74 protein-coding genes and 2 pseudogenes (1 of these 76 only partly in view) are annotated in these 115,343 nt (G+C 69.1%); 32 read left to right on the forward strand and 44 right to left on the reverse strand.

Annotation, left to right across the window (positions count from 1 at the left end):
* Positions 1-5,333, forward strand: the 3' portion of a protein-coding gene (locus J2851_RS23770) for an RHS repeat-associated core domain-containing protein (RefSeq protein ID WP_209769365.1). Its footprint begins 4,312 nt before the window's first position; the window shows 5,333 of its 9,645 coding nt (coding positions 4,313-9,645); its start codon lies off the left edge, out of view; the stop codon is at positions 5,331-5,333.
* Between the two features lie 233 nt (positions 5,334-5,566).
* On the opposite strand, the gene J2851_RS23775 is transcribed toward J2851_RS23770, so the two are convergent.
* The 6 genes from J2851_RS23775 to J2851_RS23800 all read right to left on the reverse strand — a co-directional run bounded on the left by J2851_RS23775 (position 5,567) and on the right by J2851_RS23800 (position 16,716).
* The gene (locus tag J2851_RS23775) at positions 5,567-7,468 is read right to left on the reverse strand and encodes a PKD domain-containing protein (protein ID WP_209769366.1); all 1,902 of its coding nucleotides are present in this window, start codon (positions 7,466-7,468) and stop codon (positions 5,567-5,569) included.
* A 583-nt stretch (positions 7,469-8,051) separates the two neighbouring features.
* Complete coding sequence (locus tag J2851_RS23780) at positions 8,052-11,912, reverse strand: DNA/RNA non-specific endonuclease (protein WP_209769367.1); 3,861 nt, start codon at positions 11,910-11,912, stop codon at positions 8,052-8,054.
* The gene (locus tag J2851_RS23785) at positions 11,899-12,954 is read right to left on the reverse strand and encodes a caspase family protein (protein WP_209769368.1); all 1,056 of its coding nucleotides are present in this window, start codon (positions 12,952-12,954) and stop codon (positions 11,899-11,901) included. The genes J2851_RS23780 and J2851_RS23785 overlap by 14 nt, the downstream gene beginning before the upstream one ends.
* Positions 12,955-13,434: 480 nt before the next feature.
* Positions 13,435-14,928, reverse strand: a complete 1,494-nt coding sequence (locus J2851_RS23790) for a VWA domain-containing protein (RefSeq protein ID WP_209769370.1) — start codon at positions 14,926-14,928, stop codon at positions 13,435-13,437.
* Between the two features lie 389 nt (positions 14,929-15,317).
* Positions 15,318-15,548 carry a DUF1127 domain-containing protein gene (locus J2851_RS23795; RefSeq protein ID WP_209769372.1) on the reverse strand — a complete coding sequence of 77 codons (231 nt, stop codon included), beginning with the start codon at positions 15,546-15,548 and terminating at the stop codon, positions 15,318-15,320.
* Positions 15,549-15,594: 46 nt separating this feature from the next.
* Positions 15,595-16,716 (reverse strand): class I SAM-dependent methyltransferase, encoded by a 1,122-nt coding sequence (locus J2851_RS23800; RefSeq protein ID WP_209769374.1) that lies wholly within the window; start codon positions 16,714-16,716, stop codon positions 15,595-15,597.
* A gap of 281 nt (positions 16,717-16,997) precedes the next feature.
* Between J2851_RS23800 and J2851_RS36605 the strand changes: the two genes are divergently transcribed.
* Positions 16,998-18,728: a tetratricopeptide repeat protein gene (locus tag J2851_RS36605; protein ID WP_209769375.1), complete on the forward strand. Its 1,731-nt coding sequence runs from the start codon at positions 16,998-17,000 to the stop codon at positions 18,726-18,728.
* A gap of 9 nt (positions 18,729-18,737) precedes the next feature.
* Here J2851_RS36605 and J2851_RS23810 read toward each other — a convergent pair whose 3' ends face one another.
* The 7 genes from J2851_RS23810 to coxB all read right to left on the reverse strand — a co-directional run bounded on the left by J2851_RS23810 (position 18,738) and on the right by coxB (position 40,359).
* The gene (locus J2851_RS23810; RefSeq protein ID WP_209769377.1) at positions 18,738-22,562 is read right to left on the reverse strand and encodes an ATP-binding protein; all 3,825 of its coding nucleotides are present in this window, start codon (positions 22,560-22,562) and stop codon (positions 18,738-18,740) included.
* 219 nt (positions 22,563-22,781) lie between these two features.
* Positions 22,782-34,481: a Calx-beta domain-containing protein gene (locus J2851_RS36370; protein ID WP_209769379.1), complete on the reverse strand. Its 11,700-nt coding sequence runs from the start codon at positions 34,479-34,481 to the stop codon at positions 22,782-22,784.
* Positions 34,482-35,093: 612 nt separating this feature from the next.
* The gene (locus J2851_RS23820; protein WP_209769380.1) at positions 35,094-35,531 is read right to left on the reverse strand and encodes a TIGR02588 family protein; all 438 of its coding nucleotides are present in this window, start codon (positions 35,529-35,531) and stop codon (positions 35,094-35,096) included.
* A gap of 35 nt (positions 35,532-35,566) precedes the next feature.
* Positions 35,567-36,406, reverse strand: coding sequence for a TIGR02587 family membrane protein (locus J2851_RS23825; protein ID WP_209769381.1), 840 nt, complete (start codon positions 36,404-36,406; stop codon positions 35,567-35,569).
* Positions 36,407-36,455: 49 nt separating this feature from the next.
* Positions 36,456-36,815, reverse strand: coding sequence for a hypothetical protein (locus J2851_RS23830; protein WP_209769382.1), 360 nt, complete (start codon positions 36,813-36,815; stop codon positions 36,456-36,458).
* An 8-nt stretch (positions 36,816-36,823) separates the two neighbouring features.
* Positions 36,824-39,355: a cytochrome c oxidase subunit I gene (ctaD, locus tag J2851_RS23835; RefSeq protein WP_209769383.1), complete on the reverse strand. Its 2,532-nt coding sequence runs from the start codon at positions 39,353-39,355 to the stop codon at positions 36,824-36,826.
* The gene (coxB, locus tag J2851_RS23840) at positions 39,352-40,359 is read right to left on the reverse strand and encodes a cytochrome c oxidase subunit II (protein WP_209769384.1); all 1,008 of its coding nucleotides are present in this window, start codon (positions 40,357-40,359) and stop codon (positions 39,352-39,354) included. The genes ctaD and coxB overlap by 4 nt, the downstream gene beginning before the upstream one ends.
* 185 nt (positions 40,360-40,544) lie before the next feature.
* On the opposite strand from coxB, the gene J2851_RS23845 reads away from it, so the two are divergent.
* Positions 40,545-41,669, forward strand: a complete 1,125-nt coding sequence (locus J2851_RS23845; protein ID WP_209769385.1) for a c-type cytochrome — start codon at positions 40,545-40,547, stop codon at positions 41,667-41,669.
* A gap of 181 nt (positions 41,670-41,850) precedes the next feature.
* On the opposite strand, the gene ilvA is transcribed toward J2851_RS23845, so the two are convergent.
* Positions 41,851-43,377, reverse strand: a complete 1,527-nt coding sequence (gene ilvA, locus J2851_RS23850; RefSeq protein WP_246500884.1) for a threonine ammonia-lyase, biosynthetic — start codon at positions 43,375-43,377, stop codon at positions 41,851-41,853.
* A gap of 136 nt (positions 43,378-43,513) precedes the next feature.
* The gene (gene uxuA / locus J2851_RS23855) at positions 43,514-44,563 is read right to left on the reverse strand and encodes a mannonate dehydratase (RefSeq protein WP_209769387.1); all 1,050 of its coding nucleotides are present in this window, start codon (positions 44,561-44,563) and stop codon (positions 43,514-43,516) included.
* Between the two features lie 283 nt (positions 44,564-44,846).
* Here uxuA and J2851_RS23860 point away from each other — a divergent pair, with 283 nt between their 5' ends.
* The 6 genes from J2851_RS23860 (at position 44,847) to J2851_RS23885 (ending at position 53,393) form a co-directional block, all read left to right on the forward strand.
* The gene (locus J2851_RS23860) at positions 44,847-45,542 is read left to right on the forward strand and encodes a FadR/GntR family transcriptional regulator (RefSeq protein WP_209769388.1); all 696 of its coding nucleotides are present in this window, start codon (positions 44,847-44,849) and stop codon (positions 45,540-45,542) included.
* A gap of 684 nt (positions 45,543-46,226) precedes the next feature.
* Positions 46,227-47,585 carry a replication initiation protein gene (locus tag J2851_RS23865; protein ID WP_209769389.1) on the forward strand — a complete coding sequence of 453 codons (1,359 nt, stop codon included), beginning with the start codon at positions 46,227-46,229 and terminating at the stop codon, positions 47,583-47,585.
* Between the two features lie 514 nt (positions 47,586-48,099).
* On the forward strand, positions 48,100-49,149 hold the full coding sequence (locus tag J2851_RS23870; RefSeq protein ID WP_209769390.1) for a ParA family protein: 1,050 nt from the start codon (positions 48,100-48,102) through the stop codon (positions 49,147-49,149).
* Positions 49,139-50,029 (forward strand): ParB/RepB/Spo0J family partition protein, encoded by an 891-nt coding sequence (locus tag J2851_RS23875; protein WP_209769391.1) that lies wholly within the window; start codon positions 49,139-49,141, stop codon positions 50,027-50,029. Before J2851_RS23870 ends, J2851_RS23875 begins: the two co-directional genes overlap by 11 nt.
* A 361-nt stretch (positions 50,030-50,390) precedes the next feature.
* Positions 50,391-51,872 carry an MHYT domain-containing protein gene (locus J2851_RS23880; protein WP_209769392.1) on the forward strand — a complete coding sequence of 494 codons (1,482 nt, stop codon included), beginning with the start codon at positions 50,391-50,393 and terminating at the stop codon, positions 51,870-51,872.
* Positions 51,873-52,058: 186 nt separating this feature from the next.
* On the forward strand, positions 52,059-53,393 hold the full coding sequence (locus tag J2851_RS23885) for an esterase-like activity of phytase family protein (RefSeq protein WP_246500885.1): 1,335 nt from the start codon (positions 52,059-52,061) through the stop codon (positions 53,391-53,393).
* Between the two features lie 47 nt (positions 53,394-53,440).
* On the opposite strand, the gene J2851_RS23890 is transcribed toward J2851_RS23885, so the two are convergent.
* Complete coding sequence (locus J2851_RS23890; protein ID WP_209769394.1) at positions 53,441-54,445, reverse strand: LacI family DNA-binding transcriptional regulator; 1,005 nt, start codon at positions 54,443-54,445, stop codon at positions 53,441-53,443.
* Positions 54,446-54,563: 118 nt separating this feature from the next.
* Between J2851_RS23890 and J2851_RS23895 the strand changes: the two genes are divergently transcribed.
* The 5 genes from J2851_RS23895 to J2851_RS23915 all read left to right on the forward strand — a co-directional run bounded on the left by J2851_RS23895 (position 54,564) and on the right by J2851_RS23915 (position 61,454).
* Positions 54,564-55,856 carry an ABC transporter substrate-binding protein gene (locus J2851_RS23895; protein ID WP_209769395.1) on the forward strand — a complete coding sequence of 431 codons (1,293 nt, stop codon included), beginning with the start codon at positions 54,564-54,566 and terminating at the stop codon, positions 55,854-55,856.
* A 112-nt stretch (positions 55,857-55,968) separates the two neighbouring features.
* Entirely contained in the window at positions 55,969-56,988 is a 1,020-nt protein-coding gene (locus J2851_RS23900; protein ID WP_209769396.1) for a carbohydrate ABC transporter permease, read from the forward strand.
* Positions 56,985-58,040: a carbohydrate ABC transporter permease gene (locus J2851_RS23905; RefSeq protein WP_209769397.1), complete on the forward strand. Its 1,056-nt coding sequence runs from the start codon at positions 56,985-56,987 to the stop codon at positions 58,038-58,040. The genes J2851_RS23900 and J2851_RS23905 overlap by 4 nt, the downstream gene beginning before the upstream one ends.
* A gap of 1 nt (position 58,041) precedes the next feature.
* Positions 58,042-59,103: an ABC transporter ATP-binding protein gene (locus J2851_RS23910; RefSeq protein ID WP_209769398.1), complete on the forward strand. Its 1,062-nt coding sequence runs from the start codon at positions 58,042-58,044 to the stop codon at positions 59,101-59,103.
* Positions 59,100-61,454, forward strand: a complete 2,355-nt coding sequence (locus J2851_RS23915) for a glycoside hydrolase family 31 protein (RefSeq protein ID WP_246500887.1) — start codon at positions 59,100-59,102, stop codon at positions 61,452-61,454. Before J2851_RS23910 ends, J2851_RS23915 begins: the two co-directional genes overlap by 4 nt.
* Here the strand turns inward: J2851_RS23915 and J2851_RS23920 are convergent, their stop codons facing one another.
* The 4 genes from J2851_RS23920 to J2851_RS23935 are packed head-to-tail and all read right to left on the reverse strand — an operon-like array spanning position 61,455 to position 65,270.
* Positions 61,455-62,108, reverse strand: coding sequence for an HAD family hydrolase (locus J2851_RS23920; RefSeq protein WP_209769399.1), 654 nt, complete (start codon positions 62,106-62,108; stop codon positions 61,455-61,457). It abuts the gene before it with no gap.
* A 12-nt stretch (positions 62,109-62,120) separates the two neighbouring features.
* Positions 62,121-63,449, reverse strand: coding sequence for an aspartate aminotransferase family protein (locus tag J2851_RS23925; protein WP_209769400.1), 1,329 nt, complete (start codon positions 63,447-63,449; stop codon positions 62,121-62,123).
* Between the two features lie 6 nt (positions 63,450-63,455).
* Entirely contained in the window at positions 63,456-64,535 is a 1,080-nt protein-coding gene (locus tag J2851_RS23930; protein WP_246500888.1) for a phosphotransferase, read from the reverse strand.
* A gap of 51 nt (positions 64,536-64,586) precedes the next feature.
* Positions 64,587-65,270: a GntR family transcriptional regulator gene (locus J2851_RS23935; protein ID WP_209769401.1), complete on the reverse strand. Its 684-nt coding sequence runs from the start codon at positions 65,268-65,270 to the stop codon at positions 64,587-64,589.
* A 487-nt stretch (positions 65,271-65,757) separates the two neighbouring features.
* Here J2851_RS23935 and J2851_RS23940 point away from each other — a divergent pair, with 487 nt between their 5' ends.
* From J2851_RS23940 to J2851_RS23950, 3 genes are all read left to right on the forward strand, one after another.
* Positions 65,758-65,970, forward strand: a complete 213-nt coding sequence (locus J2851_RS23940; protein WP_209769403.1) for a hypothetical protein — start codon at positions 65,758-65,760, stop codon at positions 65,968-65,970.
* A gap of 33 nt (positions 65,971-66,003) precedes the next feature.
* The gene (locus J2851_RS23945) at positions 66,004-66,339 is read left to right on the forward strand and encodes a hypothetical protein (protein WP_209769404.1); all 336 of its coding nucleotides are present in this window, start codon (positions 66,004-66,006) and stop codon (positions 66,337-66,339) included.
* A 122-nt stretch (positions 66,340-66,461) separates the two neighbouring features.
* Positions 66,462-66,758 (forward strand): hypothetical protein, encoded by a 297-nt coding sequence (locus tag J2851_RS23950; RefSeq protein WP_209769405.1) that lies wholly within the window; start codon positions 66,462-66,464, stop codon positions 66,756-66,758.
* A gap of 226 nt (positions 66,759-66,984) precedes the next feature.
* Here the strand turns inward: J2851_RS23950 and J2851_RS23955 are convergent, their stop codons facing one another.
* The 7 genes from J2851_RS23955 to J2851_RS23985 all read right to left on the reverse strand — a co-directional run bounded on the left by J2851_RS23955 (position 66,985) and on the right by J2851_RS23985 (position 74,561).
* Positions 66,985-68,283, reverse strand: a complete 1,299-nt coding sequence (locus tag J2851_RS23955; protein WP_209769406.1) for an NAD(P)/FAD-dependent oxidoreductase — start codon at positions 68,281-68,283, stop codon at positions 66,985-66,987.
* A complete protein-coding gene (locus J2851_RS23960; RefSeq protein ID WP_209769407.1) occupies positions 68,280-69,722 on the reverse strand; it encodes an FAD-binding oxidoreductase in 1,443 nt (480 codons plus the stop codon). Before J2851_RS23960 ends, J2851_RS23955 begins: the two co-directional genes overlap by 4 nt.
* A 53-nt stretch (positions 69,723-69,775) precedes the next feature.
* Positions 69,776-70,843, reverse strand: a complete 1,068-nt coding sequence (locus J2851_RS23965) for a polyamine ABC transporter substrate-binding protein (protein ID WP_209769408.1) — start codon at positions 70,841-70,843, stop codon at positions 69,776-69,778.
* A gap of 63 nt (positions 70,844-70,906) precedes the next feature.
* On the reverse strand, positions 70,907-72,064 hold the full coding sequence (locus J2851_RS23970) for an ABC transporter ATP-binding protein (RefSeq protein ID WP_209769409.1): 1,158 nt from the start codon (positions 72,062-72,064) through the stop codon (positions 70,907-70,909).
* Positions 72,061-72,867 carry an ABC transporter permease gene (locus J2851_RS23975; RefSeq protein WP_209769410.1) on the reverse strand — a complete coding sequence of 269 codons (807 nt, stop codon included), beginning with the start codon at positions 72,865-72,867 and terminating at the stop codon, positions 72,061-72,063. The genes J2851_RS23970 and J2851_RS23975 overlap by 4 nt, the downstream gene beginning before the upstream one ends.
* On the reverse strand, positions 72,864-73,766 hold the full coding sequence (locus J2851_RS23980) for an ABC transporter permease (RefSeq protein ID WP_209769412.1): 903 nt from the start codon (positions 73,764-73,766) through the stop codon (positions 72,864-72,866). Before J2851_RS23980 ends, J2851_RS23975 begins: the two co-directional genes overlap by 4 nt.
* 165 nt (positions 73,767-73,931) lie before the next feature.
* Positions 73,932-74,561, reverse strand: coding sequence for a helix-turn-helix domain-containing protein (locus J2851_RS23985; protein WP_209769414.1), 630 nt, complete (start codon positions 74,559-74,561; stop codon positions 73,932-73,934).
* A gap of 197 nt (positions 74,562-74,758) precedes the next feature.
* On the opposite strand from J2851_RS23985, the gene J2851_RS23990 reads away from it, so the two are divergent.
* On the forward strand, positions 74,759-76,246 hold the full coding sequence (locus tag J2851_RS23990; RefSeq protein WP_209769415.1) for an aldehyde dehydrogenase: 1,488 nt from the start codon (positions 74,759-74,761) through the stop codon (positions 76,244-76,246).
* Positions 76,247-76,256: 10 nt separating this feature from the next.
* On the forward strand, positions 76,257-77,168 hold the full coding sequence (locus tag J2851_RS23995; protein WP_209769417.1) for a dihydrodipicolinate synthase family protein: 912 nt from the start codon (positions 76,257-76,259) through the stop codon (positions 77,166-77,168).
* A gap of 622 nt (positions 77,169-77,790) precedes the next feature.
* Here J2851_RS23995 and J2851_RS24000 read toward each other — a convergent pair.
* The 5 genes from J2851_RS24000 to J2851_RS24020 all read right to left on the reverse strand — a co-directional run bounded on the left by J2851_RS24000 (position 77,791) and on the right by J2851_RS24020 (position 82,065).
* Positions 77,791-78,822: a mechanosensitive ion channel family protein gene (locus tag J2851_RS24000; protein WP_209769419.1), complete on the reverse strand. Its 1,032-nt coding sequence runs from the start codon at positions 78,820-78,822 to the stop codon at positions 77,791-77,793.
* Between the two features lie 93 nt (positions 78,823-78,915).
* Entirely contained in the window at positions 78,916-79,863 is a 948-nt protein-coding gene (locus tag J2851_RS24005; protein ID WP_209769421.1) for a lipid kinase, read from the reverse strand.
* 12 nt (positions 79,864-79,875) lie between these two features.
* The gene (locus J2851_RS24010; RefSeq protein ID WP_209769422.1) at positions 79,876-80,049 is read right to left on the reverse strand and encodes a DUF1328 domain-containing protein; all 174 of its coding nucleotides are present in this window, start codon (positions 80,047-80,049) and stop codon (positions 79,876-79,878) included.
* A 205-nt stretch (positions 80,050-80,254) separates the two neighbouring features.
* A complete protein-coding gene (locus J2851_RS24015) occupies positions 80,255-81,379 on the reverse strand; it encodes a PRC-barrel domain-containing protein (RefSeq protein WP_209769424.1) in 1,125 nt (374 codons plus the stop codon).
* Between the two features lie 320 nt (positions 81,380-81,699).
* Positions 81,700-82,065, reverse strand: coding sequence for a hypothetical protein (locus tag J2851_RS24020; protein WP_209769426.1), 366 nt, complete (start codon positions 82,063-82,065; stop codon positions 81,700-81,702).
* A gap of 355 nt (positions 82,066-82,420) precedes the next feature.
* On the opposite strand from J2851_RS24020, the gene J2851_RS24025 reads away from it, so the two are divergent.
* On the forward strand, positions 82,421-85,969 hold the full coding sequence (locus J2851_RS24025; protein ID WP_209769428.1) for a PAS domain-containing hybrid sensor histidine kinase/response regulator: 3,549 nt from the start codon (positions 82,421-82,423) through the stop codon (positions 85,967-85,969).
* Positions 85,970-85,978: 9 nt separating this feature from the next.
* On the opposite strand, the gene J2851_RS24030 is transcribed toward J2851_RS24025, so the two are convergent.
* Positions 85,979-86,653 carry a response regulator gene (locus tag J2851_RS24030; RefSeq protein WP_209769429.1) on the reverse strand — a complete coding sequence of 225 codons (675 nt, stop codon included), beginning with the start codon at positions 86,651-86,653 and terminating at the stop codon, positions 85,979-85,981.
* 208 nt (positions 86,654-86,861) lie between these two features.
* On the opposite strand from J2851_RS24030, the gene J2851_RS24035 reads away from it, so the two are divergent.
* The 3 genes from J2851_RS24035 to J2851_RS24045 all read left to right on the forward strand — a co-directional run bounded on the left by J2851_RS24035 (position 86,862) and on the right by J2851_RS24045 (position 89,996).
* Positions 86,862-87,959, forward strand: a complete 1,098-nt coding sequence (locus tag J2851_RS24035; RefSeq protein ID WP_209769430.1) for a TRAP transporter substrate-binding protein — start codon at positions 86,862-86,864, stop codon at positions 87,957-87,959.
* A gap of 39 nt (positions 87,960-87,998) precedes the next feature.
* Positions 87,999-89,057 carry an RNA polymerase sigma factor gene (locus tag J2851_RS24040; RefSeq protein WP_246500889.1) on the forward strand — a complete coding sequence of 353 codons (1,059 nt, stop codon included), beginning with the start codon at positions 87,999-88,001 and terminating at the stop codon, positions 89,055-89,057.
* An 87-nt stretch (positions 89,058-89,144) separates the two neighbouring features.
* Complete coding sequence (locus J2851_RS24045; RefSeq protein ID WP_209769431.1) at positions 89,145-89,996, forward strand: hypothetical protein; 852 nt, start codon at positions 89,145-89,147, stop codon at positions 89,994-89,996.
* A 255-nt stretch (positions 89,997-90,251) separates the two neighbouring features.
* Here the strand turns inward: J2851_RS24045 and J2851_RS24050 are convergent, their stop codons facing one another.
* The 3 genes from J2851_RS24050 to J2851_RS24060 form a co-directional block, all read right to left on the reverse strand.
* Positions 90,252-91,547: a DUF2254 domain-containing protein gene (locus J2851_RS24050; RefSeq protein ID WP_209769432.1), complete on the reverse strand. Its 1,296-nt coding sequence runs from the start codon at positions 91,545-91,547 to the stop codon at positions 90,252-90,254.
* A gap of 7 nt (positions 91,548-91,554) precedes the next feature.
* A complete protein-coding gene (locus J2851_RS24055; protein WP_209769433.1) occupies positions 91,555-93,102 on the reverse strand; it encodes a DegQ family serine endoprotease in 1,548 nt (515 codons plus the stop codon).
* A 78-nt stretch (positions 93,103-93,180) separates the two neighbouring features.
* Positions 93,181-93,564, reverse strand: a complete 384-nt coding sequence (locus J2851_RS24060; protein WP_209769434.1) for a hypothetical protein — start codon at positions 93,562-93,564, stop codon at positions 93,181-93,183.
* A gap of 201 nt (positions 93,565-93,765) precedes the next feature.
* Here J2851_RS24060 and J2851_RS24065 point away from each other — a divergent pair, with 201 nt between their 5' ends.
* From J2851_RS24065 to J2851_RS24080, 4 genes are all read left to right on the forward strand, one after another.
* On the forward strand, positions 93,766-94,278 hold the full coding sequence (locus tag J2851_RS24065; RefSeq protein WP_209769435.1) for a DUF421 domain-containing protein: 513 nt from the start codon (positions 93,766-93,768) through the stop codon (positions 94,276-94,278).
* Between the two features lie 122 nt (positions 94,279-94,400).
* Positions 94,401-95,279 carry a PRC-barrel domain-containing protein gene (locus tag J2851_RS24070; protein ID WP_209769437.1) on the forward strand — a complete coding sequence of 293 codons (879 nt, stop codon included), beginning with the start codon at positions 94,401-94,403 and terminating at the stop codon, positions 95,277-95,279.
* Between the two features lie 93 nt (positions 95,280-95,372).
* Positions 95,373-97,247 carry an ABC transporter ATP-binding protein gene (locus tag J2851_RS24075; protein ID WP_209769439.1) on the forward strand — a complete coding sequence of 625 codons (1,875 nt, stop codon included), beginning with the start codon at positions 95,373-95,375 and terminating at the stop codon, positions 97,245-97,247.
* 253 nt (positions 97,248-97,500) lie between these two features.
* Positions 97,501-99,861, forward strand: a complete 2,361-nt coding sequence (locus J2851_RS24080; RefSeq protein WP_209769441.1) for a glucose/quinate/shikimate family membrane-bound PQQ-dependent dehydrogenase — start codon at positions 97,501-97,503, stop codon at positions 99,859-99,861.
* 98 nt (positions 99,862-99,959) lie between these two features.
* Here the strand turns inward: J2851_RS24080 and J2851_RS24085 are convergent, their stop codons facing one another.
* Together J2851_RS24085 and J2851_RS24090 are read right to left on the reverse strand one after the other, a co-directional pair.
* Positions 99,960-100,250 (reverse strand): hypothetical protein, encoded by a 291-nt coding sequence (locus tag J2851_RS24085; protein ID WP_209769442.1) that lies wholly within the window; start codon positions 100,248-100,250, stop codon positions 99,960-99,962.
* A 23-nt stretch (positions 100,251-100,273) separates the two neighbouring features.
* Complete coding sequence (locus J2851_RS24090) at positions 100,274-100,744, reverse strand: calcium-binding protein (protein ID WP_209769443.1); 471 nt, start codon at positions 100,742-100,744, stop codon at positions 100,274-100,276.
* A gap of 223 nt (positions 100,745-100,967) precedes the next feature.
* Between J2851_RS24090 and J2851_RS24095 the strand changes: the two genes are divergently transcribed.
* Complete coding sequence (locus tag J2851_RS24095) at positions 100,968-102,209, forward strand: lactonase family protein (RefSeq protein WP_246500890.1); 1,242 nt, start codon at positions 100,968-100,970, stop codon at positions 102,207-102,209.
* A 127-nt stretch (positions 102,210-102,336) separates the two neighbouring features.
* Positions 102,337-102,986 (forward strand): annotated as a pseudogene (locus tag J2851_RS24100) (ISKra4-like element ISAzba1 family transposase); the annotation flags it as partial.
* A 33-nt stretch (positions 102,987-103,019) separates the two neighbouring features.
* Here the strand turns inward: J2851_RS24100 and J2851_RS24105 are convergent.
* From J2851_RS24105 to J2851_RS24120, 4 genes are read right to left on the reverse strand one after another with little or no spacing between them, the layout of a single operon-like run.
* Positions 103,020-103,823: a galactosyltransferase-related protein gene (locus J2851_RS24105; RefSeq protein ID WP_209769444.1), complete on the reverse strand. Its 804-nt coding sequence runs from the start codon at positions 103,821-103,823 to the stop codon at positions 103,020-103,022.
* Complete coding sequence (locus J2851_RS24110; protein ID WP_209769445.1) at positions 103,820-106,450, reverse strand: O-linked N-acetylglucosamine transferase family protein; 2,631 nt, start codon at positions 106,448-106,450, stop codon at positions 103,820-103,822. Before J2851_RS24110 ends, J2851_RS24105 begins: the two co-directional genes overlap by 4 nt.
* A 4-nt stretch (positions 106,451-106,454) precedes the next feature.
* Positions 106,455-107,177, reverse strand: a complete 723-nt coding sequence (locus J2851_RS24115; RefSeq protein WP_209769446.1) for a hypothetical protein — start codon at positions 107,175-107,177, stop codon at positions 106,455-106,457.
* A gap of 36 nt (positions 107,178-107,213) precedes the next feature.
* Positions 107,214-108,191: a glycosyltransferase family 10 domain-containing protein gene (locus tag J2851_RS24120; RefSeq protein ID WP_209769447.1), complete on the reverse strand. Its 978-nt coding sequence runs from the start codon at positions 108,189-108,191 to the stop codon at positions 107,214-107,216.
* A 410-nt stretch (positions 108,192-108,601) separates the two neighbouring features.
* On the opposite strand from J2851_RS24120, the pseudogene J2851_RS36750 reads away from it, so the two are divergent.
* A pseudogene (locus J2851_RS36750) lies at positions 108,602-108,895 on the forward strand (plasmid pRiA4b ORF-3 family protein); the annotation flags it as partial.
* A 50-nt stretch (positions 108,896-108,945) separates the two neighbouring features.
* Here the strand turns inward: J2851_RS36750 and J2851_RS35965 are convergent.
* Positions 108,946-109,344 carry a type II toxin-antitoxin system VapB family antitoxin gene (locus J2851_RS35965; protein ID WP_246500892.1) on the reverse strand — a complete coding sequence of 133 codons (399 nt, stop codon included), beginning with the start codon at positions 109,342-109,344 and terminating at the stop codon, positions 108,946-108,948.
* A gap of 374 nt (positions 109,345-109,718) precedes the next feature.
* On the reverse strand, positions 109,719-112,037 hold the full coding sequence (locus J2851_RS24135) for a PAS domain-containing protein (RefSeq protein ID WP_209769450.1): 2,319 nt from the start codon (positions 112,035-112,037) through the stop codon (positions 109,719-109,721).
* 581 nt (positions 112,038-112,618) lie between these two features.
* Here J2851_RS24135 and J2851_RS36375 point away from each other — a divergent pair.
* Positions 112,619-112,747, forward strand: a complete 129-nt coding sequence (locus J2851_RS36375; RefSeq protein WP_281416084.1) for a hypothetical protein — start codon at positions 112,619-112,621, stop codon at positions 112,745-112,747.
* Positions 112,748-112,811: 64 nt separating this feature from the next.
* A complete protein-coding gene (locus J2851_RS24140; RefSeq protein WP_209769451.1) occupies positions 112,812-115,250 on the forward strand; it encodes a bifunctional diguanylate cyclase/phosphodiesterase in 2,439 nt (812 codons plus the stop codon).
* The last annotated feature ends 93 nt before the right edge of the window (positions 115,251-115,343 follow it).

Consider the following 115,343-nt stretch of genomic DNA (forward strand, 5'->3'; position numbering starts at 1 on the left):
CCTACGATTCGACCATCGGCCACCTGGATGGCGTGGCGCCGTTCAACAACCTGAGGCAGGTCATCAGCGTCACCCATCAGAACCAGGACGGAACCACGACCACCAAGGGCTTCTTCTACAGCTTCACCGACTATTGCTGCGATCCGACCCAGACCTACCTTCACTACAACTCCGCGAAGGAGTACCCGGGGGGCATCTACGCGCCGTCGTCGTCACCGGCCGTGTTGAACGATTGCGGCCACACCAGCTATCTTTTCTTCGTAGGCTCGTCCAACACCACGCTGGTCAACTACACCGGCGACTCCAGCATCATCGGGGACGACTCGCTCGTCGGCAAGACGTACTGGGTCGGCACCTTCGACACCCCGGTGACGCAGACGCTGTCGCTCCAAAGCAACCCCGTCACCGTGGGCCCCTGGCCCGGCACCCTGATTCCGATCACGCTTCCCTCCGGAGGGTTGGCGTGCGGCGCCACCTGCACGGCCGCACCGGCCGGCGGGTCCAGCGCGGCCATCGCCCTGGGCATCGAAAACAATGGCAAGCAGCTTCAGTCGGTCTACCAACCGGTGAATGGCCAGTCCGCGACCGGCTCGCAGACGCTCGCCCTTCAGCTCCACGCCCTCGGCACCGTGACGCACGTTCGCGTCTGGACCACGCAGGGAACCTGCTCGGTGTCGAATGTCAGCGTGACCTATGTGGTGCCGCCGGCGTCTCCGGCCGTGGCGGCGGTGACGAGCGCGATGCAGAACCAGCAGGTCCTCCTGACCGCCAACGTCGACAACGTGCCGGCCGGCACAGGGACGACCCTCACCTTCCCCAGCCCCTACACCAACGTGTGGCGCGTGACGGTGAATTACTTCGGCGGCGGCACGGCCGGCGGCACGCTGACGGCGACCTGCTTCGATGAAAACGGCAATCAGATCGACACCTACTCCTACCCGAGCGCGGCGGGAACGGCGTTAAGCCTTTGGCTCGGCCTCAATCCGATGGCCACCGTGGCCAAGGTCGTCCTGACCTCCACCGGCACCGTCGGCATCACCACGGCCTACTTGCAGTACCAGCTGACCGGGCAGCCCGTGACCGACGACGCGCTGTGTGCCCTGCTGTCGTCGACCTCGTCGACCTACCAGATCGGCCGCCCCGGCCCCGCGTCCTTCGCCAAGCTGACGGTGGACGGCACGTCGCTGGACGGGGTCCAGCAAAGCACCAGCTACACCTACGGCGACGACAACACGCTGCCCTATCCGAAGACCATCACGCGGGTGGTCGCCAATCCGGGCCAGGGCGGCACCGGAAGCGCCACCACCACGGTCCAGACGCAGCTCACCTACGCCTGCGAGGCCTATCCGGCCCTGGTCGGGAACAACGTTCTGGATCGTGTGGCGCAGACCGTCGACTATTCCCTGTCCGCCGCCGGGACTCCGACCGCCCTGTCCGGCAGCGTCACGCAGTGGCAGCAGTGGGGAACCTCCTGGGATGAGTGGCGGCAATTCCGCCTGCAGGCCCAGACCGTCAGCAACGGCTTCGCCGCAAGCCCGGACGCCAGCTGGCTGCAGGTTGCGCTGGTCGAGCAGCGCAACAGCCGTGGCAAGCCCCTGGCGACCGTTGCCGCGGACGGGACGGTCACGAGCAGCATTTACGACGCGATTTACGGCGACGCGGAGGTCGCGACCTTCTTCAACGCGGACGCGACGGCGGGCGAAGCCGGCTGGATCGGCTTCGAAGCCTATGAGAGCACGGCGTCCTGGTCCCTGACCAACGGCGCGGTGGCCGGCAATCAGGCCTTCACCGGTTCCGCCAGCTACGGGGGAACCAACGCCACGGTCGCGCCCACGACGTTCGCGCCCAGGGCGGGCGTGTCCTACGTGGTGGCCGCCTATGTGTGGCTGCCGTCCGGCGCGACCTGCACCATCGGCTTCGCCGGCGCCAACGGTGCCTGGGCCGTCCAGGAGACGGTCGCGCAGAACCCGAACGCCCCCGGCTGGGTGTACGTGCAGGAGATCATGGCCTCGCCCACGGCGCAGCAGCTGCCCACGGTCACGGTGACGTCCGGCTACATCGACCATGTCGTCTTCGCCCCCGTCGACGGCGACTACAAGGCGACGGTGTGGGACCCGTCGATGCGGAGGGTCATCGCCACGGTCGGGCCCAACGGCGGCATCGCACGCGTGGATTTTGGCGCCAACGGCGCCACTCTCGCCGCCGCGTCGCCCGGAAAGAGCCTTTCCCTGATCGACCAGTCCTTCTCCTCCGTCCTCGGCCAGACGTGGATGGCCGGGCAGGCCGTCTACAGCAGCACCATGCCGAACCAGGAATTGGCCGTCCGCACACCCGATGACGGCGTCTGGGACAGCTTCAATTCGCTGCTCGGGCCGGTCTTCTCGCCGGCCGTCCTCAGCAACCTGACGATGACCGGCAACCATCTGCTGAGCGCCGCCGCGGCGGTGTCGTCGAACAACCCCGGCACGGCCCTGGCTCCGCAATCGCCGACCTCGACCGATTTCGTCGTCTGCACCGAGGTCGTCCCCGGCCAGACCGGCGCGGCTTCCGGCCAAAGCATCGGACTGACCGTGCGGAGGAGCGGGACCACAAACGACCTGCTGCTCGCCGTCGGCAACGGCGCGATATCGCTGACGGACCTTGCCACCGGGATCGTCCTGCAGAGCACGCCGTTGCAGCAGACGCCGCCGGCCATGGTCCTGACCCTGGTCGTCCGGCAGGGCGTCACGCTGTATGCCTACGCCAACGGCGCCTTCCTCTTCTCGCAGGTCAGCGGAGCGCCCGTGGGCGGACCGGTCGGGCTGCGCACGACCTGGCCCGGTTCGGCCTTCCACGGGTTCGGACTCGTCTCGACGCCCGAGCTGTCCAACGCCGTCAAGGACGGCAACGGCACCACGACGCAGTTCCTGGCCTCGATCGACGCGGGGCACTGCAGCGTCACGCAGGTGCTCCGCGGCGGCGACCTGATGACCTACGCCGGAAGGACGCTGGCAACCACGGTCCAGCAGCCGACCCTGGCCCCGATCCCCGACTTCGCCACCTTCGACCCCGCCGACGGCACGGTGACCGGCAGCGTGACCAGCGCCTGGCCAAGCGCCTACAGCGCGTCGCCCTTCGCCGACTCGATCCAGCGCTACGACGATCCGACCCAGCGCATCATGAGCCGGGGCAAGGGGGGAATCTACGCCGCCGGCAGCCAAGGTTCGGTCGGCTACAGCTACGGCGAGAACGCCGACGGCAACTTCGGCTTCGCCAACGATGAGCTGAACACCACCACCCTGACCGGTCCGACCGGCGCCCGGATCGTCACCTACCGCAACCGCGACGGCGTGCTGTTCGGGACGGCGTACAACGACCCCGGCACCGGCACCACCCTGTTGACCGGATACGAACACGACGACGCGCTGCGCAGGACGGCGACCTACTATCCGGCGGCCTACGCCACCCCGACCAGCGTCAACAAGCAGAGCTACAATCGGCTGTTTACGTACGATTTCCTCGGCAACCTGACGCAGGTCAGCGACTCCGACGCGGGAACCACGAACTTCGCGTACGACCAGGCGGGTCGGCAACGGCTGAGCCAGGACGCCGCGGGCCTCGCCGCCAATTCCCCCTACTGCGTCTACACCCGGTATGACGGCGTCGGCCGCGTGATCGAGACCGGCACGTGGAGCGGCGAGATCTCGCAGGTGACGCAGGCCCAGCTCGACGACCCGACCTGGCCGCAACAGGGCAACAGCTGGTATAGCCGCTGCACGTGGGACACGCCCAACGCCGGCGAGGCGAACAGCATCGGCCGCCTGACGGCCGTGGCGACGCCCAGCTTCACCCAGCAGTACAGCTACAACGTCCGGGGCTTGCCGATCCTGATCGGCAGCAGCGGCTCGTTCATGCAGGCGCAGCTGTCGATCGGCTACGACGGCATCGGGCGCATGACCAGCCTCAACGATACGGCCAGCGGTTACGATGTGGTCTACGGCTATGACGAGCAGGGCCGGATGGTCTCGGTCGGCACGTCCACCAACGCCACGGCCTACGCGACCTACACTTACGGCAACGGGACCGTCACCGAGACGCTGATGAATGGCGTCGCCACCCGCGTGTACACCACCAACGCCTTGGGAGACCTGCAGCAGATCACCGATCCATACTTCTCCGAAACGCTCTACTTCGACACCCGGAAGAACGGGCAGCCGGGATACAGCAACGGGCAGATCGCCGGAGCCTCCTACGCGTTCACCTGGACGAACGCGCCCGCAGCCTACGACGAGGACTACACCTACGACGGCTTCGGCCGCCTCACGGTGGCCGCCAATTCCGTCAACCCGACCGGCAGCATCGGCACGGCCACCAGCCCGGTCACCTACGACGGCAACGGCAACATCCTGTCGATGAACCGCGGTGGCACGGCCGCCAGCTTCACCTACCAGCAGAACTGCAACCGGCTGCAGAGCTGCGGCGCCGATCAGGCCTTCACGTACGATGCCAACGGCAGCGTCACGGCCTCGCAGACGCTCGGCATCACCGCGATCACCTATTGCCCGGTCTCGAAGCGGCCGCTCTCGGCGACCGCGACGGAAACCGTGCAGTTCACCTATGACGGCCAGGGCCGGCGGGTTCTGCGGTCGGCGCCCGGCCAGTCGATCGCCTACCTCCGCGATCCTATGGGACGTGTGCTGAGCGAGAAGATCGTAACGCCGCAGGGGACCAGCCAAATCTCCTACATCCATGGCCTCCATGGCCGGATCGCCATGGTCTGCGCGGACGGCACCACATACACCATCCTGACGGACCATAACCGATCGGCCCGCGCGGTCGTCGACGGAAACAAGCAGGTGGTCGCCTGGTACAATTACGATCCTTACGGCACGCTGATATCCTCCATCAGCAATCCGGGAACGGTCGGCCTCCGCTATCTTTTCTGTGGTCAGGAGTGGGACGCGGACATCAGCCTCTACGAGTTCTCTTCCCAATTCTACGATCCCAGCATTTGCCGGTTCTATTCGGTCGACCCGCTTCATCAGTTTGCGAGTCCCTACATCTACTCGAACAATCCAATCTCATTCGCCGATCTGACTGGCGCCGATCCGGCCGGCTCCGATCCGACCGGCGCCGATCCGGCCGGGGAACGGTTCGGGCTCGACGACCTGATCGACACCACCGGCGGCGCTGTCGTCGGCGAGGGTCTGGAGTTGGCACGCGAGGTGACCGCCGACGAGGAACTGTCCTGGAAGCAGACCGCCATGGGCGCTGAGCGTCCTCCAGGAGAATGGACAGCGGGTCATGACAGCACGGTGTCGGCGATCCGCTTCAAGGGGATGCCGGTCCTGTAAAGCTCGGGCACGGCGGTGCGGGTGGAACCCGGCGCCACCACGAGAAGCCCGGCTCCGTTTCCGGGGCCGGGCTTCTTGGGCTGGTGAATGTGGGTGAATCTAAAGCGGATCGCGATCCGCTTTGGACCGCGACCGCGGGCCCGGCCGACCCTGTCGGGTGTCCAGGGTGACCGTGTAGCCCGCTTCGGCGTCCTGCCGGAAATCGACCGTGATGATGATGGTCTGCATCGCTTTTACGAAGGCGTCAGTTTGCCGTAGACCGAGGCGAATCCCCGCACCGCGGAATCGATGCCAAACCCCCACAGAACCGCCGTGACGTAATCCTGCACCGAACCAAAGGTCTTTCCAACATACAGTTCGAGCACCCCGGTGAGCGCGGCCAGCACGATGGCCACGATGGTGATGGCGGCCTCCGACGCGATGAGCGAGCGCCGGAATTTTTCCTGAAGAGTCTGGTTGAGGTTCGGCGCGATCGCGACCTGGGTGGTCACGGTTTCCATCGTGCCGGACGCGGAGGCGAAGGTCGCGGACACGCCATACACGCCAGGCCTCAGGTACCGGCGTTTCGCCGACGCTCCCTTGCTGCCGGACAAAGGCGGCAGTCCGTCGCCGAAGCGCCACGTCACCACGACGCTATCGGGCAGGTCGGCGTCCCCGTCCTTCAATTGGAAGGTCACCTCGTCATTCGCCTGCGCCTTCTGTTCCTGGCCCGGAAACCTGACCGCGATGCGCAGTCCCGAAGCCGTCACGGTGTTCGACCGGGTCGCACGCGCGTCGGCACCGGCCGCCGTCTGCATCTCCGCCTTGAAGGCGGTGATACGCTCGCCCAGCCTTGCCAAGTCGCGTCCGGCCTGATCGATCAAGCCGACGTAGAGATTCTGCTCGATCGAGGCCAGCAGCGCCTGCATCTGTGCGACGGTCTCGTCCCCCGCCGATCCGAGGCCATGCTTGTCCTTGACCGAGGCAATCTCTCCAGACAGCTTTGCATATTGGTCCACGCATTCCGCATGGCGGCGCATCATGTTGCCCTGAAGGGTGTTCAGGTCGCCGCTGGCCTTGCTGATCTGCGCGTCCGCCGCCTTCGTGTTGCCGAGGCCGTTTTCGCTCTCGGCGTCCGACAGGGTGTTCTGCACCTGCTGGAGGGCCGCAACGTTGCTCGGTTCGAGAAGTCCCGGCGCCAGCGCCGCGGCTTGGTCGCGAAGACGCGCGATCCGATAGGCGTTGCGGTCCGACGGCTGTCGACTGCTGCGCATCCACCGCAGGCCACCGGCCACCAGGACGCTCAGCGCGATGACGAAGAGCGGCGCAAACGCGCCGTCGGAGACCACGACGGAAACCGGAACGGTCAGCAACGGCTTTCCCTCTTGCATGAAGAGCAAGCTGCTCTTCATGGTGCCGGCCCGCTCGAACTTGTCGAACGTGAGGACGATGGGCTCCGCCTTGCCGGCTGGGACCGTGACGGAACGCGGTTCGGGGGTGATGGACCCGGCGACGACCTCCTTGCCGTCGAACAGAGCCGGCGTGGACACGACCGAGACCGATGTCAGAGCGTTGCGTCCCCCGGTTTCCATCAGGCTGACGTCGACCTTGAGCGGTTCCGCCGCCCGCCACGGAACGGTCCGGTAAAGCCGGAACGTCTGGTCGGCCACCAGCGACGTTTGCGCGACCGGCGCGGCTTGGGTGATGGTCAGCGTGACCGTCTCTGCCACGGTGAGGTTTGGTTTGCCATCGGCGTCGACGGCGGTCAGGCGGACAAAGGCCTTGTATTCCCCGGCACGGGAAAAGGACTCCGGCTTCACGGTGAGCGAGAAGACGGCCATCCCGTTGTCCACCGGCCTCATCTCCGGGGAAACGGTCACGGTCTGCAAAGGAAGGTCACCGCCGCCGGGGCCGGTGACGCCGGTCACCGTCGCGGCGACTCGGCCGATGGTGGGGGCGGGTGCGACGCGGAGTGTGTATCCGGAATCGCTTGGCGGCGGGTAGATCAGCGCTGTGCCGCTGGCCACCGGAAAATGCGTCTGCGCCCGGACCGTTGCCGGTGCGATGAGCAGCGCCATGAGTGCAAACCAGATTGAGCCGTGAAGGAATCGCTTCCCGGAAAGTTTCATGATCCGTTCCCCGGATTCGAGTGTCATGCGGAGCGCCTGCGACCATTTCGGCGGCTGTGGCCCGGCGGCTGCCCACAGGGACGCGTGCCGTCTCTTGTGGATGCCCAAGACACCGCCCCAAGACACCGCCCCAAGACACCGCCGCCTGCCGGGAAGCGCGTTCGGCATGGACTACCGCCTTGCGGATGACGAAGCGGGTCTCGCCGTCCCCGCCGAGTGTGATGGGTGGCCCCGCCCAGCATCCTTTCCGGGCGCAGAGTGGCGGGCCGTATCCAGTTGCTGATCGGGACGGAGCATTGACGCGCACGGTCGCGTGGGCAGGGTGTAAACGATAACCCGTGCAACCGAGGAATCGCAACGGCCGCTGTTAATTCCCGTAATAATACATACTATGAGGTGGGATTGGAGCAGATGTTAGACGCATGCCTCGGCCCGCCCGACGACGGGGAGGTTCGGAGCCCGTGACCGCACTGGGTTGCGGGCTTCCGAGACCGGCGGCATTCGGCAGGGGTTGCGGCATGGGCGACGGCCCGCCACCATTCCCATGCCGATGCCGCCGGCGCCTGTCCTGCGTTGCGGATGCGCCTCGGCAGCGTCCGATCCGGGCCGGTCAGTCCGGGTTGGGCAGGGCCGGCACACCGAGGGCGGTCAGTTCCCGGTTGATCCAATCCCGGAACCGATCCGGCCGCACGTAGGTGCCGCCGTCGCCGCAGCTGACGGTCGCCTCCTGCGTCGCCCGGCTGGTAAGGCCAAGTACGGCGAGCCCTGCATCGGTTCGGACATAGGCCGGCCCGCCGCTGTCGCCGTTGCAGGAATCGCGGCCCAGCGACTTCCGTCCGGCGACGAACTCGTAATCGGCGTGGAAGCCCAGGGTCCTTTCGAGTGCGGTCAGGTCCTGCTCGTCGGACGTCTTCAGCGCCACGATGGGAGCGGTTACCCAGCGCTTGATCCCGAATCCCCTCGGAGCTTCCGGATCGTTGTAGCCGAAACCGACCACCTCGACCTTGGTGGCTTGGGCGATCTGCGACGGCCGGGCCAGAGGCACTGGCGCGACGTGCGTCGAACCCTCGAGGACCAGGATGTTGATGTCGTTCTCGTTCCAGGGGTGGGCTCGGTAGCGCGGGTGGACGATCACGTGACGCACCGGCACGATCCGACCGTCCACGCCGCCCACAACCTTGTTCCCGCCGACCATGACGCGCCGGATCTCGCGTCCGCAATGCGCCGCCGTGAGGACGACGTTCGGCGCGACCACCACCCCGGTGCAGAACCAATCCGTCGGATCGCCGATGCAGCAGCAAGATGGGTAGCCACCCGGCATCACCGCGTCGCCGCCGACGACACGCTTGATCTCCGCGGGCGTCGTTGGAACCAGCCATTTGCGCCCGATATCCGCCTGGATGATCATCGCCTCCGCAGCGGTGCGGATGCTGTCCTTCATCGCCTCCGGTGCCAGGGCGACGATCCGGTTCACGCGCTCCGCGATGCTGGGGACCGCCGCAGTACCGGCGCCCGTACCAGTGCCCATACCGGCGCCCATACCGACGTCGCTGCCGGCCTCCTCGGCCTCGGACGAGGGCGTTCCGCCGATGGACCGTGCCCGGCCGCCGGGAGCGGGCTTTTGCTGGTTCGCGACGATGTCCGTGAGCTGGGCGAGGTCGCGGCTGAGGGCGGCGATGGCCGCCTTGGCATCGAAGGACGGGTCGCCCGCCGCGCAACCGCAGCCGGCGGCGGGACGGATTCCCCCGGCAAGCCGTGCCTCGCTTCCCTCAGACCGGGCCGAGCGGGTCGCCCGCATGCCACGCGCCCGGCGAGCGGCGCGGGAATAGACGATATCCGACGGCCCATGGATTTCGGGCCAGGCGGGCTCCCGTCCGGCGGCGCGCAGGCGCTCCCGCTCCTGCGACCATTCCAGTTCGTCGACGGCCTTCAGATCGCCGAAATCGAGTCCGGTCCACCGCTCGATGGCGCCGATGGTGACCTGATGGACCTTCAGATCCAGCAGGCGCTTTCCCTCCTTGTCGTTCCACATCTCCGTCTGGCGCATGGCGAACGCCACCGCGGACAGGTCGTCGCCGCCGGCGGTGCCGTCGCGCAGGACGATCAATTTCCAGAAAGCGGCGGGAATTTGCGCCTGACCGGCCATCCGGAACCCCGCCCGCAGACCCGGCGGAAGATCGGACAGCACCGGGTCATCGCTGCGCAGCACGGGTCCCGTGAAGACGCACAGCCGGTAGGAGAAGTCGGTGGCGTCCTGCAGGACCCAGTCCTCCAGCGTCACCCACTCGTCCTGATTGAAGTTTTCGTGCTGCGGCGCCGCGTTCGTGTAGAAGAACGTCGCTTTGTTGGCGAGCTTCGCCTCCCCGACGGTTCCCCACAGCACGTCCTGCCGCCGCACGAGGTGCCCACGGTCGATCTTGTTGTTGGCGTAGACCTCCGGCCCGAGCTGGAACTCGCCGACCCGCTCGTCCATCTTCCAGGGCAGGCCGCCGGGCACGCGGACGGTGCGGGCGGCATCGACGTTGTGGGCGGTGTAAATGGCGACCCGCCGCCCGGCGTGCATGACCAGCGAGAAATGGGTGTAGTCCAGGACCACGCCCTGGCCGTAGGCCGAGGTTCGCAGACCGTCGCCCAGCGAGGGCAGCGGAACGACGAAACCGTCGCCGAGGAACTGGGGGTCGTACGGAATGATCAGGTCTGGTCTTGCCATCGGGGATCTCGCTTCCAAGTCCAGGTTGAGGCGTCGTCCTTGTTCCAGCAGCTTGGCGGACAGGCTCGCCGCCGCGCGTTCGACCGTGGCGGGGGGCAGGCCGATCCGTTCGGCCAGCCGCTCCGTCGTCCAAAGGCCGGGATCGGTGGCGGGACCCGCCGCGCGGCTTGCGTCGATGATCCTCTGGAACCGCTCGTCGCCCGCCACGGGGTGGACCGCCTGAACGAGCAGGGCCTCCTCGTTCTCGACCTCCGGGGCGAGCGGGGCCGCCGCCTCGTCAGCGCCGTCCGGACCACCGTCCTCCGCCTCCTCCCTCTGCGAGCGGAACCAGTCGCGGATCGCCCGGTGATGGATGGCGGCGTCGATGATCGCGCAGTCCCGCTGCACACCGCCGAGGCCATTGTCGGCGGAATCGGCGCCGCGAGTGGGCGCGGAGGCGATCCCCTCCGGGCCGTGGCGGCGCACCCCGAAGTCCACCGGCGGTTCGAAGCGTGTCTCGAAAGCCGACGCCCCGTACGGGGACACCGACGGCGGCACCGGACCGGGCGTCCACGCCCCGCCGAGGGTCGATTCGAACGACTCCTCCGGGCCCTGGGTCCACGACACCCAGGGGCCGTTGCGGATCAGGCGCCCGGCGATGCGGTCGGTCAGCGACCCCCGCGGGATCAGCCACGGGATCGTTCCGGCGGCCTGGAGCATGACCGCCCAGCTCGCCTGAAGCATTGGCGGAAAGGTGAAGCGCCATTGGGGGACGATGGGCTCGCCCCGCAGGAGCTGCAGCCGCAGCGCCTCGACGTCCGGGTGCCGGAATCCGTGCCCCGGCCCCAGGCCGCCAGCCGGTCCGCTTTCGACGAGGGCCGTGAGGTTGGCGACCACCTCGTCGAGCAACGCGACCTCGTCCTCATCCGTTCCGGCCAGCAGCCAAGCTCCGTACAGGCCGAGCATCGGGTTTTCGAATTTGGCGCTGCAGGCGTTCCGGATCATGGTGTTGAAGGCCTTGCCGCGCAGGACGCGCTTGCGGGCGAGCGACTGGAGGGCGTTGGTCTCCAGCCGAAGCGTGTACGCGTCGAGCACCCTGTTGTCCGCCGGATTGGACATCCGGATCCGGGCCGCGGCGATGTTGGCGCGCCAGTTCTCCCGGCTGTACTGCGCAAGCGGCATGCGCACGTCGGTGCGCCAGCCCGGACAGACGACCAGCGGCATCTCCACCCCGTTCCGGCGCACGCCCGTCTTCACGCGCAGGCGCCAGCAGCCGGGCCGAACCGGGAAGGAGCGTTCCGACCACTCCGCGGTGTCTTCGCTGTCCGCCGGATCGGCGGCCTGTCCGGACTCATCGACCAGGGTGACGCCGGCGAACGGGTCCGCCAGCGGTTCCGACGGCGGTTTCCCGGCATTGTCGGCCCGACACAGGGAAAGGACCACCTCCGACGTGGCCGGATCCGGCGTCGTGCCTGCCCGCATCGCCGACCGGCCGGCAGCAGCCCGTACAAGCGGCGGCACCGGGAACGGGGAGGTGCGGGGCGGCTCCTCGACCCGACGGGCCTCGCCGGCCCGCAGCACCACGTCCTGATGTTGCCACGACGGGCCGTCGCGGAACCCGACCTCATAGACGCCCTGGGGGAGTTGCACCTGGACCTCTCCGGCGTTGGCCGGCAGGGAGACCTTCCGGAAATCGGCGTCCAGGACCTGGATTTCGGTCATCGCGGTGGTGGCGACGACGTGGAGGCGCGCCGTGTCGGCCGGCGGTTCAGAGGCTGACATCGGCTCCCTCCATCAGCAGCTTGACCGTCGCCGACCGCGTCGGCGAGCCGTCGCCGGCCAGCCCCTCGAACACATAGCCCGCCGGCCGGAGCTTCACCGTGAACCGGTTCTCCCCCACGGTCTCGACGGCCGGATTCAGGTTCGCCAGACCCTTGCCATTCAGCACCCGGAAGCCGACGGTGGGGGGCGTCAGGCTGACGCGGACCTCGACCGGGCGGCCCACCCCGAACACGATGGGCCCGAAGCTGTCGTCGTAGTTGATCTCCGGCCGCTGGTTGTTTTCGGGCGGCAGCAGGTCCTGCACCGCCCGCCGGATGAAGCTCTTCAGCGAATCCGCGGTGATCTGCCCATCCTCGTCGGTGGCCGTGGTCAGCCCCTTCAGCAGGGTGTGGGTGAACACGCCCTGCCAGAGCGGCGGCTCCTTAGGGTCGAGCGGATGGGGCAGTTCCCGTTCCGCGGTCTGCGCCCCCCACCGGGCCGCGAACCCGTAAAGGCCGTTGGCTTGAGGCCCGGCCGTGGGATCCCCGGGCGGAAGGTTGGTGTCCGCCTTGACCGCCCCGGCGACCTCGCGGCAGCAGTCCATGAACAGGACCACCTCGCGGAACAGGGGCGCCTTGCGCAGGACCTCGTAGGTCAGGCGTCCGGGCAGGGCGCGGAGCATCAGCGGGATCGAGTTCGCCATCAGCAGAGCGCAGTCCTCGTAGGACGGCTGCTGCGGCGTGACGCCGTGCCCGGAGAAATACAGGTAAAGCCGGCGGCCGACGGGCTTGCCGATGTAGGCGATGTCGTTTTTCTTCATGTAGAACTTGACCAGTTCGTCCTCGATCTCGTCCCGGATGGGCTTGAGATTGCCGACCGCAGCGGCGGGATCCGAGCAGATGAGCCTGGCGTGATCGGGGTTGAGCCCGCCCCCGAGCGGGTCGATCAGCCACGCGTGGAACAGGGTGGCGTCGTTGACCGCTCCCTGCAGCGCCGGAAAGTCCGGGTGGTAGCGGTTGATCCCGACCACGATGGCGTGATCATCCGGCTGCGCGACTGGCATGGCCCCCCTCCAACCATGTGTGGCCGGTTGATAAGCGGGAAATCGTCCACTTACTCCGGCGTTGTGTTCGATCCCGCGCAGCACCGGCACGGTCCGCCCCGGATTTTCCCTTGTCGCGCGCACGACGGATCGGCGCGGATCGGCGGCGAATGGCTGGAACGTGCCAAAACGCGTCGGCAGGTTTCACATGCGAATTTTCGGCAATATGCAAACAGGCAACTGCACGCGACCTGGGCGTTGCGCGCTCAAGCCGTGAAGATAAAGCGCAAGTTTTTATCTTCCGACAAGCTACAAAGCAGAGGATGAAGAGTCAAGAGCCTGAAAGTCTGTCCATTGACATGCGATTTTCGCTTGCACACTCGTGTATGATTGCTTGGTCGCGCCGCACTTCTGCGGATATTATTATCACGCCATTGAATATATACTTTTGGATATGCACATTGATCGCCTCCCCAACATTTCGAGGCGGTCTTTGCAGTCTCAGGATTGGCCGGTAGCTTTGGCGAGCACCGACGAGAAGCTCGGCGCCCCGGTCGGGCCGGATTCGGCATCCCCGTCCGCGGACTCCGGTGCTGCGGCTGTTTCAGCCGGGTCGTGCCGAAGCCGCTCCCGCGTCAAGCGTCGCCCGCCGTTCGGCGCGCCGGACGGTTCGGCCCCGCCCCTGGCCGAGCGTCCCTGGCGTGGACGGCGCGCAACGAACTCGGGCGGAGGATCGTCCGGGTCGGCTGCCAGCGTCGCGGGGTCCTCGCTCGGCTGCTTGTAGCGGGTGGACAGCCGGTGGGCCGCGAAGGCCGCTTCCTTCTGGAACAGGGCCGCGTCCCGGTGGGCCGCCAACTCGGCGAGCCGGTCCGCCACCGCGCGGACATAGGCGTTGTCCGCCGCGACCGCCCGCAGGCCGGCGACGGTCCGCTCCGCGGCGGGCCAGTCGCCGGCGCGGACGGCGGCTCTGGCGCCGGTCTGGAGGCGTGCGGCCTCCAGTTCACGGATCCGTTCCGCGACCTCGCCGTCCTCCGCAAGCCCGGGGAGATCGGCAGCGGAAACGCGCGGCACGGACAGGCGGACGCTGGCCAGCTGGGCGGAGCCGCCGGGATCGGTCCATGAGACCTCCACGACCATCGCGAAGGCCTCCCCCTCCGGGCCGGCGGGAACCTCGACCTCCAGCAGGGCCCACACCTCCGCGCCGGCGACGAGATCCGGCAGCACCGCCCGCCCAAGGCCGTCCACGGGATAGGCGTTGCGCGTCGTCCAAGGGGCGCCGCTCACGGAGAGGCGCACCGACCGGCCCGCCGTGGCGCGCAGGATGCCGAACTCGGCCTCGAAGTTCGCCTCCAGGTCCGCGGCGCTCTCCCCGTAGTAGGCGTTGCCGCCGCCCGCCTGCGCCATGCCGATGGCGAGATCCTCGTTGAACTCCGGCCCCAGCCCGTAGAAGGAGGTCGAGACTCCCGCCGAAGCAAGCTGCGCAGCCTGCCGGCAGAGCGTCGCGACGTCGGTCAGCCCTTGGTTCTGCCGGCCGTCGCTCAGCAGGATGACCCGCGCCAGGACCCGGCCGCCACCGCCGGCGGCCTGATCCGCCCCAGCGAGCCAGCCGGCGTGCAGCGCCGTCGTGCCTCCGGACTGGAAGGGGGCAAGGCAGCCGGCCAGCGTGGAGCGCAGCCCCTGCACCGGCTGCATCGGCGCGACCACCTCCACCCGGTGGTCGTAGAGGACGACCGCCGCTTCGTCATCGTCCTCCATGGCGGCCACCGCGCGGACGACGCAGGCCTTGGCCGCCTCCAGCGGAAAGCCGTGCATCGAGCCGGACCGGTCGATCACGAAGGCGATCCGCTTGGGCGTGCCGCCGGACGGCGGCCCGGCCCGGCCGCCCGGCGTCTCGATCCTGACCAGGATGGGCAACGCACCGGTTTCCTCCGCTGCCGCAGCGGGGCGGTGCGGCACGACGCTCACACGCGGAAGTTCGCCGCCGGATCCGGTCATCGCCCGTCACTTTCCGAAAGGCATCAGGCTCCGAGCGTCGCCCGCCTACCGTCCTGGAGGGCAGCAGGCCCCGGCCCGAATGGCAGCGCGGCACGCTCGCCGCCACCGCCGCCCGTCTTGCGGGACGATGGTAGCACCGATGGTGCGGGCGCGACAGCGACCTGTCGCCCGCCGTTCGACGGCGCGCTCCCACTATTCGACGTGAACACTCGTTCGTGGAAAAACTCACCCTCCGTGCGCTCGGTATCCAGTGATCGGGGGAAAGCGGAGGGGGCTTTCACCAAAAAAGCCACCGGATCGGACAGCGCACCGGGGCAGGGTCGACGGCCGGGGCACGATGCCCTGACGACCCTGCCCCGGTTCCAGACCGCGCGGATGGCCTTGCCCACTTATCGTCGCGTACCCTGCCCCAGCTTGGCCAAGCACGCGATCTCGCACCGATCGACGGCAATGTCCTTCAGAGTCCGGTCATCGATCTCGTGGAGCGAGGCCATCGCCCGGCGCATCCGGTGCCCTTCCCCGATGCGGACGAGAAGGGTGTCTGCAATGCCGCGCCAAGCGGCAAATCCATGTGTGGCGCGGTCAGCGCGCAACACCGCATGGATGGACGTGGACGACATGGTTGTCTCCTGTTCTGGAATGGCGCCGACCCGGCTGGCCGGCCGATCACGGCCCGTGCCGGCAGACGTAATAGTCGTTCTGCAGGTCATGCGGCAGTTGGTGCACTGTGACGTCCGTGAAGCCGCGCTCGCGCAGCATCGCGATGGCCGTTTCCCGCCCCCACATCGCCCCGAAGCCGGCACCGTCCTGGGCCAGCGACACGGTCATGCAATGCATGCAGGACACGGTGTAGAGAAGCGGCCCGATGGGGTGGTCGATATTGTTGTGGTGGTGGCACGAGGCGTGGATGTCCTGCATCAGGAAGGTGCCGTCGGGCCGCAACGCACGCGCGATGGCGCTCAGCACGGTTCCCGGCTCCTTCTGGTCGTGGATGGCGTCGAAGGCCGTGATCAGGTCGTAGCGCGCCGCCTCGTCCAGATGCGTCAGATCGGCCTGGGCGAAGCGGATGTTGCCCGTTCCGTGCTGGATGGACTCCGCGCGCCCGCGCCCGATGGCGTCCACCGACAGGTCGTAGCCGGTGAAGCGGCTGTTCGGGAACGTCCGGGCCAGCAGGTTCAGCGCCCGCCCGCTGCCGCAGCCGATGTCCAGCACGTCGATGCCGGCCTCCAGCCGTTCCACGATCCCCGGAGCCAGGGGCAGGATCCGGTCGGTCAGCGCGCCCAGCACGGTCTGCCCGCTGTCCTCGGCCATCACCTCGTGAAAGCGGGTGAAGGCCTCGTACGGCACGCCGCCGCCCTTGTGGAAGCACTCCACGATGCGATCCTCGACCGAGCCAAGCAGGGGGATGTACTGCGCGTAGACCGCGACGTTGCCCAGCGGGCTGGACCGCGTCAGCGAGGCCGCATGCTCCTCAGGCAGCGTGTAACGGCCGTTGTCGGGGTCGAGCTCGACGAAGCCGCCCGTCACCATGGCGCCCAGCCATTCGCGGACGTAGCGCTCGTTGAGCCCGGCGGCCTGCGCGATCTCCCCGCTGGTGGACGGCGGCAGCGCCGCCATCCGGTCGAACAGGCCGGTGCGGTGCCCGACCGAGGTCATCAGCGCCATGGCGCCGCCGTTCAGCACGCCGATCAGCCGATCCGCGAAGGCATCGGCCCGGCCCTGGTCGAAGCGGGTGGTCGCGGCGGCGGTGCTGATGGCAGTGCTGTCGTGGGAGGTCGCGGCGGTCATCGGTGCGTTCCTTTCCGGGTCTGAAATGCGTCGTGGCCGCACCATGACCCCACGCCCGTCTGCCGCCCGTCATCGGGCGCGTGAAACCTGCGTGAATTCGCACATCCGCCCCGCAAGCCATGGAGCGATTTCGTCTTTTTCCCCCGCCGCGGCGACTTTCACGCCGCTTTCACGCCCCGCATGACGGGCGGCTGACAAGCCGGGGGCTAATGTCGGGGCCGATCGTTCCCGAAAGGACACCCCACCAGGACACCCCACCAGGACACTAGGGAGAAGACACCGTGGCCCGCATTCCACGCCGTTCCGCGCTCTTCGCTGTTGCCGTGCTCGCCACCGCCGTGCTCGCTGTGGCCTGTCCGGCTGGCGCACAGGACCATTCGACGCACCGCCCGCTGAAAACGGAAGTGAAGCCCTTTACCGAGATGGGAACCGGGGCGACCGGCCCGCTGGACGCGTCGGCGGACCTGCTCGACGGTCTCGGGACGCTCAGCTGGCCCGTCACGACCACCAGCCCGCAGGCCCAGGCCCTGTTCGACCAGGGGCTCCGCCTGTCCTACGCCTTCAATCACGGGGAGGCGCGGCGCGCCTTCCGCAAGGCTCAGAGCCTCGATCCAGCCTGCGCCCTGTGCTACTGGGGCGAGGCGCTGGTGCTCGGCCCCAACATCAACTGGCCGATGGAGCCGGACGCCAACGCGCCGGCCCTGGCGGCGCTGCGGCAGGCCCAGGCCCATGCCGCCCACGCCACCGACCAGGAGCGCGCGCTGATCGACGCGCTCGCCCGCCGCTACGCGGAGGACGCGCCGGCCGACCGCAAGGCGCTCGACGCGGCCTACGCCGACGCGATGGCCGAGGTGGCGCGGCGCTTTCCCGACGATCCGCAGATCGCCGTCCTGACGGCCGAGGCGATGATGAACCTGACGCCCTGGGACTACTGGGCGGACGCCGGCCGCACGCCGAAGGGGCGCACGGCGGACATCGTCGCGACGCTGGAACGGGTGCTGGCCTCCGATCCGGAGCATCCCGGCGCGATCCACTACTACATCCACATGGTCGAAGCGTCCGACCGGCCCGAACGGGCGGAGCCCTACGCCGACCGCCTTGGCCGGCTGATGCCGGCGGCGGGGCATCTCGTGCACATGCCCTCGCACATCTACTACCGCGTCGGCCGGTACCGGGACTCGCTGGAGGCCAACCGCGGCGCGGTGGCCGCGGACGAAGCCTATCTGGCGAAGGTCAAGGCCACCGGCATCTATCCCGGCGCCTACTACCCCCACAACATCCACTTCCTGATGGTGTCGGCGCAGATGGCCGGCGATGGGCCGACCGTGGTCGCCTCCGCCGACAAGCTCGCCCGGACCGTCACCGAGGAGGCGGCGCGGACGATCCCCTGGGTCCAGCCGATCAAGGCCGCGCCCTACTTCGCGCACGCCCAGTACAGCGCGCCGGCGACCATCCTCGCTCTGCCCGATCCGGGCGACGCCCTGCCCTACGTCAAGGCCCTGTGGCACTACGCCCGCGGGGTGGCCCAGGCGGCGCAGGGCAACGCGGCCGAAGCCGGGCGCGAGGCGGAGGCCATCGACACCATCGTCCGCACCACCGACTTCAGCGGCCTGGACGCGGCCGGCCTCCCGGCGGACCGCATCGCCACGCTGTCCCGCCATGTGGTGCTGGCGCGCATTGCGCAATCGCGCAGCGACCGGGAAACGGCGCTTGCGGAGTTCCGCGAGGCCGCGGCGATCGAGGACACGCTGTCCTACATGGAGCCGCCCTACTGGTACTATCCGGTGCGGCAGTCGCTGGGCGCCGTCCTGCTTCAGACCGGGCAGGCGGCGGAGGCGGAGCAGGCCTTCCGCGCCAGCCTGGCGAAGGCCCCGCACAACGGCTGGGCGCTCTATGGCCTGACCGAGGCGCTGAAGGCGCAAGGCCGCACCGCAGACGCCGAGCAGACCGCCGAGCGCCTCGCCCGCGCGTGGGCCGGCGATCGCAGCCAGCTGGATCTCAACAAGCTCTAAAAAAGGCGTTCAGGCGGCCAGCGCGTCCTGCACACGCTGGATCGGGTGGACGAAGCCGACCCGGCGGCACTCCTCCAGCGCGTGCAGGAGGGCGCGACGGGTCGCCTCGTCGCGCAGGCCCGGGCCCCAGCGGGCCAGCGCCCGGCCGCGCGCGGCGAACAGCGTGCACCAGGGCAAGGGCTCGGCCGCCGCATAGTCCTCCAGGGCCTGGGCGTAGCGCTCCGCCAAGGGCCAGTCCCGCAGGTCCAGCGCCGTGTCGATGGCGTCCCGGTAGAATTGCAGATGGTTGTGCCCGACGCTTCCGCAGGCCAGCAACGCCTCCCCCTCGTCCAGCCGCGCACGCCGGACGGCCGGATCGTCGGAGCAGAGGGCCAACTCCGACAGGATCGACGGCCCCATGTAGCCGAGCCCCGTATCACGGGCGACGTCGAGCGCCCGGTGCAGCAGCGCGCAGGCGTCGGAACGGCGGCCGGCGAGGCGTTCCAGCTTCGCCTCGAACGCCAGATGCTCCGCCTCGAAGCGCAGCGCGCCGAGCTGTTGCGTCAGCGACCGGGCGCGGGCGAGATGGTCGCGGCCGGCGGCGGCGTCGCCCAGCTCGAACAGAATCTCATAGGCGACGAGATGCGACAGCATCTCGGCCCGGCGATGGCCGATGTCCCGGGCCGTGCGGGCGCCGGCGCGGGCATCCTCCACCGCGCCGCGCGGGTCGTTGAGGTACAGGCGCGTGATCGCGACCATGTAGAGGTTCGACACTTCGACACGCGGCAGGCCGTGCTCGCGGGCCAGCGCGACGCAGCGCTCGAAATGCTCGCGCGCGGTGACCATGCGGCCGTGGGCGTAATGGGCGTCGCCCAGCCCGCCCAGCGCGGCGATCTCCAGCTCCACCGCCTGGGGATCCGCCGCCCGCGCCTGCCGCGCCCAGTCGAGCGCCGCCCGGTGCTCCCGCAGGCAGCCGTCCAGATCGCCGCGCGGAAAGCAGAGGTTGCCGCGCAGGTGGTGGATCCGCGCCCGTTCGCCGGCCAGCCCGGCGCGCACCGCCATCGCTTCGGCATCGGCCAGCGCCGCCATGGCGCCGTCCAGGTCCTCCGTCACCCGCTTGCCGGCCGCCAGGCCGAGCGAGGCCCGGCAGCGTTCGGCATCGCTGTCCGCAAGGTCCCGCGCGGCCGCGAACGCCTCCACCGCCGCCGCGGCTTCGCCCAGGGAGTCCAGCAGCTCGGCGCGCAGGAAGGCCAGCGCGAAGCGTTCCGCGCGCGTCCCGGCGAGGGCGAGCCCGCGCTCGGCGAGGCCGACCGCACGCTCGAACCGGAAATCGGCGGCGCACAGCTCCGCGGCGTGGGCGTAGGCCGCCACGGCCGCGGGGTCCTCCGCCCGGTCGAGGTGCTCGGCGTGGCGCACCGGGTCGCGGTCGGCGTACCAGGCGGCGGCACGCCGGTGCAGGTCGCGCCGCCGCGAGCGCAGGAGCGACCCGTACACCGCCTCCTGCACCAGGGCGTGGGCGAACAGGAACGCCTCCCCGTCCGGGCGGACCAGCGCCTGGCCGAGAAGCGCGGCCGCGCCGTAGTCCGGCTGGCCGATCAGGTGCCGGACGGCGTCGAGCGTGAACCGCGGCCCCAGGATCGAGGCCGCCTGCAAGGCCTGCCGGTCGAGCGGGGCGAGCGCGTCGGTGCGCGCCAGCACGATTCCGTGGATGGTCCCCGGCACGTCGTCGCCGTCGCCCTGGCTGCGCAGCAGCTGGTCGAGGAACAAGGGATTGCCCTCCGCCCGCTCCACGCAGCGCAGCACGCGCCGCGCCCCCGCGTTGGCGTAGGTGCTGGCGAGCGTCACGGCCTCGTCCCGGCGCAAGGGCGCGAGGTCGAGGGTCAGCACCGGGGCCCCGCCGATGGCGGCGCGCCATTCGGCGCCGAGCGGATCGCCCTGGACGCGGGTGGAGATCACCAGCATGGCGCGGCATTCCGCAACGACCGCCGCCAGCATGGCGAGGTAGGACAGGGTCTGCGCGTCGGCCCAGTGCACGTCCTCCACCACGAGAAGCAGGGGTTGCGCGGCGCTCCGGGCGCGCACCAGCGCGGCGAAGGCGTCGCGCCGGCCGCGGTCGCGCGTGGGGTGGTCCAGCGCCTCGTACACCGCGCGGAGGTCCGGCGGCAGCGGCCGGTCCACGATGGGAGGGAGATGCAAGCGGGCATCCGCCGGCAGCAGCCCGTCCTCGAACAACTGGTCAAGGTCGGCCGGCGGTCCGGCGAGGCTGCGCACCAGGGCCCGCAGCGCGTCCTGCCCGCGGCCGACGCCAACTTCGATCACGAACCCGACGGCGCTGCGGAACCCCGCCTCGCCGGCGATCCGCTGGAATTCGCCGACAAGGCGGCTTTTCCCGATTCCGGGATCGCCGCGCAGGTGGATGGTGGTGCCGACGCCGCTCTCGCGGCACCCGTCGAGCGCCGCCCGGAACTGGCGCAGCTCCGCCTGCCGCCCGACGAAGGGATGACGGGCCGGCCCTGCCCCGCCGTGCAGGCCGCGCAGACGCCAGGCGATGGTTTCCTCCCCGCCCGACGCCGGCTCCACGTCCGCGCGGTCGCCGAGGGCGCCGCGCATCGCGTCGCAGAGCAGTGTTTCCCCGGAGGCGGCGCGCGCCGCCAGACGCGCGGCGTCGTGCATGGCCTTGCCGGTGACCGCCCCGCCGCGTGTACCGTCCACCACGACCAGCCCGCAGGCCACGCCGGCCCGCACGCCCATTCCCGTCGCCGCACGCCCCAATCCCGTCTGGCCCAATTCGGCCTGGATGTCGAGCGCCGCGCGCACCGCCCGCCAGGGATCGTCGCCGAACGCGCGCCGGACGCCGAAGGCGGCCAGCGCCGTTTCGCCGCCATGACGCACCGTCTGTCCGCCATAGTCCCTGGCGATCCGGTCGATGCGCTCGAACAGCGCGGTGGTGAGGGCGTGCGCGTCCTCCGGATCGAGCGCGGCGCCAGCCTCCTCCACACCGGCCAGACCGACGCACAGGATGGCCGCGTAGCGCAATTCGGGCTCGGCGACGGGGGCGGCGGGGGGCGGCTCCGGCAGGACGGCGGGGATGTCCGGCTCCTCGTTCCCGGACGGGGCCATGTCGGACCGGGGCTCGCCCACCGCAGGCGGCGCCGTCGAGGTGGAGCCGTCGTGGGCACGCCGGCGGTCACGAACCTCGCGGAACAGGCGCTCGGTCCCCGGTTCGGGCGAAACACCCAGCTCGCGCTCCAGCAGGCTGCGGCAGGTCTGATACTGCTTCAGCGCCGCGGCGTAGCGCCCTTGCCGGGCATAGAGCTGCATCAGCGCCTGATGGGCCGGCTCCTGCAAGGGGTCGAGCGCCAGGATGCGCAACGCCGTGCGGACGCCGATTTCCGTCGTGCCGGCGTCCAACGCGGCATCGAGCCGTCGGGTCATCGTGGAGAGCGCCAGTTCGCGCAGGCGCTGCCGTTCGGCCATCAGCCAGTCGTCGAAGGTCGGGGCGCGCAACGGAACGCCGTCGAAGAGGTCTCCCCGATACAGATCCAGGGCGCGATCCTGCGCGTCCACCGAACCGGTGGCCATCGCCTCGGCCACCGCCCGCTCGAACGCGGCAACGTCGGTTTCGACGCAACCGGAGGCCAGCGCCAGCGTGTCCCCTTCGGCCAGCAACAGCGGCGGGCCATCCCCCGCGGGCAGCCTGCGCAGGGCCGCGATCACCTGGCGCAAGCTGCTGCGGGCCTGAATGCCCGGGCTGTCCTCCCAAAACAGAGCGGCAAGCTTGTCGCGGGATTGGCTGTGGTCGGGCCGCAGGGCGAGATGCACCAGCAGGGCCATCGCCTTTCTGGTGGTGAGCATGATCGGCGAGCCCGCAGCCGTTCGCAATTCGAACCCGCCGAGGAGGGACAACCTCCAGGCGTCCATGGCAACTCCACACCGCAATGGTCCATGGCGAGGCCGGCTTCACGCAAGCTGCCACCAAACGATGTGCGCCGCCAGATCGATTCCGAACATCTCCTCCATTGAGCGTCGGCGGCCGGGGCCGCCGACCTCAGCGGAAGTCCTCAGCTGAAGTCCTCAGCTGAACCAGGCGCCGGTCACGCCGGTGACGCCCACCACGGTGATCGTGCTCTTGTCGGAGAGCGTGAGCACCGTGTTGCCGCCGACCGTCCGGGCGTTCGCCGCCAGCTGCGCAAGGTCCATCCCCGGGATGGCGAAGCCCAGGAGATCGTCGTCCGGGTTGAAGCCGAACACGACGTCGTTCCCGCCGCCGAACGTGAAGGCGAAGGTGTCGCGGCCCTCCCCGCCGATCAGCCAGTCGTCGCCGGCGAAGCCCCACAGCACGTCGTCGCCGGCCCCGCCGAACAGCGTGTCGTTGCCCGCCTCGCCGACCAGCGCGTCGTTGCCGTCCCCGCCGTCGATCAGGTCGTTGCCCTCCCCGCCGCCGATCAGGTCGGCGCCGGCTCCACCAAGCATGGAGTCGTTGCCGTCCCCGCCGACCATGGTGTCGTTGCCCACGTCGCCGGTCAGCAGGTCGTTCCCGGCCATGCCGAACAGGACGTCGTCGCCGAGACCGCCGATGGCCGTGTCGTTGCCGTCCTCCCCGATCAGGGTGTCGTTGCCGGCGTCGCCGCTGATCAGGTCTTCCCCGGTCCCGCCGCCGACCAGGTCGTTGCCGTCGCCGCCGAGCAGGGTGTCCTCGTCGGCGCCGCCATGGACGGTGTCGTTGCCCTCGTCGCCCGACAGCAGGTCGCGGCCGGTGGTGCTGGCCACCACGTCGTCGCCGGCCCCGCCGCGGGTCGTGTCGTCGCCCGGCCCGAGGTTGATGGACTGCGACGAGGAATCGCCGATGGTCAGGCTGTTGCCGGCACCGCCGGTGAAGGACCCGCTGCCGACCACCACCACGACGTCCACCTCGTTCAGGACGACCGAGCCGCCGGGGGCGCTGCCCATGTTGAAGATCAGCGCCTCGCGCGCCGCCCCGTTGCCGGAGGAGCCGGTGATGGTGATCGTGCCCGATCCGGCCGGCGTCAGGGCCCGAACGGTCATCGGGGTGCCGCTGCCGGTTCCGGCCGCGAAGGTCTGGATTGCGTCCTTGATCGCCGTGCCCTGCCCGGCGGGAAGGTAGGTCGCCAGCATCCCGTCGACGATGCCGGTCAGCTGGGCGCTGTCCACGGTCGATTGCGGGCCGACGGCGGTGATGCGGCCGCCCGTCGACACCGTCGCCTGCAGCAGCGGCGCGTTTCCGCCGTCCCTCATCAGCGCGACCGTGACGCCGTTGCCGTCGCCCTGCGGCACATCCTGGTCGATCGCCGTCTCCACGAAGGGCAGGTCGATTCCGCCGGGCGCCGTTCCCGGACGGGTGTGGACGACGATGTCGCCCACCGTCTCGTCGCCGACCGGCTGGCGGCCGCCGCCCGTGGGAATGTCCTCGTTGCGGATCATGGCCGTCGCGGACGGCGTGCCGATGGTCGCGCCGACTGCGTCCGACAGGGTGACGGTGAAGGTCTCGTCGCCTTCAACCACGGCGTCGCCCTGGACGGCCACGGTGATGCGGGCCGTCTCCTGCCCGGCCGCGAAGGTCACCGTGCCCTGGGGCAGTGCGCCTCCGGCGAAGTCGTCCGCCGCCGCCGGGGTGGGGCCGGTGCCCGCCACCGCGTAGGCGACGGTCGCCGTGCCCGACAAGTCGCCGGTGCGCGTGACCAGGAAGCTGACGGACGCCGTGCCCTCGTTGCCTTCATAGGCCGCACCACCCGCCTCCGCCGCGATGGCGAGCGTCGTCGTCGGGCCCGCGGGAACGGTGTCGTCGTTGCGGATGGTCCCGCTGGCGGAGGGCGTCTGGATCGTCGCGCCGGTCGCGTCCGACAGGGTGACGGCGAAGGTTTCGTCGCCTTCCACCGTCCGGTCGGATTGCACCTGCACCGTGATGCGCGCCGTCCGCTCGCCCGACGCGAACGTGACCGTCCCGTTGGGGAGCACCGCACCGGCGAAATCGTCGGCGGTGGCCGGCGCCGGACCGCTGCCCGTCACCGCGTAGGCGACGGTCGTCGTGCCCGACAGGTCGCCGGAGCGCGTGACCAGGAAGCTCAGGGCCGCGGTGCCGGTGTCCCCCTCGGCCGCGCCGGCGGTCTCCTCCGCGATGGCGAGCGTCGTCCCGGTGCCGCCGCCCGTGCCCCCTCCTGTGCCCCCTCCTGTGTCGGTATCGTCGTTGCGGATGATGCCGACCGCGTAGGGCATGCGGATCGTGCCGCCCGTGACGTCCGTCAGGGTGACGGTGAACATCTCGTCGGCCTCCGCCGCACCGTCCGGCTGGACGGCCAGAGTGATGCGGGCCGTTTCCTGCCCCGGCGCGAAGGTCACCGTCCCCTGGGGCAGGGTGCTGCCGGCGAAGTCGTCCGCCGTCGCCGGTGCGGGACCCGTGCCGGCCACCGCGTAGGTGACGGTCGTCGGGCCGGACAGGTCGCCGGTGCGCGTGACGAGGAAGGTCAGCGCGACGCCCTCGTCGCCACCCGCCACCGTGCCCGTTTCCGGCGCGATGTCGACCGTCGTCGCCGCGTCGCCGGTGGGGGCGTCGTCGTTGAGGATCGTGCCGGTGGCCGTCCAGCCGGCCAGCGTCGCGCCGACCGGGTTGGCGAGGTCGACCACGAAGCTCTCGTCCGGCTCCAGCGCGCTGTCGCCGGCCACGGTGATGGATATGGTCTTCGTGGTTTCCCCGGCGGCGAAGCGGACCGTGCCGGAGGGCATCGTGCCGCCGAAATCCTCCGCAATCGCGCTGTCGAAACCGAAGCCGGCGACCGACCAGTCAACCGAGGATTCGTCGGACACGTCGCCGCTGCGCGTGACCAGGAAGGTGAAGGTCGTCGCGGCGCCGGTGCCTTCGCTCCGCACGGCGTCGCCGGCGGCGATCTCCAGCGTGGGCACGGGGATGTCCACCGTGATGCCGACGGAGCCGGTCGCCTGGCCGCCATGGCCGTCCTGGACCTCGTAGGTGAAGCGGCCGGCCGCACGCCCGGTCGCCTCCCCGACCGTGAAGGTCAGGGCGCCCAGTTCCGACGTCGTCAGCAGGTCGTTCACCGCCAGGACGCGGTCGTACAGCTGCACCGTGCCGCCGGTCGGCAGGCCGGTGACCTTGACCGTCAACTCGTCGCCGTCGGCGTCGTTCGGGTAGCCGATGCCCATCCAGACCGCCGGCTGGCCGGGGGTGACGGTCAGCTCCCCATCGCCCGCGGTCACCGGCAGGTCGTTGACCGGCTGGATGCCGAAGGTGATGGTCTGGGTGGCCGCACCCCCCTTGCCGTCGCCGACCGTGTAGGTCAGGGCGCCCGCGGCGCCGTTCATGTTCGGCGACGGCGTGAAGGTCAGGCCGGCCAGCTGCGCCGGCGTCAGCACGTCGTTGTAGGAAACCTCCTCTCCGGAGGCGAGCCGGATGGTCCCGCGGCCGTCGCCGGGAAGCCCCGTGATCAGCACCGTCAGCGCGTCGCCGTCCGCGTCGGTCGGGGCCGCGATGTTCAGCGCGACCGGCGCGGAGTCCTCGGCCACCGTGACGGTGCGGTCGGCCTCCGCCCGCGGCGCCTGGTTGGCGGCGAAGCGCAGGTTCCCCGCCAGCGTCTGCGCGGAGAAGCCGCCGCCATAGCCGGTGACGGAGGCCAGCTGCACGTAGCTTCCGTTCGACAGCACCTCCACCGACACGGTGGCCGGGCCGGCGTCGGTCAGGCGGATCGTGCCGTCGCCCAGCGGATCGGTGCCGCTGTACCCGATCCCCGCCAGCAGGGGCGTGAGGTCGATGCGGTCGCCGAAGACGCCGGTGTCGAAGGACGCGATCTCGTCGCCGCCGTCGTCGGGCGACCGGTAGACGAAGACGTCCATGCCCTCGCCGCCGTAGAGGCTGTCGCGGCCGAGCCCGCCGTCGAGCGTGTCGTTGCCGGCGTCGCCGAACAGGCGGTCGCCGCCGACCGAGCCGAACAGGCTGTCGTCGCCGAGGCCGCCGTTCAGCGTGTCGTCGTCGGCCCCGCCGTCCAGGCTGTCGTTGCCGGCGCCGCCGTCCAGCCGGTCGAGGCCGAAGCCGCCCTCCAGCCGGTCGGCCCCGTCGCCGCCGTCCAGGGCGTCGTCGCCGTCCTCGCCCTTCAGCGTGTCGTTGTCGGCCTCGCCGAACAGCGCGTCGTCACCGGCGCCGCCGCGCAGCAGGTCGTTGCCGGCCCCGCCGAACAGGCCGGCGGAGCGGTCGCCGTAATAGTAGGCGTTCGTCGGGGCGTCGTTGCCCTCCCCGCCGTCCAGCGTGTCGTCGCCAGCACCACCCTCCAGCGCGTCGCTGCCCTCGCCGCCGTCCAGGCTGTCGTTGCCGGCGCCGCCGAACAGCGTGTCGTTCCCGGCCAGCCCCTCGATGGTGTCGTTGCCGCCGACGCCGTAGACGGTTTCCGCCGCCGTCGTGCCGCGCAGCGAATCGTCGCCCGCCGTGCCGCGCTGGGCGTAGAAGGTTTCCGTGAAGTCCGCGGCGGTCAGGCTGTGCCGGCCCTGGAGCTGGATCACCATGTCGCCGGCGCCGATCGCGCCGTCGTCGTCCAGGTCCACGCCGACGCGGGTCATGTCGGCGCCGTCCGCGGTGAACCAGTCGTAGAAGACATCGACCAGCCCGTCGTCCGCGGTGGGCAGGCCGGTGCTGGATCCGTCGAAGGGAATGCGCCCGGCGAAGGCGAGATTGCCGCCGGCGACGGCGATCTTCAGCTTGTCCGTGCCGGGGGTGAAGTCGGTGATGGTCACCGGGTTGCCGGCCGGCGACACCGCCTGGAACGCGGTGGAGGCCTTGACCTCCGCCAGGGACCGGGGCTCGCGGAAGAGGAAGACGTCCGCCCCCGCCCCGCCGGTCAGCCGGTCGCCGCCGCCGGAATTGTTGACCACCAGCAGGTCGTCGCCGTCGCCGCCGTCGAGCGTGTCCGCGCCGTCGGTCCCGTAGTAGCCCTGGTGCGCGCCGCCGTCGAGCGTGTCGTTGCCGGCCCCGCCCAGCAGGAGGTCCGCCCCGGCGCCGCCGTCCAGGCTGTCGTTCTCCGCGCCGCCCTCCAGCCGGTCGTCGCCGAGCCCGCCGTCGAGACGGTCCGCGCCGTCCCCGCCCAGCAGCGTGTCGTTGCCGTCGTCGCCGTAGAACGCGTCGTTGCCGGCCCCGCCGGACAGCGCGTCGTCGCCGTCGTTGCCCGACAGGTTGTCGGCGCCGTCGCCGCCGTCCAGGCTGTCGTTGCCGGTGCCGCCGTAGAGGCCGTCCCGGCCGTCGCCGCCCAGCAGGGTATCGTCGCCGGCCCCGCCGTCGAGGTTGTCGTCCTCCGTCCCGCCGTCGAGGCTGTCGTTGCCCGTCCCGCCGTCGAGCTGGTCATTGCCGGCCCCACCCGTCAGGCTGTCGTTGCCGGCCCCGCCGTAGAGGCCGTAGCGGTACTGCATGTTCGACCAGTAGGTCTGGTCGTTGCCGGCCCCGCCGTCGATGACGTCGTCGCCGTCGCCGCCTTCCAGCAGGTCCGCGTCGTTGCCGCCGTCCAGGCTGTCGTTGCCGGCCCCGCCGACCAGCGTGTCGGAGCCGTCGGCCCCCACGATGGTGTCGTCGCCGCCGACGCCGTAGATGAGGTCGCCGGCCCCCGTGCCGACGAGGCTGTCGGCCCCGGCCGTGCCGCGCCGGACGCTGAAGGTGTCGCGGAAGTTCGCCTCGGTGAGGGTGTGGATCCCCTCCAGCTCGAAGACCGCGTCGGCGGCGCCGATCACGCCGTCGTCGTTGATGTCGACCTCGACCCGCGTGTTGCCGCCCACGACGTGGTAGGCGACGTCCACCAGCCCGTCGTTGGCGTTGCCCGCGTCGATCGTCCCCTCGCCGGCGAAGGCCAGCTTGCCCACCGTCGACAGGGTCAAGGTGACGAGGTCGCCGCCCGCGGACTCGTCGAAATCGGTGATGACCAGCGCCGCGGCGCCGGCGGACGGGTCGTAGGGCGCGCCGGAGTTGCTGATCTGGAACAGGTCGCTGCCGGCGCCGCCCGTCAGGCGGCCACCGCCGGTACCAGCGGCCACCAGCGTGTCGTTGCCGATCCCGCCATCCAGGCTGTCCCGGCCCACATCGGTCCACAGCATGTCGTTGCCGGCCTCGCCGTACAGGGCGTCGTCGCCCTCGCCGCCGGACAGGTCGTCGTTGCCGTCCCCGCCATACAGGCTGTCGTTGCCGGCCCCGCCGTTCAGGTTGTCGCTGCCGACACCACTGTCGAGACGGTCGTCGCCGTCGTTGCCGTTCAGCCAGTCGTTGCCGGCCCCGCCGTCCAGCGTGTCCTGGCCTTCTCCGCCGACCAGCCAGTCGCTGCCGTCGTCGCCGTTCAGACGGTCGTCGCCGGTCCCGCCGTCCAGCAGGTCGTTGCCGCCGCCGCCGTTCAGCGTGTCGTTGCCGGCCTCCCCGTGCAGGCCGATGGACAGGGACGAATAATCGGTGACGTAATCGTCCCCGTCGCCGCCGTTGAGGACGTCGTCGCCATCCCCGCCGTGCAGATCGTCGATGCCGGCGCCGCCGTCCAGCGTGTCGTTGCCGGCGCCGCCGGTCAGCGTGTCGCGGCCGTCCCCACCGTCCAGGCTGTCGTTGCCGGCGCCGCCGTTCAGCGCGTCGTTGCCGCCGCCGCCGACCAGCGTGTCGTCGCCGCCCAGGCCGTACAGGATGTCGGGACCGGGGCCGCCGTCCAGGCTGTCGTTGCCGGCGCTGCCACGCCGGGCGCTGAAGCTGTCGACGAAGTCGCCGTCGGTCAGGGCGAGCGTGCCGTCGAGCCGGACCAGCAGGTCGCCGGCGCCGAGCGTGCCGTCGTCGTCCACGTCCACGGCGAGCAGGGTCTGTCCGTCGCGATGCTCGTACTGGACGTCGATCAGCCCGTCGCCGCCGTTGCCGAGCGTCCGGCCGTCCGCCCCGAAGGAGGACTGGCCGGTCCAGACCAGCGGCTGGGCGACGGGTGTGTTGGAATAGTTCTGGTAGACGGCGATCTTCAGGCGGTCGCCGCCGGCGACCCCGGCCCCTTCGAAATCGGTGATGAGGCTCGGCGCGTCGGTGCCGGACGCGGACAGGTCGGGTCGGGTCTGGATGTCGAACAGGTCGTCGCCGGTCCCGCCGGTCAGCGTGTCGCCGGCGGTCGCGCCGGCGCTTTGCAGGCGCAGCGTGTCGTTGCCGGCCCCGCCGTCCAGGACGTTGCCCTTGGCGGCGCCGCTGGCGGCGGCGTAGACGCCGTCGCCGGACAGGTCGTCGTCGCCCTCGCCGCCCAGCAGGGTGTCGCCTCCGCCGGCCCCCTCCAGCGTGTCGTTGCCGGAGCCGCCCTCCAGCCGGTCGTCGCCCGCCTCGCCGTACAGCCGGTCGTTGCCGGCGCCGCCCAGGACGAGGTCGTCGCCGTCATCGCCCGACAGGCGCATGTCGTCGCCGTCGCCGCCGTCGAGCGTGTCGTTGCCGAGACCGCCATAGAGCGCGTCGGCGCCGTCGCCGCCCTCCAGCCGGTCGTCGCCCGCCTCGCCGTAGAGGGCGTCGCTTCCGGCACCGCCGCGCACGAGGTCCGCCCCGGCGCCGGCATAGACCTGGTCGTGGCCGTCGCCCGCGTCGATGGTGTCGTTGCCGTCGGCCTCGTCGCTGGAGGAATCGCCGCCGTAGATGTCGTCGTTGCCGGCGCCGCCCAGGATGCTGTCGTCGCCGGCCCCGCCGTAGAGGCCGCCCCGGTAGCCGCTGGCCGACGTGCCCGCGTCGTCGCCGTCGCCGCCGTCCAGCGTGTCGTTGCCGGCGCCGCCGCGCAGCCAGTCGCTGCCGTCGCCGCCGACGAGGCTGTCGTCGCCCGCGTCGCCCTCGGCGTAGTCGTCGCCACCGTAGCCCAGCAGGGTGTCGTTGCCGGCGATGCCGTACAGGCGGTCCGCATCGTCCGCCCCTTCGAGCCGGTCGGCGCCGGCCGTGCCGCGCTGGGCGTTGAAGGTCTCCGTGAAGTCCGCCGCCGTCAGCGTGTGCGTGCCCTGGAGGACGACGAGCAGGTCCTTCTCGCCGAAGACGCCGTCGTCGTTGACGTCGACCGCCACCCGGGTGTTGCCTCCCTGGTGGTCGTAGATGACGTCGGCGAGGCCGTCGCCCTGGTTCGGGAACTGGAAGGCGGCGGTGTTGGCGATGTCGAAGGCGCGCTCGCCCGCGAAGACCAGGAAGGCGCCCGGGACGCGGATCTTCAGGAAATCGCCGCCGTCGGTCCCGCCGCCCTGGAAATCGGTGATGGTGACCGGGTTGGTGGGGGAGGACGCGCTGGACTCCCACGCCCCATAGACGTCGCGCGTGTCGGAATAGAAGGAGAAGATGTCGCTGCCGGCCCCGCCCGTCAGCGTGTCGCCGCCGCCGACGTTGCCGACATGGAGGAGGTCGTCGCCGTCGTCGCCGTAGAGGACGTCGATCTCCGTCCCGCCGTCGAGCGTGTCGTTGCCGGCCCCGCCGCGCAGCGTGTCGGACCCGACCAGGCCGTGAATCTCGTCGTTGGCGCCGTTGCCGACCAGGCTGTTGGCCAGCGTGTTGCCCTGCACGACGATCGCGTGGGCGCCGTCGACCAGCGTCAGGTTCTCGATGTTGGTCAGCCCGTCGGCGCCCAGCGAGAAGACGTCCTTGTCGGCGAGGCTTTGGGTTTGCAGCCGGATTTCGTCGATGCCCTGGTTGAAGCCATCGACCAGCCGGTCGTCCAGGCCGTCGAAGCCGTAGGTGTCGTTGCCGATGCCGCCGTGCAGGGTGTCGGCACCCCCGGCGCCGTCCAGGACGTTGTCGCCGTCCGTGCCGCGGATGACGTTGGCGAGCGCGTTGCCGGTGCCGCGCAGCGCCGACCCGACCAGCGTCAGGTCCTCGATCTCCGCGGTCAGCGTGTGGTCCACGCTGGCGATCACCAGGTCCTTGCCGCCGGCCGGGCCGGCGTAGGCGTCGTCGGCGAGGTCGCCCAGGTTGTCCACGTAATAAAGGTCGTCGCCGGTGCCGCCGGCCAGCGTGTCCGCCCCGGTTCCGCCGTCGAGCGTGTCGTTGCCGGCGCCGCCGGACAGGAAGTCGTTGCCCCCCAGCCCGTCCAGCCGGTCGTCGCCGGCAAGGCCGAAGGCCGCGTCGTCGTCGGCCGAGCCGGTGATCCGGTCCCCGGCGCCGGCCAGGTTCGACCCCTCGAACACCTCGATGCCGGTGAAGCTGTCGCCGTCGGCGTCGCCGCCCGACACCGTTCCCGCCCCGATGTCGATGGTCACCGCGGCGTTGGACGTCTCATAGGTCAGAACGTCGACGCCGGCGCCGCCGTCGATGCTGTCGGCGCCGGCCCCGCCGTCCAGCACGTCGTCGCCGTCGCCGCCCAGCAGCGTGTCGTTGCCGGCGTGGCCTTCCAGGAAATCACGGTCCGCCCCGCCGTCCAGGCGGTCGCTGCCGGCACCGGCGAACAGGTAGTCCATCCCCGCGCCGCCCGACAGCGTGGCCGACACCGTCGTGGCGGGGTCGAGGATGATCTCGTCGTCCTGCGCGCCGCCTTCGCCGACGATGGCCGTGACGCCGGTGAAGCTCTGCTTGCGGCCGAAGCCCTGCACCGCCACGCTGCCGCCGGTGCCGGCGATGGCCAGGGTCTCGGCGCCGTCGGTGTTGTTGCTCAAGCCCCGCTCGCCGGCACGGGGGCCGATGTTGAGCGTCAGGGTGCCGCCCGACAGCGTGCCGAGGACCGGCGGCGGAGGCGGCTCCGTGGCGGTCGGGGTCGCCGGGTCGTCGGAGAAGTTGAACTCCGCCAGCGTGATGCGGGGCGAGGTGAAGCGCCAGATGTCGTAGCCGCCGACCTTGACGAAGGCGGCGAGGCCGGCCGTGACCAGGCCGGAGGCGTTGAAGATCTTGAAGGGGTTGGTGAGGAGCGCCTGGGCCATCTCGTCCAGGTAGATGCGCCCGTCGTCCGGCGTGCCGTTGATGTGGTCGTTCAGGTCGAGGTTGACGATGCCCTCAATCCCGCCGCCGCCGCCGGCCGAGGCCACGCCGATGGTGGCGTTGACGACGAGGTTCAGCGCCGCCCTGATGACGGCCTCCGGCACGTCCACCCCGTCCGCGTCGACGTCGCTGACATAGAAGCCGTTGAGGACGGCGGCGTAGTCCTTCAGGTCGCTGGCGATGAACTGGCGCAGGCCGCGGGTGTCGTAGCCGAAGGCCAGATCCATCGCGATCCCGAGCGCGCCCTGCACCTTCACGTCCAGGCCCGCGAAGATGGGGACGGACAGGAGATCCTGCGACGGGACCTCGAAGCTCATGGCCGGCAGGTCGAGGCTGAACAGCTTGGCGTCGCCGCCGACCAGCAGGGAGAAGGCGCTGGCCGGGTTGGTCAGGATGGGCAGCGAGAAGCTGTTGCCCAGCAGCATGCTCTTCAGCACGTCCTGGCCGGTCTGCCCGGTCTTCGGATCGGCCTGCGTCCAGCTGCCGGTGTTCAGCCCCGCCAGGAAGGCGGTCAGGTCCTGCGCGCCCTTGATGACGGTCGGCGCCGCCTCGGCCAGCTTGAACGCCGTGTCGCGGATGTCCGACAGCATCTGGAACGTCCCGACGTCCAGGTCGACGCTGTAGGCGTCGGGACCGAGGTCCAGCTCGCCGAAATATTCGGCCCAGGTGACGACGTCGTCGACGATGCCGATGAACTGGGTCAGCGGGACCAGGTTCTGGTCGGGAACGGCGATCTTGATGAAGTCCAGCAGCGTGATGTTGCCGTCCGGCGCGTCCTTGCCGCCGACGTCGGCGCCGGCGCGGTCGAACAGCGTCTCCCAGCCCGGAAGCTTCTTCAGGAAGCTGATGTCGGTGCGCAGCACCGCCAGCGCCTGGTTGATCGGCTGCAGGACCGGTTCGAGCTTGTGCAGGATCGGCTTGATGAAGTCCTCGACGACGGTGCCGAAGTCATAGTGGACGTTCTCGAACTTCACCACCGGCAGCGCGCCGAAGGTGACGTTCTGGTCGTTGACGTCGACGACGCTGTTGTTGAAGGACCAGTCCACGGAAAGGTCGGCGCTGGCCTTCGGCAGGGCGGCGTCGCCCATGTTGGCGTCGAGATGGACGCCGATGTCGGCCAAGCCGCTGAAGGTCGCGTCGATGAAGTCGCTGTTCAGCTCCGACAGCCGCAGCTTCCCGTCGTTGTTCGCGTCCTTGAGGTTGACCGCGAAGGACCCGTCCAGCGTGGAGGCCCGGTCCGTCGCCGAGAAATTCATGAAGCCCAGCTGGGTCGAGGCGCCGAAATCGGGCGTGCTGGCGTGCAGGCCCAGCGACAGCTCCGGCAGCGCCCCGTTGGTCTGGACGAAAAAGCCGGTCGTGTCGGCGCCGACCGTGAAGTCGAAGTCGTAGTCCAGCGACGCCGTCGCCGTGCCGCTGGTTTTCAGCGCGAGCCCCGGCAGACCGAGGTCGGTGGCGAGGGACTGTTCGTACTCGTAATGCTGATGGGTGGAGAAGGTGAGCGTGACCTCCGTCCCGTTCACCAGGGCCTGGACGGCGTTCTCCCCGATGCCCAGGGTCTTCAGCGCGGTGTTGATCTTGTCTTCGACATAGGCTTCCGCGATGCCCTGGGCGTTGTCGACGACGTACAGGATGTCGTTGATGGCGCCGACGATCTTGTCCTCGACCGCGCGGATGCCCTTCAGCGCGTCCTTGCCCTCCTGGAAGGCGGCGGAAAGCTTGTCGCCGACGATGGGAAGTTTTTCGGCAAAGACCTGCGCTTCCAGCGCATCCTCGATCGCGCCCAGGGCGTTGTCGATGCCCGACTTGAGTGTCTCGATCTGTTCGCGCGTGATCATTCCATTCACTCTCATCAGGTCGAAAACCGCCATGACGCTGCGCCGGGCTCAGCGGGAGGTTGTTCGCGTTCAGGTTGGTTTGTTGGCGGAGCGCTGAATTTGATGCGTTGCATCACGAGCATTGCTTGAGAATGCTCAAATATTGCTATCTACTCTTTGATTTACTTGTGCACATTTTGGCGTTTTCCAGAAACCACAATGCACCATTTCATTGGATATGTATGCGCCAAGGGGACTCTTGTGGCGCGTTGCTTTATTATCGAGAACGATATTATTCGAATCATTCGCTGCCCCCTGCGGCGACTCGATTTTCACTTCGGCCAATAATACCATTTTTGATATCTGTGAGTAGATAGAAAATGAACTAAATTTCATGAATCTGGAGTGTCGCCGTGCATAGAGCCACGAGCGTGGGGGCCCAGGCATAGAGCCACGAGCGTGGGGCCATGCGCGGGGGACAGGGTGCTGGAGGCAGGATGCTGGTCGGGCGGTCGTGCGCCGATCAACGGTTGTGGCGGCAGCCGGCCGGTGATCGGCCGCGGACGGTCCCCCGGCACGGACGGCCGGAAAATCCGGGATCAGCGCCGCCCCGGCGGCGCGCTCCCCGCCCCGTCACGGTTCGTTGTAGCCGACCGGAAAGACGCGCAGCTCGTACCGGGCCGGATCGTGCCGGAAGAACAGGCCGCCGAAACGCTCCGAATCGCCGGGGAGGTAGTCGAGCGTTGCTTCGCTCGTCTCCACGACGGTGTCGCCCTGCCGCAATTCGCCGCGGATGTGCAGCGCCGCGGCGGTGGTCCCCGTTCCGTTCACCGCCCGGAACCGGACGACGTGGCTCTGCCCGGCGGGCCGCGGGGGTTCGGTTTCGATCGTGATGGCGGGAACGCTGCGCTCGTGGGTCAGCGCGAAATAGACCATGGACCCGATCATCGCGACGATGAGGACAACGCCGAGGGCGGCGACCAGCCGTTCCCACGGCGGCGAGGAGGCGGCGCGCGTCGTGCCCGCATCGGCCTCCCGCAGGACACCCGCTTTCCCGTTCTGCGCCTTCACGACGGCGGCTCTCCTTGCGGCTTCAGCATGACGCGCTACAGGATGAGGCGTGCCGCCGCGGCGCCGACGGACGAGGGAAACCCCAGAACGATGGCGGCGCTCAGCACGTCCTCGATGTCGGTGCCGTCGGTCCGCCCGAAGGTCCACAGCAGGTACAGGCAGATCAGCAGGACGACGACGTAGCCGACCACGGTGAAACGCACGAACAGGGTCCAGAAGCCCATGTCCTTCGGAAATTCCGACCCGCCCGGGAAATCGATGCTGTAGACGAAGGCGTGCATGATCACCAGGGACAGCAGGACCAGCGCCAGCTCCCGCCAGGGATCCATCATGTAGGACAGCTGGATCATCTCCTCGGTCGGCGCGACGTTGAGGCCGAGGAAGAGGGCGCCGACGCCCATCAGGAACAGTTCGCCCGGGTAGGTGGGGTCCTGGCGATCCTCGTCGGCGGCGCGGCCCTGCTGGCCGAGCTGGCCGCGGGCAAGCAGGGCGCCGATGCTGCCGGGAAAGCTCTGCAACGCGATCTTGCCGATGACCTCCTGCCGGGTCATGTCGGTGTCGATGACCTTGAAGACGAACAGCACCACCGCGGCCATCAGCACCGCGACGGCGATCGCGACGAAGGCGTCGGTGACGTCCTCGCCCAGGGTCCGCGTGCGTTCGAAGCCGACGAACCGGGACAGCCCGACGAGCAGTGGCATCTGCACCACCAGCAGAAGGATCAGCCGCCACGGGCTTATGGAAAAGCCGATCTGCCACATCTCCATGGTCATCAGCATGGGCAGGGCGAAGATCAGGGCGCCGGCGAAGGCCCGGGCGATCCCGACGGCGAAATCCCGGTCGATGGTGCTGGAAGCGGTCGCGTCGGCGGACATGCTGGTCTCGAAGCCTCCCCTTCGCCGTTGATCCGGGCCGTCCGGCCGCTCACCCACAGGCCGGCACCTGGAGTGCCGGCAACCCGTTCCACAGAATGGCGACCAGCGCCGCGACGGCGGCCGTCGCGGTGAACCAGCGGATGAAGCGGCGCGGATCGTCGCTGGCCCGCGGCGCCGGCCCGCCGCTCCACAGCGCGCCCATCAGGACCGCACCCGCCAGCAGCAGGGCCGCCGCCGTCGCGCCCAGCACCAACGCGACGGGCAGCGGCAGGCCGAACAGGTCCAGGGCGTCCAGGCCGCGGGCGCAGACCAGCCCGTTGATTCCGTAGATCGCCAGGAAATGCACCACCCAGATCAGGAAGGCGGACATCATGCCGGCGAAGGTCGCGGGAAATCCGTGTCGTTCCATGCCCGGCCTCACAGCGCGACGCGCGGGAACAGGTGCACCAGCAGCAGGGCCGCGGCCCCCTGCCCGCAGCTGTACTGCCACATCAGCATGGTGTTGTCGAAAGTGACCCGGCGCCGCGCGTGCAGCCGTCCGGCGAAGGACCGCGCCAGCGTGTAGCCGGTCATCAGCAGCAACACCGCCAGATGGAAGCCCTGCCACGCCGCCAGCGTGAAGACGATGGCGCCATAGGCGCTGTCCGCCGCCCGCAGGCCGGACTGGACCTGGGCGTAGGGCTCGGCCACCCCGGCCGCAACCAGCAGGAGGAACCCAACCAGCAGCGCGATCCGCATCGGCCAGGGCCGGTTGCGGCCCAGCAGGCGGCTCGCCGCCAGCATGGCCCCGGCCCCCAGCGCCAGCAGCGCAAGACCGCCGGCCATCCAGCCGAGCCCCGGCAGCGCCGCCGCGTCCGTCGGCCAGACATCGGGGCTGACCGTCCACAGGAACAGGTAGGCGAAGACCAGGCTGGCGAAGGCGGTGCCGTCCACCAGCAGCAGAACCACCATCGCCCACCAGGAATGGTTCTGCGGCCCCTGCACATAGACGGGAACGCGCCAGCCGCCGCCGATGTCCTGGGGCGGGTGATCCTCCCCCTTGTCCAGGCTCCACACCCACCACAGCACGGAAGCGATCGCCAGCACGCCCGGCAGGAGGGACAGCCAATACCACTGCACGGTCAGGCACAGGAAATGCGCCGCCGTGAACAGGCCGGCCAGGAAATGACCCCAATGCGGGCCGGGTATGGGCATCAGGTACTGCGGCCGGGCCTCGATGGGGCTGGTCACGATGGTCTCGCGCCGGTTGGTCGGGGCGCCGGGCAGGAAATGGCCGCCCTCCTCCACCTCGCGCGACAGGTTGGGCTGGTCCCACAGCGGGTACAGCGAGGTGATGCGCGGGATGCTGCGCGTGGCGTAGGTGTCGTTGGGGATCCACTCCAGCGTGCCGGCCCGCCAGGGGTTCTGCGGCGCCGATTGGCCCCAACCCAGGGCGCTGCGCGCCATATCCACCAGCACCAGCAGCACGCCCAGCGCCAGCACGAAGGCCCCCGCCGTGGAGGCCATGTTCAGCCCGTTCCAGCCGAGGTCGCCGGGGTAGGTGTAGACGCGCCGGGGCATGCCCAGCAGGCCGCTGACGTGCATGGGGAAGAAGGTGGCGTTGAAGCCCAGGAACATCAGCCAGAAGGCCCAACGCCCCAGCCGCTCCGACAGCATGCGGTTGTTCAGCGTCGGCCACCAGTGGTAGAGCCCGGCGAAGACCGGGAAGACCATGCCGCCGATCAGCACGTAGTGAAGGTGCGCCACGATGAAGTAGCTGTCGTGCGCCTGCCAGTCGAAGGGGATGACCGCGACCATCACGCCGGTCAGCCCGCCGAGCACGAAGATGAACAGGAAGCCCAGCAGGAAGTGCGTCGCCACCGTCCACTGCACCCGGCCCTTGCCGAAGGTGGCGATCCAGGCGAAGACCTGGATCCCGGCCGGGACCGACACGGCCATGCTGGCCGCGGAGAAGAAGCTGATCGACAGCTGCGGGATGCCGGTGGCGAACATGTGGTGCACCCACAGGCCGAAGCTGAAGAAGCCCGTGGCGACCAGCGCCACCACGATCAGGTCATGGCCGACCAGCGGGCGCTGCGCCAGCGTCGGCACCATCATCGACACCAGCCCCGCCGCGGGCAGGAAGATGATGTAGACCTCCGGATGGCCGAAGAACCAGAACAGGTGCTGCCACAGCAGCGGGGAGCCGCCCTGCTCCGCGATGAAGAAGGGCCACTGGAAGGCGCGCTCGATCTCCAGCAGCGCCGTCGCCACGATCACCGCGGGGAAGGCGAAGATGATCATGCCGGCCATGATCAGCATCGACCAGGCGTAGACCGGCAGCTTGTCCAGCGTCATGCCCGGCGGCCGGGTGCGCAGGATGCCGACCACGATCTCGATGGCGCCGGCGATGGCGGAAATCTCGATGAAGCCGATGCCGAGCAGCCAGAAATCGGCGTTGATGCCCGGGGAGAAGCGGAAGCTGGTCAGCGGCGGGTACATGAACCAGCCGCCGTCGGGCGCCGCGTCGAACAGCAGCGACGCGAAGAAGGCCAGCCCGCCGAAGAAATAGGCCCAGAAGGCGAAGGCCGACAGGCGCGGAAACGGCAGGTCGCGCGCCGCCAGCATGGCGGGCAGCAGATAGACCCCGATGGCCTCCACGATGGGCACGGCGAACAGGAACATCATGCCGGTGCCGTGCACGGTGAAGAACTGGTTGTAGGTGCCGTGGTCCAGCAGGTCGTTTTCCGGCACCGCCAGCTGCGCCCGCATGGCCAGCGCCAGCAGGCCGGAGATCAGGAAGAACAGCAGCGCCGTGCCGATGTAGAAGACGCCGACGATCTGGTTGTTCACCGCGGTCAGGATGCCGATGCCGCGCGGCGCCTTCCAGACGCGCTTCAGCGTGGCGATCTCCTCGGGCGGGCGCGGCAAGGGGCTGGGCAGGCCGGGATCGTCGAGCGGCGGCGTCATGACAGGCTCTCCAGCCACGCGGCGACGGCGCGCAGGTCCGCGCCGTCCAGGATGGGGAAGGACGGCATCCGGTTCTCCGGCTTCACATGCTGGGCGCCGGCGATCCAGGCGGCGAAGGCGTCCGTGTCGTTGGGCATCGTTCCCGCGGCCAGACGGCGGCGCCCGCCGACATGCGTCAGGTCCGGGCCGAGCAGCCCCGCCGCGGCCGTGCCGCGCACCGTGTGGCACGCCCCGCAGCCGAGCTTCAGAAAGCTGTCCCGCCCGGCCGCCAGCGTGGCGTCGGCCGGCTCCGGGGCCGGCTGGCGCTGGGCGGCGAGCCAGGCCTCGAACCGGTCCGGCGGCTCGACGATCACGTCGAAGGCCATCAGCGCGTGCTGCGCCCCGCAATATTCGGCACACTGGCCCCGGTAGACGCCCGGCGTCTCGCCGACGAGGACCAGGCGGTTGGTGTGGCCGGGGATCATGTCGATCTTGCCGGCGAGGCTCGGCACCCAGAAGCTGTGGATGACGTCGGCGGCCTCCACCACGAACTCCACCGGCCGCCCGGCCGGGATGACGATCTCGTTGGCCGTGCGCAGCGGGGCCGGACCGTCGCGGTAGCGGACATCCCACCACCACATGCGGCCGGTCACCTCCACGCGCAGCATGTCTGCGGAGCCCTGGGCGGCCAGCCGGCGCGCCACCGTGAACTCATAGACCTGAAGCGCGGTCAGCGTGACGACCGGAAACAGGATCCCGCCGCCGATCACCCAGGCGCGGGCGCCGGGGAAACGGTCGGGCCGCGCGAAGACGGCGTAACCCGCCAGCGCCATGACGGCCAGGAAGATCACCCCCGCCCCAATGAACAGGACCATGGAGAGGTCGAGGATCGCCGCGGCGTTGCTGCCGCCGGCGGACAGCGCCGATTGCTGGCCCTCGCACGCCGCCAGCCAGGCCGGCCCGCCGGCCGTCCACAGCGCCCCTGCGCGTCTTCGCCGCCGGCTGCGGCCTGATTGGCGGGCCATGCCCGTGCTCCCCCCTGCCCTCGTCCCGGGTGTCGGCTCGTTCAACTCCCGGCGACACCCCCGTGTTCCATCGGGCGCTCCCCGGAACCTCGGCATTTCCGAGAGCATTCTTCTGGGGACGAGGGCGACCGTTCCCGGTTGGAACGGGCGACGACCCGATGAACCGCAGCCGGAGCGAGGAACCCATGCGCAGAATGCTGATGATCCTCGCAGGCGTGCTCGCCGTGCAGGCGGTGGGCGGGTTCCTGTTCGCCTGGTCGGGGCTGTACAGCGTCGCGGCCAGCAAGGAGCATTGGCCGCCGGTCTATTGGTTCCTGCACATGGCGATGCGGAACTCCATCGAGACGCATTCCATAATGATCGACGCGCCGAGCCTGGACGACCCGGCGCTGATCCGGCGCGGCGCCGGCCATTACGAGGACGGCTGTGCCCCCTGCCACGGCGCGCCGGACTCCCCGCGCAACCCGATCTCGCGCCACATGCTCCCGACGCCGCCGCACCTGCCGGGCCGGGTCGCGGACTGGACGCCGGAGCAGCTGTACTGGATCACGCTGAACGGCATCAAATACGCCGGTATGCCGGCCTGGCCGGCGCAAGCGCGCGACGACGAGCCCTGGGCCGTCGCCGCCTTCCTGCGGCGGCTGGACGACATGGACGGCGCGGAGTACCGGCGCCTCGCCTTCGGGGAGGAGGCTCCGGCCGAGGACCACTCCCACATGGCGGAACTGGCGGCCAAGCCGGACGGGCCGATCCGGGACGTGCTGGACAACTGCGCGCGCTGCCACGGCTATGACGGCGCCGGGGACAACAGCGGGGCCTTCCCCCGGCTCTCCGGCCAGAACGCCGATTACCTGCACGAGTCCCTGCGGTCCTACGCGGCCGGAACGCGGTTCAGCGGCATCATGCAACCTGTGACCTCCGGCCTGGACGACGGCGTCCTGCGGGCGTTGGCCGACCATTACGCCGGGCAGTCCGAGGCGCCCTACCCGGACCGGCGGGCGGAGGATCCGCCCGACCTCCTCCAGCGCGGCGCGGATCTCGCGGCGGCGGGCGATCCGCAGCAGGGCGTTCCCGCCTGCTCCGGCTGCCACGGTGCGAACCGCGATCCGCGCTATCCCGGTCTCGACGGGCAGCACGCCGGCTACATCGCCGACCAGCTGCGGCTCTGGAAACAGGGAAAGCGCGGCACGACCGCCCTGTCCCGCATCATGGAAGCGGCGGCCCGCGACCTGACCGAGGACCAGATCCGGGCGGTGTCGCTGCATTACGCGCGGGTGCGGCCGCAGGAGGCGTCGGCCTTCCAGCCATGACGTCGCGCGCGATGGCAGGTCACTCCCCCCTCATGCGGGCGGCGAATCGAGCGCAAGGCCATCCACTCCGCACGGCCAATCAGAATGGCAAGAACCCGCAGCCGGCACCGGCGATGGTGGCGATGAGCAGGGTCCGGTCCAGGAGCATGTTGCGCGTCTCGCAGCGGGTCTCTTCCCACCGTCAGCGGGGGAGCGCGCCCGCCAGGAAGAGGCGGTAGGCGGGGTTGTCGGTCTCGTTCCAGTACGGATAGCCGAGGTCGTCGAGGCACCGGCGGAAGCGCGCGCGGTCGCGTTCGGGCACCTGGATGCCGGCCAGCACGCGGCCATAGTCGGCGCCGTGGTTGCGGTAGTGGAACAGCGAGATGTTCCAGTCCTGCGCCAGGCCGTTCAGGAACTTCAGCAGAGCGCCCGGCCGTTCGGGGAACTGGAAGCGGAACAGCATCTCGTCCTTCAGGCCGGGCACGCGCCCGCCGACCATGTAGCGCACGTGGAGCTTGGCCATCTCGTTGTCGCTCATGTCCAGCACGGGGCAGTCCAGGCCGCGCAGCAGGTCCATGATCTGGCGCTTCTCCGCGTCGCCTTCGGTCAGCTGGACGCCGACGAAGATCTGCGCCTCGCGCTCGTCGGCGTAGCGGTAGTTGAACTCCGTGATTGACCGCTTGCCGAGCGCCTGGATGAACTGGCGGTAGGCGCCGGGACGCTCCGGGATGGTGACGGCGAACAGCGCCTCGCGCCGCTCGCCGATCTCCGCCCGCTCGGCGATGTGGCGCAGGCGGTCGAAGTTCATGTTGGCGCCGCTGCTGATGGCGACCAGCCCCTTGCCCTGGAGCCGCTCGCGCGCCGCGTATTTCTTCAGCCCAGCCAGCCCGACCGCGCCCGACGGCTCGGTGATGGCGCGGGTGTCCTCGAAGATGTCCTTGATGGCGGCGCAGATCTCGTCGGTGTTGACGGTGATGACCTCGTCCAGCAGCTCGCTGCACAGCCGGAAGGTCTCGCTGCCGACCTGCCGCACGGCGACGCCGTCGGCGAACAGGCCGACCTGGTCCAGCTGCACGCGGGATCCGGCCGCGATCGCCGCCCCCATGCTGGCCGCGTCGTCGGGTTCCACGCCGATGACCTTCACGTCCGGGCGCAGGAACTTGACGTAGGCGGCCACGCCGGCCGCCAGTCCGCCGCCGCCGATCTGCACGAAGATGGCGTCGAGCGGATGCGGGTGCTGGCGCAGAATTTCCATGCCGACGGTGCCCTGTCCGGCGATCACGTCCGGATCGTCGTAGGGGTGGATGAAGGTCAGCCCCTTCTCCGCCTCGATCTGGCGCGCGTGGAGGTAGGCATCGTCGAACACGTCGCCGTGCAGCACGACCCGGCCGCCGCGGCTCTTCACCGCCTGCACCTTGATGGCGGGCGTCGTGCGCGGCATGACGATCACCGCCTTGATGCCCAGCTTCTGCGCCGACAGCGCTACGCCCTGCGCGTGGTTGCCGGCCGAGGCGCAGACCACGCCGCGCTCCCGCGCTTCCGGCGACAGGCCGACCATCTTGTTGTAGGCGCCGCGCAGCTTGAAGGAGAAAACCGGCTGGAGATCCTCGCGCTTCAGCAGAGCCGTGTTGTTCAGGCGCTGCGACAGCCGCGCCATCGGATCGAGCGGGCTCTCGATCGCGACGTCGTAGACGCGGGCGGTGAGGATCTTCCGGACATACTCATGCATCGAAAAAGGCCTTCTGCAAGCTGGTCCGGGCAGCATAGCAGAGCCGGGGAGCCGGCAAGAGCGCCGGCGCGGATTTTCTCAGGGCGGAAATTCTGCGGCCGGCCCGCGGCATGCGCGGGCCGGTGCGAAGAATGGATCACCCGCGCCCTTCGGCCTTGGCGATGCCTTCCCACAAGCCGTTCAGATAGACGGCGCCCAGCGCGCGGTCGTAGAGGCCATAGCCCGGCTTGCCGGTCTCGCCCCAGATCATGCGCCCGTGGTCGGGGCGGGCGTAGCCGTCGAACCCGGCCTCGTGATAGGCCTTCACGATCTCCGCCATGTCGAGCGAGCCGTCGGCGGAGCGGTGGCTGGTCTCGTGGAAGTCGCCGGCCTCCGTCACCTTCACGTTGCGCAGATGCGCGAAATGGATGCGCTTGCGCCCGGCGAATTCCCGCACCATGGCCGGAATGTCGTTCTTGCACGACGCACCCAGCGAGCCCGAGCACAGCGTCAGGCCGTTGGCCGGGTCGTCCACGATGGCGAGAAGCCGCTCCAGATCCTCGCGGTTCTTCACGATTCGCGGCAGGCCGAAGATGGGGCGCGGCGGGTCGTCCGGGTGGATCGCCATGCGGATCCCGGCCTCCGCGGCGACGGGGATGACGCGCGTCAGGAAATATTCCAGGTTCCGCCACAGCGCCTCTTCGTCGACCGCTTCATACTCGGCGAGCAGCGCGCGGAGTTCCTCCGGGCGGTAGCTGGCGTCCCATCCCGGAAGCGAGATGCCCTGGCTGACGTCGATGCGGTCCACCGTCTCCACGTCGAAGGCCAGCGTCGTGGACCCGTCCGGCAGCGTCATGTCCAGCGTCGTGCGCGTCCAGTCGAACACCGGCATGAAGTTGTAGCAGACCACCTTGACGCCGCATTGGGCCAGGTTCCGCAGGGTCGTGCAGTAGTTCTCGATCAGGCGGTCGCGCGACGGCTTGCCGAGCTTGATGTCCTCGTGCACCGGGACGCTTTCGATGACCTCCAGCGTCAGGCCGTGCGCCTCGATCTTATCCTTGAGCGCCTGGATGTTCTCGACCGGCCAGGCCTCGCCGACCGGAACGTCGTACACCGCCGACACGATGCCGTGCATGCCCGGAATCTGCCGGATGTGGCTGAGGGGGATCGGGTCGCTGTCGCCGTACCACCGGAACGTCATCTTCATGATTTGCCTCGTTGAAAAACCCGATCCGGCGGCCAGGGAGCGGCGTCCGCCGTCTGGTCTGATGGTCTACTGGCCGGACCAGTGGACCAACGATAGGCTTGCCCACTGGCCGTGACAAGACTCAAGTTGGCAAGGCGCGGAATGTCCCACGCCTTGCGGAGCGCGGGCTTGATGTTGCCCCACCTTGTGCGCATTCCTATGCGGACGGCCGTGCCGCGATTCGAAGCGGCATTCGCCGTCGCGGGCCGCCCAGGCCCCCACCGCTGTTCCGGAGTACGGTTCCATGGATCTGCCGACGGTTAAGGTCGAGCGCTTGTACCGCCAGATTTCCAACATCCTGATCACCTACATCCGCGACGGGCACTTCGCGCCCGGACAGCTGCTGCCCGGCGAGCGCGACCTGGCCAAGCAGCTGGGCGTCAGCCGGTCGTCGGTGCGCGAGGCGCTGATCGCGCTGGAGATCAACGGCTGGGTGGACATCCGGACCGGGCACGGGGTCTATGTGGCGCAGAAGCTCCCGGACGAGACGGAGGTTCCGGCGAACGAGGAGGTCGGCGTCGAATCGCTGATGGAAGCCCGCGGCGTGATCGAGGGGGAGATCGCGGCGATGGCGGCCAAGAAGGCCACCGAATCGCAGCTCGCCGAGATGGCCGGGCTGATCGAGGCGATGGAGGCGGAGATCGGCGACCGGGCGGCCTTCCACGACCACGACCGGCGCTTCCACGCCCTGATCAGCGCCATGACCGGAAACCCGGTGTTCGTCGAGATCACCGACCTGCTCTGGAAGAAGCGGCAGTCGCCCCACTACACGGAATTCGAAAAGCAGTATTCGGGCGAAGCGGTCGCCCGCAGCATGTGCACCGACCACCGCGCGATTCTGGACGCGCTGCGCGCCCGCGACGGCAAGGCCGCGAAGTCCGTCATGCAGAAGCACATCCGGAACGCCCAGAGCAAACTGTTCGGCGCCCGCGCGCGCTGACCTCCCGCCGCCCCGATCCTTACCGCTTGGGGGACACCGTCCGCGGAGGCTGTCCGCGGGGCACTCCGCGGAGCCCTCATCCTTACCTCTTGGGGGCCGTCGGCGACGGCGGGGCGCGACGCTCCGCAGCGGCAATCCTTACCTCCCGGGGGCGAGTCGCCCCGCGGCGCGCCTGGAACCTTCGAAAGTGGTGCCCGATTCGGACTCCAGCGGAACTCTGCGCCTCCATCCTTACCGCTTGGGGGCGGCTTTGCGGCCGCCTGCCCCCAGGAGGTAAGGAATGCCATGCCGGCCAAACACGCGTCGGACGGCCGATTCGCCCCCAAGCGGTAAGGATAAAGCCGGTCGAGTCGCCCGGTTGGGTGAATCCAGCGGCGTCGCGTCTGGTCCAGTGGCCACCAAAAACCCCCATCACCCGGTCAAATCCTGCGTTTTTGAGTCTGTTCGGATTCAAAAAGGATTCATGGGCGCGGATTCCCACTGGATCCAACGAGTCGCCCACCCTGATCCTTACGAGGTGGGGGCGGAACGCTTACGGGGCGGGGGCTTGGCCCCCACGCCCCAGGGCGTAAGGGTAAGCCCCCAAGCCGTAAGGATGCTCGGATCCTTGGTGGAAAGTCCTTTCCTTACTTGTTTGTGGCGTAAGGATTGAATAGGCTCTGTCGGTCCACGGGAGGATTCGGAATGCCGGCAGTACGGCGCAAGAAGGCACAGAAGGCGGCGGAGACCGGCGTCCCGGAATCCGGCGTTGCCGATTCTGGCGCCTCGGGGTCCAGCCCGTCCGATTCCGGCGGCACCATGCTGGTCGTGGGGCCGGGCGACCTTGAGGGCCGCACGATCATCGACGCCAGCCCTGCGGGTTCCACCGACCATCCCCTCCCCGCCATCCCGGAGGAGGCGCCGGTCGCGTTGGGCCTGACCGCGCGCGTCGCCAACGCCACCTTCGAGCGCGACGGCTACAAGCACCTGATCAAGGCCGCGGAGGCCGTCTACAGCTACCCCGCGAACGGCGCGCGGCTGTCGCTGCCGGCGCAGAAGATGCTGAACTTCATGATCCATCTGGCCGGCAGCCAGAACTTCGCCAACAAGCTCTACCGGCTGCCGAAGCGGGTGGTGCGCGGGAACCACAAGGGCAACGAGCGCATCTTCGACGCGCTGAAGGAAATCTTCGACAGCAGCCTCGTGGTCATCGGCCCCTTCCGCGGGCGGCGGTCGCGCGCCGAGCTGCGCATCCTCAGCAGCTACGTCCGGCCGGAGGAGGAGGAGGACAGCGACGCGGCCGACATCCATTTCCAGTTCACCGACGCCTTTCTGGAAATCCAGCGCACCTCCCAGCTCTGGGCCAAGCTGTCCGGGCCGGCGATGGTCAAGGTGACCAGCACCTACGCCCTGAAGCTCTACGAGATCGGGATGCAGCGCTACCAGATGGACTACCCGTCGCTGGAGCTGGACATCGACACGCTGCGCAAGCTGCTGAACGTGCCGGAGGGGGCCTACAAGGATTTCGGCATCCTGCGGACCCGCACCATCGACCGCGCCATCGCGGAGGTCAACCACCTCGCCCCCTTCCGGGTCAGCATGCCCGACGACAAGATGAAGCGGCGCGGGCGCAAGATCGAGACGGTGACGCTGGAGTTCCAGGCCAAGGACGAGGAGGAAGTGGTCGAGACCTTCCTGGAGCGCGAACGGCACAGCGCCGGCCGGCGCGCCCGGCGCGCGGGAACGGTCGAAGCGCTCGCCATGCCCGAGCAGGCCGATCCCGGCCCCCTGCCCGACGCCGACGACGTGAACGCCCTGTGGGCCGCCGCCCTGCACGCGCTGAAGGGCCGCGTCCCGGCCCCGCTGCTGGGCGAGCTGGAGCCGCTGCGCGTCGAGGACGCGGCTCATGGCGTCCGCCGCCTGGTCCTGCGGGCGCGCACCGCCGCGACCGCGGACGCCGCGGGGATGAACCACTGGCCGACCTTCAAGTCCACCCTCTCCTCTCTCACCGCCGGCCTGATCGCCGACGTGGCCTTCGAGGCGCCGAACCGGCGTGGCAAGTAAGGATGGGCGGCGATTGCCCTGATATCGTCACCAGGGCAATCGCATTTGGCGAGAGTTCTCCTTTCCCAAGACACCCGTCATTCCCGCGAAGGCGGGAATCCAGCCGTATCAGGCGCTTAGCGCTAAAGTTCTGGATCCCCGCCTTCGCGGGGATGACGGCGATATTTAGCGAAGGAATCCCATGCCCAAGTGCGATTGCCCTGGGTCCCAACCCCGCCCTGTTGCCTCATGCTCTCGCTTTCTGTAGGATATAAAACCTATGGAGCCGGGAGGGAGCAACCATGAAACATCATCGCCGCTCATGTTTCATGGCGTTTCATTCCGTCGCACGCCGCACAGCGCGAAAGCGGCGTCCGGTCGCGATGTGCGATAGTCCCGATATTGTCACCGTGACGGGTTGACGATTTCGTCACGTATTGCCAAGGTCTGGCAAAACTTCCCTGAACGGGCCACGACCGTGATCTCGACATCGATCAAAGGCGAACAGCTGCGGGCCTTCCGCGAAGGCCGGAACATGGGGCAGCAGGATATGGCGGACTGGCTGAACGGCCAGCTCAGCCGGCGGTACGACCGCAACCGGGTCAGCCGCTGGGAGAACGGAAGCGAGCGCGTCCCCCAGATCGTCGCGCAGCTGATCTCGGTCAGCGACAAGATGGCGGCGGCACCCAAGGGCCTTCCCGCCGTGGCGGCGCGCGGCGGCGCCTCCGGTCCTGCGCGGACCGCGACGAAGCTGTCCATCGCCAACCAGAAGGGCGGCGTGGGCAAGACCACGACGGCGGTCAACCTCGCCTTCCTGCTCGCCAAGTCCGGGATGCGGGTGCTGCTGGTCGACGCGGACGCCCAGGCGAATGCCACCATGCATCTGGGGGTGGACGCCTACGCGCTCGATCGCGAGGGGGCCACGCTCTACCACGTGCTGCTGAAGGACCGGCCGATCGAACAGACGATCGTTCCGGTGTGCGGCGGGCTGTTCGACCTGCTGCCGTCCAGCCTCACCCTGTCCCAGGCCGACGGCGAGATGGCCGGCGATCCCAACAGCAACCTCGCGCTCCGCGAGAAGCTGGGCGACGTGGAATCCTCCTACGACGCCATCGTGATGGACTGCCCGCCGAACCTCGGTCAGGTCACCATCAACGCGCTGAACTGCTCCGACTATGTGCTGGTGCCGGTCCAGACCGAACCCATGGCGGCGCTGGGCGTGCCGATGCTGATCGACAACACGCTGACCAAGGTGCGGCGGCGGGTCAACCCGGGGGTCGAGGTGCTGGGCATCCTGCCGACCATGTTCGCGGAACGCCACTCCATGGACCGCATGACGCTGGCGCAGCTGCACGAGCTGTACGGGGCCAAGACCCGCATCTTCTCGCCGGTGCCCGCCACCACCCAGTACCCGCAGGGCTCCGCCGCCGGCCGCCCGACGCTGGAGGCCATACCCACGGCGCCCGGCGCCCAGAGCTACCAGGAAGTCGCGGACGCGTTGATCGCGCTGCGCGACCGGCGCAACGAGGACGCCCCAGACACCGCCAAAGACACCGCCCAAGGCGAGGCCATTCATGTCCAATAAGCTGCTGTCCCAGGCGACGAAGTCGCGGATGCTGACCAAAGCCGTCGCCGGCGCGTCCGAGGCGGTGTCGAGCGATCCCCGCTTCCGGGTGTCTGCCGATCATCCGGAAGTGGTCGAGCTGGACCTGGACAAGATCGACCCGAACCCGCACCAGCCGCGCCGCCATTTCGACGAGGCGGCGCTGGAGGGGCTGGCCGCGTCCATCGCGCAAGTCGGCCTTCGCCAGCCCATCGGCGTCCGCAAGGGCAACGGCGGGCGCTACACGCTGGTGTGGGGCGAGCGGCGCGTCCGCGCCTCCCGCATCGCCGGCAAGGAGACGGTCTTCGCGCTGCTCGTCAAGGAGGGCAACAGCGCCGAGCTGGCGCTGATCGAGAACCTGCAGCGCGAGGACCTGGACCCCATCGAGACGGCCGCCGGCCTCGCCGCCCTGCGGGAGCAGCACGGCTACACGCACGAACAGCTCGCGGCGGTCAGCGGCCTCAACAAGACCGAGGTCACGCGGACGCTGAATATCCTTACTTTGCCCGCCCCCATCCTCGACGAATACGCGCAGCACCGCGGGCGCGTGGGGAAGTCGGCGCTGTTCGAGATGGTGGACGCCGACGATCCGGACCTTCAGCTCCGCCTGTGGGCGCTGGCCAAGGACGGCGCCACCGTCGCGACGCTCCGCGCCGCCCGCAAGGACTTCGCGGACGGTGCCGAAACCGTGGAGAAGCCGGCGCGCGCCGCGGTGCCGGCCGCCAAGCGGATGGTCGTCGGCGTCCGGAAAACCTTCAAGCTCCTCGACGACGTGCGGGAGCAGGGGGCCGCGCTGGACGACGCGCAGCGGGACCTCCTGCGGGAGCTGCGCGGCCGCATCGACGCGCTGCTGGGCGACTAAAGCACCCCGGCGGCGCCGACCTCCGCGATTTCCTCGGCGATGGCCTGCCTGCTGTGAGCGGCGATACGGCATCCGGTGCGATGACGTACCGGATGCCGGTCTTTGCAGCGGGGCCGCAAATTGCAACTCAAGCTGCGGGAAAGGCGCGGCCTGCGACATACCCGGGCCGTGACCTTGGCTGGAAAATCCAGCGTGCGGCTTGGCCTGCATCTTGCCTGCTCGACCGGTATACGCCGAAGGCGGCGGACAACGAACAAGCTGGAGAGGGGTGCGCCATGGCGTCGATGAACACGGAACGACCCGCCTTACGCCGTGCCCGGCCTCGCCGGCCGTAGTTCCGCGGCCGCAAGGAGAGTCCAGGATGCGGATCGAGATGGCCGGACTGTGCTTCACGTCCGAGACGGGTCTCCCCTTTTCGCATGACCCATGGCTGGTGGCGCTGTCCTTCGTGATCGCCGCCTTCGGCTCCTACGCCGCGCTGGACATGGCCGACCGCTCGCGCCGGTCGACATCCCATACCGTCCTTTGGCGGGCATGCGCCGCCGGGGCGCTGGGGGGCAGCGTCTGGGCCATGCATTTCATTGGCATGCTCGCATTGATCATCGACGCCCCGATCGCCTACCAACCCTTCAAGACGCTGCTCTCCCTCGCGATCGCCGTCGGATTCGTCGCCTTCGACTTCCACCTCGTCCGCCGCATGGCGTCCTCGGCCGGAGCCGTCATCGCGGGGGGCATCGTGGTCGGCATCGGCGTCGCCGCGATGCACTACATCGGCATGGCGGCCATCGTGCTGCCCGGCCGTGTGGCCTACCGGCCCGAGTTATGGGGCTTGTCCATCCTGGTCGCCATGGCCGCTTCGACCATCGCGCTCTGGCTGTCGACCCGGATGCATGGGGTGCGCGAACGCATCGCGGCGGCGCTGGTGATGGCCGTCGCCATCAGCGGCATGCACTACACGGGGATGGCCGCGCTGGTCATCAAGCTCGACCCCTTTTCACCGCTTCAAGGTGGGATGCCCAACGGCCCGCTGGTCGCCGTGGTGGCGGTGGCCACGATCGGTCTCCTCCTGCTTGCCCTGGTGTCGGCGGCGGCCGACCGGCGCCTGTCGGCAGCGGCGGAACATGAAGCCGTGTCGCTGCGGATTGCGAACCTGGAGCTTCAGACGGTGCAGCTCCAGCTGGAGGCGACACAGCGCGAGATCATCCGCCGCCTGTGCAGCGCCGGGGAGTTCCGCGACAACGATACCGGGCAGCACGTCGCCCGCATGGCCCATCTGGCGCACCGGCTGGCGCTGTCGGCTGGATGCGGCGACGAGTTCGCCGCCCGGCTTCTGGAAGCGGCACCGCTGCACGACATCGGCAAAATCGGCATCCCGGACCACGTGCTTCTGAAACCGGGACGGCTGGACGAGCGGGAATGGGCGATCATGCAGCAGCACGCGACCATCGGCCACCGGCTGCTGAGCGGAAGCGGCCTGCCGTTGCTCGACCTTGCCGCGGAGATTGCCGGGGCGCACCACGAGAAATGGGACGGCAGCGGCTATCCGGCGGGCCTGAGCGGCGAAGCCATCCCGCTTTCCGGCCGGATTGTCGCCGTGGCGGACGTGTTCGACGCGCTGTTGTCCCCCCGGCCTTACAAGCAGCCCTGGGCGCTGCCCCGCATCGTAGCGCACATGCGGGAGCAGGCGGGGCGGCAGTTCGATCCGCGTCTGGTCGCGGTGTTCCTCGACGATCTGGACGCGATGCTGGCGATCCGCGCGCGCTTCATCGACGGGCGGGACCCGAAGGGGCGGTGCGTCGCCCCATCGGAGAAGGCCGCCTCGACTTCGGTGGCGGCAACTTAAAATCGTGTTCCGCTTGGCGCCCCGCACGGCCTTCGGCGGCTCCGTCCCGGCTGAACCGTCATAAATTCATAGCCAAGCCATCACGTGTTCGACACGCATTCATTGCGATAAGGGCGCCGTCCTTTGATGACCCTGACTGGAGTCCACGCGATGGCCCGCACTTTTCCCTGGATGAGGAGCCCCTGGATGGGGGCCGCCCTGCTCGCCCTGTCCCTGGCGCCCGCCGCCCAGGCGCAGGACGCTTTCCCCGCCGCGCTGGCCGGTCATGCGATCCTGCCGGCCAAGAGCTTCATCGACGCCCCGTCCGATGCGCCCGCCGACCTGCGGGTGTCCGGGAAATTCACCACCGGCCGCCGGGTCGAGGCCATCGGCACGGTCGAGGGCAAGTCCGCCGACCGGCCGACCGGCCTGTCCGTTCCGTTCGCCGGCCAACCGCTGCAGGGCCATTCGGGGATCAAGCGCATGCCCGACGGGACCTTCTGGATCCTGACCGACAACGGGTTCGGCGCCAAGGCCAATTCTCCCGACAGCATGCTGTACCTGAACCGGTACAAGGCCGATTTCGCCGGCGGCGCCATGGAGCGGCTGGAGACCATCTTCCTGCACGATCCGGACAAGAAGGTGCCGTTCCGCATCGTCCAGGAAGGGACGGAGCGGCGCTACCTGACCGGCTCCGACTTCGACACCGAAAGCTTCCAGATCATCGGCGACACGCTGTGGATCGGCGACGAGTTCGGCCCCTTCCTCATCAAGGCCGACCGGACGGGCCGCGTGCTCGCCGTGTACGACACGCTGGTGGACGGCAAGGTCGTCCGTTCCCCCGACAACCCGGCGGTGACCACGCCGGCCAGCCCAGCCGAGACGGTGCCGTTCCAGGTCCGGCGCTCCAAGGGGTTCGAGGGCTTCGCCTCCTCCAAGGACGGTCGGTTCCTCTATGGGCTGCTCGAAGGGCCGGTGTGGGACGCCGAGAAGAAGGCGTTCGAGAAGACCGCCGATGGGCGGGATTGCCTGCGGATCCTGGAGTTCGACGTGGCCAAGGAGGCCTGGACCGGCCGGTCCTGGCAATATGTGCTGGAGCAGAACGGCAACGCCATCGGCGACTTCAACATGATCGACGGCACGACGGGCCTGATCATCGAGCGTGACAACGGCGAAGGCACCCTCGACAAGGCCTGCGCGCAGGGCCAGCCGACCAGCAACTGCTTCTCCAGCGTCGCCGCTTTCAAGCGGGTCTACAAGATCGAGCTGACCGACGCCAACGCCGGCGGCCCGGCGCGCAAGATCGGCTACGTCGACCTGATGCGCATCGCCGATCCGGACAAGAAAGCGCGCAAGCCGCTGAACGACGGCGTTCTGACCTTCCCCTTCTTCACCATCGAGAATGTCGACGTGGTGGACGACCGGCACATCGTAGTGGGCAACGACAACAACCTGCCCTTCTCCAGCAGCCGCGACCCCAACATCGCGGACGACAACGAACTGGTCCTGCTGAACGTCGAGGCGTTCCTGAAGGCCAAGTAACGCCAGCGCGAGAAGGCGCGGCGAGGGTCCTGGTGGCCCTCGTCGCGTCAGCGCCGGATCAGCTCGTGGCCGAGCAGCACCTCCCCGTCCAGCGTCCCGGCGCGCAGCGCCAGCAGGCAGGCCACGACCCGCTCCCCGAACGCCCGGTAGGGGATCTTCACCGAACTGAGCCAGGGCGCGATCCAGGCGTTCAGGTCGTTGTCGTCGATGCCGACCGGGCGGCAGTCGTCGGGGATGCGCCCTCCCCGCTCGCGCGCCGCGCGGAACAGGCCGTAGGCCATCAGGTCGCTGGGGCAGAGGACGCCGTCCGGCCAGCCGCCCGCCGCGATGAGGCTCAGCGCCGCCGCGTAGCCGCAATCGAGATGGTTTGCCCCCGCGCCCTCGGCGCGGCGCACGGCCATGCCGGGCCGCCGTTCGCGCAGGCGGTCGATGAAGCCCTCCACCCGTTCGCGGATCGTCGAGGACAGCTCCGCCGGGTGGATGACGGCGGGCGCGCGCACGCCGCAGTCGAGCAGGTAGTCGGCCGCGTCCGCCCCGGCCCGCCGGTTGTCGATCCCGACGAAGGCCCCGCCGCCATAGGGGTTGCGCCGGTTCACGAACACGATCGGCTCCCCGCGCTTCACCGACGCCTCCAACTCGGCGCTGGCGACCGCGCTCACCAGGATGAAGCCTTCCGCGAAGCGGGAGCGCATGGCGCGCAGATACTCGTCCTGCAAATCGGGGCGGTCGTGGGTGTCGCACAGGACCATGACATAGCCGGCGGCGCGCAGCGCGGCTTCCGTCGAGGCGGCGATCGCCGCCATGGCCGGGTTGTCGAGGTTGGGTGCCAGCATGGCGACCAGCCGGCTTTCCCCGCCGCGCAGGCTGCGGCCGACCGGGTTGGGGCGGTAGCCGCGCTCCGCGATCAGGCGCTGCACCTTCTCCACGGTCGCCGCCGACGCCCGCCCCAGGTCGCCGTTGGCGATCCGGGACACGGTCGATACGGACACGCCGGCCTCGGCCGCGATGTCGGCCAGGGAAGTCTGCCCAGGTTCACGCCGCCGATCGCTCACCAACCACTCCATCCGTAGACCAAACATTCCCGTTGACAGTTTAGGCAAACGTTTGCCATGGTCAAGGGCGAAGGATGACGGCGGGGAAAACGCTGCTCAAGGGAGGAAGGAAAGCGCCATGAGAAGGACCGCTTGGATCGCCGGCTGCGCGCTGGCCCTGTCGATCGTCGGAACCGTGGGCTTCGCAAGCGCCCAGGCCCAGACCACGCTGCGCATGATGTGGTATTCCGACGGCAACGAGGGCGAGGTCATGAACGACCTGCTCCGCCGTTTCGAGGACAAGAACAAGGACATCAAGGTCGTCCTGGACCAAGTGCCCTTCAAGGCGATCAACGAGACGCTGCCGGTGCAGCTGGCGTCCGGCCAGGGGCCCGACCTCGCGCGCGTCACCGACATGGGCGGGCTCGCCCCCTACCTGCTCGACCTTCGGCCGCACCTGAAGGACGCGGCCTATTGGGAGCAGAACTACGGGCCGTTCCTGGAATGGATGCGGGTGCCGGGCAACACCACCGCCATCCCCGGCTACATGACGCAGCTGACCGTGACCGGCCCCTTCGTCAACAAGACGCTGTTCGAGCAGGCCGGCGTCGCCATGCCTGGCGCCAACGCCACCTGGGACGACTGGGCCAAGGCCGCGAAGGCGGTCGCCGACAAGGTGCAGGCGCCCTTCCCGGTCGCCTTCGACCGGTCGGGCCACCGCTTCTTCGGCCTCGCCGTCTCGCAAGGGGCGAAGATGGCCGAGGTGAACGGGGAGCCGCAGGCCGTCGACGAGGGCTTCAAGCGCGCCGCCCAGCTGATCGTCGACTGGCACAAGTCGGGCGTGATGTCGAAGGAGCTTTGGGGGTCGGTGTCCGGCACCGCCTACCGCGGCGCCAACGAGGAGTTCAAGAACGCCCAGGTCGTCCTGTACGAATCCGGTTCCTGGCAGACCGCGCAGTTCGACAAGACCATCGGCGACGCCTTCGACTGGATCGCCGTGCCCACGCCCTGCGGCCCGGCCAACTGTTCGGCCATGCCCGGCGGCGCCGCCCTGGTCGCCCTGAAGACCAGCACCCACCCGGCCGAGGTCGCGCGCCTGCTCGACTATCTGGCCAGCGAGGAGGTCGCGGGCGAGTTCTACGCGCGCACGCTGTTCGTGCCGGGCCACATCGGCCTCGCCAAGAAGGGCATTACGTACACGTCCGCCTCGCCGCAGGCCGCCGCCGCCCTGAAGGTGTTCGGCGACGCCGTCGGCAAGCTCGACCCGGTCGCCTACCACATCCAGGGCGACCCCAACAGCCGCATCGTCTTCAACGCCGCCATCAGCCGCCTCGGCCAGGTGGTGGTGAATGAGACGACGTTGGACGAGGCGTACAAGCGGATCACCGCCGACGTCGCCCAGCAGATCGCCGAGCGCAAGAAGAAGCAGTAACCCCGGCCTAAAGCGAACTTCCGTTCGCTTTGGATTCATATGGCCGCACGCGCGGCCGGGACCGCCGTCGCGGTCCAAAGCGGATTGCAATCCGCTTTCAGGGGGTAAACCCATGACCGACATGATGCGATTGCCCGAGGCCGCCGCGCGCCGTCCGGCCGGCCTCGTCGCCGGGGGCGCGCAGGCCCTCATGCGCCTGACCGATCCGCCGATGCGCGCCTTGCAGCGGCTGATCGGCGCGGCGCGGATGCCCTACGTCTTCCTGCTGCCGAATCTGGTCTTCTTCGGCCTGTTCGTCTTCCTGCCGATCGCCATCAACATCGTCTTCTCGATGACCGGCGGGACGGCGCTGTATCCGGCCGAGCGGCCCTATGTCGGGGCGGAGCAGTACGCCCGCCTGCTCGACTGCGGGTCCTACCTCGATCCCGGCAGCTGCCAGGAGGATCTGTTCTGGCGCGGCGTCGGCAACACGCTGACCTTCACCGTCTTCCAGATGGTCGCGATGGTGCTGTTCTCGCTGGGCACCGCGCTGGTGCTGAACCGGCCGATCCGCGCCCGCGGCTTCTTCCGCGCCGTCTACTTCTTCCCGGTGCTGCTGTCGCCCGTGGTCGTGGCGCTGATCTGGAAATGGATCCTGCAACGCGACGGGCTGCTGAACGCCGCGCTGACCATGGCGGGCGGGCAGAAGATCCTGTTCTTCGTCGATCCCGGCTGGGCGATGTTCTGGTCGGTCTTCGTGTCGGTGTGGGCCCACATGGGCTTCTACACCCTGATCCTGCTGGCCGGCCTGCAAGCCATCCCCCGCGACGTCTACGAGGCGGCGGAGATGGACGGCACGCGGCCCTGGCGCGTCTTCCACCGGATCACCCTGCCCCTGCTGTGGCCCAACCTGCTGGTCGTTCTGGTGCTGGTGCTGATCCGCTCCGTGCAGGTGTTCGACGAGGTGTTCGTGCTGACGGGCGGCGGCCCGGGCACGGCGACGGTGATGATCGTCCAGTACATCTACACGACCGCTTTCGCCAACCAGGTGCAGAACTTCGGGCTGGCCGGGGCGGCGTCCGTGCTGCTGGGGGCGGTGCTGTTCGTCCTGACCATGGTCCAACTCTTCCTCACGCGACGGAGGTCGTCATGACCGGGGGACTCCTTCGGCTCCTCACGCTGCGGCGCGGCGGGCGGGGCTGGCATTGGACCGACGTGGCGTCCTACGCTTACCTCGCGGTCGGTGTGCTGCTGATGTTCGGCCCGGTGCTCTGGCTGGTGCTGTCGTCCTTCAAGACGCCCTCGGCCCTGCTGGAGTTCCCGCCCTCGCTTCTGCCGATGGCGCAGGCGGAGGTCCGCGTCGAGGGCTACCCGCAGCCCCTGCCGCTGTTCACGGTGACCATGGAGGACGGCTCCGTCCGCGAACTCGCCCAGGTCCGCCGGATCGGCATCGCCGCCCAGATGGTCGACCCGAAGGAACCGGCGAAGACGATCCGGGTGCCGGTCGACCGCCGGACGCCGGTGCGCCACCTGGCCTTCGCGGTCGGCAACTACACCGACCCGCTGACGCAGTTCGACTTCCTGCGCTACCTGCGCAACTCGCTCGTCGTCACGGTGGTCGCCACGCTGATCACGCTGCTGATCAACTCCATGGCCGCCTACGCCCTGTCGGTCTACGAGTTCCGCGGCAAGTCGGTCGCGATGCTGGGCGTCATCGGCACGCTGATGATCCCCATCACGATCATCCTGGCGCCGGTCTACCTGGTGGTCACCAAGCTGGGATTCGTGGACTCGCTGTGGGCGGTGATCCTGCCGGGTGCCGCCACCCCGACCGGCGTCTTCCTGCTGCGCCAGTACATGCTGACCATCCCGCGCGACCTGATCGAGGCGGCGCGGATGGACAAGGCGTCGGAATGGCGCATCTACGCGCGCATCGTGATGCCGCTGTCGCTGCCGGCGCTGGCCGTGCTCGCCATCTTCTCGGTCATGTGGCGGTGGAACGACTTCCTGTGGCCGCTGGCCGTCCTGACCAAGACCGAGGTCCACACCCTGCCGATCGCCCTGAACGCCTTCCAGGGCGAGCTGCAGACCCAATGGCACTATCTGCTCGCCATGACCGTGGTGACCCTGCTGCCGGTGGCGCTCGTCTTCGCCTTCCTGCAGCGGTTCATCACCTCCGGCATCGCGAACACGGGGATGAAGTGATATGGCTGGACTGGAGCTTCGCGGGGTCCGCAAGGACTTCGGCAGCGTCGCCGTGTTGAAGGGCATCGACCTCAGCATCGCGGACGGCGAGTTCATCGTCTTCGTCGGGCCGTCGGGCTGCGGGAAATCCACGCTGCTGAGGGTCATCGCCGGGCTGGAAACGGCGACGGCGGGCGACATCCACATCGACGGGGCGGAGGTGACGCGGACCGCGGCCTCCGACCGCGGGCTGGCGATGGTGTTCCAGTCCTACGCGCTCTACCCGCACATGAGCGTCCACCAGAACATGAGCTTCGCTTTGGAGAACATGGGCGTGCCGAAGGCGGAGATCGCCCGGCGGGTGGAGCGCGCCGCGCGGATGCTGCGCCTGACCGACTACCTGCACCGCAAGCCCGGCGCGCTGTCCGGTGGCCAGCGCCAGCGCGTTGCCATCGGGCGGGCCATCGTGCGCGATCCCAAGATCTTCCTGTTCGATGAGCCGTTGTCCAATCTCGACGCCGAACTGCGCGTGGCGACCCGCAAGGAGCTGGCCGCCCTGCACGCGGAGATCGGTGGGACGATGATCTACGTCACCCACGACCAGGTGGAGGCCATGACGCTGGCCGACCGCATCGTCGTGCTGAACGCCGGGCGGATCGAGCAGATCGGGACACCGCTGGATCTCTACAACCGCCCTGCCAACCTGTTCGTAGCGGGCTTCATCGGCTCGCCGCGCATGAACCTGCTGCCGGCGGACGCCGCCCGGATGCCGCGCGATAACTTCTTGGGTGATGCCGTGACCGTGGGCATCCGGCCCGAGCATGTGCAGCCCTGCGCGGAGGCCGACGCCGACCTGACCGTCCAGGTGGATCTGGTCGAGCAGCTCGGCGGCGAGACCTTCCTCTACACGACTGCTCTTGGCTGCCCCGGCGATCTCAAAGTGACCATCCGGATCGACGGCCAGAGCGCCCTCGCCCGCGGCGACCGCCTGCCCGTGCGGCTGCGCCGCGAGCACCTCCACCTCTTCGACTCCGCCGGCCTCGCCTGCCGGCCCGACCCCATTCCCGCCCGGAGCCACGCATGAAGGCCCTGACCCGAGCTCGTTTCCGCGGACGCGACGGCATCTACGCCCTGTTCGACCTGGACCATGGAGTCGACCTGCGCGTCGGTCTCGTCGAGGACGACGTGGGCCGCATCCTGATGCGCCGCGACGGCGCCTACCGCCTCGACCGCACTTGGTCGGTGGCCCCCGACGGCATCGACCCGCCCTATGAAGGTCGCGGCCGCGACGACCTCGCCGGCTTCGCCTGCCCGGCCGCCACCATCGAGGAAGGCGAAGGCACGGTGACGATCCGCGGCGCGAAACTCCGCGCCGTGGTGACGCTGGAGCCCTTCGGCATCGCCTGGTACCGGGCGGGCGAGTCCGCGCCCTTCCTGGAGGACCGGCGCACCCAGGCCTATTTCGTGTCGCGCAAGACCCACGCCTTCTCCCACTTCGTCACGCGCAACGAGGGGGAGCGGCATTACGGCGTGGGCGACAAGGCCGGCCCGCTGGACCACACCGGCCGCCGCTTCCGCATCGACGCGGTCGATCCCTGTGGCTTCGACGCGGAGCTGAGCGACCCGCTCTACAAGATGATCCCCTTCGTCATCGTCGCGGGGCCAGCGGGGGCGCACGGGGTCTATTACGACAACCTCGCCACCGGGGAGATGGACCTCGGCGCCACGATCGACAATTACCATGGGCCCTTCCGCTCCTACCGGGCGGACGACGGCGACCTCGACGCCTTCGTCTTCGCGGGGCCCGGCGTGCCGGAGGTGGTCCGCGCCTTCTCGCGGCTGACGGGCGGGCACGCCTTCGGGCCGAAATGGACGCTGGGCTTCGCCACCACTTCCATGGCCATCGCCGACGCGGCGGACGCGGACGCCCGCATCGCCGACTTCGTCGCGCGCTGCGCCGAGCACGCCATCCCCTGCGACAGCTTCCATTTCGGCTCCGGCTACACGATGATCGGCGGGCGGCGCTACGCCTTCCACTGGAACCGTGACAAGTTCCCCGACCCCGCCGCGACGCTGGCGAAGCTGAACGCGGCCGGCCTGCACCCCGTTGCCAACCTCAAGCCCTGCCTGCTCGACGACCACCCCCGGCTGGCCGAGGTGACGGACGTGGGTGGGCTGGTCCGCGACGGGGAGACCGGGCGGCCGGCGGTGGCGCAGTTCTGGGACGGCCTCGGCTACCACCTCGACTTCACCAACGCGCAGGCGCGCGCCTGGTGGCGGCGGGGCATCGAGACGGCGCTGCTCGGCCCCGGCATGGTGTCGGTGTGGAACGACAACAACGAGTATGAGATCTGGGACGAGGATGCGGTGGCGGCGGGCGACGGCAGGCCCTTCCCCCAGACCCTGGCGCGGCCCGCGCAGGCGCTGCTGATGACCAAGCTCGCGCACGAGACGCAAGCCGCCTGGGTGCCCGGCAAGCGCCCCTACACCATCACGCGCGGCGGTGCCGCGGGCCTGTGGCGCTATGGCCAGACCTGGTCGGGGGATAATTCCACAGCCTGGAAGACGCTGCGCTTCAACCTGACCCAGGGGCTCAACATGAGCCTGTCGGGCATGTTTGACATCGGCCACGACGTCGGCGGTTTCCACGGGCCGAGCCCGGGGCCGGAGCTGCTGTGCCGCTTCGTTGAGTTCTGTTCCTTCTGGCCGCGCTTCGTCATGAATTCCTGGAACAGCGACGGCGTCACAACGCTGCCCTGGATGCACCCGGAGGTCATCGACCCGATCCGCGAGGCGATCCGCCTGCGCTACCGCCTGATGCCCTACCTCTACACCCGGATGTGGCGGGCGGCGGAGGCGGACGAGCCGGTGGTGCGCCCGCTCTTCTACGATTTCCCGGACGACCCCGGCGCCGCGGCGACGGAGGACGCCTTCATGCTCGGCCCCGACCTTCTGGTGGCGCCGGTGCTGGAGCCGGGCGCGGACCGCCGGTCCGTCCGGCTGCCGGACAACCCGGGCGGTTGGTTCTTCTTCCACGACGGCAGCCACCATCCGGGCGGGGCGGTCGCGACGGTGCCGGCCCCGCTTGGCGGGACGCCGCTGTTCGTGCGGGCCGGCGCCCTGCTCCCCCTGGGTGCCGCCGGCCAGCGCGTCGATCCGGCCACGGACACGGAGCGCGAACTGGTCGTCTACGGCGATCCGCAGGGTGCCGAAGCGCTGCTGTACGACGACGACGGCGACACCGCGTCCTGGCGCGACGGCGCGGGACTGGTCACGCGGGTCTCGCTGGTCCGGGACGGTGGCGCCGCGGTGATCTCCGCCGACGCGACCGGCCGTTACCGGCCGGCCTGGCCGGTGCTCCGCCTGCGCGCGGTTGGTGGAGCGGCGCTGCGGGCCGGCGATGCCCGCGGCGTCCGCTTGAGCGTGGAGGAGTAGTCAGAGCCGCTGGGCGAGCCCGAACAGGTCGTTGACGGTCGGCACGTCGGCCGGAAACGGGTTGGGCTCGTCCAGCGGCACCACGCCGACGAAGGTGATTCCTGACTTCTGGGCCGCGTCCAGTTCGGTCAGGGAATCGCCCACGGCCAGCGTGCGCGCCGCCTCAAAGCTGCCGGCGGCGACGATCGCCGCGAACACCTCCGCCTTGACGCTGGGCGAACCGGTGACCGATACGAACCGGTGCTCCAGCCCCTTGGCGCGGACGGTTCCGAGCAGGGTTTCCTGCGGCGTTCCGGACACGAGATGGCACGGCGTGCCGCTCAGCTGGTCCAGCAGGCTTTCCGCCCCGGCGATCAGCGGACAGTCGTTCACCCTCCGGTCGACGATGTCCGCGTAGCGCCGGGCCAGCTCCATGATCCCGTCCTCCCCGGTGGCGCGCCCGAACAGCTCGCGCTCCAGGATGGGCAGCATCTTGACCCGGCTGAGCCCGCCGTTCTGCCAGACGATCCGGCGCAGCCGCGCCTGCATTTCCGGATCGCGCAGCTCGTAGAGGTCGAGGTAGGCGTTCGTCTTCATGCGCGCGGAGTCCAGGATGACGCCGTCGAAGTCGAAGATCACCGCCTCGGGGAACGCGCGGTCCGCAATCGGGGTCATGGAGCTTGCTCCTCAGTGGGCGCTGGTGGTTTCCGCCAGAACCTCGTCCAGCGTGGCGAGGAACAAGGTGGCGTCGTCCGGCGAGAACACCAGCGGCGGGCGGATCTTCAGGATGTGACCTTCCTGGCCCGTCGCGCTGATCAGCACCCGGCGCTTGCGCATGCCGTTGACCACGCGGGCGGTCTCTTCCGACGCGGGCGTCTTCAGGGTGCGATCTCGCACCATCTCGACGCCGATGAACAGGCCACTGCCGCGCACGTCGCCGATCAGCGCGTGCTTGGCGGCCAACGCCCGCAGGCCCTCGATCATCTGGTTGCCGACGGCCAGGGCGTTCTCCTGCAGCCGGTCGGCCTTGATGACCTTCAGGACCGCATGGGCCACGGCGCAGGACACCGGGTTGCCGCCGAAGGTGTTGAAATAGCGCTGGCTCTTGCCGAAGGCCTCGATCACCTCCGGCCGGAACACCGCCCCCGCCACCGGATGGCCGTTGCCCATGGGCTTGCCGACCGTCACGATGTCGGGCACCAGCCCGTGGCGCGCGAAGCCCCACATGTGCGTGCCGAGCCGCCCGAAGCCGGGCTGCACCTCGTCGGCGATGAAGACGCCGCCGGCCTTGCGCATCACCTCCACCGCGGGGGCGAGAAAACCGGCCGGGTCGGTGAAGACGCCGCTGCTGGAGAAGATGGTGTCGACCAGCAGCGCCGCCGGCCGGATTCCCTTCTCCCGCAGGTCGGCGATGGCCGCCTCCACGTCGCGGGCGAAGGCGGCGCCCACTTCGGCCTCCGGCCGGCGGTAGCCGTCCGGGGCGGGCACCACGCGGACATGGTCGCCCAGCTTCACCGCGGCGCCCAGCGAGGGCGACATCTCCGCCAACGCCGAGGTCACGCCGTGATAGGCGTTGTGCGCGATGACGACACCCGTACCACCCGTGCGGACGCGGGCGACGCGCAGGGCCAGGTCGTTGGCCTCGCTCCCGGTGCAGGTCAGCATCAGGTGCGACAGCTCCGGCGGGAACTCCGCCAGGAAGGCCTCGGCGAAGTCGAGGATGGTATCGGTCAGGTAGCGCGTGTGGGTGTTCAGCACCGCCGCCTGCTTCGCCATCGCCTCCACCACCTCCGGCCGGCTGTGCCCGACGGAGGCGACGTTGTTGTAGGCGTCGAGATAGCGGTTGCCGTCGGGATCATAGAGGTAGGCCCCCTCCCCGCGCACGACATGGACCGGGTCGGCGTAGAACAGGCGGTAGGCCGGGCCGAGCAGCCGTTCGCGGCGGGCGATCAGGGCGCGCTCCCGCTCCGGCAGGGAACCGGCGGCGTCGGGCGCATAGGCGTTGACCATCGTCATGGGGTGTCACTCTTCCTGGCAGGCGAGATGAATCAGTCGGGTCGCGGTGGCCGCCTCGGTCCCGGTCAGCCGGTCGAGGCCGGCGAAGGCGCGTTCTGCGTTGCGCAGAATGTAGGCGCGGTTCTCGGGATACTCGGCGGCGCGCCACGCGGTGATTCCGATGGTCAGGGCGAGGCGCCCGGCCACGAGGTCGGGCAGCAGCTCCACCTCCTCCGGCGTCAGCGGCAGCACGGCGGTGTAGGCGCGGGTCATCGCCACGATGGAGCCGAAGGGCGTCTCGCCGCTGGCGACGTGATAGGCGAGCGCCGTCGCGAGGTCGTTGACCAGCGGCGCCTTCAGCGCGTCGCCGAAGTCGATGATGCCGGTGACCGTCTCGTGCCCAACCGGATCGACCACCGCGTTGTGGGGGTTGAGGTCGTTGTGGATCACCTGATGCCGCAGCGCGGGCAGCCGGGGGGCGACCTGGTCGGCGAAGCGGGCGACGAACCGCTCGACCATGTTCCGGCGCGACGCGTCCTCCACGTAATGCAACCGTTCGGCGATGCCGGGGACGCGCGTGATGTCCCACAGCAGGTCCCGCTGCGAGCCGGGATGCTCGAAATCGGCCAGCGCGAGGTCCAGCCGGGCGAGCGTCGTGCCCAGGGCCCGCATCTGGCCGGGCGATGCCGGTGCCGCGTGCAGCGGCGTGCCTTCCAGATAGGTCAGCAGCCGCAGGACCATGCCGCAGCCCTCGACCTGGACCGTCGTCTGCGCCTCCCCCTCCAGCGTCGGCACGACGCGCGGCACCGGCAGGGCGGCGTCGCGCGCGGCCACGTGCAGCATGGCCCCGGTCTGGAAGCTGGTGACGAGCTGCGGCTCCGCCGGGTTGGTGAACTTCAGCACATAGCCCTGCCCGACACCCTGCTCACCGGGGGCCGCGATGTGGAAGTTGCGGTCACGCTCGCTGGTCAGCGCGCGCACCGTTCCGGTCACGCCGAAATGCCGCAGCGCCGCATCCGCGGCTTCCTCGATGGAGATGGGCGGCGCCGGGGTGGTCAGGACGTCGGGCGGTGCGGTGGCCGCTGTCGCATCGCTGGAGGTGTTCAATGTTTGATGCATCATTGTAGGGGGCGTGTTGGCGTGGAAATGCGGTGAGGATCAGGAGGCGAGAGACCGGGCGTCGGCGGCGTCGATGCGTTCCAGAATGGGGCCGCTGGCCAGCAGGATGTCGGCCTGGATGGCGCGGGCGGCGGCCGGACCGTCGTGGCGGCGGATGGCGTCCATCAGGGGATAATGGTGGTCGATCATGGTGCGCCCTGCCCCGCCGTAAACGTCCGCGATCAGCGGTCCCATCTGGAGCCACAGCCGCCGCAGGATGTCCCGAAGCACGGGCATGTCCGCGATGTCGGCAAGCGCGAAATGGAACATCTGGTTGAGTTCGGTGGCCAGCGGCGTGTCGTCCGCCCGGATCGCCTCTTCGTTGCGCGCCAGAAGCTGATCGAGGGCCCGGACCTGGGCGGGCGTGGCCTGCTGGGCGGCGCGCTCCGCCGCCAGCCCTTCCAGGTTGACGCGGATGTCGCGGATTTCCAGGTAGACCGCCCTGGTCAGCATGGGCACGCGGATGTCGCGCGGCGAGCGCAGCACCAGGGCTTGGTCCTGCACCAGGCGCAGGATGGCGTCGCGAACCGGCGTGACGCTCGTCCCCAGACGTTCGGCCAGATCGCGGATGCGCAGGCGATCGCCGGGCTTGAACGCGCCCTTCATCAGGGCCTCGCACAGCTTCTGGTAGATCGTGCTGCCAAGGTTGTCGTGCGCAAGAAGGGTCAGATCGAATCCGGTCACCGCCTCCTCCCTCCAGGCACATGCTGTATGATGCATCATACGGCGAGGCGGAGCGGAGATCAAGGCTGCGTCGTGACCCAACAAGCGGGCCGGGCAGCGCGTACCCAGAGCAACATCGATTGACTCTAGGTAGAGGACCGTCAGATGCGTGCAAAAAATCTCGGAGGCAACGGGGCGGTGTTTCGGTATTTCTGCGGTATTTGACGTTATAGAACGCCTCCAAACCCTGTCATGAGAACGACGGAAAATCTGAAGCGCGATTTTGCATTTTCCACATTATCCATTGTATTTTTTGGATGCCGACCAATTTTAGAACAGATGTATTGCGATGGGCCCAGGGCGCACATGCCCTGGGAAAGGCGGCACGTTGGCCGCAACGGCCGGGGGCTCCCGATCCGCGAACCCGCACCCGCCTGACGAACCCGGCCCGGCGCACGCCAAGTGCGGGGGCGTGCCACAACCACACGGAGATCCGATGACAACGGGCATGATTGAGAAACTCCCGGAAATGTCCGATGCCGACCTCGGCGTCCTTATGTCCAACGCCGAACGTCTGGTGCAGACCGGCACGCCGAAGCAGCAGACGGCGGCCCAGGCCATGCTGCCCGCCATTCAGGCCGAGGCGCTGCGGCGGCGCGACCTGAAGCCGGCCAAGCGCGCGCCGCGCGGCGGCCGGAAGGCGGCGGTTTCCCCTGCCTGATGCCTGATCACACCGCGCCGCCGGAGGACATCCATGGACAATCCGAAATACCATGTCGGCCAGATCGTCTACTTCGCCGCCACCGCTGTGGAGCACGGCGCCCCGTCCGGCGCCCACCGCATCGAGCGTCTTCTGCCGTCGGACGATGGCCGGCAGCAGTACCGGCTCAAGGTGGTGGACACCGGGCGCGAACGCGTCGCCGGCGAGGGCGAGCTGAGCGGACGGATCACGGTCGAGGCCTTGGCGCAGGACCTCTACGAGGCGGGCAATTCCACCAATGTCCCGTGGGCGCGGCGCGGCCGGACCGTCCGTGATCCTTGGCTCAAGGAAGCGCTCGCCCGCCTTTCCAAAGGCACCGGGGATGTCTGATCCCTGCGGAGGCCGGGCCTGAATGGCCGGCCATGGCCGAGGATCACCGTCGGGAGACAAGGACAGGAGCCGCTCGTGTTTGACCCGGCGCGCGGACTTGCTGCCCGCAACGGAGCATCGACATGCTGGAAAAAACGAAACTCGCGTTCTTCGTCGTCCAAACCCGGGCGGGCTGGACCGTTCGGGCCGATGGGTTCGCCTACCCCCCGTGCGGCTGTTACGCCGATGCGATCGCCAGCGCGACGCGCGAGGCGCAAGCGGCGGGCCTTCTCGGCTTCGCCAGCGTCGTCCTGGCGCGCCCGGCGCAGGACCGCCCCTACGAAATCCAATGGACCTACGGGCGCGACGTGTATTCACCGGCCGCCAGGGAGGGGGCCCGCCTTGCCGCGCCGAATTGTCGGGAGTATGCCCGGCACTGAGGCCGCGATCCTGCCGCCCTTGATCATCGGCCATCAACCATCGACCACCGCGCATGCCGGCTGTGGTGAGGCGGCGCGTCACTCCCGCCCCGCGGACTCGATGAGGTTGTCGCGCAGGTTTGCGACGGCCTCATGTGGGCCCGGAACGGCTTGCGTGCCGGCGCCTTGCGGGCGGGCCGGGGCAACCGGCCCCGTACCGCATTCCTCCAATTTTGCGACGGTCCCCCTACAGACCGAGGCGGTCCATGATCCGTCCATGTTGGACAGCGGTCCAAACGCCAAGAGGCCAGAAGGCGTGGAAGGGGATGACCTTCGGCTCCACAATCGGCAGGTCCAGCGTGAAAGCGGTTCCAGCGATGAGCCGGTGCGCCAACTGTTCGGCGATGGCTGTTCCGAGCGCGACGCCCCGCCCGTTGCAGCCCAGGTAAGCGAGCGCGTCCGGTGCCGGCTCGTGGACGTGGGGCCAATGGTCCTTCGTCATGGCGAGCCGGCTGTTCCAGCCGTGGGTCCAGCGCAGGCCGGCGAGCTGTGGCCAGAGTTCGGCCGCGTAGTCCGTCAGGTAGGCAAGCGGTTCGGGCGAGCCGATCGGCCGCATCGGGCCGCGCCCACCCATCAGGAGCCGGCCATGGGCGTCGATCCGGTAATAGACGGTGATGCGCCCGCTTTCGTACACGGCCGGCCGGTCAGGCAGAATCCCTTGCAGGCGGTCGGCGCCGAGCGGTTCGCTCGCCGCGATGGCGCTGAACACCGGAACCACCGTGCGTCGCAGACCCTGCCAGAGGTCGTCGGTGAAGCCGTTGGTGGCAATCAGGATCTTTTCGGCCTCGATGGTGCCGGTCGGTGTCTCGATCGACCAGCCGCCGCTGCGCCGCGTCAGCGCCCGCGCCGTCGTGCGGCCATGGACGGCGGCACCGGCGGCGATGGCGGCCCTGGCGAGACCGCGCACATAGGCGAGGGGATTCACATGGCCGCCGCGGCGGTCGAGCATCGCGCCATGGTAGGCGGGCGTCCCGGTCGCGGCGGCGGTCTGTTCCCGGCCGAGGACGGACACCGGCATGCCGCGGGCGATGCACTGCCGCGCGGTCTCTTCGACGCCGCCCAAGGCGTTGGCGTTGCGGGCCGCCCGCAGCGTGCCGCCGCGCTGCGCCTCGCACGCGATGCCGAGCCGTTCGATCAGCGCGAAGGTCCGGTTGGTCGTGTCGTAGGCGAAATCGACCATGCGGCGCCCCAGGTCGGGACCCCAGACCCGCTCGATGACCTCCGGATCGAACTTCAGGCCGGGATTGAGCTGGCCGCCGTTGTTCCCCGACGCGCCCCAGCCCGGCTCGCCCTGGTCGATCACCACGGTGTCGACCCCGGCCTCGGCGAGGTGCAGCGCCGTGGTCAGCCCGACGATGCCGCCGCCGACGATCGCGACCGACGCGCGGCGCGAGCCGTCGAGTGGAGGGGGCGGTGGCGCCGGCGGAGCGTCGAGCGCGTAGACGTTGGGCGGCAGAGACACCGGGGCGGCCAGAGGAGCCGTCATGGCGCCGGGCTTTCCGCCGGCAGAAAGATCTTGCCGGGATTCATCATTCCGTCCGGGTCGAGCATCTGCTTGATCTTGCGCATCAGCATCAGCTCGTCAGGGTTCTTGGTGCGCGCGAGGCGGCGGCGGTAGGTGTAGCCGACGCCATGCTCCGCCGTGATGCTGCCGCCCAGTTCCATCGCGATGTCGTCGATGATCACGTCGATCGCGTCGGAAGCGGCCTCGAAGGCGTCGGCCGTGGCGAAGCGCTCGTGCGGGAACAGCACGACCACGTGGATGTTGCCGTCGCCGATGTGGCCGACCATCATGACGTTGGCGTCGGGATAGGCGGCGAGCACAGCCGCTTCGACGCGCGCCACGAAGGCCGGCTGTTCGGCGACGGGAACGGACGTGTCGTGCGACATCGTCTTGCCGGCCAGCTTGAACTCCCCGGTGACACCGTGGCGGAGCTTCCACAGCGCCTCCTCCTGGGCGAGGCTGGCGCCGATGACCGCGTCGCTGACAAGCCCGGCCTCGAAGGCGTCGCCGAGGAACCCTTCCATATCAGCGGCAAGCGGCGCCTCCGGCCGGGAATCCCCCACCTCCAGCAGCAGGTACCAGGGCGCCGGCTGGGCGAAGGGCATCGCCGTGCCCGTCACGTACTTCAGCACGAAGTCCATGTAGGACGCCCCGATGATCTCGAAGCTGGAGATCCGTTCGCCAAAGGTCGTGCGGGCGCGGGCGAACAGGGTGAGCGCGTCCTCCACGCCGGCCACCTGCATCATCGCGATGGAGCGTGACCGGATGGCCGGGAACAGCTTCAGGGACGCCGCGGTCACGATCCCCAGCGTGCCTTCCGCCCCGACGAACAGCTGCTTCAGGTCGTAGCCGGCGTTGTCCTTGCGCAGCCGCCGCAGGCCGTCCAGCACGGTGCCGTCGGCCAGCACGACCTCCAGCCCGAGCACCAGCTGGCGCATGTTGCCGTAGCGCAGCACCGCGATGCCGCCGGCGTTCGTGGCGATGTTGCCGCCGATCTGGCAGCTGCCCTCCGCACCCAGGCTCAGCGGGAACAGCAGCCCGTCGCGGGCGGCGGCGGATTGGATGTCGGCGAGGATGCAGCCGGCCTCCACCGTGATCGTCTCCTCCGCCGGGGACACCGCGCGGATCCGGTTCATGCGGTCGAGGCGCAGGACGATGCTTGGCCGCGGCCCGAGCGGCGTGGCGCCGCCGCACAGGCCGGTGTTGCCGCCCTGCGGCACGATGGCGACCCCAGCCTTGCCGCAGGCCTTGACGACCCGGGAAACCTCGTCCGTCGTCGCCGGCTTCACCACGGCGAGCGCCTCGCCGCGGTAGCGGGCCCGGTGGTCGAGCAGGAAGGCCCCGGTGTCGGCGGGGTCGGTGACGACGTAGCGCTCCCCGACGATCGACGTCAGTTCGGCAAGGCAGGCATCATAGGGCATGGCGTTCGCACCGGTGGAAGCGACGGATGACAAGGAGGGTGGGAGCGGCGCGGTCAGGTCAGCATCCACTCGGCGTAGCGTTTCTGGACCGCCGTGTAGTTCTCGCTCCACCACTGGGAATCGACGATCACGTTCTTGCCGTTGGTCAGGTCAGGCAGGTATTGCGCTGCCGGGGACGCCTTCACCTCGTCCATGGCCGTGACGCTGTTCGGCAGGTAGTAGCCGCGCGTCGCCCAGGCCACCTGGCGGTCCGGCCGCAGGCAGAAGCCGATGAAGCGCATCGCCGCCTCCTTGTTCTTCGTGCCCTTCGGGACGGCGAAATAATCGAGCGAATTCACCGTCTGCTCGAAGGAGAAGTCCAGGGATGCCCCCGCCTTCTGCGCCGACTTCACGCGGTTGAAGTAGCTGTAGGAGAAGTCGCCTTCGCTCTGCACGATGGCGTTCACCTGGTCCGGCGTGGTGGCCGCCCATTTCGTGACGTGCGGCTTGATGCGGTCGAGCGCGCGGAACGCCCGCTCGACGTCGAGCGGGTAGAGGTCCTTGGGCGCGACGCCGTCGGCGATCAGCGCGACCTCCAGCGTCTCGGAAGCGAGGGAGCGCATCACGCGGCGGCCGGGGAACTGCTTGACGTCGTAGAAGCCGGCGAAGTCGACCGGGTGCTTGCCGTCGGGGAAGCGCTTGGCGTCCCAGACCAGGCCGCCGCTGTAGAGGTAGAGCGGCATGTAGTCGGCCGCGGGGCCCTGCACCAGCGGGCCGGGCTTGATAATCGACAGGTCCAGCGGCTCCCACAGCTTGTCGCGCGCGCCGGAGGTCGCGAAGGCGGCCGGCGCGTCGATGACGTCCCACTGCACGGCCTTGCCCTGCACCTGGGCCTTCACCTTGGCCATGTCGCCGTTGTCGACCAGCGTCACCGGGATGCCGGTTTCCGCGGTGAAGGGGTCGGCGAAGACCTCGCGCACCATCTTGTTGTAGTCGCCGCCCCAGGAGGTGACGGTGAGCGCCGCGTCGGCGGCGTGGGCGCGGCGGGAGAAGACCGCCGGGGCCGCGACCAGGCCGACGAGGCCGGCAGCGCCGCCCTTCAGCAACCCGCGCCGCGAGGTCAGAAGCGTCGACTTGGCCATAGGAACAGCCCCCCTTTGTTGTGTGGAATGAAAAAAGCGTCGGGTCGCGTCAGCGGGCTGGTGTCAGCGGGCTGGCGGCGGCGGAAGCAGCCGGCCGTGCTCGACGCTCCAGGCCGCGCGCACCGTGTCGTCGCGACGGGCGCCGGCCCGGCCTGGCTGGTTGAGTTCCTGGACGATGACCGTGGTCCCGTCGGCGCAGCGCAGGAAGTGCCGGACCACGCCGCCGAGCAGGATGGAATCCTCGATCCGGCCGGTCACGCCGGTCGGGCCGGGCCGGTCGGTCAGCACCATGTTTTCCGGACGGACCAGCAGGACGGCGGGCTCGCCGGCCCGTACCGGGCGGTCCGGCGCCGGGACCGGGAAGCGGCCGAGCGCCGTGCGCAGCGTCACGGTGCCGTTCTCGACCGCCTCGACCTCGCCCGGGATCAGGTTGGAGCTGCCGATGAACTCGGCGCTGAAGACCGTCTCCGGCTTGAAATAGAGCGTGTCGGGCGGGCCTTCCTGCTCGATGCGGCCGCCGTTCATCAGGACGATGCGGTCCGACATGGTCAGCGCCTCGTCCTGGTCGTGCGTCACGTACAGCATGGTGATGCCAAGCTCGGCGTGCAGCCGCTTGATCTCCAGCTGCATCTGTTCCCGCAGCTTCTTGTCGAGCGCGCCCAGCGGCTCGTCCATCAGAATCAGCGCCGGGTTGTAGACGATGCAGCGGGCCAGCGAGACGCGCTGCTGCTGGCCGCCGGACAGTTCGCGCGGCCGCCGCCCGGCCACGTGGCCGAGCTGGATCAGGTCGAGCACGTCGGTGACCTTGCGCTTGATCTCGCTCCTGGCCAAGCCGCGCACCTGCAGCGGGAAGGCGATGTTCTCGAACACCGTCATGTGCGGCATCAGCGCGTAGTTCTGGAACACCATGCCCAGGCCGCGCTGGTTGGTCGGCAGGCCGGTGGCGTCGCGCCCGTCGATGACGATCTGGCCCGAGCTGGGCATGATCATGCCGGCAATCAGGTTCAGCAGGGTCGTCTTGCCGGAGCCGCTGGGGCCCAGCAGGGTCACGAACTCCCCCTTCGCGATCGACAGGTCGATGCGGTGCAGGGCCTCGAACTGGCCGTAGCGCTTGGTGACGGCGCGCAGCTCGACCATCGCCGAGGCAGCCGGGGCGACGGTGGGAACCACGGACACCGGGTTTGCGGACGCGGGGGCTGCGGAAGCGGAAAGGAAGGTCATGACTGCGCCTCCGTCTTGCGCTGCAGGGCGATGATGCCGAGGGCGATGAGCAACGACAGCACGGTGAGGAGAGTCGACACGGCGGCCAGCACCGGCGTCAGCTCCCAGCGGATGGAGCTGTACATCTTGACCGGCAGGGTCATGCTGTCGGTGCCGGTGAGGAAATAGGCGACGACCACCTCGTCGAGCGACATCAGGAAGGCGAACAGGGCGCCCACCGCGATGGAGGGCCCGAGCTGCGGCAGCACCACGCGGAAGAAGATTGTCCGCCGCGACGCCCCCATGATCGAGGCCACCGTCTCCAGCGCCACGTCCGAATGCTGCAACCCGGACATCACGGAGATCATGATGTAGGGCGTGGTCAGCATGACGTGGGCAAGGACGACGCCCAGCGTCGTGTCGAGCAGCCCCCAGTCGGAGAATTGCAGGTAGAGGCCGAGGCCGAGCACGATGACCGGCACCAGCATCGGCATCATGAAGAGGCCGCGCAGCAGGCCCCGGCCGGGCAGGTTGGAGCGGGCCAGCGCGTAGGCCGCCGGCACGGCGAGCAGCAGGGCGAGCGCGGTGGTCGTTACCGCGACGAACAGGCTCTGCACCATCGATCCCCACCAGGCGGGGTCGGTGAAGAACTGCCGGTAGAGGGCGAGCGAGAACTCGCGCGGCGGGAACTCGATCTGCCCGGCGTTGCCGAAGGAGATCGGCACGACGATCAGGCTGGGGACCAGCAGGAAGACGTAGCAGACCCAGGCGGCGGCCGTGACGACACGGCGGGCGATGGCGCTGGAGCCGAACAGCGGGTTCATGCCGCACCTCCCGGCAGACCGCCGCCGCGCACCCGCCCCAGCATCGCGACCAGCAGGCCGGAGATGGCCAGCAGCACGACGGCGGTGGCCGAGGCGGCGGGCCAGTCCAGCGTCTGGCGCGTGTAGAAGTCGACGAGGTTGGCGACCATCATGTCCTGCCGCCCGCCGAGCAGGGCCGGGGTGATGTACATGCCGATCGACAGCGTGACGTTGATGAGGACGCCAGCGACGACGCCGGGCATGCTGAGCGGCAGGATGACCTTCCAGAAGATGCGCAGCGCGCCGGCACCCATGGTCTCCGCGGCGAGCACGAGCCGGCGGTCGAGCGCGAGCAGGCTGCCGAGGATCGACAGGATCATAAAGGGCAGCAGGAAGTTGATCATGCCCAGCACGACGCCGACGCGGTTGAACATCATCGGCAGGTTGACCTGGCCGCCGCTGAGATAGCCGAGCAGCTGGTTCAGCAGTCCCTGGTTGCCGAACACCGCGACCAGCGCGAAGCTCTTCACCAGGATGCTGGTCCAGAAGGGCAGCATCACCATGATGAGGCAGGCGGTCCGCCGCCGCGGCGGCTGGGCCGCCAGATGCAGCGCCACCGGATAGCCGAAGACCAGGCTGACGAGCGTGCCGGTGACGGCGATCTCGATCGTGTTGCGCAGCACCTTCAGGAACAGGGTGCTGGTCGCCAGTTCGCCGTAGGCGCGCACCGACAGCTGGCCGTCGTACAGGCTGGTCCACACCGTCAGGCCGAGCGGGTAGAGCAGGATGCCGAGCATCAGCAGGGTCAGGGGCGCCAGCAGCAGGATGGCCGACCAGGGGCCGAGACCCGATGTTGCGCCCGAGGATTGGGCGGAGGGGTGGGCCGAGGAATGGTCCAAGGAGAGGGATGAGCTGGTCAACGCGGCACGTCCTTCCGTTCCGGCGCGGGACCCCGGGGGCGCTCACCGAGCGCCGCCAGCGGATGATTACGGAAGTATGTCCAGCAAATTTCAGGAAGGCAACGCCAATTTTCAAAATTCTGAAAATTGGCCGGTGGCCATTGGGCAACCGTCAGATGTCGGCCGTCAGATGTCGGCGTTCACCCAGAACACGGTGGCCGGCCGCGCGCTGCTGTTGGCGAAGCGGTGCGGCTTGTCGCTGGAGAAGGCGAAGCAGTCGCCCTCGTAGAGCATGAAGGTCTCGCCGTCGATCTGCAGCTCCAGCGCGCCGGACAGGATGAAGCCGATCTCCTCGCCCTTGTGGGAATAGGGCTGCGTGCCGGAATGGCAACCGGGCTGGATCACCATGAAGAAGCCGCGCAGGCGCTTGCTCGCTGCCGGCGAGGCGACGTCCTTGCGGATGCCGTCGATGTCCAGCAGGTGCGAGCGTTCGCCGGCCCGCACGATGTAGCGGTTTTCGACCTGCTTGGAAGAAGACGGGTCGATCAGCCAGGCCGGCATGACGCCGAAGGCGGCGGCGACCGTGTAGACGGTCCGCACCGTCGGCGACACCAGCCCGCGCTCCAGCTGGGACAGCGTGCCGATCGAGACGCCGGTCGCCTTGGCGAGGTCGGTCAGCGTCATGCCCGCCTTCAGCCGCAGGTCGCGGATGCGCTGGCCAAGCTTCTGCGTCTCCTCGTCTGGGTTTGTGCCCGGGTTCGTGCCGGTCGCCTGGGCGCGTCCGGCGCTGTCGTCAGCGGTCTTCATGTGGGGCATGGATGGGGCGCGTCCGTGTTCCGACGGGATGGCCGCCGAACGGGCGGCGGGCCTTTTCTGCTCGCGAGGATAGCAACAGCTTTCAGTGCTGTCAGTTCGTTTTTCAGAAAACCAAAAATTTGCGGTGGAGCGGTCCGTGCGAATGCCCTATCATCCGCCTCCGATGGCCGGACGGGCCGCCTCGTGGAAAGACACTCATGCCAGCAACGATCGATTGGCACGCTCGCGCCGCCGCGCTCAGCGTGAACGGCAGCGCTTTCGTGAACGGACGCTACGTCCCGGCGCGCTCCGGCAAGACCTTCGACTGCGTCAACCCGGCGACCGGCAAAGTGCTGGCCCAGGTGGCGGCCTGCGACGTCGAGGACGTTAACCACGCGGTCGCGGTGGCGCGCCAAGCCTTCGAATCCGGCGTGTGGTCGCGCATGGCGCCGCGCGAGCGAAAGAAGCGGCTGGCCGCCTTCGCCGACCTGATCGCGTCCAACACGGAGGAACTCGCTCTCCTTGAGACGCTCGACATGGGCAAGCCGATCCGCGACAGCCTTGCCGTCGACCTGCCGCTGTCGGCGCAGTGCATCGACTGGTACGCGGAAGCGATCGACAAGCTCTACGACGAGATCGCGCCGACCGCCTCCACCGCGGTGTCGCTGATCCGCCGCGAACCGCTGGGCGTCGTCGCCGCGGTGGTGCCGTGGAACTTCCCGCTGCTCATGGCGGCCTGGAAGCTCGGCCCGATCCTGGCCGCCGGCAATTCGGTGATCCTGAAGCCGGCCGAACAGTCGCCGCTCACCGCCATTAGACTCGGCGAGTTGGCCGCTCAGGCCGGCATCCCCGACGGGGTGTTCAACGTGCTGCCCGGTTTCGGCGAGACCGCCGGCCGTGCGCTCGGCCTGCACATGGACGTCGACGCGGTCGCCTTCACCGGCTCCACCGAGGTCGGGAAATACTTCCTCCAGTATTCCGGCCAGTCGAACATGAAGCGGGTCGGCCTGGAATGCGGGGGCAAGAGCCCGAACATCATCCTGGCCGACGCGCCCGATCTCGACGCCGCGGCGACGGCCGCCGCCTGGGGCATCTTCTACAACCAGGGCGAGGTCTGCAACGCCGGCTCCCGCCTGATCGTGGAGCGCGGCGTCAAGGACGAGGTGGTGGAAAAGGTCGTCGCGGTCGGCAGCGCCATCAAGGTCGGCGATCCGCTCGACCCGGCGACCGAGATGGGCGCCATGGTCGACGGCCGGCAGACCGAGCGCGTCCTGGAGTACATCGCGAAGGGCAAGGCGGAGGGCGCCACGCTCCGGCTCGGCGGCAACCGCGTCGCGGGCGAGGGCTGCTTCATCGAGGCGACCCTGTTCGACGACGTGACCAGCGGCATGACCATCGCCCGCGAGGAGATCTTCGGCCCGGTCCTGGCGACCATCGCCGCGGCCGACGTCGACGAGGCGATCCGCATCGGCAACGACACCAGCTACGGCCTCGCCGCGGCGGTGTGGACCCGCGACATCAACACGGCCTTCAAGGCCTCCTCGGCGCTGCGGGCCGGCGTCGTCTGGGTGAACTGCTTCGACCACGGCGACATTTCCTCGCCGTTCGGCGGCTTCAAGCAATCCGGCTTCGGGCGGGACAAGTCGCTGCACGCGCTGGAGAAGTACACCGAGCTGAAGGCGACCTGGATCCATCTCGGGCAGTGAGGGGGGCACCGTGCCAGACCTGATGTTCAGCGGGCTCATCCCGGCCTTCCCGACGCCGCTGCGCGCCGACGGCACGCTCGACGAGGCCGGGCTGGAGCGGATCGTCGCCTACCAGATCGACCGCGGCGCCTCGGGCCTCGTACCGCTCGGCGGCACGGGGGAGGCGACCTCCTTCGACCTGGCGACCAGCCGACGGATTATGGAGGTCACCGTTTCCGTCGCCGGCGGGCGCGTGCCGGTGGTCGGTGGCGTGCTCGCCCCCGGCTTCGGCGGTGCGGTGGAGATCGGGCGGATGTGCCGCGCGGCCGGCGCCGACGGGCTGATGGTCATCCCGCCCTATTACGCGCGGACCGACCAGGAGGGCGTGCTGCGCTATTTCCGCGCCCTCGCCCCCGAACTCGGGCTGCCGATCCTCTATTACGACAACCCGTTCCGCAGCCACATCGTCACCGCGCCGGAGACGATCGCGCGGATGGCCGAGGAACGGCTGATCGTCGGTATGAAGGCGTCGAACACCGATCTCTACCACCTCGACCGCCTGTCGAAGCTGGTCGACGACGCCTTCTGCCTGCTGAGCGGCCAGGACACGCTGTTCGTCCAGCAGGTCATTCTCGGCGCCAAGGGGGGCGTGTTGACGTCGGCGGCGCTGCTGCCCGATCACTGGGCGAAGGTCCAGGCGCTTGCCGAAAGCGGCCATGTGGCGGAGGCGCTGGCCGCCCAGGCCCAGCTCAATCCCTTGATGGACGCGTTGTTCGCCGAACAGTTTCCGGAAGCGGTCCGGCGGGCCTTCGCCCTAATCGGCCTGCCGATCGGACGCTCGCTTCCCCCCGTCGGCAGCCTCTCCGAGGCCGCCGAAGCAAGGCTCGCTGCGGCGGTTGAAGCGCTGATCGCCGCAGGTACGTTGGCGCGCGTCGGAACCTGAGCCGAAGGTCTCGCACGCTGACCTCCTTCTGAGTGCCGAACCCTTATCTGAGGGTTCGGCACTCAGAAGAAAGAAGGAATAGCCCGCTGGAAACCATTGCATGCCGCAATAGAACACGCACCAGACCGCCATCCTCCGGGCGGGCGATGCCCTACGTCCCGACATCGACACCAGGGCCAGCACCGGGTAGCCGCATTTCACAGCAAATTTTCTATAAACCATCTTATAAAGCTTAAGCGTGGCAATGAGTAGGTTCTATCCTGAAGTGCAACTCTTGTGGCGGTACAAAGGCTTAGCGGCTTCAGGGGGTCCGGATGGGCACACAAGCTTCAGGTTGCTGGACGACCCGTACCAGTTGATCGGGCCGATGATCGCCCAGGCGTCCGCCAAGTCGAGCCGAGCGTAGAGGTCGAGATCCCACATCAGGTCGGGTTCGGCTTTCGTCCTTGCCGTAGCAGTTGCAGGGCCAGACGCACAGTGCCATGGAGGTCGAGACGCAGGCGTTGCAGCTCTGAATCCGGGCGCGGCCATACAGCTTGCCCAGATCCTCGACGTCAATCTCCAGATCCTGCGGAAGTTCTCGTTCCATGCGGAGCGCCAAAGCGCGGGCCTTGCTGATCGTTCAATCCGTGTGGCCGACCGGCGTACCGCCGGGCCGGATGCTCCGCGCCGGCTCTTCCTCTTGCCCGTCCGGCCCAGTCTTCTTCAGAACGCCGGCGATGGTGCGGGGCTGCGGCGGGTCGTCCCCGGCCGGCCAGCCTTCCCGTTGGCGCCTGCGGTCGCCGTCGGTTTCCTCCGTCTGGTCGTGGAACAGCACCACCCGGGTCGGGAACGGCAGGTCGATGCCGGCTTGGCCCAACTGGTCCTTGATGGCGGCGATGACATCGTGGCGGACCCGCAACACCTCATGCTGGCGCGCGTCGGTCCACCAGCGCGCGCGGATGTTCACCGTGGAGCCGGCCAACTCCACCGCCAGCGCCTCGGGCGGCGGATCGTCGCGCACGCCGTCCACGCCGCGCAGAGCGTCCAGGATCACGCCCGCCGCCCGCCGCACGTCGTCGCCGTAGCCCACGCCGACGTCGTGCTCGCTGCGGCGGATACCGTAGGCGGTGTTCACCGTGACGGCGTTGGTGAAGATCTCGCCGTTGGGCACGAAGACCCGGCGACCGTCGTAGGTCTTGATCACGGTGGTGCGCGTCTCGATGCCCTCGACGGTCCCCTCGAAGCTCTTGAAGACGATCTGATCGCCGATGCGGAAGGGCTGGCGCAGCAGGATCAGGATGCCTGCCAGGAAGTTCTGCAGGATGTCCTTGAAGGCGAAGCCGATGGCGACGCTGCCGATGCCGAGCAGGCCCAGCAGATCGACCGGCTTGACCGAGGGGAACATGATCGTGACGGCCACGAGCAGTCCCAGGAAGCGCAGCCCCCACTGCGACAACCGACCGAGCACAAGCCCGACGTTGCGCGCGGGATGTCGTGCCGAGGCCCGGAGAATTCCCATCCGCACCGCCCACCCGATGCCCCAGAACAGCAGGAAGACGACGCCGCCGATAGCGAATTTCGGAAGGAACGCCATGGTCCAGTCCACGATGCCGTCCAGCGACGACAAGGTGGTGGACAGGTCCGCGTCCACCGCGTGTTCGACTTGCGCCATGCGGCCTCGCAACGTGGGCGTTTTCGGGGTTGGGGCACCGGGCAAACTCGGTTCGCACCGGTTGGGTTCCCTGGACCGGGATGGTCCCGACGGTCAGCTGGATGGTGATGGCACGTAGACGGCTACGGCGCCCGGACGGACCTGGAAGCGGACGGGGGTGGCCGTCGCGATGCCGCCGTCTGTGTTGACGGCCAGCGGCTTGCCCGTACGCACCTCCAGCTCCGTGCAGGCGAAGGAACGGACGCCGCGCCATTCGGCCTGTTTGCCCCGGCGCAGCGCGGGCAGCACGGCGAGCAGCTCCAGCCAGTGCCGAGGTTCAAGGCTGTAGACGTGCAGCAGGCCGTCGTCGGGTTCAGCCTCCCACGCGACCGTCAGGCCGCCGCCGTGATGCCGTCCGTTTCCGACGCTCACCTGCAGCGTCCGGACCCGCTCGACGCGTCCATCGTACGCCAAGTCCGCGGAGAACCGCCGCAAGCCGGCCAGGCGACGCACGGTCGCGAGGGCGTACGCCAGAACGCCCCAGCGCTTCTTCATCCCGGTCGAAAGAGCGTCGGCCAGGTCCGTTGCGAAACCGACGCTCGCCACGTTCCAGAAGAGGTGCCCGTTGGCCACGCCGAGGTCGAGCGTGCGCGTGGTCCCGTTCAGAATCACGCGGGCGGCGGAAACCGGGTCCGCCGGAATGCCGAGCGTGCGCGCCAGATCGTTCGCCGTCCCAAGCGGCAGGATGCCGAGGGGCCGACCGCTGTCCACCACCGCTTCGGCCGCGGCGTTGAGCGTTCCATCGCCCCCGCCGATGACGATGCAATGGACGTCACCCGCGCGTTCCCGGATGACGTCGGGCATGGCGTGCTTTTTCGGGAAGACGTGCGCTTCGACGTCCATTCCGCCGGACCGCAGGGCTGCCGTGACCTCCGTGAGGTCGCATTCTCCGTTGCCCGCGTGGCGGTTGACCAGCAGCAGGGCGCGGCGCGGCGGCGCGGGGTGGGCGGCGGCCTCGGGGAAATCCGCGCTGGGGGAGCCGGCGTTCCTGTCTGCGGGCATGCGGGCTCGCCCTTAGAAAAATGCTTCGCCCGCCAAAAATGCGAGCACCAGGAAGATCAGAAAGATAACCAGCGCAATTCCGAACAGGACTTTCGCCACGCCGGCCGTGGCCGACGAGACCCCGGTGAATCCCAGGGCTCCGGTGATCAGCGACACGACGAAGAAAATCAGTGCCCACTTCAGCATGGCATCCTCCCGCGCGGTCGTCCGCCGCCTTTGACGGAACTCCGCCGGTCCCCGATCGGTTCCGCGCCACGGTTGCCGCGAAGAGGGCAAGGTTGCGCGACGCGCCCGGTCCCCTCCCGAGAGTTTCTCGGAAGGGCGGGGTGGCGGCGCGCACCCGACCGTCACGTCGGCGCTGACGCGGCGCCCACGCTCGGCGCTCCGTCGATCAGCGCCGATTCAGTGAGACCATGCTGTCGTCGTAATGGAACTCGGGCATGGCCTTGACCTGATCAAGGGTGATCCCGGTGAGCTGCAGACGGTCCGAGCCCGGCATGGGCTTGAGCTTCGACGCGTCGATGGCAACCTGCTTTTCGCCAATTCCAAGGAATCCACCCCGGGCGAAGATCACCTTCTGCGCGCGCTTGCTCTGTGGATCGATCAGGACATCCTCGATTTCACCAAGCTGCTGGCCGTTCTCGCCAACCACGGTCTTGCCTTGAAGATCCTCTGCGGGAATGAGCTGGTCGCCAGACTGCTGCGCGTTCGCCTGCCGCTGCCCATTGGCCGGTTGCTGCGAAGACGAATTCGGCGGGTTCTGCGCGTCCGACTGCGCCTTCTGCTGCACGGCCACCTGGGGTTCGCCGCTCTGCTGCACGGTCACCTGCGGCTGGCCGGTCTTCTGAACGGTGACCTCGGGCTTCGCCTGCTGCACGGTGACCTGCGGCTGAGGTTGCTGCACAGTGACCTGCGGTTGCGACTGCTGAACGGTGACCTTGGGCGGTGGCTGTTGGACGGTCACCTGCGGTTGCGGTTGCTGAACCGTGATCTGCGGCGATGACTGCTGGACGGCGATCCGGGTCCGGTCACCGCCGGGCTGGCTGGCGGAGGATTGACCGGCGGCGGCCTGTGTCGAACGCTCCACATCCGTGATGACCAGCGCGATCGCCTCACGAGCGTTCCGCACGGCGTCGGCGCCATCCTTGCCCAGCGCCTGCTCGGCACGCTGCAGGTCCTGCATGACGGTTTGGTTTTGCCCGCCCTGCTGCTGCATCGCCTGCCGGACCTGCTGAAGCGCCTGGCTGGCCTGCTGCTTGGCTTTCTCGATGTTCTGCTGCTGGTTCTGGCCATCCTGCTGGGCCGTGGCCTGCTGAAGCTGCTTTTCGGAATCCCGGAGTTGCTGAAGCGCTTGCTGAAGCTGCGGCGATTGCTGCTGGCTTCCTGACGCCTGCGCCTGCGTCGCTTGGCCCGATTGGGCCGGCTTCCCGGAGGGCTGGCCCGACGGCTGGGCCATCACCGCGGGCGCAGCCAAGCCGATGGCGAGCGCCGTCGTAAGCAGAAGCTTACTTCGCATTGTTCTTCTCCCATGATGATTATGATCAGCGCCGTTTTGCGCCGTTCCATGCAAGGGCCAACTCATTTATCGAATCATGGTTCCCAAAATATCCAGCCATCATGATGTTGATGAAAGAGCGTGATATTTGCGAGTTCATTCATATCTGCTGCGGTACGGAGTAGAATTCTTCTTTTTGAATTGCGCGCGTCAAGCACCGTTCGGAGAACGATGCAACGATCACCCGGCGGACGCTCGCCCGACACTGGATTGCCGATACCGGATGGAAGGCCCCGGTGCCGGGCATTGGAGTGGGCTGGCTGCTGGACGGCGGCGGGCCTTCATGGGCGTACCTCATGGCTCGTCAGGTCGGACGGGTTCTCCGAGCGTGTCGGTTCCGCGGGGTTGTCCGGATTGCTGGCCCATTCGTTGGGGCGCGGCACCGGCTCCCCCTGGAGGTCGGGCGGCGCCCGCCACACCCCTTGCAAGGCGTTCCAAAGTTCGGACATCTTGACCGGCGCGCCGATCGGGTCGGGCGGTCGCGTTCCCTGCGGGGTTGGGTTCGGCAGTTGGCTCGCCCGCACGTCGGGGCTGTTCGTGACCCGCTGCGCCTTGTCCTGACCGGACGGCGAGGGGGCGGTCTGCGCCAGCGCGGGAAGCGCGACCAGCACCAGAACCATCCACAAGATCGCGGATTTCCCAGGCATGTGTCCTTCCTTCCGGAACGGGTGAATCGCCCCGCTCACCTCGACGGATCGGGACGGGGCGGCATGTCCCGGCCAACTTTCCCGCGCCGTCGCGGTTCCCCGCGGTTTCGTCCGGCCCCGCCTCCTGGGAACCGCTCCGCCGAAGCCGGAGTTGGCTTTCGCGACGAACCCGCTGCGAGATTGGTCTCATGCCCAAGCATCATACGCCCGTCACAGCCGCAGTTCCGTTGGGCTCGCCGTCACCTTGCGGCGGTGCCCGCGGACCGACGGTCACATCCGATGCCCCCCCGAACGGGCAGGCTCCAGACCCAATTCGCCGTTGTGCCGCCGTTCGGGAGGCCCGGATACTCAGGGCATGACCATGGGCGGAGCGGTTCTGGCCTTCTCGCTGGCGTACATCGGGATCCTGTTCGCCATCGCGTCATGGGGCGACAGAAAGGCGGGCGACCGCGTGGCCCGGCCCTATGGCGGACGCGCGAGCCCCATCCTCTATTCGCTGTCGCTCGCCGTCTATTGCTCCACCTGGACCTTTTTCGGCAGCGTCGGCATGGCCGCGTCCAGCGGCTACGGCTTCCTGCCCCTCTACGTCGGTCCGATTCTGCTCTTCGCGCTGGGCTGGCCGCTGCTGCACAAGGTCGTCCGCGCCGCCAAAGCCCAGAACATCACCTCCATCGCGGACTTCCTGGCGGCCCGTTACGGCAAGAGCCAGCCGGTGGCCACCGCCGTCACGCTCATCGCGCTGCTCGGCACCCTGCCCCACATGGCGCTCCAGCTCAAGGCCGTCTCGACCAGCTTCACGGTGCTCCTCCAGTATCCCGAGGTGGTCATGCTGGCGCCCCCGCCGGAGGCCCCGCTCTGGCGCGACACCGCCCTTATCGCGACGGTGGTTTTCACCGTGTTCGCCGTCCTGTTCGGAACCCGCCACGTCGAGGCGACCGCGCACAACCGCGGCATGGTCATGGCCATCGCCGTTGAGGCGGTGATGAAGCTGGCCGCCTTCGTCGGCATCGGCGTCTACGTCACCTGGGGCCTGTTCGACGGTCCCGCCGACCTCCTGGGGCTCGCGGTGGCGGAGCCGGGCCTGCGGCACCTGTTCGGCAACGGCATCGACGGCGGGAGCTGGATCACCATGACCCTGCTGTCCGGCCTCGCCGTCTTCTGCCTGCCGCGCATGTTCCACGTCGCCGTCATCGAGAACCAGGACGAGGGGGACATCCGGCTCGCGACCTGGCTGTTTCCCGCTTACCTCATCACCATGACCCTGTTCGTGGTGCCGATCGCCGCCGCCGGGCTGCTCCTGTTTCCGGCCGGCACCGTGGACCGCGACCTGTTCGTGCTGGCCCTGCCCATGTCGGGGCATCAGGAAGCCCTGACGATCATCGCCTTCGTCGGTGGGCTGTCGGCGGCAACGGGCATGGTGATCGTCTCGTCGGTCGCGGTCAGCACCATGGTCAGCAACGATCTGGTGGTGCCGCTGCTGTTGCGCCGCCACACCGGGGCCCCCGAGCGCACGGACATGCGGCGCCTGATCCTGAACGTCCGCCGCGCGACGATCCTCGCTTTGATGCTGCTGTCCTACGTTTACTACCGGATGGTCGGCAACACCCTTCCCCTGTCGCAGATCGGCCTGCTCAGCCTCGCCGCCGTGGCGCAGTTCGCGCCCCCGCTGATCGGCGGCCTGATCTGGCGCGGCGCCACCGGGGCCGGCGCCTTCTGGGGGCTGGTCGCCGGGATTCTGGCCTGGGGCTACACGCTGCTGCTGCCCTCCTTCATCGAGGTGGGATGGCTGCCGTCCTACATTCAAGAAACCGGACCGCTCGGGACCGGGCTGCTGCTGCCGCAACGGCTGTTCGGCCTGCGCCTGGACCCGTTTATCCACGGCGTCGTCTGGAGCCTGCTGGCCAACATTGCCGTGTATGTCGCCGTTTCGCTACGGACGACGCCCAGGCCCATCGAGAGCCTGCAGGCGAGGGCCTTCATCGACACCGACCCGCAATGGAGCCAGGCGGCGTCCGGCCTTCGGACCGGGTCGGTCACGGTCGAGGAATTGCGGGCGGTGGCCGTGCGTTACCTCGGCGTGGAGCGGGCGGAACGCTCGTTCGAGGAGCTGGCGTCCCAGGAACCGGCCGCACGCGGCGGCGGGGAGGCCAACCTGCGCCTGATCCGCCACACCGAGCGGCTGCTGGCGAGCGCCATCGGCGCCGCCTCGGCCCGTCTGGTCATGGCCCTGGTGCTGGAGCGGCACAGCGTCGGCAAAGGAAACGCGCTGCGGTTGCTCGACGACGCCACGGCGGCTATCCAGTACAACCGCGATGTCCTCCAGACGACGATGGATTCCGTCGCCCAGGGCATCGCCGTGTTCGACAAGGATCTGCGCCTGGTTGCGTGGAACCGCCGGTTCCGGACGCTGCTCGGCCTGCCGCCCCGGTTCGGCCGCGTCGGGCTTCCGCTGCGCGACATCCTCCGCTTCGGCGCCCGGCGCGGCGCCTATGGTCCGGGCCGGGAAGACGACCTCATCGCCCGGCAGATGGACGGCTTCGTTGCCAGCGTGGCCGGCGCGGTCGAGCAGCGCCGGCCGGACGGGACGGTCCTGGAGGTGCACACCTGCCCGATGCCGGGCGGCGGGTATGTCACCACCTACACGGACATCACCGAACGTGTGCGGGCGGCCGCGGCCCTGGCCGAGGCGAACGAGGAACTGGAACGGCGCGTGCGCAAGCGCACGGCCCAGCTCGCCCGCGCCAAGGCTGCGGCGGAGGACGCCAACCGCGACAAGACGCGCTTCCTCGCCGCGGCCAGCCACGATCTGCTGCAGCCGCTCAACGCCGCCCGGCTCTACGCGGCCAGCCTGCTGGACCGCCGGCCCGAGGAGGAGCTGGCGGGCAAGCTGGACGGCGCCCTGGCCGCCGTCGAGGATCTGCTGGGCGAGCTGCTGGACATTTCCCGGCTCGACGCCGGGGCGATCACGCCGGACCGTCGGAGCGTCCCGCTCGACCGCCTGTTCGCGTCGCTGTCGGTGGAGTTCACGCCGGCGGCCGAACGGCGCGGCCTGCGCTTGCGCATCGTGCCGTGCGACCTGAGCGTGGACAGCGACGGGCGCCTGCTGCACCGGATGCTGCAGAACCTGCTGGCCAACGCCATCCGATACACGCCGCAAGGACGCGTCCTGCTCGGCGCCCGCCGCTCCGGCGGCCACGTCATCATCCAGGTCTGGGACACCGGCGTCGGCATCGCGCCGGACAGGCAGACCCTTGTCTTCGGCGAGTTCCAGCGTTTCGCCGACGCCCCCGGCGTCGAGCACGGCCTTGGTCTCGGGCTGTCCATCGTGCAGCGGATCGGCCGCGTCCTCGACCACCCCGTGACGCTGCGGTCCACGCCGGGCCGCGGCACGCTGTTCAGCGTGCGCGTGCCACGCGGGCACGCGGCGCCCGCCGTCGCGGACGCGCGGTCCGCCGCGCCGTCAAGTCCGGCATTGGTTGCGGAACGCGCGGTGGTCCTGTGCATCGACAACGACCCCGGCATTCTCGACGGCATGCGAACCCTTCTCGGCGGTTGGGGGTGCCGGGTGCGGACCGCCACGGGCCTGAAAGAGGCGCTCGCCGCCCTCGGGGAGCGGCCGGATCTCATCCTCGCCGACGTCCATCTCGGCGATGTCCATCTCGCCGACGTCCATCTCGGCGACGGGCGCGGCGACGCATCGACGGACGGCATCGCCTGCGTGGCGGCGTTGCGCCGGCACCTCCGTGCCGACGTTCCCGCCGCCCTGATCACGGCCGACCGGTCGGAGGCGGTCAAGGCCCGGGCGCTGGAGGCCGGTCTGCCGGTGCTGACCAAGCCGATCCGCCCGGCGGCGCTGCGAACGCTGATGCGCCGCCTGCTCCTGTCCCGCCGAGCTGCGGAATGAGGAACGGCCTCACCGCCCGTCGGCGGCGCGGCGGATCATGTGCTGCGGCGCATCGGCTTCTTCGGCGAGCTGCCGCGCCAGGATTACCGCCTGGGTCCGGCTGATGACGCCGAGCTTTTGCAGGATCGCCGAGACGTGCGCCTTCACGGTGCCCTCCGACACCCCGAGTTCATAGGCGATCTGCTTGTTGATCAGCCCGTCGCTCAGCATCATCAGGACCCGCATCTGCTGCGGCGTGAGGCTGGCGATGCGGGCCGTGGCCGCCCTGTCGTCGGTGGCACACGGCGCCTCCGCGCCGGCAGGCACCCACAGGTCTCCCGCCAGCAGGGCGTCCAGCGCCGCGCGCATGTCCTCCGACGGAGCCGACTTCGGAATGTAGCCGGAGGCACCGGCATCCATGGCCCGGCGGATCACCCGCGGTTCCTCGTTGGCGGAAATGACCGCAATCGGCACGGCCGGATACTGCCCGCACAGGTAGATCAGCCCGGCAAACCCCTGCATGCCCGGCATGTTGAGGTCGAGCAGCACCAGGTCGGTGTCCATGGCGCCGTCCAGCGCCGCAGCGGTGGCGGCGAGCGTCCCGGCCTCGACGATGTCCGCGTTGGGCTCGGCCCGGAGGATGGCCGACCGCAGCGCGTCGCGAAACATCGGATGGTCGTCGGCCACGACGATGCGTCGGGTCATGCGGCGGTCTCCGTCTCGCCTCGTTGCGCCGTGCCCCGGCGTGTCGCCGTCGCGATAAACCAAAGTCAAATGGACGGCCCCCAGGGTCGGGCATAGCTTGATCAACGACTAGGAAACACCGCGCGCCGACCAAACCGCAGCACGCCCATGGGCTACCGCGGACGGGGCATCGTGCCCCGCGGCGTTGCCCGGAAACGGAACCGCATCGATGGAACGGCGACACTTCCTGACGGCCCTTGGCCTCGGGCTGGGCGGCGGCGCCTTCGCGACACCAGTGGTCGCGCAGAGCCGGCCGGAGATCCGGTGGACTATGGCGACGGCCTTTTCGGCGGACCTCGACATCCTGCAGGGCGGTGCCGAGTTCCTCGCCGGGCGTGTCGCCACGCTCACCGCTGGCCGTGTTAACATCGGCCTCGACCCGACCAGGAGCGCCGGCTCGGGCGCGCGCATTCTCGACGATGTGGGGACGGGTGCCGTCCCCATGGCGCTGACCGCCAGCTACAACGCCCTCGACAAGGAGCCGGCGCTGGCGTTCGACACCGCCCTGCCCTTTGGGCTCAACGCCCGTCAGCAGAACGCCTGGATGTATCACGGCGGCGGCCTCGCCCTGTTCCGCGAGTTGCTCGCCGACCACGGTGTGGTCCCCTTCCCGGCCGGCAACACCGGCTCCCAGCTCGGCGGCTGGTTCCGCCGGGAAATCAACACGGTCCAGGACCTCAATGGCCTGAAGGTCCGGGTGTCCGGCTTGGCGGGCGACGTGTTGAAGCGGCTGGGCGCCGCGCCGCAGAACACGCCGTCCGCCGACCTCGGCCGGGCGCTCGAACAGGGAACGCTCGACGCGGCGGCCTGGGTCGGTCCGCACGACGACCGGCGGCTCGGCCTGCACAAGGCGGCCCGCTACTGCTACTACCCCGGCATTCTGGAGGGCAACGCGCAGATCTCCTGCTACGTCAACCGGCAGGCCTGGGAACGGCTTGCGCCGGAGGATCGGGAGGCGATCGACGCCGCCTGCGCCGACGCCAACCTCTGGGTCACCAGCCGGTACGACGCGCTCAGCCCGGTGGCGTTGAAGCAACTGGTGGCGGAGGGCGCCCTGCTGCGCCCCTTTCCCCTGGACGTCATCCGCGCCGCCTACCGGGCGGCGGAGGAACAGCTGGACGCCCTGGCGTCGGGCAACCCGTGGTTCCGCAAAATCCACGACTCCTGGAAGCCTTTTCGCGACGACCAGCATCTCTGGTTCCGGATCGCCGAGAGCAGCTTCGATCGCTTCGCCTCCCTGCGCCCGGGTGACAAGGGCCGGAACTAGGAGGCACCCGCAATCCCTGCGCCAACCGACAAGGAGCGCATGATGACCCTCGACTTCAACCAAGAGCTCGTCCGCTGCATCCCGGAGATGGAACGCTACGCCCGGCGGCTGACCCGCAACGCCGCCGCGGCCGACGACCTGGTCCAGGATTGCCTGGAGCGCGCCCTGCGCAACCGCGACAAGTTCGAGCCGGGGACGAACCTGGAGGCTTGGCTCTGCACCATCCTCAAGAATCTCCACTTCACAAACTGGAAGCGGGAGCGCCGCGTTGCGACCGTCGAGTTGGAGGAGGAAACCATCACCACAGCGCCGGTGCAGGAGCACCGCATCATGCTGCGGGAGGTCGGCGAGGTCGTCGCGACGCTGTCGGCGGATCATCATGACCTGATCCGCCTCGTTGCGCTTCACGGGGACAGCTACCAGGACGCGGCCGTTGCCATGGGCGTGTCGATCGGCACGATCCGCTCGCGCCTGTCCCGCGCCCGGTCTCAGTTGCGCGCCGGCTGCGAAACGCGCCGGTCCCGTCGGCTCGGCCCGTCCGGACGGCCCCCGGCCGATCGGTCCGCGCCGGGCGCCGGTGACGCCTGCGCTCCTCAGGCCGTGTCCCCGGCGGCGCGGCGTTCGCCCACGATCGCGCCGCGGCTGGCGCCGGCCACACCTCAGGCAAAGGCGGGCGGTCCAGTGCGGGAGGTCTCCAGGCGGGATGCTTGTGCCCGGCGCCCTGGCGCGCTGCGCGGCGACGCGCGTGGCGCCGCTGCCCCACCGAGCCGGCACACCGCGCCCGCCGCTCCCGGTGTTTCCGCCAGCCGGGCCAGCCGCACCGGGTTGGCCCCGGAAGCCGGTACGGCCAGAACCATTCCCACGCCTCTCTTCAACCCTTCCGACGCCTGGCTGACGCTCCGGAACGTTGCGCACCGGGCGGATCCTGGACCGCCGAGGGCCGGTCCTGCACGCTTCCGGCACGCGCTTCCTCGGCTGTCCCCATGGCGGAACCGCTCCCCGCCGGGACTGCACACTGCGATGACGCAGCGAACGCTCCTTTCCACCTGCGTCGGCTTGGCCATGTTGCTCGTTGCGCAGCTGCTGGCCGGACTGTGAGCCGGCCAACGGTCGTCGCGCCCCGTGGAACCCAATCCCCGAACCCGAGTTGCAGCACGTGGCTGGCCCCGTGGGAGCCTGCCTGTGATGGCTGGAGCCGCAACCGAAGGCGGCTTCTGGCCGGATCGCGCTCTTTCGCCATACGTGGCGTGTCACAACCAGATGGCTGGCTTCATGTCGGTTCTGACGATCACGGTGTTGGCCGCAATGCTCCTGGCGCTGGTGCATGTCCTCACGCCATCGCTTCGTTTTCTCGAAGGAACGCCGCGGAGCGTATGGCTGTCCATCGCGGGCGGGGTTTCCGTGGCCTACGTCTTCATCCATTTCCTCCCCGAGCTTGCAGCCGGGCAGGAATCCGTCGGCAAGGCGGTCAGCGGAATCGGGCTCGCCGAGCGCCACGTCTATTTCATCGCGCTGGCCGGCCTTCTCACGTTCTACGGGCTCGACCGGCTGGCCAAGACGTCACGCTCCCGGCGTCAGGGTGAGCCCGTCGGCGGCGGTCGTGACGCGGAGAGTTCCGCGGACGCCAAAGCCAGCGGACAGGTGTTCTGGGTGCACATGGCCTCCTTCTCGGTTTACAACGCGCTCGTGGGCTATCTCCTGCTCCATCGCGAGGTGATGACGTTTGGGGCTCTCGCGTTCTTCACCATCGCCATGGCGTTGCACTTCATCGTGACGGACTACAGCCTGACCGAAGACCACAAATCCTCCTACCGGCATGTCGGGCGATGGATCCTGGTCGGGGCGGTGTTCGTGGGCTGGGCCATCGGTGTCGGGACCGAGGTATCGGATGCGGCGATCGCCGCGTTGACCGCGTTCCTCGGCGGCGGCATCGTGCTGAACGTCCTTAAGGAAGAAGTGCCGAGCGAACGCCGCAGCCGGTTCTGGGCTTTTGCTCTCGGCGTGATCGGCTACGCCCTCCTGCTGACCGCGGTGTGACGGCGCCCGGTCACGTCAGTGCCAGGGACTCGGCGAGGGCCGCGACCGCCACCACGAGGATCAGGACCGAGGCCAGTCGCTCCACACCCGACCAGCGCGCTTGCCGCCGGGGCCAGATTCTCGGGATTCCGGCCGTCCAGCAAGCGGAACGCTGCAACGGAGTTGGAATCCGCTTTTGGCCTATGCTCGTATCAATGTGATTCCAGCGCCCGCGTTCCAACAAATTCAGCCCGCCGGCGCCGCCCTTCTCTTCGATCAGACCAGGCCGGTCAACCTGGCCCTCGCCTCGCGACCGCGTTGCCGAAGGGTGGCGCGGTCGCGATCCTGGACAATACCGTGCTCGCCGGCCGCCTCGATGAGCGCGAGTTGGTCCAGCAACGGGCGCCGCTGCTCGTCGGTGCGGGTGTAGGGCGCCAGCCGCGCCACCCCTTCTGTCAGCCGGATGAGGACCGCGGGCATGGCGTTCCCAGCCTGCCGGATCTGGTCGAAGGCCGCCCGCACAAGCCCGTCATAGTCGGTCACATTGCGGACCACGCGCAGTTTCCCGTCGTCGTCGCAACGCGCCGCGGCCTCCAGTGGGCGCTCGAAGATTTGGGAGAGCGCCGACGAGAGATTGTCGATCACGGCGATGGCGGTGAAGACGTCATTGATGCCGGGCGAAAGCGCGCGGAGCGCAATCTCCACCAGCTGGCGGATGCCGTATTCCAAGTCCTGGGTCGGCGTCCGCTCGGCGCCGATGATGAAGGCCCCGCGGATGGCCTTCAGGAGCGCGTCGGAGCAGGCCTCCGGCGGATGCACGGCCACATGGTCACCGCGGGTCAGCACGTAATGGCCCGGCCGGACCATGATCCACAGCACCACCTCGGCGGAGCGCGCTTCGCGCACCAGCGTGTCGAAGTCGATGGCCTCAACGTAGCCGTCATGCCCCAGCCCGATCCAAACCGCGTCCTCCGGCGGTGGCACGGGCGCGGACAGAGGCGAATCCGCCCCCGGCAGCAGACGGTCTATGGTGGCCCGCAGCTCCCGCGTCACGTCGCGCACGACATTGTCGTACATGATCGCGCGGGCGAGCTTGTGCACGAAGAACAGCAGCACGAACAGGCACAGCGCCGACAGCCCCGTCCCGACGCTGACCGCCAGGTGCGGGATGCCATTGGTGGACGGGCCACCGATGCTGCGGAAGACGACCAGCAGGTAGAGGATCGTCGCCACGAACAGCCCCAGCACCGCCTGCGTCTGTGGGTCGCTGATGAAGTTGCGGACGAGGCGCGGCCCGAGCTGGCCGGCCGCCAACGTCAGCACCACGACCGTGATCGAGACGACCAGCGAAGTCATGGTGATGATGCCCGACAGCAGCGCGCCCATCAACTGGCGGGCGCTCTCCGGGTCGCCGCTGTAGACCAGCCACAGTTCCACCGCGCCGTCCGGCAGCAGGCCGCGGTGGGTCAGCAGCAGGACGGCCAGCGCCACCGCCGCGAGGCTCATCAGCAACGGTACGAACCACAGGCTTCCGCGCAGGAACGTCCAGTAGTGGCGCAGGCGGTCCGGCATGGTCCGTTCACCCGAGCGGCAGCGGCACGAACAGCGCGTTGTCCTCGCGCCGGCGCAGCAGGAGCACGCGGTCCCGGTTGGCTTTGCGCGCCTCGTCCACGGCCTTGGAGACGTCACCGGGGTCCGCCACCGCCTGCTGTCCGGCCCGCGTGATCACGTCGCCCGGCTGGAAGCCGGAGCGGGCGGCGGGGCTGTTCGGGGCGACCTGCACCACCACAGCGCCAGTGGTGTCGGCGTCGAGGGAAAATTCCTTGCGCAACTCGGGCGTCATCGGCGCCAGCGTCAGGCCGAGCTGACCGTCGCCCGGCTTTTGCTGCTGCGCTTGCGCCTGCTGTTGCGGTGGTTGCAATTCGGCGATGCGCACCTCCAGCGGGACCGGCTTGCCGTCGCGCTGGACCATGATGCGGGCGGTGTCGCCCGGTTTGCTCTGCGCGACCATGCGGGTCAGGTCGTGCGGCCCCTTGATGGGCTTCCCGTTGTATTCGGTGACGACGTCGCCGCTGGCCACGCCGGCCTTGGACGCGGGGCTGTTCTTGGAAACGTTGGCGACCAGCGCGCCCGTCGGTTGCTTGAGGTCGAGGGCGGTGGCGATGTCGGGCCCGACCGGCTGGATCGACACGCCGAGATAGCCGCGCGTGACGCGGCCCTTTTCGCGCAGCTCCGCGATGATCGGACCGGCCAGCGCGGAGGGGATGGCGAATCCGATGCCGATGTTGCCCCCGGACTGGCTGTAGATGGCGGAGTTGACGCCGATGACCTCGTCCTTCAGGTTGAACATGGGCCCTCCGGAATTGCCCCGGTTGATGGCCGCGTCAGTCTGCAGGAAATCGTCGTAGGGGCCGGCGCCGAGATCGCGCGCGCGGGCGGAGATGATGCCGGCCGTGACCGTGCCGCCAAGGCCGAAGGGGTTGCCGATCGCCACCACCCAATCGCCCACGCGCATGCCGTCGCTGTCGCCCCACGCGACGGTCGGGAGCGGCCGGTCGGGCTCGACCTTCAGCAGGGCGAGGTCGGTCTTGGGATCGGTGCCGACAATTTTGGCGCTCAGCTTGCGCTTGTCGGTCAGGGTGATTTCGACCTTGTCGGCCCCTTCGACCACGTGGTTGTTGGTGACCACGTAACCGGCCGGGTCGATGATGAAGCCGGACCCCAGCGACATGCCCGGCCCGCGCTGTTCCGGATGGGGACCGCCGCCCTCCGGGGCGCCCTGATGGCCCGGCATCTGCCGGCGCAGCAAGTCCTCCATGAAGTCGCGCAGCGGGCTGTCCGGCAGGATGGAGAAGGGCCCCGCCCCATCGCCGGAGTCGGACTGCGCGGTCTGGGCGGGCGGCGGCGCGCTGGACGCGGTGATGGTGACCACGGACGGAAGCTTGGACGTGGCGAGGTCGGCGAAGCTGGCCGGCAGATCGCGGGGCGGGGCGGCGGAAGTCTGGGCCGTCGCCGGGGCAACCGGCGCCAGCAGCAGGCCGGCGGCCAGGGCGAGGCCGAGGGCGCCTCCACGGGCCGGACGGACGGGCAAAGGCTCGAGTGTGCGGAACAGCAAGGAATTCACCATGACGGACTCCGTCATCGGGCATGCGAAGAGGGCGAGGGGACACCGTCCCCTCGCGGTTCACGATGGAGCGACGTCGACCTACTGCTTCGGTGTGCCGGATGACGGGTTGCTGCCCGACTGACTGCTGCCCGACTGACCGCTGCCCGACTGGCTGCCGGAGGCCGACGCCGAACCGCCGGACATGCTCGACGGCGGGTTGATCGTCATGAAGACCTGATTGCCGTCCTGGGTCTGGGCCTGCACCAGATAGGCCGCGTCGAGCACCTGGACGTTCTTGAATCCGGCCTGCTCCAGCTGCTTGCGCAGCTTGTCCTGGCTCATCGCCTGGATTTGCGAATGCGGCTGCGTGGCGGTCGCCCCGCTCTTCTGAGCGCTTCCGCTCTGTGAACTGGACTGCGCGAAGGCCGGCGCGCCGGCCGCCAGGGCAAGGCCGAGAACGGGAATGAGCAATGCGCTGCGCATGGGAAATTCTCCTTGTGGGTTGCGTTTCCTGCAGGGATGCCTGCGCTGGGCCAACTCGCCCGGGCCATCCCCCTCTCACGCCCCGGGGCCGCGCAAAGGGGGACGCCCTCCCCTGTTTCCGCAGCGTTCCCACCCTTTGAACGGGGAACCGCCGGTTCGAAAACGCCGTTGGCGCGCCCGAATCGTCATGTGGGGAGTGCCATGTTTTTCGACAGTTGGGCCGGACTTGGCCGTGTGCTGGTGGTCGGCGTGCTGGCCTATGCGGCGCTCGTCCTGCTGCTCCGGGTCTCGGGCAAGCGCACCCTGACCAAGCTGAACGCCTTCGACCTCGTCGTCACGGTGGCGCTCGGATCGACGCTCGCCACCGTGCTGCTGAGCAAATCGGTGGCCCTGGCGGAGGGCGTGCTGGCCCTGGCACTCCTCATCGTCCTGCAATACACGATCACGTGGCTGTCGGTGCGCTCGCCCCGCTTCCAGGCGCTGATCAAGGCGCAGCCGACGATGCTGCTGTACCGGGGCAACATCCTCCCGGCGGCGCTGGAGCAGCAGCGCGTCACCCGAGACGAGGTGATGGCCGTCCTGCGCGCGCAGGGAAAACACGACCTCAGCAAGGTGCTCGCCGTAATCCTGGAGACGGACGGGTCGTTCAGCGTGCTCTCCGGCGCTGGTGCCGATGACGACACGCCGACGCTGGAAACCGTTCGCCGGCCCTGAATGGATGCGCGTGGAAAGGGAAACCGCGCATTCCCAAGCTGCTCAAGGGAACTGCCCTGCCGTCGTCGAGTTGGCCCGAGAGAAAGACCTTAAAACGGCGCAATCGACAAGGGAGCACCGTCATGACGCGTACACTCTTCATCACCGTCACCGCCGCCGCCCTGACCCTCGGGATTCCGCTCGGCGCCAACGCCCAGAACCAGACGCAAAGCCAAGCGAAGCCGGACAGCGGCCCCCTGGCGTCGGCCAAGACCGTGTCCCTGGACCGTTGGAACTACGACGAGCTGTACAAGAACGGCTGGCGGGCCAACGAGCTGATCGACACGGAGGCCTACAGCCCCAAGGGCAACGAGATCGGCGAGGTCGAGAACATTCTGGTCGGGCCGGACGGCAACATCCGCAGCATCATCGTGGCGGCCGGCGGCTTCCTCGGCATCGGCGACGCCCATTTCGCGGTGCCGTGGAACAAGGTCCAGGTCAGCCCCAGGATGGAGCGGGTGACCGTCCCCATCACCGAGGCCAACTACAACGACTTCGACCTGTTCGGCGCATCCGGATTCGACGTGACGGCGAAGCCGGGCAGCGGCGTCCGCCGGGTCGAGGAGGGATCGGCGGGGAACGCCCAGCCGCGCGTCTGGCGCGTCTCGGAACTGATCGGCGACACCGTCCGGCTCAAGGACCGGGCCGACTACGGCTATGTCGATGACCTGCTCTTCGACCGGAACGGCAAGCTGACCGCCGTGGTGGTCGAGCCGCGCTTCACCGGCAACCGCGTCGCCGCGGGGCCCTACGCCGTTCCCTACTACGGCTACGGCGCCGGATTCGAGCCAGGGCTGGATTATTACGGCCTGCCCTACAGCTCTGCGGACGTGACCAACCTGCAGCGGTTCGACGAGAAGCGCATGACCAGCGCAACCACCGACCGGAATGCGGGCAACGCCGGCTCCAGCGGCGCCCAACCCGGCACGACGGGCCAGGGCGGCAGTGGCACCGGCCAGTAGGGCCGTCCGGGAGCGCCGGCGCCACCCGGCGCTCCCGTCCCCTGTCCGACGGCGCCACCCGGAGGTGGCGTCCCAACGTCAAAGACCAAATCCATGCCGAAGACGAGGTTGCCGAGCGCCATCTATTGGCGCGCGCTGAAGGAAGCACGTCCCTGGTACCCGCAACTGGCGATCATCATCGCGCTCGGGCTGCTGGCGACGCCTCTCGGATTGCTCGCGCCGATCCCGGTCAAGATCATCGTAGACAGCGTGCTCGGCGACCAGCCCTTGCCGTCCTTCCTGTCGCGGTGGCTGCCGCACGCGCTCACCGCCGACAAGGACGCCGTTCTCGCCCTGTGCATCGCCTTCGGCGTCGCGCTCGCCCTGCTGACGGTCGCGCACGGCGTGGCCGAATGGCTGTACCGCGAGACCATCGCCGATCAGATGGTCCGCCGCTTCCGCGCCAAGGTGATGGGAAACGCCCTGGGGCAGGCGGCCGCGCGCGATGCCGGGCGCGGCGTGGTCGATCAGGTCTTCCGCGTCAGCCAGGACGCCCCCGCCCTGCAGGCCATGACCATCTGGGGCGTCATCCCGCTCGTCACGAAGATCGGCTCCGTCGTCTGGGTGGTCTGGGTCACCGCGCTGATCAGCCCGCAGGTCGCCGCGATCGCGCTCGCGTCGGCGCTGCCGCTGGTCGTCCTGATCGTGCTGAAGCAACGGCCGCTGTGCGACCGCTGGCACCGCGTGCGCGAGCGGGAAAGTGGCCTGACCCGGCTGGCCTACGAGGTGCTGGGGGCGCGGCGCGTCGTGCTGACCGCCGGCCAGGAGGAACACGAGGTGCAGCGCCTGATCGACCAGGGCCGCGCCTGCTTCCAGGCCCGCCTGTCGGTGATGCTGATCGACGCCGGCTTCCGGGTGGCCCTGGCGCTGGCGGTCGGGCTCGGCACGGCCGGCGTCCTCTTCGTCGGCGTGCGCGACGTCCAGGGCGGCGCGCTCAGCGTCGGCGATCTGCTCGTGCTGCTGGCCTACATGGCCCAGCTCTTCGATCCGCTCAAGGGCATCGCCGAGCACATCATCGCCCAGCAGGCCGCCTTCGCGTGCGGCGAGCGCGCCTTCGCGCTTCTGGAGGCGCCGCCGGCCGTGCCGGAGCGGGCGGACCCCCGGCCGCTGCGCCGCGCCCGCGGCGCCGTGTCCTTCGACCGGGTGAGCTTCGCGTACCCGGACGGCCCGGCGGTGCTGCGCGGCGCCTCCTTCTCGGTTCCGGCGGGCACCTGCGTCGGCGTGGTCGGGCGCACGGGAGCGGGCAAGAGCACGCTCGCCAACCTGCTGGTCCGGCTGGTCGACCCGAGCGCCGGGACGATCCGCCTGGACGGCCGGGACCTCCGCGACCACCGCCTCTGCGACCTGCGCCGCCAGTTCGCCATCCTGGAGCAGGAGCCGTCGCTCTTCTCGACCACCATTGCCGGGAACATCGCCTACGGTCGTCCCGATGCCACACGGATGGACATCGAGGAGGCTGCGCGCCGCGCGCACGCGCACGGCTTCATCGCCGCCCTGCCGGACGGCTACGACAGCCTGGTCGGCGAACGCGCGCTGACGCTGTCCGGCGGCGAGCGGCAGCGCATCGGCTTGGCGCGGGCCTTCCTGAAGCAGGCCCCGATCCTGATTCTGGACGAGCCGACCAGCGCGCTCGACCGGGAGACCGAAGCCGCCATCACCGATGCGATCGAGGAGCTGATGCGCGGGCGTACGACCTTCATCATCGCCCACCGCCTCTCCACGCTGCGCCGCGCCGACCTGATCCTGCGGATCGACGGCGGGCAACTCCACGTCGAGCGCCGGGGCAACCTCGCCGAAGCGTTGGGGGCGCTGGAGACGACGGAGCAGGCCAGGTCCCGTCCGGCGGCGGAACACCGCGTCATCGACGCCACCGAATGGGCACGGGCGCGCGGCCGCCGGGAAGCCCGGCGGGCCTCGGATCCCTTCTGACCGCGCCGCCGCCTGCCCCCCAGCGCACCACGCGACGGATTCCGGGTTGTGCGAGGGAACCGCCTGCCGACCCGGAGATTGTCTTCGGTACCTCCCCGGCTTCTGAGCGGACAGCCCGGCAACAGCGGCCAAGCGGGCAGTCCGTCCGGGAACAGCGGCCATTCCGGAAACCGGCGGCCGTAGGCCGGCATGGCCTGAGGCACGATTGCGGAACGCCGGGGCCAGCTTGGGAAAACAAGGCGGAGTTGAACGGATGATCGCGGTGGCGAGCGGTGCGGTGATCGGCCTTCTGGGGCTCGCTCTGGCTGGCGGCGGAGTCTGGCTGGTGGCCCTCGGGGGCAGTTGGTACTACGCCCTGGCCGGGGTCGGACTCCTGACCACCGGGGGACTGCTGATCGCCCGCCGCAGCCGGGCGCTGTGGGTCTACGCGGCGGTGGTCGCCGGCACGCTGGCCTGGGCCCTGTGGGAGGTCGGCTTCGACTGGTGGCAGCTCGCCCCGCGCGGCGCGGTGGTCGTGCTGGTCGGCCTGTGGCTCCTTCTGCCCTGGGTCACGCGGGCGCTGGTGCGGGACGGGACGGGGCGGCCGCCGGCGGCCTGGCGCGGCGCCGGCATCCCGCTGGCGCTGTCCGTCGTGGCCGCCGCCGGCGTCGCCGTCGCGGCCCTGGCGCTCGATCCGCTCGACCGGGATGGGCGACTGCCGGTGCGGACCGCTGCCGCCCCCGCTCCGCAGGGCAACCAGCCCGCGGGCGATTGGCGCGCCTACGGCCGCACGGAGTTCGGTGACCGCTATTCGCCGCTCGACCAGATCACTCCCCGGAACGTGGGCCGGCTCGAGGCCGTCTGGACCTACCACACCGGCGACGTTCGCCGGCCGGACGACCCGAAAGAGACGACCTACGAGGTAACGCCGCTCAAGATCCGCGACACGCTCTACCTCTGCACGCCGCACAACCAGGTGATCGCGCTGAACGCGGAGACGGGGGAGGAGCGCTGGCGCTTCGACCCCAAGGTCCCGGACGAGACCAACCGCCAGCACCTGACCTGCCGGGGCCTGTCCTACCACGAGGCGCCCGCGGCGGCCGGGCAGGAGGCGGGGCCGTCCGGCGCCGCGTGCCCGCATCGCCTGTTCATGCCCACGGCCGACGCCCGCCTCATCGCGCTCGACGCCGACACCGGCCACCCCTGCGCGGGGTTCGGCGACCACGGAACGGTCAACCTGTGGCGCAACATGCCGCATCATAAGGACGGCTTCTACTACTCGACCTCGCCCCCCGCGGTCACGGGCCGGCTGGTCATCGTCGGCGGGGCCGTCAACGACAACGTCTCGACCATGGAACCGTCCGGCGTCATCCGGGCCTACGACGTGATCACCGGAGCGCTGGTCTGGAACTGGGACTCCGGCAAACCCGACCAGACCGCCCCCATCGGGCCGGACCAGACCTACACCACCAACTCCCCGAACAGTTGGACCACCTTCAGCGTGGACGAGGCGCTCGGCATGGTCTACGTCCCGATCGGCAACCAGCCGCCCGACCAGTGGGGCGGCAACCGGTCGCCGGAGACGGAGCGCGTCTCCAGCTCGGTGGTGGCGCTCGACCTGACGACGGGGAAGATGCGCTGGGTCTTCCAGACGGTGCACCACGACCTGTGGGACATGGACGTTCCGGCACAGCCCAGCCTTCTGGATCTGAAGACGGACCAGGGCACGGTGCCGACGCTGGTGGCGCCGACCAAGCAGGGCGACATCTACGTCCTGGACCGCCGCACTGGCAAGCCGATCCTGCCCGTAAAGGAGGAACCGGCGCCACAGGGGGCCGCGGCGGGCGACACGGCGGCACCCACGCAGCCGACGTCGGCGCTGACCTTCAAGCCGCCGCGCCCGCTGGAAGGGCGGGACATGTGGGGCGCCACCCTGTTCGACCAGCTGGCCTGCCGCATCGAATTCCGCCGCTTGCGCTACGAGGGCCGCTACACCCCGCCCTCGACCCAGGGGACGCTGGTCTATCCCGGCAACTTCGGTGTCTTCAACTGGGGCGGCGTGGCCGTGGACCCGGTCCGGCAGATCGTCTTCGCCACGCCCGCCTACCTGCCCTTCGTGTCCAAGCTGATCCCGCGCGAGAACGCGACGACGAACTACGTCTCCAATGGCAAGCCCGGCCTGAACGAGAATTACGGCGCGCCCTTCGCGGTGGACCTGCACCCCTTCGTGTCGCCGCTCGGCCTGCCCTGCACGGCGCCGCCCTGGGGCTATGTCGCCGGCGCCGACCTGACGACCGGCACGGTTGCCTGGCAGCACCGGAACGGGACGGTGCGCGACCTCGCGCCGGTGCCCCTGCCCTTCAGGATGGGCGTTCCCGACCTCGGTGGGCCGATCGTGACCGCGGGCGGCGTCGCCTTCCTCAGCGGCACGCTGGATTACTACGTGCGGGCTTACGATGTGACCACGGGCGCTCAGCTGTGGGAAAGCCGACTGCCGGCGGGCGGGCAGGCCACCCCGATGACCTATCTGGCCCCGAGCGGGCGTCAGATGCTGCTGGTGGTCGCGGGCGGCCACGGCTCGACCGGCACCAAGGCGGGCGACGCGGTCGTTGCCTACGCGCTGCCACCCGGGTAATCGGAGAAGCCCGCGACACACCCGTGACGGTGACGCGTTGGGGGCAGGCGACATGCGGGTTCTTCACGAAGGGAGAGCCCGCCTGTCCCATCGCCCGGCTACGCGGCTTTTCTCAGATTCCCGTCCACCGGGTAGACGACCTCCTCCACGAACACTGGAACCTCGATCACCGTCGTCTCGGTCGGCGCGTCGAAGTAGGCCATCGCCGCGACCGGCTCGTGCAGGGCGTTGTCGCTGCCGGGCATGCCCATCACCTCATCGTTCGGCACAAATGCGGGGTTCTCCGCTGCCGCTCCGGACGTCGCAGACAGCGTCGCGTCGCCAATCACGCCGGCACGGCCGTCCACCGTTTCGTAGCGGGCGTAGGCGTTGACGACGTTGCCCGCCACCACCTCCGCCGGTCCGCCGCCGCCTACGCCGTGCGGTCGGCGATGCCGTCGCCCGACATGTCGAAGCGCATGGCGCTGTCATAGACGTTCACCAGCTCGATGCCGCTGCCGCCCAGAGGGATGTCGTGCCCTTCACCGCCATAGAGCTGGTCGTCGTTGTTGCCGCCGTCCCCGCCGAAGTAATCGCTCCCCTCGCCACCGGACAGCGTGCCGGCTCCCGCCCCGCCGAAAAGGGCGTCGTCGCCCGATCCGCCGTGCCGTCGCTCCGACTGGCTCGTCCCGGCCGCGATGACCGCGTCCGCTCCGAAATCATGCACGCCGGCGTCGGGCGTCGGCAGGTCGATCCGGTTCAGCATGATGCTGGTGGCGTAGGGGGTGAAGCCGTTGGCCAGCTCTTGCCGGTAGATCGCCTCGACCCCCTCGGTGTCCTGCGTGTCCCAACAGTCGGCGGCGGTGTCGGTGCCGGAATGAGCTGGATCACTTTCGGGCTGCAACCCAACATACAGTCCTTGATTCCCGAAATCCACCTTGGCGGATTATGGAACCCACCACTTCGGCATTACGGATGTACATTCGAAAGATATATCTCTATAGGTTGATGCATGGGTGTTCCGGCCGGACCCGGGGCGCCGCCATTCTGCAGGGAGGAACGCCATGCATCACGAACCGCTCTCCGAGACATCCGGCGATCGGCGAGTGCCGGCCACGGATAGGGGCATGCCGCGCCGCCGCTTCTGCCGGACCATGGCGGGGCTGATCGCCGGCTCCGCTTGCGCGGGCGTGCTGGGGGCGCAGGACGCGGGGGCGCAGCCGGTCGGCAACGAACGCCTCGGCGAACAGGGAGCACCAAAGGGCATGTCGGTGTCCCGCACCCCTTATTTCGCCTATGTCGGGTCCCGGACGACCCGGGAGCGCAACGCGCGCGGCGAGGGGCTCAGCGTGTACCGGGTCGATCCGGCCGCGGCCACCTGGACGCCGGTGCAGGTGCTGCGCGATCTCGTCAATCCCTCCTTCCTCTGTTTCGACCGGCACCGCCGGTTCCTCTACGCCGTGCACGGCGACCGCAGCGAGATCAGCGCGTTCCGCATCGACCCGGCCTCGGGAGAACTGACGTTCCTCAATCAGGAGTCGACAGGCGGAAAGAACCCGGTCCACCTCTGCGTCGACCCCGGCAACCGCTTCGTGATCGTCGTCAACCACATCACCTCGTCGCTCGCCGTGCTGCCGCGTGAAGAGAACGGCTCTCTGGGCAAACTGTGCGACCTCGTCACCTTGACGGGCAAGATCGGCCCGCACCGGGTGGAACAGCCCTTCCCCAAGCCGCATCAGGCCCTGTTCGACGGGACGGACCGCTACATCGCGGTTCCCGACAAGGGCCTGGACCGGACCTTCGTCTTCCGCCTCGACACGGCGACCGGGAAGCTTTCGGAGGTTGAAGGGACGGCGGCGGAGTCCCGCGAAGGGGCGGGGCCGCGCCACATCGCCTTCCACCCATCGAACCGCTTCGCCTACGTCGTCAACGAACTCGACTCGACGGTCACCGCCTGCCGCTTCGACGCCGGGACCGGAGCCCTCGTGCCCTTCCAGGTGCTTCCCGCCTTGCCGGACAGCTTCGTCGGGAACAGCCGAGGCGCGGAAATCGCCGTGACGGCGTCCGGCCGCTTCGTCTTCGCCTCCAACCGCGGCCACGACAGCATCGCGGTGTTCGCGGTGGACGGCGTCACCGGGCGGCTCACCGCGGCGGGCTGGCACCTTTCCGGCGGACGGACGCCGCGCTTCTTCGCCCTCGGCCCGACCGACGACACGCTGTTCGCCGCCAACGAGGACAGCGACACCATCGTCGGCTTCCGCATCGATCCGCGCACGGGCGGTCTGGATCCGCTGGGGACGGTGGCCCGCACGGGCAGCCCCGTCTGCATCCTCTTCAATCCCGCGGGCGAGGGGGCGGTGAAGGGATAAGAAGACCGTCTCGAACCTGGGGGAGGATGGTAAAGGGCGCTGGGACGGCAGCGAACCGGGGGGCGCCCTGAAGTGGCGGGTCATGATGGAGGTGACGGGCGAGGACGGCGCGCATTGTCGCTTTCGGCGTCGGTGCGGCGCGTTGCTGGCCGACCTGTTGCCGTTGGACACGGCCCCGGACGTGGAGACCATCCGTCGGCGCACGCTCCAGGTCGGCGCCCGGCTCGAACGGGCGGCGCTGGTCCCGCCGGACGAGTGTTCGTCGGCCCCGGCAACGGCGATCACGCTGGCCATCGACGCGGGGCATGTGAAGTCGATCAAGACTTACCAGGTGCGCTCGTTCGAGGTGATGCTCGCGCGGGTGGGCAACGATCAGGGGCGGGAGGTCGTTTTCAGCAGCCTGCCGGCCGAGGCCGACCTCGACGCCGCTTTGGAAGCCGCTGACGACCCGCCGGCCCGGAAAGTCGCCGCGCTGCTGCGCGCCTTGGAGACGTACATCGTCGGGCAAGCAGACCTGATCATCGACGACGCTGCCGCCCGGCATCGGAGCGAGGCCATTTCCACGGCGACGACCGAAAGCACCGTCCAGCGCCTGCTGCACCGGAGCATGGGCGCCAACCAGCAAATGCGCTGGTCTCCGCGGGGCGCTCATCGGATGCGGACGGTGCGCACCGCGGTGATGAACGGCACACTCGCCGCGGAGCCCGCAAGGGCCAGCGCAGCTACCACGCCGCGACCGAGCCATACGCCCGCCGACCATTTCGCCGGGCGGCGTAACGCCCCCCAGGTTTGAGACGGCTTCTCAAACAATCAGGCGGCGCCGGCGCGGTCCGCTTCCGCTTGGCCCGGGCGCGGGGCGTGGTTCAGGCGCACGCGCACGATCTCCCATCGGCCCCGCGCGCTGGGCGGCGTGCCGTCGTCGCAAGGAGCGCGGTCCAGCACGTCGAAGGACAGCGTCGACAGGCCGTCGCCCGTCGGGATCCGCCCTGTCGACCAGGTTTCCTGGAATACACGGCGGTTGACCAGCGCGATGGGGGACGGGGCCGCCTCCGGCGTGAAGCCGTCGTTGTCGTGGTCGAGCGGCTGGAAGCGTCCCTTGCGCCGGCCGGTCGGGATGCGGCGCGCGCGGATGCGCAGGGAAAAGTCGAAATCCTCGTACCCCCAACCCCAATAGCCGTTGGAATAGCCGTCGACCTGCCGCATCACCGCGTTCGGCATCAGCAGCGCGCCGCCCATCGTGCTCTCCAGGTTCGTCGTCACCGTCTTGTCGGATCGTCCCGGCGCCACGGGCCGCTGCTCGGCCCCGTACCACAGGATGGGGGTGGGGACGTCGGCCCAGCCATAGTCGGCGTCCACCGGCAGGTAATCGACGTCGTGAAGGCACGTGTAGTCGCTCGTCCCTTCCCCGAGCAGGAAGCCGGCGTTCTTGAGCGCGCCGCGGTTGAAGGGAAGCCCGGCCTCCTGCTCCACGATGGTGACGCGGTGGTCGATCCGCGGGTCGATGCGGTCGAAATAGGCGCTCATCCAAGGAATGAACTGCCGGAGATGGCTCTCCCGGTTGCGGTATGGCACGACGATGTGAAGCCGCCGGCCGGCGCTGTCGGTGCCTGTCATGGATCGGTCCTCGTGATCGTGATCGGCCGGGGCGGGTCGCCCGCGCGGTGGATGTCCCACATTGCCCGGTAGGCCGCTTCCAGGTGCCGGGTGAAGCGGGGGGTGTCGAAGAGGGCGCAGGTCGGCCGGTTGCGCGCCAGCCGCGCGCGCAGCGCGCGGAGCCGCGCCGGATCCCGGGCCAGCGCCACGGCCAGCGCCTCGTAGGCCTCTGGCCCGTCGGTGACCAGTTCGGGCAGCCCGGCCGCCTGAAGAAGGCTCGCCGCCACCCGCCCGGCAAAGGTCGGGCCCCGGCGGGTCAGCACCGGCAGCCCGGCCCACAGGGCGTCACTGGCCGTGGTGTGGGCGTTGTAGGGAAGCGTGTCGAGGAACAGATCGGCCAGCCGGTGCCGCGCGAGGTGCTCGGCGTGCGGGCGGGGCGGGGCGAAGACGAGGCGGTCCGGCGCGATGCCGCGGGCCTCGGCCTCGCGGCGGAGATTGCCGGCCACCGCCGCGTTCCCGGCGTAGAGCCACAGCACGCTCCCCGGAACCGCCCGGAGGAGGCGCGCCCAGACATCGAACACCGCGGGCATCAGCTTGTAGGGGCTGTTGAAACAGCAGAAGACAAAGCCGTCGGCCGGAAGGCCGCAGGACTCCCGCGTCGGGGTCGTGTCGGCGATGGCGCGGTGGCGGTCGTTGGGCTGGTAGCAGTCGGGAAGCCGCACCACCGCCTCCGTGAAGAACTCGTCCTCGCCCGCCGGGATCACCGTGGGGTCGGCGATGATGTAGTCGACCCAGCCCGCGCCGAAGGTGCCGGGATAGCCGAGCCAGTTGACCTGCACCGGCGCCGGGCGGGCGGCCAGGATCGTGGTCCGCGAGAAGGAGGTGAACCCCGTCAGGTCGACCAGGATGTCGATGTCGTCCGCGGCGATTGCCCGCGCGGCGTCGCCGTCCGCGTGCCGGCGCAGGTCGACGAAGCGCTCCATGCCACGCTCGAACCGTCGGCGCAGCGGGCTTCCGTCGTCCATGCCCGTGGAGTAGGCGGTGACGGCGAACCCGGAGCGGTCGTGCGATTCCAGCGCGTCGACCATCAGGTGGCCCAGCGCGTGCTCCCGGAAATCCGAGGACAGATAGCCGATCCGCAGGCGCCTGTCCCCGTCCCCATCCCCGGCCCCATCCCCGGCCCCGGCCGGGGGCGCCGGCCGCGCGACCGGGGTTGCGCCCAGGGCCTTCGACGCCGCCCAGCGCGCCGCGGCGGAGCGCTGGTCGGCCGGCGTCGATGGGCAGGACAGCAGGATGAAGGGCGGCACGCCCGCCGCCCCGTCGCGCACCCGCTGGACGAGCAGCGCCTCCCGGCTCTCCAGGTCGGTCCAGTCGCAGGCGAGCTTCTGCTGCTGCACCAGATGGCCGAGAGCCGCCGCGTGCCCCGGGGCGAGCCGGAGCGCCCGCCGGCAGGCCGCGACCGCCTGGTCGCTCCAGGCGGCCAGGACGGCCGCCCCCGCCAGGTCGACATAGGTCTCCGCGTCGCCCGGCGCGGCGGCGATGGCGCGGCGGAAGGCCGCGACGGCAGCGTCGGGCCGCGCCGCGTCCATCAGCACGCCGCCCGCCGCCCGCCACGCGCCGGCGTTCTCCGGGTCGCGGGCGAGAAGGCCGCGGAGGACCGCCAGCGCCCCATCCGTGTCGCGCAGGCCGGACAGGGACTGGGCGAGGTTGATCTCGACGACCGGAAAATCGGGCCGCAGGCCGAGGGCGGAGCGGTACTGGTCCACGGCCTCCCGCGGGCGGCCGGACGCCCACAGCGCGCTGGCGAGGTTGTTGCGCGCCCCGGGGTCCGACGGGTCGATGCGCACGGCGGCCGAGGCGGCGCGCAGCGCCACGTCCCAGCGCTCCAGCGCGTGCGCGGCGTTGCCCAGCGCTTGCCAGTTCCGCCCGTCCGCCGGATCGAGGGCGACCGCGCGGCGCCCGTCGGCGCAGGCCTCGGCCGCCGGACCGCCGGCGTCGAGCAGGCAGGCCAGGCTGCGCCAGGCGTCCGCGTCGTCGGGGGCGAGGCCGATGGCTGTGCGGTAGGCGGCCTTCGCCTCCCCGATGCGCTTCAGGTGATGCAGGGCCACGCCCAGCCGGCGCCACGCCGCCGGGTCGGCGGGGGCCAGGCGCGCCGCCTCGCGATGGGCGTCGGCCGCCTCGACGAAGCGCCCCTGGTCCTCCAGGGCGACGCCGAGGTTGCCGTGAACCGCCCCCAGCCCGGGATTCGCCGCCAGCACGGTGCGGTAATGGGGCTCCGCCTCCCGCGGGCGGCCCTGGCTGTGCCGGGCGATCGCCAGCCCGTAATGCGCGTCGATCGAGGAGGGGGCGAGCCGCAGGGCCGCCGCATAGACCGCCTCCGCCGCGTCCCACCGCGTCACCGCGCCGAGGGCGGCGCCGAAGTCGAGATACACCTCCAGCTTCCCGGCCGCGTCCTTGGCGATGGCCAGCGACGCCTGGAACCGGGCCACCGCCTCCCACGGGCGCCCGAGGCGGTGGAGGACGACCCCCAGCCGGTGCAGGACGGCCGCGTCGCGCGGTTCGGCCTCCAGGGCCTTGAGGTACCAGGCCTCCGCCGCCTGCCAATTCCCGGCGCTTTCCGCCGCCATCGCGCGCGCGACGCTGGTCATGCCGTCACGCGCGCCAGCGGGTGTGCAGGAGGATGCGCGGGATGTCCGCCGGGCGCCGGCCATCGCCCCATTGCGAGATGTCGGGAAGGGTGGACAGGCCGTGACGGCGGCCGAGCAGGCTCAGGATGCTCTGGTCGTGGCGATGGTCGCGGAACTCTGGATAGTTGGGCAGCCCGCATTCGTTGGGCGCGTCGGTGATCAGCCGGGCGTCCTGGGCGAGCGCCAGCCACTCCGCGACGAAGGCGATGGTCTCGGGCCGGCGCTCCACGACGATGAAGCTGGCGAGGATCTGCGCGGCGTCGGTGTAGGCGGGCTCGTCCAGCCCCATGACCTGGAAACAGTCGCGCTTCGTCCAGACGCGGTTGCGGTGATGGTCCTCCAGCGTGAACAGCAGGATCGGCAGGTCACGCCGCTGCCGGCACAGGTCGATGACCGGGTCGGCGCGGTGGACGAAGTGGGCGCCGCTGTCGCTGTAGAACAGGACGTCGCCGTCCTCCAGGTGGTTCCGCAGCATCATCCAGATGCCGTAGGGCTTCCACAGCCAATAGCCGGCCCCGCGCGGCTGGCTGAGGATGTGGTGGTTGCGCGCGGCGAAGTCCGCGTCGATGTGCTGGCGCCCCATCACCGCCACGTTGTCGAAGCCGCCGATCTCCAGCCCGGTCTTCGCGTTGTGCTTTTGCGCCGTCGTGAAGGCGCCGTCGGCGTAGTTGAGGAGCACGCGCTTCATGGGAGGTCTCTCTTCTGCCGTCTCGGGCTTCCGCCGTCAGAGGCGGCTTTCGATCCATTCGGCCAAGCGGAAGGCGTCGAAGTGGAACTCGTCCACGCCCAGGAAGGGAGACGTGCTCCGGTAACGGCAATAGGCGTCGTAATCGTCGTCGGCGGCAAGGATGGCCGCGCAGGCCTCCTCGTCCGAAGCGAAGCGCGACACGTCGATGAAGCTGTCCAGGGCGATCTCCCGCCCGACGTCGGAATCGCCCCAGTAGAGGGGCACCGCCCCGGCTTGGAACACGTCCAGGATCTTTTCCGTCAGGTAGCCGGGGTGCGACGCGTTTTCGAAGGCGAAGGCGAAGCGGTAGCGCGAGAAGACGCGGATCTTCGGCAGCCACCCCATCTTCACCACGGTGCCGGTGTTGTTGAGGTGCCAGCCGACCGACTCCACGCGGCGCCGGGCCGAGAGCGCCTGGAAGAACTCGTTGCGGCGTGTGCCGTTGGGGTTTTTGTAGAGGAAGGCGCAGAACTTGCGGTCGGCGAACTCCTGCCGAGTCGGCGGGACCGGCGGCAGCACCGGGTGGCAGAAATGCGGCGTGGCGCCCTCCCGCAGATGGTCGTGGGCGTGCACGACGTAGAGCGGCAGGCGGTAATGGCGGGGGTCGTCGATGCGGTCGAACGACAGCGACATGTCGAAGCCGTCGAGCGGCGGCCGCACATTCTCGCCCGTGAAGAACAGCCAGCGTGCGGCGCGCGCCTCATGGTGCCGGCCGCCGAACACCGACACGATCGCGAGGTCGCTGTTGTCCGCGACGACGGATACGTCGAAGCGGCCGGACAGGATCGCGACGAAGAAGTTCGACGACGGGTCGAATTCCGGCCAGAAATCATGGAAGGCGACCTTGAGCCCCGGCTTCGCGCCGCGGCGGCCGAGATCGGGTCCGTGCAGCAGGAAGCGGTCCAGAAGGGCCGGATCCGGCCGGGGGGACGCCAGGAAGTCCGCCAGGAACGCGCTGGTCCGTTGATCGATCATTCCGCCCACGTCCTCCGGAGCCCTGCTGCCCGTTTGCCGTCTCTGGCCGCCGTCCCTGGCCGGACGGCGGCGACGCGCACACGATAGGTTCGCCACCGCGCGGTGACCAGCCCAATTTTCCGGCCTAGTTGTTTGAAGACGGAACGTTGTTGGGACCCGGCGTTGGGCTATTCAGGATTACAGCTGCTGGATCAAAGGGCATCTGGCCGCGGTCATCGGCAGAGGGGGCTGAGAGCATGCAGAAGTGTGGGGCGGTCGGGTAGACCGGCGGATCCGAGGGAGTGTAGGGTCGGAGCTTCCGGAAAGCGGACCTCCTGATGCCCCGACAGCCTCCCGCCAAAAACTCATCGTCCGAACCGTCAAGCGATTCGATCCTTCAGGTGAAGGTCCGCCTCCTGGACGTCAGCCCGATGGTTTGGCGACGGCTTCTGGTGCCGGCCGCGTTCACCCTTGAAGACCTGCATGGTGTTCTTCAGGTGGCCATGGGCTAGGAAGGCATTCACCTCTACCGGTTCCGGATCCATGCTGTCCATTACGGCTCGTTCGAGCTGGGCGTCTCGTCGCTACGGGTCCCCTTGGATGCCTTCCGGTTCCGTAAGGGCACCAAATTCACCTACGATTACGATATGACTGCGCTCTGGCGGCATGAGGTTCGGGTCGAGGATCGTCGGGAGCCCGAGCCGGGGCGCTTTTACCCGGTCTGCATCGCTGGAGACCACACCTGTCCGCCGGAGGACTGTGGTGGGCCGGAAGGCTATGCGGACCGGCGCCGGGAAGCCGTCGGCTTCGACGCTCTGGACGACATCGCCACGATCGCGCGTCTGGTCGAGGCGGTGGTGCTCGACACGCAGACCGGCCTTCTGGATGACCCGGACACGCGCTGGGATTGGAAGAAGCGCTGTATCGCGCCAAAGCCCGCGAACCGTTTCTCGCCGACGATTTCTCCGCGGGCGTAGCGCGCGGCGTCGGGCTCGGCGAGCAGGATGGCCATGCGGGCCTCGGCGTCGTCGGCGCTGCGGACCCGGCGGGCGCGCAGGCGCTGCGCCTCGCGGCGCAGCAGCTCCGGGACGATCTGCGAGGTGCCCTTGCCGGTGGCCGCCTTCAGCTCGGCCAGCAGGACGTCCGCCTCGCCGTTCTTGATGTTGATCGGCACCGGCGAATCCTGCGGAAAAGGGAATGCGTTTCTGCAGAATCCTAGGCGGTTTCGCGCGTGGCGGCAAGGCCGCCAGCGCCGATAAGCGCCCTTATCGGCATAATGGGAAAAGAGCCACGCAACTAGCAGAAGTTATTCCATCGAACAGTATCATCACGACGGCACCATGTTGAAATACCTGGATTTTCCATCGGGAACACGGGGCCGGACCGCACCCGGAAAGTTCCGGGGCCGCCCTGCCCTTTCCTCAAGCCGATCGACGGTCAGGAACCAGTCCAAAGCTTCTCAGCGCCCCGCGGATCAGCACCGAATCGCTCCGTCCGTTCCGACGTCAGCGCGTGCCACGACATGGTCAGCGGTTTGTTCGGACGGAGCTACCGTGTCGGGGAAAAGAGGATGACATGCTCGTGCCGGTCCGGTTGCTTGGCCGTGTACATGGCCGTGTCGGCGGCGGCGAGCAGCGCACCGGCGTCTCGCGCGTGTTGTGGGTAGAGCGCCACCCCGATGCTGGCGCCGACGTGGACGTCCTGGTCGGCAATGCGGATCGGATGCGCGAGCGCCTCGACGATCTTGTCCGCCACCGCACGCGCGTCGTCCTCGCCATGCACCTGCTCCAGGATGGCGGCAAACTCGTCCCCGCCCATTCGGGCGACGGTGTCGGCCTTGCGCAGGCAAGTCACGATGCGGTCCGCGGAGACACGCAGGACCACGTCACCGGCCGAGTGCCCCAGGGTGTCGTTCACGGCCTTGAACTTGTCGAGATCGATGAAGAGGAGGGCGACAGTCCCTTGCGAACGGTCTGCGCGCGCGAGCGCCGTCGTCAGGCGATCGAAGAATAGGCGCCGATTGGGCAAACCGGTCAGGGCGTCGTGGTGGGCCAGATGGTCCTTTTCGGCCTCGCTCCGGCGCAGCCTTTCCTCCGCCGCCTTGCGCTCGGTGATGTCCCGGCCGATGCCGACCAGCCCCAGCAACTCACCGCCGTCGTCGCGAATGGGGGCTTTCAGCATCTCCACGCAGAGGGTGCTGCCGTCCGGTTGCGGGACGAACTCCTCGTTCCGGCAAGGCCGGTCCTCGGCATACACCGCCGCGTCGGTGCGACGGATATCTTCCACCAGCTCGGCAGGCCAATGCTCGTGACACAGCGTCCCGACCATGGCGTCCGGTGTTTTGCCCTGCCAGGCCGCGAAGGCGCGGTTGACCTTGCGGAGCACGCCGTCACGGTCCTTGAAGAACACCGCGTCCGGAATGGCATCGATGATCCCCTGAAGAAGGGCGCGCTGCCGTTTCAACTGATCCTCGGACTGCCGGCGCTCCGTGATGTCCCGGGAAATGCCGACGACGCCCAACACCGTCCCGTCCCGGTCGCGGCAGGCCGCCTTGGCGGTCTCCACCAGGACCCGACGGCCGTCGGGGTAGGTGAACCATTCCTCGGTGCGCGAAAACCCCTTCTCCATGGCGAGACGGTCGGTGCGCCACCGCCGCTCGGCCGTGTCCGCGTCGAACAAGTCGCGGTCCGTTCGGCCCATGGCGCGTTCCATCGGGTGCCCCGCGTATTCCAGCGCGGCGCGATTGCAGTTCAGGTACGTGCCGTCGGTGTCCTTGAAGAACACGATGTCCGGCATCGACTCGATCAGGCTCTGCAGCATGACCCGTTCCCGATGGAGCGCTTCCGTGACCGCCCGATGATCGGTCACGTCCTGCAGCAGCCAAACCTCGCCATGCTCCGCGAACACCGCCGAGAACAACACCCAGCGCAAGGCTCCGTCCTTGCGAAGGATGGGAAGCTCGACCGACACGGGCGCTCCGCTTGCCCGGGCGGCATCGTAGCGACGGCGAATATCCTCGTGATCCTTCGGAAAAGCCACGCGGCACCAGACATCGAGCGAAGGCACCTCGTCGCGTGCGTAGCCTGTGATGCTTTCGGCGGCACGGTTCAGAAAGACCGCTTCTCCTTCCACGTAAGCGGCCCCGGCGGGAAGAAGCTCGACCATGCGGGCAAGGCGACGCTCCGAGGCCCTCACCGCCTGTTCCGCCCGGACCTGCTCCGTCACGTCGCGTTCGTTCATCAAGACAACCAAGGCACCGGACACCGGATCGGTCGTGATCCGGGCATCCACCCCATGCCACTTGCGTCCGCCACGCGTCACGACCTCCACGAACCGGCTGAACGTGTCGCCGCGATCCAAGGCGTCCAGCAGAGCCCGCCGGTCCGCCTCATGCAGGAAATGCGACGCCAGACGGTCCCCTTCTCCCCCCAGGCCGACCGGCCCGAACGCCTTCTGAGCCGCGGGGTTGCGCATGAGCGGCGTGCCGTCGCGTGTGAACAAGGAGATTTTAACCGACGTGTGATGCAGCGCCTCGACGCCCCGCAGCGTGGACGGGTCGACGGGCTGGTCGATGATGACCGCCTCGTGCAGCATGCCCAGCCGCCCGTCGGGCAGAACCATGCCGGTGCGGCGCACCCGCGCGGTAACCGGCTGCCCGTTGGGGTAGAACGTCCATTGATCGATGACCGGTTCCCCGGCGGCCAGTTGCCTGGCCAGCGTTGCCAAGCGGGTCCGCGTGGCGTCAGACATGTCGGTGAAATCGCGGTTCAGGAATTCCTGAAGAGTGGACGCCCCCCACAGGTCGAGCGCTGCTCGGTTGGCCCAGACCATGCGTGCGCTTTCGCTGTCGAACAGCCACACCGGCATCCACAAAGTCTCAAGAAGTGGAAGGTCCGCAAACGTCAGGGAGCGGCTGGACGTTTGGACATGCCGAGTCGAAAGATCGCTCGAATGGGCGTGGTGGTGCATTTTGGAAGCTCAACGCGTCGGCATTGGCGCGGCATGTGGAAAGCCGAGCTTCTTGTCAGCTTACTCGTCACGGATTGTGCCCGTCCAGCCGGAAGAACGTCGTATTCGCAGAATAAGATTGCAAGCGAAGCGTGCGCGGCAAACATTTGTTCCATTGCTCCGAAACATTAGGCCGTCTATCGCGAGTGGCTTCATGTTTCCGATGAAACATTAGGTACGCTACAGATTAAAGGTCCTGGCATTTTCATGCACTCTGATCGGCCGCGGATTTCAGAAGTCATGACCCAGGAGGGCGAGCGCGCGGCCTGAGCGATCGCCTGCGGCTATTTGTCGTAGAACGTTCCATAGAAATACCGGCATCAATGCGCTAAAAGTTCAAAAGAATTTGATGCAAATGTTGAATATGCGTCCGAAACCGTTGCCTTGCAGCAATCAAGGCTGCGCCGATCAGAGTGTTTCATGCTGCGGAAGGGTCTGACTTGCTGAGCAACGTGAAGTTCCGGGCCAAAATCCTGCCGGCGTCGACCGTCATGTTGATCGGCATGGCGCTGAAATCCAACGTTGCGTTGTACGACAGCGCAAAGGATGAGGAATTCAGTGAGGCGTAACGCTGCGTGGCGAAAAAGGGCCGCTGCCTTCATGCCTGACGACCATTGATGAGCGTAGACCACCGTGACCTTCTTTCAGAACCGCAGCCTGAAGCTGAAGCTGACTCTCGGCGCCACCCTGCTGGGCGGCCTGCTGCTGCTGGCGCAGTCGGTTCTGCAGTTCTACTCGCTGCGCAGTGAGGTTCTGGAGCGGATCGAAATCCAGCAGTTCGATCTTTTGTCCGAACTGTCCGCCCGTCTGGACAACGAGTTTGCCCAGCGGCTGCTGGCTTTGGCTCAGGCGGGCACGGTGGTCCCGCGGTCGATGCTGTCCGACCCGGCGGCGCTGGAGCGTCACTTGCGGGAGGAGACCGCCCTGCTCAGCCTGGTGGACGACCTGTACATCTTCGACGCCAACGGCAGGCTGCTGGTGGACTGGCCGGAGAAGCCCGGACGGCGCGGCCTCGACATGAGCAGCCGCGACTACATCCAGCAGGTGCGCGCGACCCTGCGCCCGACCATATCCCGGCCGATCCTTGGCAAGGCGACACGCCAGCCGATCATCGTGCTCGCCGCCCCCGTTCTCGACGCCGACGGCCGCTTGTTCGGGATCATCGGCGGGGTATTGAACCTCCACAAACCGAACCTGCTCGGGTTGCTGTCGGACCGTCGCGTGGGGCAAAGCGGCTATTACTACCTGGTGACCGAGGACCGCACCACGGTCATTCACCCGGACAAAAGCCGCATCATGCAGCCGATCGCCAGCCCTGGTGTGAACCCCCAGCTGGACCGGGCCTTGGAAGGATTCGAGGGAACCGGCGAAGGGGTGAACAGCCGGGGGCTCAAGGGGCTGTTCACGTTCAAGAGGCTTGAAACCACCCGCTGGATCCTGGCTTCGGTCATCCCGGCCGAAGAGGCCTTCAGCCCGATCCGCACCATTCAGCAACGCATGATCGTCACCACCGTGCTGTTGATCCTGGTGGTGACTCCGCTGCTGTGGGGGTCCGCCCAGCGCTTGCTCAAACCGCTGGAGGATCTGGCCGAAGCGATGCGCGAGCGCGCCGCGCGGATGCGCCGGCGCGAGCCGACGACGGCGGTGGACAAGGGGGGCAGTTCGGAGATCCGCACCGTCGCCTCCGCCTTCAACGAATTCCTCGAAGCCCGCAACCAGGCCGAGCAGGCCTTGCAGCGTCTGGCGCACCACGACGCCCTGACCGGCCTGCCCAACCGCATTCTGCTGGCCGACCGCATGGAACAGGCGCTGATCCATGCCAAGCGCACCGGCCGGACGGTGGCCGTGGGCTATCTGGACCTGGATGGGTTCAAGCCGATCAACGACCGCTTTGGCCATCACATCGGCGACATTCTGTTGCAGGAGCTGGCCAAGCGCATGAGCGACGTGATCCGGGCGGACGACACGCTGGCACGCCTGGGCGGTGACGAGTTCGTCGTGCTTCTGCCCGGCCTGGACGGGCTGGAGCAATGCCACATCTGCCTGAACCGCCTGCTCGCGGTCATCCGTCAACCCATCAGCATTCCCGAACTGGCCGAACCCTTGACCGTCACCGCCTCGATCGGCGTGACGCTTTATCCGCTCGACGGCGCCGACCCCGATACCCTGCTGCGTCACGCCGACCACGCCATGTACCAGGCCAAGAGCGCGGGGCGGAACGGCTATCGGCTGTACGATCCGGACGAGGACCTGAACCAGGCCGCCGGGCAGGCCAACCGCGACCGCATCCGTGCGGCCCTGCGATCCGGTCAGTTCGAACTTCATTACCAGCCCAAGGTCAACATGCGCCAGGGCACCGTCGTCGGCGCCGAGGCCCTGATCCGCTGGAACCATCCCGATCAGGGCTTCCTGCCGCCCGGTGAATTCCTGCCGCTGATCGAGAGCGCCAACCTGGACGTGGAGGTCGGCGAGTGGGTGATTCGCGTCGCCCTGGCCCAGATCGCCGCCTGGCAGGCGGAGGGCCACGCCATCCCGGTCAGCGTCAACATCGCGGCCTCGCACCTGCTGCAGCCGGATTTTCCGACACGGCTGGCGGCGATGCTGGCCGAACACCCGTCGGTATCGCCGCGGATGTTGCAGATCGAGGTGGTGGAAACGGCGGCGCTGGAGGACATCACCCACGCCAAGCGAACCCTGGACGCCTGCCGGCGCTTAGGCGTCAGCGGCGCGCTGGACGATTTCGGCACCGGCTACTCCTCGCTGACCTATCTGCGCCACCTGCCCGTCGATACGCTGAAGATCGACCAATCCTTCATCCGCCACCTGGAGGACGATGCCGATGACCTGACCATCGTGAAGAGCATCATCGTCCTGGCCCAGGGGCTGGGCCGCACCGTGGTGGCCGAAGGCGTGGAAAAGGTCGAGCACGGCACCATTCTGATGGCGCTGCATTGCGATCTTGCCCAGGGCTACGCCATCGCCCGTCCCATGCCAGCCTCCGCTTTCCTGCCGTGGGTGCGTGGCTGGACACCCGACACCGCATGGTGCATGGCCACGACCGTTGCGCGCTGATGCCCCCATTCCCAACGCGATGGTCGCCCTGCCCCGCGCGCCCCAACCAGAGGATGACCACGGCATAGCGGGTGCTGCACACAAAGAAGCACG

The organism is Azospirillum rugosum, assembly GCF_017876155.1.
GTDB lineage: Bacteria > Pseudomonadota > Alphaproteobacteria > Azospirillales > Azospirillaceae > Azospirillum > Azospirillum rugosum.

Bases quoted from the DNA above. Each gene is read 5' to 3' on its own strand.
- J2851_RS23775 (WP_209769366.1), bottom strand. From the start codon at position 7,468: ATGACACTCGAATCCGGGGAACGGATCATGAAACTTTCCGGGAAGCGA.
- J2851_RS23780 (WP_209769367.1), bottom strand. From the start codon at position 11,912: ATGTCAGCCTCTGAACCGCCGGCCGACACGGCGCGCCTCCACGTCGTC.
- J2851_RS23785 (WP_209769368.1), bottom strand. From the start codon at position 12,954: ATGCCAGTCGCGCAGCCGGATGATCACGCCATCGTGGTCGGGATCAAC.
- J2851_RS23790 (WP_209769370.1), bottom strand. From the start codon at position 14,928: ATGACCGGATCCGGCGGCGAACTTCCGCGTGTGAGCGTCGTGCCGCAC.
- J2851_RS23795 (WP_209769372.1), bottom strand. From the start codon at position 15,548: ATGTCGTCCACGTCCATCCATGCGGTGTTGCGCGCTGACCGCGCCACA.
- J2851_RS23800 (WP_209769374.1), bottom strand. From the start codon at position 16,716: ATGACCGCCGCGACCTCCCACGACAGCACTGCCATCAGCACCGCCGCC.
- J2851_RS23810 (WP_209769377.1), bottom strand. From the start codon at position 22,562: ATGCTCACCACCAGAAAGGCGATGGCCCTGCTGGTGCATCTCGCCCTG.
- J2851_RS36370 (WP_209769379.1), bottom strand. From the start codon at position 34,481: ATGATCACGCGCGAACAGATCGAGACACTCAAGTCGGGCATCGACAAC.
- J2851_RS23825 (WP_209769381.1), bottom strand. From the start codon at position 36,406: ATGTCCGCCGACGCGACCGCTTCCAGCACCATCGACCGGGATTTCGCC.
- J2851_RS23830 (WP_209769382.1), bottom strand. From the start codon at position 36,815: ATGGAACGACACGGATTTCCCGCGACCTTCGCCGGCATGATGTCCGCC.
- ctaD (WP_209769383.1), bottom strand. From the start codon at position 39,355: ATGACGCCGCCGCTCGACGATCCCGGCCTGCCCAGCCCCTTGCCGCGC.
- coxB (WP_209769384.1), bottom strand. From the start codon at position 40,359: ATGGCCCGCCAATCAGGCCGCAGCCGGCGGCGAAGACGCGCAGGGGCG.
- J2851_RS23845 (WP_209769385.1), top strand. From the start codon at position 40,545: ATGCGCAGAATGCTGATGATCCTCGCAGGCGTGCTCGCCGTGCAGGCG.
- ilvA (WP_246500884.1), bottom strand. From the start codon at position 43,377: ATGCATGAGTATGTCCGGAAGATCCTCACCGCCCGCGTCTACGACGTC.
- uxuA (WP_209769387.1), bottom strand. From the start codon at position 44,563: ATGAAGATGACGTTCCGGTGGTACGGCGACAGCGACCCGATCCCCCTC.
- J2851_RS23860 (WP_209769388.1), top strand. From the start codon at position 44,847: ATGGATCTGCCGACGGTTAAGGTCGAGCGCTTGTACCGCCAGATTTCC.
- J2851_RS23865 (WP_209769389.1), top strand. From the start codon at position 46,227: ATGCCGGCAGTACGGCGCAAGAAGGCACAGAAGGCGGCGGAGACCGGC.
- J2851_RS23870 (WP_209769390.1), top strand. From the start codon at position 48,100: ATGGGGCAGCAGGATATGGCGGACTGGCTGAACGGCCAGCTCAGCCGG.
- J2851_RS23875 (WP_209769391.1), top strand. From the start codon at position 49,139: ATGTCCAATAAGCTGCTGTCCCAGGCGACGAAGTCGCGGATGCTGACC.
- J2851_RS23880 (WP_209769392.1), top strand. From the start codon at position 50,391: ATGCGGATCGAGATGGCCGGACTGTGCTTCACGTCCGAGACGGGTCTC.
- J2851_RS23885 (WP_246500885.1), top strand. From the start codon at position 52,059: ATGGGGGCCGCCCTGCTCGCCCTGTCCCTGGCGCCCGCCGCCCAGGCG.
- J2851_RS23895 (WP_209769395.1), top strand. From the start codon at position 54,564: ATGAGAAGGACCGCTTGGATCGCCGGCTGCGCGCTGGCCCTGTCGATC.
- J2851_RS23900 (WP_209769396.1), top strand. From the start codon at position 55,969: ATGACCGACATGATGCGATTGCCCGAGGCCGCCGCGCGCCGTCCGGCC.
- J2851_RS23905 (WP_209769397.1), top strand. From the start codon at position 56,985: ATGACCGGGGGACTCCTTCGGCTCCTCACGCTGCGGCGCGGCGGGCGG.
- J2851_RS23910 (WP_209769398.1), top strand. From the start codon at position 58,042: ATGGCTGGACTGGAGCTTCGCGGGGTCCGCAAGGACTTCGGCAGCGTC.
- J2851_RS23915 (WP_246500887.1), top strand. From the start codon at position 59,100: ATGAAGGCCCTGACCCGAGCTCGTTTCCGCGGACGCGACGGCATCTAC.
- J2851_RS23920 (WP_209769399.1), bottom strand. From the start codon at position 62,108: ATGACCCCGATTGCGGACCGCGCGTTCCCCGAGGCGGTGATCTTCGAC.
- J2851_RS23925 (WP_209769400.1), bottom strand. From the start codon at position 63,449: ATGACGATGGTCAACGCCTATGCGCCCGACGCCGCCGGTTCCCTGCCG.
- J2851_RS23940 (WP_209769403.1), top strand. From the start codon at position 65,758: ATGATTGAGAAACTCCCGGAAATGTCCGATGCCGACCTCGGCGTCCTT.
- J2851_RS23945 (WP_209769404.1), top strand. From the start codon at position 66,004: ATGGACAATCCGAAATACCATGTCGGCCAGATCGTCTACTTCGCCGCC.
- J2851_RS23950 (WP_209769405.1), top strand. From the start codon at position 66,462: ATGCTGGAAAAAACGAAACTCGCGTTCTTCGTCGTCCAAACCCGGGCG.
- J2851_RS23955 (WP_209769406.1), bottom strand. From the start codon at position 68,283: ATGACGGCTCCTCTGGCCGCCCCGGTGTCTCTGCCGCCCAACGTCTAC.
- J2851_RS23960 (WP_209769407.1), bottom strand. From the start codon at position 69,722: ATGCCCTATGATGCCTGCCTTGCCGAACTGACGTCGATCGTCGGGGAG.
- J2851_RS23965 (WP_209769408.1), bottom strand. From the start codon at position 70,843: ATGGCCAAGTCGACGCTTCTGACCTCGCGGCGCGGGTTGCTGAAGGGC.
- J2851_RS23970 (WP_209769409.1), bottom strand. From the start codon at position 72,064: ATGACCTTCCTTTCCGCTTCCGCAGCCCCCGCGTCCGCAAACCCGGTG.
- J2851_RS23975 (WP_209769410.1), bottom strand. From the start codon at position 72,867: ATGAACCCGCTGTTCGGCTCCAGCGCCATCGCCCGCCGTGTCGTCACG.
- J2851_RS23985 (WP_209769414.1), bottom strand. From the start codon at position 74,561: ATGCCCCACATGAAGACCGCTGACGACAGCGCCGGACGCGCCCAGGCG.
- J2851_RS23990 (WP_209769415.1), top strand. From the start codon at position 74,759: ATGCCAGCAACGATCGATTGGCACGCTCGCGCCGCCGCGCTCAGCGTG.
- J2851_RS24000 (WP_209769419.1), bottom strand. From the start codon at position 78,822: ATGGCGCAAGTCGAACACGCGGTGGACGCGGACCTGTCCACCACCTTG.
- J2851_RS24005 (WP_209769421.1), bottom strand. From the start codon at position 79,863: ATGCCCGCAGACAGGAACGCCGGCTCCCCCAGCGCGGATTTCCCCGAG.
- J2851_RS24010 (WP_209769422.1), bottom strand. From the start codon at position 80,049: ATGCTGAAGTGGGCACTGATTTTCTTCGTCGTGTCGCTGATCACCGGA.
- J2851_RS24015 (WP_209769424.1), bottom strand. From the start codon at position 81,379: ATGCGAAGTAAGCTTCTGCTTACGACGGCGCTCGCCATCGGCTTGGCT.
- J2851_RS24020 (WP_209769426.1), bottom strand. From the start codon at position 82,065: ATGCCTGGGAAATCCGCGATCTTGTGGATGGTTCTGGTGCTGGTCGCG.
- J2851_RS24025 (WP_209769428.1), top strand. From the start codon at position 82,421: ATGACCATGGGCGGAGCGGTTCTGGCCTTCTCGCTGGCGTACATCGGG.
- J2851_RS24030 (WP_209769429.1), bottom strand. From the start codon at position 86,653: ATGACCCGACGCATCGTCGTGGCCGACGACCATCCGATGTTTCGCGAC.
- J2851_RS24035 (WP_209769430.1), top strand. From the start codon at position 86,862: ATGGAACGGCGACACTTCCTGACGGCCCTTGGCCTCGGGCTGGGCGGC.
- J2851_RS24040 (WP_246500889.1), top strand. From the start codon at position 87,999: ATGATGACCCTCGACTTCAACCAAGAGCTCGTCCGCTGCATCCCGGAG.
- J2851_RS24045 (WP_209769431.1), top strand. From the start codon at position 89,145: ATGGCTGGAGCCGCAACCGAAGGCGGCTTCTGGCCGGATCGCGCTCTT.
- J2851_RS24050 (WP_209769432.1), bottom strand. From the start codon at position 91,547: ATGCCGGACCGCCTGCGCCACTACTGGACGTTCCTGCGCGGAAGCCTG.
- J2851_RS24055 (WP_209769433.1), bottom strand. From the start codon at position 93,102: ATGGTGAATTCCTTGCTGTTCCGCACACTCGAGCCTTTGCCCGTCCGT.
- J2851_RS24060 (WP_209769434.1), bottom strand. From the start codon at position 93,564: ATGCGCAGCGCATTGCTCATTCCCGTTCTCGGCCTTGCCCTGGCGGCC.
- J2851_RS24065 (WP_209769435.1), top strand. From the start codon at position 93,766: ATGTTTTTCGACAGTTGGGCCGGACTTGGCCGTGTGCTGGTGGTCGGC.
- J2851_RS24070 (WP_209769437.1), top strand. From the start codon at position 94,401: ATGACGCGTACACTCTTCATCACCGTCACCGCCGCCGCCCTGACCCTC.
- J2851_RS24075 (WP_209769439.1), top strand. From the start codon at position 95,373: ATGCCGAAGACGAGGTTGCCGAGCGCCATCTATTGGCGCGCGCTGAAG.
- J2851_RS24080 (WP_209769441.1), top strand. From the start codon at position 97,501: ATGATCGCGGTGGCGAGCGGTGCGGTGATCGGCCTTCTGGGGCTCGCT.
- J2851_RS24095 (WP_246500890.1), top strand. From the start codon at position 100,968: ATGCCGCGCCGCCGCTTCTGCCGGACCATGGCGGGGCTGATCGCCGGC.
- J2851_RS24105 (WP_209769444.1), bottom strand. From the start codon at position 103,823: ATGACAGGCACCGACAGCGCCGGCCGGCGGCTTCACATCGTCGTGCCA.
- J2851_RS24110 (WP_209769445.1), bottom strand. From the start codon at position 106,450: ATGACCAGCGTCGCGCGCGCGATGGCGGCGGAAAGCGCCGGGAATTGG.
- J2851_RS24115 (WP_209769446.1), bottom strand. From the start codon at position 107,177: ATGAAGCGCGTGCTCCTCAACTACGCCGACGGCGCCTTCACGACGGCG.
- J2851_RS24120 (WP_209769447.1), bottom strand. From the start codon at position 108,191: ATGATCGATCAACGGACCAGCGCGTTCCTGGCGGACTTCCTGGCGTCC.
- J2851_RS24135 (WP_209769450.1), bottom strand. From the start codon at position 112,037: ATGCCGGTGTGGCTGTTCGACAGCGAAAGCGCACGCATGGTCTGGGCC.